This is a genomic window from Paenibacillus puerhi, from assembly GCF_009846885.1.
GTDB lineage: Bacteria > Bacillota > Bacilli > Paenibacillales > NBRC-103111 > Paenibacillus_G > Paenibacillus_G puerhi.
Window position 1 is genome coordinate 1 of sequence record NZ_WUWM01000027.1, and the last position, 88,699, is coordinate 88,699.

An 88,699-nucleotide genomic window follows, 5' to 3' on the forward strand; every position below is an offset into this window, starting at 1 on the left:
ACATGTTTCGTCACTCCATCTGCAAGGTTTTTGAGCGTTTTGCCACGTTTTCCTTGCAGATATATTCGACGGAAATGCCCGGTAACCCTTGTGAAATATGGATTTATTCGCATTCAGCAAGCCCTAAGTAGCTTCTCGTTTAATTTATGTCTTAACTTCCCATATGCAACGGGTTTTCCATCTGCGTACATCCAATAAATTGTTTGGGGTACATAACCATCTGGAAGATCTATTGCCTGTGAAATTTGAACTTGTCGAGCTAAACTTCTCTTAAATAATTCATAATCATTCTCGGGAAAATTTGAAGTAAAACCATTCTCCCCTAATCCTATTTCCTGCAACATCTCAAAGATATCTTGACCGTCAGATTCACTTAATTCTTTTAATTCAATCTGCATTGATTCAACCTCTTTGCTAAGATTTTTGGCGGTTTCAGATAACGTTTTTGCATTCACGACGTTGAGAACCTTAAGGCCCATAGGGCCGGGGTGGCTCCGCCACTTAGGTTCGCAGATGTGTCCGCCTGAATCCGCCTCCCTGCTTCCCACTTCGGGCGGACCGAGGGGCGCAAGCCCCGATGCGTGAATGCTGTGTTATCTGATGCCGGTGCCTTCTTGAAATATCCTTCAAAAAAGTTCTTTACTCTTAATACCTACAGATAAGTCTTTGAAGATGTTATAATGGATATTATTAATGGTGGAAGGGAGTTGTTGGTCTTGGCGGTTAGTAAGGAACGAATTAACTATCTAATAAATCAATTATCAGAAAAAGATCTTGGACTCATTACCGACATCATTGAACGACTTGCCCAAAATAATAAACAAACCAATATTTCTATCGACGACGAACCCACTACTGAAGATGATCTAAGTGCAATTCGAGCTGCTCATAAAGCAATCAAACAAGGTGAACTAATTAACCTAAAGGACATTGAACATGAGCTACGAAATTAAGATCTACAAAGAAGTATTGAAAAGTATCCAAAAACTAGATAAGCCAACTAGGAATCGGATTCTAGACCATATAAATATCTTAGCAGAAGATCCCAGACATCCGGAGTTAGATATCCAAAAAATGCAGGGTATCGACAATCACTTCCGACTTCGGGTAGGCTCATACAGAACCATATGTTCAATTTTTGATGATCAATTAATTATTGTAGTAATAAAAGTTGGCTCACGTGGAGATATTTACAAATCTTGAGACTCTTGAATTAGCAAGTGTCTTTTTAATTTCTTCAATATGTTTGCACCGGTTTCACATAACGTCTTTTCCACGAACTTCGTGAATACCTTCCATCTCACCTTTTCCTCGAAGTTCGTCGATGCCTACTATCTGTCCTTATCCCCGAAGCGTCACTCCCACACCATGTCATCCAGAGGGCTTTTAATCCGCCTCACATCCTTGATACTCACATGCGTGTATCGTTCAGTTGTCCGTGTACTTTGATGCCCCAGAAGCTCCTGAATATAACGAATATCAATCCGGACCCTCCAGCAAATGCGTTGCAAAGGAATGGCGCAGAACATGGATACTTACTTTTTTGGTTACTCCAGATACGGATAATGCCTGGACAAACAGCTTCTGAGCGGAACGCTCAGTCAAATGGCGCGTCTTGTCCTGTCCCGGAAACAGCCATTTCTCCGGTTTGTCTTGCTCCAAGTAGGTTTGTAACAGCGCGTAGGCGGCCTCAGACAAAAGAGTGAGCCGGTCTTTCCTTCCCTTACCTTGACGGATCCGCAATGTCTTGCGTTCATGATCAACATCCCGGAGCTGCAATCGCACCACTTCACTTACACGCAGGCCAGAAGAATAGGTGAGGTGCAGGATAGCTCGATGCTTCAGATTTTCCGTTGCTTTCAAGATACGCAGTACTTCCCCTCGCGACAATACCTGGGGAAGCTTGCTCTCCTTCTTAGGCCGGACGTAAGGCGTGGTGACAGGCTGCTGACACCATAAAATTAAATCGCGCTTATCGCCTGATTCACATAAGCATGGGAGCATCCGCGATCCAGCAGCGATAAAGATTGTTGTTGAACATCATCCTCGTGCCCCCGGTGCTTAGAGGCTTGGGCAACATTCAGAAAAAGGCTCAACTTGATTCCGGTAAGCCTTGACCGTTTGCGGGCTGTAACCTCTCAGCCGCAGAGCCTGCTCCAGAGCCTGCCTTTCAGCCCGACTCCATGCCGGCCAATGACTGCTTGAGGCCAAGCTTGTCGAACCAGTCTTCTACCCGTCGCTAAATAAATAGCATTCCTCCTGTAAGCTTGGATCCACTTGTATCTCCACATCCGAAAATGTCTCAAGAAACTTCTCTACAACCTCCAAGGTATACGGAATGGTCCATACCGACTCTTGCAGGACCCAGACTCTTCCCGGCAAGGTTCGTATTCGCTCTACCCCATCTTTCCAATAGCGAAGCAGCTTAACGGCCAGTTCGGTCTCATTTCGCTTGGTAATAGCAATGACCATAATATCTCCCTCCATTATAGCAGCGCACCCACAATGTGGAAATCAAAAAAAGGAGGCCCACGCCGTCTTCCTGACAGCGTGGCCTCCCGATGCTTTCGGTATGCCCTTCGTATGGATAAATCATAGCATGAGAACGATGCCTTCGTCACGTCCAGTCCTACCTAGGATAAGCCGACTGAGGCGGATTAACTTGCGTCAGCCAAGACCGCCCAGCCTGACGTGTGCGCCCTCACTCACTCCCTCCCGCCTGCCCGATCCGCCCGCAGCATATCGCCGATCGCTCCGATGCTGCCCAGCGTCTCAAGCGCCTTGGTCGGGATGAATACTTTATTGGCTGAGCCGGAGGCGATATCGCGCAGCGCCTCCAGCGACCGGTAGGTAAGCACCTGGTCATCCAGCCCGCCCTCGCGGAGCAGCTCGATCCGTCGTTTCTCGGCCTCGGCCACGGCCTGGATGGCCTTCGCCTCGCCGAGAGCCTCCAGCTCCTGGGCCTGGCGCAGCCCTTCGGCTTCGCGGATGCGGGCTTCTTTGTCGCCCTCGGCCTTCAGTATCTTGCTCTGCTTGTCGCCTTCCGCCCGAAGGATCATATCCTGCTTGGCTGCCTCCGCCTCGAGGACGATGGCTCGCTTGCTCCGCTCGGCCTTCATTTGCTTATCCATCGCTTCCTGGATATCCTTGGGCGGTTGGATGTCGATGACTTCGACGCGTTCGATCCGGACGCCCCATTTCTCCGTCGCCTCATCCAGAGCCACGCGGATGTCTGTGGAAATTTTCTCCCGGCCGGATAGCGTTTCGTCCAGCTCCATTTTCCCGATAATTTGCCGCATGGTAGCCGTGCTGATGTTGCGTACCCCGTACACATAATCCGAGATGCCGTAAGTTGCCTGCTCAGGCCCGGTGACCTGGTAGAAAATGATCGTATCGATCTGCACCTGCACGTTGTCCTTGGTAATCACCGTCTGCGGCGGCACGTTGGCTTGCTGAATCCGCAGGTCATGGTAGGTGCGCACATGATCGATCACCGGTACGAGCACGTTGACTCCCGGGGTCAACAGCCGATTGAACTTGCCGAGCCGCTCTACGATGCCGACTCGCTGCTGCGGCACGATCTTGATCGACATGGCCGCGAACACGATCACGATCAGCAGGATCACGACAACTACCAGCATTCCCATTTAACCATCTCCTTCGACTTGTTGGACGATCAAGTGCGCGCTGCCCCTGGCGGTAACGATAACGGAGGCTCCCTCGGCGAGCCGTTCCCCCGACTCGGAGTAGGCGCTCCACGTTTCGCTGCCTACCTTGACGATTCCCTGCTTTCCCGGCTCGATCGTCTCCAGCACGATGCCTAGCTTGCCGACCAGCTCATCCACGGCGTCCTTGTAGCTGCCCGATGTGCTGAAGCGGCGGGTAATCGGCTTCGTGAACAGGGTCAGCACCAGCACAACGAGGCATCCAACCAGCACTTGCGCGACGATGGATGCCGGAAACAACCAGGCAACGATAGCAGCAGCGATGGCCCCGACAGCGATCCATAGCAAGTAAAAGGTAAGCGTCATCATCTCGGCAATCAACAAAACACCGGCAGCGATCAACCATACCGCCCATAGCTCCATACGGTTCCACCCCCTTCCTCTCTCGGAGAAATTGCAAGCCGCGGGCTCTTCTCCAGCGCCTTTTTCTCCGTCTTAACAAGATATGTCGGCTAGAGGAAAGCTATGTTCTTATTCGTATACCGGTAGCCGCCAATATCCGACGGGAGCGCTCCGGTCATTATCCAAATGATGGAGCATCGCTGCTCCGAATGGCCCAGCCCCGCTGCACGCCAAAAAGAGCAGCTGAACGCATCAGTTGCTCTTCTTCATGGGCTTTGACGAGGCATGCCCCGACTAGCCGCCAAGGGACTCGCACTCCGTGGCAGCTGCCGATGCCGCTAAGGCCGGGTCGTGCAGCAGCGCCGGAGAATCCTCGCGTTCCGGTCATGGGCGCTGCCCGTCTCCGACTTGTCGGCCGGCTTCCACCGGTCATCGTCGTCGTCATAATCGTCATAATCCTCCAGGATCGTGTCCGTGTTCGGCTGATCCTTCTCCTGCATGTGCCGCGCCCTCCTTCTCTCTCCCCGCCCGCCTCAGATCTCAGATCAACAGATTGAACAGATACGGGTCCTTGTTAATTTCACTATATTGCAGTCCCCGCTCATCCATGCGCTTCAGCAGAGGAAGATAGTCCTCCTTGTGCTTAAGCTCGATGCCGACCAGCGCCGGACCGTTCTCCTTGCTCGTCTTCTTCGTATACTCGAAGCGGGTGATATCATCGTTAGGTCCGAGCACGAATTCCAGAAATTCGCGCAAGGCTCCCGCACGCTGCGGGAAGTTAACCATGAAGTAATGCTTCAGCCCCTCATAGATCAGCGAGCGTTCCTTGATTTCCTGCATCCGGTCGATATCGTTATTGCCTCCGCTTATAATGCACACGACGTGCTTGCCGGCAATCTGCTCGCGGTAGAAATCCAGCGCCGCAACCGGCAGCGCTCCGGCCGGCTCGGCGACGATAGCATTTTCGTTGTAGAGCTCCAGGATGGTCGTACACACCTTTCCTTCGGGAACGACGACAATATCGTCCACCACTTCACGGACGATCTCATAGTTCAGCTCCCCGACACGCTTCACTGCGGTGCCATCGACGAATTTGTCGATTTCGCCGAGCGTAACGATGCCACCGGCTTCCAGCGACTGACTCATCGAAGGGGCTCCGGTCGCTTCCACGCCGATCACCCGGGTGGCTGGGCTGATGCTTTTGACATAGATGCCAACGCCCGCCATCAGACCGCCGCCCCCGATCCCTCCGAAGACGAAATCTACCGGCTCCCGCATATCGGTTACCAGTTCCATCCCTACTGTGCCTTGTCCCGCGACCACCTTGGGATCCTCGAACGGGTGGATAAAGGTCATCCCCTCCCGCTCCGCGCAAGCGACGGCCTCCCGCAGCGAATCGTCGAAGGTATCGCCGGACAGCAGCACCTCCACAAACTCGCCGCCAAACAGCTTAACCTGCGAGATTTTCTGCCGCGGCGTTGTCGTCGGCATGTAGATTTTTCCGGGAATCTCCAAAGCCTTGCACGAAAAAGCGACGCCTTGAGCATGATTGCCCGCGCTGGCGCACACCACGCCCTTGGCAAGCCGCTCATCCGGCAGACTGCGGATCATATGGTAGGCGCCGCGAATCTTGAAGGAACGGACAACCTGAAGATCCTCCCGCTTCAAGTACACGTGGCAGCCGTATCTTTCGGATAAAATATAATTTTTCTGCAGCGGAGTATGCGTCACGACGTCCTTGAGCACATGGCTCGCCATCATAATGTCTTCCAGCTTCACGCGATTGTCATTCATGGTAACGCTCCCTCCTGTCTCTCTCTTAAAGTCATCTCTCTATTATACACGCAAAACCGCCCTTTCCGATAGCCGAGAGGCTTCGAAAAGGGCGGTTCGCTTGCGTGTAAAGCTAACCTTTTTCTCTGTACATGACTTCTATTTATTTGATAATGATGGTGTGAACGGATTGTTGCTTGCCGCGCAGCTCGATCGAGCGGCCGGCCGTCAGCAGGCTGACGTCGCCGGAAATATATACATTTTGAGCCACGTTGTATACAGCGGTTTGAACACCGCCGCCATCAACAGCCTGGTTGATCGAGAGCGTGCCCAGCGAGCCTTGGGAATTCAGCGTGTAGCCGTTGAGCGTACCTGTCACGACAAAGTCGACCGTTTGCCCGTTATCGCCGGCCATCTTCGTCACTTCCACGAAGATCGCTTTGCCGCCATATGTGCGGACCAGCACCTGATCGCCGGTTAAGATCTGGCTTGGCGATACGCGAACGCCATTGCGGAAGATATAAGCCGAGCCGTCCAGCTCTACGTTGATGATTTCATTGTTAGCTGCTTTCACGGACAAGAGGCTGTTCGCCACAGGCGCGGTTACGGTCCCTTTGTACGCTGTGTTATCCGGCAGCTGGCTGCCCGTGCGGTCCAGCAGCGCAGCGAGCTCGGCACGCGTCACCGGCTGGTTCGGACGGAATGTATTATCCGAGTAGCCGTCGATCAGACCCTTCTCCAGCGCCACGGCAATATAGCCGACGGAGCCTGCCGGGATTTTATTCGCATCCTTGAACGGCAGCTTGGCATTCATCTTGGACTTCGCTTCATTCTGCAGCTTGAGCGCCTTCACCAGCAGCGTCGTAGCCCACAGACGGTCTGCTTCCTTATCCGGCTGCACGGCGGCATCCGTCTCAGCGAACAGGTCGTTCTGCAGCGCTACGGACACGTAGCCGACCGCCCACGAATATTTATCTTTTACTTTATTGGCATCGGTAAAATTAAGATTCGCTTGCTTCGCTTCAGCCGACTCGGCCTGGTCGCGCAGTCCCATCAAGCGGACAGCCGCCGTAATGGCCTCGATACGCGATATTGTCTTGCGCGGCTGGAACGTGCCGTCCTCATAGCCTTCGAATACTTGCTTGGAAGCCAGACTTGCAATGTATCTTGCCGCCCATTCCACGTCGCTGCCCTTCAAATCGTCGAAGCTCAGCTTGATCTTGCCATTGCCATTCCCAGGCTTGATATCAGACCAGTTGCGGGATTGCTCGGATTTGTAGTCTTTGTCGCGCTTGTCATTATCGCGTCCCTTGCCCTTGCCGTTGTCGGCAAATGCCGCTGTAGATCCGCCCATCACCATCACCAGCGCTAATCCGGATACGATGGTCTTTTTAATTATAGGGTTCATGTTCATATCTCCTCTACGTCATATTGTCAAAGATAAGCTTCAGAACCTTCGCGAAGGGTTTCTGGATTCACTAGAATACGTTCGCCGGTTGGAAAATTTTTGAGGGGGTGCGGCTGTGCAAATAAAAAAAGCTGCAGAAAATGAAAGCGGGAAATACCCACGCTTCCCTGCTTACCAGGCATCCTGTAACCGTCGATCCTCCAAACCGCATAACCGATATGGACTCAACGGTCGCCGCACTGACAAAAAGATGGTAAACTGGACAAGACAATGAACGAAGGAGTGAATTTCCCCACATGACACGCAAAGGCAGGAGACTGTCCGCCCTTCTCCTCGGAGCGGCCCTCATCCTTATAGCAGCGATTTATTTCTTCACCAATCAGGCCAAGACCGGCCCTGAGATCGCCTCCGGCGAATTGCCTCCGGCCGCCATCCCCGATACCTCGAAGCCGGCGGCTCCTCCCCCCAAGGCCGAGCTGCCTACCGAAAAGGTGGACGTGCTCGTCGTCGGCTCCGAGCTGGAAGGCTTGTACTTGGCCAGGGCAGCCGCAGACGAGGGCTTGAAGGTAAAGGTCATCGATCCCCGGGAAGCCTTCGGCGGCCAGGTGCTGCAAGGAGAGATGCTGTTTCTCGACGAAACGCGAGACGATCAGTACAAGCTGCTCGTGCAGGGCCGGGCCAAGCCTTTGTTTGACGGGTTCCGCAGCGGCAAGATCCGCAAGCTGTCCGAGTTCGAGGCTTACTTCGCCCAGCTGATACAAGGAATTCCCTTGGAGCAAGGCATCAAGATCGCGGGCCTGGAGCTCGAGCCGGGCGAGTTCGGCCAGGAGCAGGCTGGCAAGCCTTCGGCCCAGCAGCGGATCAAGGCGCTCGAATACGAAGCGAAGGATGGCCAGAAGAAAAGAATCGAGGCCGCATACTGGGTCGAAAATACCGACTACGCGGCGTTCGCCAGCAAGCTTCAAGTAACGCGCTTGCCGGGCCTGGAGGCCTTCTACGGGCAGTCCAATATCGAATATATGAGCGCCGGCATGATGATGAAGTTCAAGAACGTGGACTGGGCGAAGTTCCAGAAGCATTTCAACGAGCTGACGAAGGAAGAACGCAACGCCAAGTACGGCTATGGCTCGGTTGACAACAGCTTTGCTATCGGGTTAACCGGCATGACGAACCGGTATAAGTCGACGAATGACCGCGTCTTTCTGCGCGGGCTAAATGCAGTGTCCCAACGCGACGGCGAGGTCATTATCAACGCCTTTCTAATCTATACGGTCGATCCAGCCGACGATGCTTCGGTGAAGGCCGCCATGGAGCTGGGCAAGAAAGAGATCCCGCTCATTCTGGAGCATTTCCGCAAAAACATCGTAGGCTGGGAGAAGGCGGAGTTGAACGGCTTTCCCAACTACTTGTACATCCGCGAATACAACCATTATGAGACCGACTATGTATTGAAGCCTTCGGATATGCTGGGCGCGAAGATGTTCTGGGACAACGTCAGCATCGGCGGCTATCCGCTCGATCTGCAGGGCACGAGCGCCAACAAGTGGGGCATTGAGATGGGCCGGCCCGACAAGTACGGCATGCCGCTGCGCAGCTTTCTGCTGAAGGGCTATGACAATGTCATCCTTGCCGGCAAAAATGTCGGGGCATCCGCCATCGCCTACGGCAGCGCGCGAATCCAGCCGAACACGAGCCTTGCGGCCGAGTCGATCGGCGTCATCCTCGGACAGATTCAGGGCAAGAAGAAGCTGCGCGAGCTGAAGGAAGCGGACATGCCTGCGCTGCATCAATATTTGCAGACCAAGTACGCGATTAAACTAACCGGCGTAACCGGCAACAATAAGCTGGCCGGCTGGACAGCCGACGAGCTGGCCAAGCTGGACACGGGCGAGATCGTTTACGCCTCCTACGTCAAGACTAGAAAAAAATAACTGGCATTTGGTTTTCGCCAGCACCTGGGCCGGTCACGGGCCGGTCAGACGCTAACGCGTGTGGCCGGCCCGTTTTATTTACTGCTTTTGCTACAGTACCCTATCCAGGAAATAACATTTCCTTTGACAGTCAAGAATGAAAAAGCTACAATACTATAGTTCATAGCTTTGAATATTTTATATCTAAAATATATAAAACGAATCAACCATTCACACAGACCGGTCAAACCGGCAATTACATTCATTTAGGAGAAGGAGCATTCCCCCATGTCAGTAAGCAAACCATCCGCCCGCAACCCGGAACCCCTTGCCCCGGAGCCCGCCTCCGTTGCGTTCTGGCCGGTGCTGATCGGGATCTTCCTCGGATCCTTCGTATCCCTGCTTGGGATGAGTACGATCAACGTTGCTATCCCCGTCTTAATGCATGAATTTCAAACCGATCTCGGCATGGTCCAATGGACCTTAACCGGCTTCATGCTTGCCACCGGCATCATTTCCCCTATTACAGGCTATCTGGGTGACCGGTTCAGCACCAAGTATTTGTATGTCATCGCCTTGATCGGCTTTACGCTGATGTCCGGCCTATGTGCGATAGCCTGGAATGTGGAGTCGCTGATCGGTTTCCGTATTTTGCAAGGCATTTTCAGCGGGATGGTCATGCCGGCTACGATGACCATCATCTATCAGGTTATTCCACGCGACCGACAAGCCTTCGCGCTCAGCATGTGGAGCTTGTCGGCGATGCTCGCTCCGGCCCTCGGCCCGACGCTGGCAGGCTGGCTGATCGAGTCGCTGGACTGGCGCTGGCTGTTCCTTATTAACGTGCCGCTTGGCCTAGCAGCCGTATGGGTCGCCTCGCGCCTGATTCCCTACTACAAGCTGACTACGCCGAAGTCGTTCGACCTGTACGGCTTTATGACGGTAGTCGTCAGCAGCGCCTCTCTGCTCTTCGCATTTAGCGAAGCGCACCGCTGGGGTTGGCTAGCCTGGCAGACGCTGTCTCTGATTGGGGTCGGTATCCTAGGACTGTTCCTGTTCATCCGCAGGGAACGCCGCACCTCCCATCCGCTGCTTAATCTGAGCGTCTTCCGTTACAAACGTTACACCTTTACGCTCGTGATCAGCTCCATGATCACCATCAGCTTGTACTCAGGCACTTATTTGACACCTGTCTTCTTGCAAAATATCCAGCATGTGTCCGCTCTTCAAACCGGCTTGATTCTGCTGCCGTCCTCGCTGGCCATGGCGCTGTTCATGCCGATTACGGCCAAGCTGTATGCGCGGCTCGGTCCCGTCACGCTTATCATCTCGGGGATTACGCTGATCGCTGTAGGCACGCTCGCCATGGCGAACCTGCATGTGGGTACCTCCCAAATGTATATCGTACTATGGATGACCGTACGCAATATCGGCATCTCGCTGGCGATGATGCCCGCCTCTAACGCGGGGATGGAAGTGATCCCGCGCGAGCTTTCCGGTCACGCCTCCTCGGCGAGCAACTGGATTCGTCAAGGGTTCGGCTCGTTCTCCATCGGCCTGTTTACCACGATGCTCGCAGCTAGGGTGGCCACGCACACCGCAGATTTGACGGCTGCCGGCGAGATGAAGGACGAAGCGCTGCTCGGCGCCACGGCATTCACGGACAGTGTCAATGATGTTTACCTGCTGGCCACCGTCGTCGTCTTGCTGGGCATTCCCTTCGCCATTCTGATGCGCACCCGGCATACCGACAACCAGCGGGGGACAACAGCGCCGGCTGACAAAGCCGATCTTCGCCAAACTTAAGTAAATGGAACAACCCAAAGGGCGTGAGTCCGGCAGATGCGTATCTGCCGGGCTCACGCCCTTTGGTTAAGTATTGCGAATTGAAAGGCCACTGCTAAGCCGACACCGAGGACGGGCGAATCGGTTTCCGGAGCTGAAGCTGAAGCCTAACCTCCGAGCCCTCGAAGGTCATGCCTTTGACGCCCAGCGGCCCCGGGATGTAGGCATCCGGTTCGATTCGGATCGGCTCAAGGCGGAACCAGCTGACGGGCAGAGGAAGCCCCCGAAGGTCCGTTCCGGTATGTGTCACGACCATGTAAGGCGCTTCCCAGGACAAGGCAAAGGTTAACCTCGCCCCAACAGCCCAGCGTTCCTGCAGCAGCAGATGGACATCGGCCTGAAGCTCGTCGTTATGCAGGGTAAATCTTGCTCCCGTGATGCGGCCGCCCTTCATAACCTGAGGCTGCGCCGACAGTCTTCTCTTGATCAGCGAGTCCACCTCGGATTCGCTAAGCACCGCTTCAAACCTCCGGTTCAGCAGCATCTCCTTCACCTGATCCTGGATGCGAAGCGGCTCGTAGGCGAGGTCCAGCCGCTCGGTCGGCTTAACCAGCCACAAGCCGGCTGCCGCCAGCGCTACTGCCAGCAGAAGCACAGACACTATCCCCTTAATCCTCTTCACGGTATGCGGCTTCCCCTTCCGCGTGTTACTTCGACTTGCCCTTGCCGCCCGGGCGCTCCGGCTTATCCTTCAGCCAGCGCGGCGCCCCTTTGTTTTTGCGCTCGCGCTCGAGCTCCGCCTTGCTCTTGACCGGTCCCTTCGGCCGATCCGTGGCCCGGCCTTGGGCCTTTGCCGCCGCCGGCTTCGCGGCCGGCACAGATCCTAGCGCCGCATCGCGTCCGGCGGCGCCGGTAGGCATCCGCGCGCCGCGACCTTGCGGGCGTGCCGCAGCTTCTTCGGCCGGCGCACTGCGGCGCAGGCCCGATGTAACAGATGCGGACGCGGTACGCGCGTCCGGCTGTGAGTCTTGACCCGCACGCCGGTCCACCGGCGTGCGCTTGACCGGGCCAGCCTCGCCCGGCGGCTTGGCATCATAGATCTTGCCGTGCGACATATACTTGCGCTGGATGTCGATGCCCAGCGACTTGGCGAACTTGTCCACGATGAACTGCTCCCGGCGCGTAATAATAGATACCGCCGTGCCCCGTTTGCCCATCCGGCCAGTACGTCCGACGCGATGCACATAGTGATCCGCATCGATCGGCGGGTCCAGATTGAATACATGGGTGACCTGGGGCAGATCAAGCCCCCTTGCGGCTACATCGGTAGCCAGCAGCAGCTGGAAGCGGCCCGCGCGGAAGCCCTGCATCGCCCTCGCCCGCTCCTGCTTGTAAGAGTCGGCATACAAGCCCTCCACAGATAACCCGACGTATTTCAGCTTGGCTACCGCTTCCCCGATATCATCCGTCTCGTTGATAAATACGATCGCTTGCTTCGGATTCCACAGCCTCACCAAGCGGCGTAGCGTATCGACCCGTTCCCGTTCCTCGCAAACAAAGTACAGATGCTCCAAAGTCTCCGCCGTGCGCTGAGCAGGATTGACCCGTACATATTCCGGCTCCCGCATCCAGTGATCGATCACAGCTTGCAGCTGGGGAGGCAGCGTAGCCGAGAAAAACAGCATTTGACGGTCGCGCAGCATGCCCTTCAGCAGCGCCTCCACCTCATGCATGGAGCCAAGCTCAAATACCTGATCCACCTCGTCCACCACTAGCGTGCGGATTCCCGCCAGCTTCAGCTTTCGCAGCTTCACCAGCTCCTGTACCCGGCCGGGCGTTCCAACCACGATATGCGGCTTCAGCTTGAGCTTGTCCAATTGACGCTCGATCGAAGCCCCTCCAATCAGCTGCTGCACGCGTACCTCCGTTCCTTGAGTCAGCTGATCCAGCGTATGTACGATCTGCATCCCGAGCTCGCGCGTGGGCACCAGGACCATGACCTGCGCTTCGCGCAGCTTGACATCGATCTGCTGCAAGGCCGGGAGCGCATAGGCCAGCGTCTTGCCCGTACCTGTCTGCGATTGGGCCACGATATCCTTGCGCTGCAGCGCTGCCGGAATAGCCTCCGCCTGGATCGGAGAAGGCTCTGTAATCCCCAGCTCCGTCAACCTTTTCACGTAAACCGGATCTATTCCCAGAGCAGCGAATCCTGTAAAACTCATCTCATCATCCCTTTTTGGCTTATCATTCTCTCAAGTATACCAAATTGCCCCGTTTATTGCCCCTACCTGCGCCTCGTTTAATCGGTGCGGCAGGCCGGCCCGGTAGCGGCGCATTAGCGCTCTCCCATCATCTCTCCCCGCTTGCGGGTTATCCAAGCAAACACCGCATCAAGAGCCCGTTCGTCCTCCTCTTTGGGAAACCGGTGCCCCAAGCCGTCATACAGCTCCATCGCATAATCCTTGCCTGCGGCTTCCATGGCCAGCGCGAGCTTTCTGGCGTGATCGACGCCGACCTGTTCGTCAGCAGTGCCATGAACGATCAGCAACGGCACATGGAGCCGATCGGCCCAATACACCGGCGAGCGGTCCTCATAAGCCTCATACTGCTTCTTCGGGTGCCCCACCACGCGCTTCAGCATTCTTCGCAGATCTACTCGCTCTTCATACGTATCGAACAAGCTGCTTACCCCGCCCCACACCACGACCGGTCCCGCATCGGGGCAATCTCTGGCTGCCAGCAGCGCCATCATAGCGCCGCGCGAGAAGCCGATTAAGGGCACGGGTCCGGGAGCGGCCTCTGGCAGGGAGCGTACCATCGTGAGGGCAGCGTATACATCGAACCGGTCCTCGCCGGCGAAGTCTTCTCTGCCCTCGCCTCCTTCGTTCCCCCTGTAGAAGGGGGCAAATACGGCATAGCCCCGCCGGGCCATCGAGAAGATCCGGCGTTTGCGAACCATACCGACCTTGCGGATGCCTCCCCGGCAGAAGATAGCTACCGGCAGCCGTCCCTCGCCTTCGGGCACCGCCAAATATCCCTTTACCTTCAGTCCCTGGGCGATATATGTAAGCAGATAGAGAGATATGCCCTTCGCCAGACTTCGGAGCTCCTGTCTTTCCAGGAGCAGCCCGTCGGGCAATTGATTCGGCGTATGTTCCGTTATATGCTGCGGATCAGCCTTCATATGACCACACTCCATTTTGACACCTATAGATTCCCAAGGTAAACTATAGCTTATTATGACCGGAAAGGTGGATTTTCAATGGATTCCCGCTTCACAACCGAATTCGATGCTCTTGTGGAGAAGTTCGCGGAGCTGCTGACCGGCGACGCTTCCGAAGAGATGACCGAGAAGATCAAAGTCTGGTCCATCTACAATCATATCCATAAAACGATGCCTGCCTTGGCCAGCCACTGGAACCAGAACCATCCCGAAGCCCGCGCCCAGATTCGAGCCTTATATGAAGAAGTGCGCGATCTGAACCAGAAGCTCCGAGAAGCAAACAAGAAAACGGAGGAATAGCTCCGCCGTTTCCTTGTCCTCTATTTTTTATTCAACAGCCGGTAGCCGATCGAATCGAACAAACGCGGAAACAGTTGAAACAGCTTAACGCCGGCAGCCGCGGTAAACGGCAGATTAACCTCCGGCGTACGGCGTTCGATGGCCCGCATCATCCGACGCACGACCCTATCCGGCTTCAGCATGAACCACCTCACGTTGTTCACATAAGTCCCGGAAGGATCGGCACGGTCGAAGAAAGGCGTATCGATGGGTCCCGGATTAATGGCGGTTACATACACGCCGGTTCCTACCAGCTCAGGCCGCAAGCAGTTCGTTAGTCCCAGCACAGCATGCTTAGTCGCCGAATACCCGCTTGATTTGGCCGAACCGATCTTCCCCGCCATCGACGCGATATTGACGATATGGCCCGTTCCCCGATTCAGCATGTGAGGAAGTACAGCCTTGATACAACGGACCGTTCCCATATAATTGACATCCATCATATCCTCGAACTCGCGGAGCGGCGCATCGGCGAATCTGGAGAACACGCCATAACCCGCATTGTTGATCAGAATATCAATTCTCCCATACTCCTCCAGAATCCGGGACATGACAGCATCTACCTGTTCCGTGGACTGCACGTCCAGCACGAACGTACCGTGCGGCCCTGCGACCCGCTCCGACACTTCGGCAAGTCTCGTTTCCGAACGCGCCACAAGCACAGGAACAGCGCCCTGCTCGGCCAGCCTCTGAGCCATCAAAGCGCCTATGCCGCTGGATGCGCCTGTAATCACTACAACTTTATCTCGGAAAAACATGCGGTTTCCCCCTGTTCCGGTATCCGTCCCAACCTTCTCGAGCAATAAAAAAAGCGAAGCGCCTCTGCTCCGGAAGGAGCAGATACGACCCTCGCTTACCACTTTAAGCAATCAACACTTGAATGTCCAGTTCACCGATACCTTCCATAATGAGAGGGATGGTCAGCGCCCGCTTGGCGTCGAAGCCTGCCAGGCTGGCCGAGTGCAGCAGCTTGGGTGGCGTAATATCGACGCGCACTCCCTGATTAAACAGCATCGTACTCGCATTGCCGCTGATCATATTGCCCAGCTCTGAGATGGCGCTTTTGCTCATATCATCCATTTCCGTAATCATAAAACCACCCATCATCGCCGAAACAACCTTTAGTGCCACGCTTTCATGGAGTCCAAATACAATATCTCCTTGCATCTGCCCCGTCATGCCGATCTGGATCCAGATGTAGTTTTCTACAAACTTGACATCCTTAATACCCAGCTGGCCGGTAGACGGTCGAATATTGGCGACCTGTTCGATGACGATTCTAGCCGATTCCAGAAAAGGATTTATTAGCTCTGCTTTCATTCGGGTAGCGGTCTCCTTTCGACAAAATCCTATATTCCCGTAGGACCTATTGTTAATTCATTATACCTAAAATAAAGTCCTGCGTATAGGATTTTTTTACCTTTACCTCTCCCGATTTCCCAAAGTTTTTTCCGGCAAGCATGGTTCATACATCATAAGGGCATGGTTTTCAGCTATAAACTCCTCGCCCAGCAGCTGCCCTTGAAGGTCATACCGGTTGCGATAAAGCTCATTATGCCGGATATATCCACCCCAAAGCTCCTGGGTAAACCAGTGCCTTTTCTCTATAATTTCATACGTGTAGGGAGACGGGCTGTCCGATCTCCACTCCCCCACCAGTTCGTCGCCAGTCATATAGAGACAGAGCTGGTAGGTCGATTGCGTCGGATTCTTGATCTGCAGATCTATATAATTGTAAAAGCATGTCGCCCCGCTGCCGAACGGCTGCGTCCTGCCTGCATCGGGAAAGACGTCATAACTGTGCCGATAGCGTTCCGTGACGACAAGTGGCGTATGAAGCGTCATCCAATAGATAAGGTTGGACAGCTGGCAAAGCCCTCCGCCGATGCCTACCTTGACCTTTCCGTGCTGAAGGAGCATGCCGGGAACATACCCTTTGCGCCTCGTAGGCTTGCCGATGGTCCTCCAGTAGGAGAAAGTCTCCCCCGGTCTTAAGCAAACCCCGTGAATGCGCCCCGAAGCGATCTTCAGATTCATCACTTTGTTATGCTGAAGCCACATCTCCACATCCTGCAGGTTGCGCAGCAAGGGCGTCCGGTGAGCAAAGACGACATGAGCAAGAGGCTCAAGTCTCCGTACCCGACTCACATGTGAGTCCATCCGAAGCCATTGCCAATACCTGCGCAGCCGATAATACGAGATACCCGCGATCAGCCTAAGCCTAGAACGCCTAATTGGCTTAGGTATCGAAGCCGAAGCTGTCATAAATTCCTTCTCCCCGCATGATCTTTTCAATGGATTGCTTCACGTACCCGATCATATCGGAGGGCAGGGAATCCACTGGAAACCAGCCCATCTCCGAGCACTTGTCGGGCTCCCGGTTGCTGGGCTCTCCCTCCCAGGTCCGCACGCTCAGAAAAAAATCCACCCATTCCCCCGAATCCGAATTCCGATGCACGACCCGAACAACCTCCAGGTCCTCCGCACGGACCCGGAGACCGCTCTCTTCATAAGCTTCGCGTACGGCGGCCTGCTTCACTTCCTCACCGCCGTCCAGCTTTCCGGCTACCAGACTCAGCTTGCCGTCTTCGAAGCCGGTATTCGTTCTTCGAAGAAGCAGGATCCTTTCCTCTCGGACAAATAACAAATACACCGCGCTGTGCAGCCGAAACCATCTCTCTGCCATCGGCATTCCTCCCTTTCGCGTGCTCGTTCCTCTTCTATTATGATTCGCGCATTCCGCCTATTCCACCGGGTTTCGAACTGTCCCGAGAAACAAAATACTGCCGGTTTCCATACTCTGGATCGCTACCACAAAGGGCCGGTTGACCGTCATGTTTACCGGCTCTGCCGACGGCGGCGCTGATCCTGCCATCCCGATAGAAGTCACCGCAGCCGCTTCCGTCCCTTGTTCATTGACATGAATATAGGTCTTATGCAGCACCTCATCGATTTGAAGCGATGCTTGGTCGCTGATACCGCCAAATTTCGCTTTATTCCCATCGAAGGCTTCCTTCAGACCCATGGATTGGAGCGGCTCGTTCAGCTTATACTTTCCCTCCAGCTTGAATCGCGGAAGCTCAAGAATCACCCGCTGCGCCTCCATTTCGCGATTCCAAAAACCGGCATCCCCGGCCAGCTTCTCCGCCACGGCGTCTACATCCGTATGAGCGGCAGGCAGCACAAGGGTCATGGCCAGCTTTCCGTCCCCATAAGGGAGGCGCACCGCTTGGTAGAGAGGGTCCTCCGCATAACGGAATTGATTCTGCTGCTTCATCATCTGAACCTGTACCGGCTGGCCCGGCTTGATATGAAAATCGCCCGGCTTCGTTTGGCCTTCCTGAAAGGGATGCTGCCATTGGCCTTTGAAATAGAGGGCGTTAATCACGTAAAGTACCTTCTGTGAAGAGATCGGCCCTTCTATAATATGGTCGATCTTCCCTTCCGTCTTTTGGCTGACCCAGTCGTTTATCGCCTGAACCGCCTTTCGGTCCCTTGTGAAATCAAGCTCCTTCGCATCCGCGGCAAATACAGACCGGGCCTGCTCCACAAACGCCTGCTTGATTCCAGCGCCCTTCCGTATCCACAGGGAATTGGCGGTAGACAGCCTTACCTCACGACCCGAATGCTCCAGCAAATCACGGAGCACCTGTTGTCCCCTGCTCCATGCTTCCGGGGTCATCTGAGCCGTTTGAAGCACTTCGCTCATTTCGTCCCGAGTCGAGCCCTGCGCCCCGAGCTGCACGATCCCAATAGCCGACGCCACGCTATAAGGAGACATCACTACATTATCATCGGGAGCCGCCTTCGTCATGTGAAGATACAGCTCCAACCCGAATCGATTGCCGGCTTCCACGACGGCTGGCTCCAGCTCGCTCAAGCTGTACTTGCGCGCACTTGCTTCTCCGCCCTCCAGCCCCGGTTCTTTTCCGCAACCCACCGCCATACTCAGCATCAATGCGCCCAGTGCCACCAGCGAATAAGTCTTAAACGCACGTCTGACTTTGCTTGCACCCCTGTTCTTCTTCGTGATTTCCCATGCAGCCCCCATGCAGCCCACCCTCTTTCTATTCTATGCTCCTGACGCATCTTGTACATATGAAGTTGCAGGTTGTTCTTTCATCGTCCTGGCTTCCAGAAGGCCTTTACACGAGCTTTCAGATTCCAGAAGACAATATTACGTTTCGGGTTCGGGTAATCCGATCCGATTCGATCAAATTCGATAAAATTCGATTCAATCCGATCCATTCTGATCCATTCTGATCCATTCTTATCCATTCCATTCCATTACTTTCCATTCCGTTCCAATCCTCTCCTATCTGTTCTAATCCGTTCCAATCCGCTCCTATCCGTTCCAACACAGGTCTCCAAACGTTATTCCCCTTCCCGCCTTCCTATAGCCACTATCCCGTTCGCTCAGGGAGGAGCCCAGAACCGGCTGTCCCTCAAGCCAAAGCAATATCGTCAGGAGCACAGCCGATGTTCCAGAAAAAATGTTGATATACGAACGTATACTTGATATAATGGAAACAAATGTTCTTATATCTATTCTGAGGTGATTTTATGTACCCGGAGACTCAGACAACTCATTTTTCCATAGATCATAGTGCGCTGGAAGCATGCATAGAAGCCCTCTACACAGCCAAGTGGCCGGATGGATTTCGCTGTCCTGATTGCGGACATCGCCATGCCTACGAGATTCGCACCCGGAAGCTGCCTCTCTTTCAATGCAGGCTTTGTCATCATCAAGCTTCGCTGATTGCCGGCACGATCATGGAAGGCAGCAGGACCGATCTGCGCAAATGGTTTCATGCCATGCATCTAGTCGCTTCCGCTTCTCCCGGTATCAACGCTCTTCAGCTCAGCAAAATCATCAGCGTCACTTATAAAACTGCCTGGCTTATCCTGCATAAGATCCGGCATGCTATTGCTGCTAATAATAAAGCGCCCATTTCCGGGCATGTTCAGCTGAATTCGGCTTTTTATGGAAAGCCCTGGTGCTCCATTTTGAACCCTCATCCTAAGCGGCAAGCGCTGCTCGTAGGAGCCTCCGTCAATGACCAAGGTGAGATTCAAGAGGTAAGAATCATGCATATGCCCGAACGACATCTGACAGGTACAACCATCCGTTCGACCGGTATAACCGCGTTTACGATGCTTCATGTCGATCAGGCGAATTCACGCATCGAATCCAACATCTTGCATTTCAATCGGAAGCGATTCCGTCCATTGCTGGCTGCGGCCTTAGAAGCCTCACGCTGGTTAAACCAAACGTTCCATGGTATTGGCCCCAAACATCTTCAACGATATTTAGAGGAATTTGTTTACCATTATAATGGGGTTATTGCGCAAACCCCTGTGCTTCCGCACCTAACCAGGCTGTGTGCCACCTCACCACGTACAACTTACTCTGCTATCATACATGGGTCTCCTAGTGCGACAGAACCCATATACCGCCAAGCTCGCGTTGCGTCTTAGTGTTGTTCCCCTATGCCCTCGGATTTGAGCACACTTCCCACGCTTACTCCTGCTCATCCACCTGGGCTCATCCATACTCATATACCGCCAAGCTCGCGCTTCATCTTAGCGTTGTTCCCCTATGCCCTCGGATTCGAGCAAATTTCCCCACGCTTACTCCTGCTCATCCACCTGGGCTCATCCATACTCATATACCGCCAAGCTCGCGCTTCATCTTAGCGTTGTTCCCCTATGCCCTCGGATTCGAGCAAATTTCCCCACGCTTACTCCTGCTCATCCACCTGGGCTCATCCATACTCATATACCGCCAAGCTCGCGCTGCATCTTAGCGTTGTTCCCCTATGCCCTCGGATCCGAGTTATATTTCCCTACACTTACTCTTGCTCATCCACCTGAGCCCATTCATTCGTGCCCCATCCATCCGAGCTTATCCACCTAGGTGCATTCCACCCGAGCACCATCCACCTAAGCTCATCCACCTGAGCGAAGGGGATAGTGTCCATAGAAGCGCGAAGCATCACCCACCTCAAAAAAGGCCGAGGCTCTCGCCAGACCCCAGCTCTCCCATGCGAGAACCTAGCGTAGCAGGGTCCCTCTGTTATCCCTGGGCATCTGCACCGCCAAACCCTCCTTTCAATTTTAAGAATGTCTTAAGAAAATGACTCTGCCCTTGTTAAGATTTAGAGGCTATACTGGAGTCTGTTAGCAAGTCCTCACATTCCCACACAAAGTACGGATTAAAGAAGGAGGCCAGCGTCGCATGGCACAGCCAACCATTCTACTGGTGGACGATGAGCCCGAAATCATCGACCTGCTCGAAATTTATTTAAAAAATGAAGGCTACCGCTTGCTTCGCGCAAGTAACGGCATAGAGGCAATGGACGTCCTCAAGAAAGAAGAAGTGGATCTGATCGTACTCGATATCATGATGCCCAAGATGGATGGGATCGAGGCCTGCCTGAAGATCCGCCAGGAGAAGAATATGCCGATTATTATGCTGTCAGCCAAAAGCCAGGATATGGATAAGATTCTGGGGCTCAGCACGGGAGCCGACGATTATGTCTCGAAGCCTTTCAATCCCCTGGAGCTGATCGCCCGAATCAAGTCCCAACTCCGCCGCTACACACGCCTGAATGTCGGGCAGCCCAATAAGGATCATGAGCTTGAAGTCGATGATCTCACTATCAACACGGCAACGCATGAGGTCAAGCTGGACGGGCGCGAGCTCAGGCTGACTCCACGCGAATTTGCTATATTAGAGCTGCTCGTCCGGCATCGGGGTACAGTCTGGAGCATCCAGAAAATTTATGAAGCGGTATGGAAAGAGGCTTATTTGGATTCAGACAACACGGTCATGGTACATATACGGAAAATTCGTGAGAAAATCGAAGATAATCCGCGGAAACCAAGATTTATTAAAACCGTTTGGGGAGTGGGGTATAAAGTTGAATAAACAAGAGAAGGTACAAAAGCCGCGAAAACCGGTGCTGGAACGTTTTCCGTTCACCTGGTTTCCATTTAATCTGCTCCGGGGACTCCTATATTTTCTGATGGATGTTTACCGGATGGCTCGCAGACATATAGAGCAAAGTATCCGCCTGCAGCTTGTCCTCACCTTCGCCGTCTGTTTCGGAGTGGCCACCTTGTTCTACGCGATCAGCTCTGAGCTATTCGGCCAGATCAATAAAGGGACTGTTATCGACTACACCTCCGGCGTCAGAAAGATCGATAACGAAGCGCGAGAGCTAGTACGCTTGCTCGAGCCGCCGAGTGAGTACGACCATGAGGAATTCGGTACGACCGATGGCGAGCCTGTTCCTACAGTCCCGGCCGCCCGCGAAATACCCTTGCCGGGGCAAACGGACGCAGCCGCTTCTTCTCGGCAGGATGCTCTCCAGACCGGTTCTCAGAACGGCTCTCAGTCCGGGGGCCAGGCAGCCTCCACCAGTCCGCAAAGCTCTCAAGCCGATAGGCTGAAGCGGATCAGTGAATCCAGACTGCGTACATTTCAAAGCCAAGTGAAACGACTCGCCTCCAACGAAAAATACAAAATTGTCATAACCAATTTGGAAGGCAGGGTCGTATTCCGAAGTGACAACGCCCCTGAAACGTATGTGGATGTCCATCATGTGATCCGCAATGCCATGGATACGCGCAACAGCTATGAACGTTTTTCACGGACCGAATTTTCCAGCTTCTATCCGGTTGCATATAACAATCAGAAATCTTACCTTATCGTAAGCGCCATCCCTGAGCCGGAAATCAGCTATCAGAAAGGCCAGAGCCCCGTTTCCTTGCTTAGCGCGCTCGCTATCTTCATCTTCCTCTTCTACTGCTTCACCCAAAGGAAAATGCGGTATATCGAAGAGCTTGCGGGAGGATTGCGCATCATCGCTACGGGCAATCTGGACCACCGGGTAATCGAACGTTCGCGGGATGAGCTCGGCTCATTAGCCCGAGATATGAATCAAATGGTAGGCGATCTCCAGTTCCAAATGGAAGAGGAAAGGCGCGCTGAACGTTTGAAAAACGAGCTGGTCACTAATGTGTCCCATGATCTGCGGACTCCGCTTACGTTAATTATGGGCTACCTGCGGCTGCTCCACGACAAAAGCTATGATTCCAAAGAGCAAGCGGCCTCCTACGTCTCGATCGCTTACAATAAATCGGAGAAGCTGAAGGGCTTAATCGACGACCTGTTCGAGTACACGAAACTGTCCAATCAGGATGTCCCCCTTCACAAGCGCGGCGTAGCTATCAACGACCTGATGGAGCAGCTTCTGGAGGAATATGTGAGCTTGAGCGAGGAGCATAACCTTGTGCTGCTGCGCAGCATTCCCCAAGAGAAGCTGACGGTCCATGCGGACGTGGATAAAATGATACGCGTGTTCGATAATCTTCTGGGCAATGCTATCAAATACAGTCCTAAGCCGGGCGAGATCGCGGTTGGACTGGCCAAAGAAGGTCAGCATGCCGTCATCCGGATCAGCAATAAGGCAGACGCGTTGACACGCGAAGAACTGGAGCAGTTGTTCGACCGCTTCTACCGCATCGATCCCGCCCGCAGCTCGACGACCGGGGGCTCCGGTCTGGGACTTGCGATAGCGCGAAGCATCGTGGAATCGCATGACGGACAGATCTGGGCCGAATCGGCTGACGGCGAGATTCATTTTTATGTTAAACTTAGACTGGTAATCTGAGGAGAGGAAGACGTATATCGATGCCAGGCTATTTATTGGATTTGGATGGAACCTTGTACCATGGGGATAACCCGATTCCCGGAGCGGGACAATTTGTCCTTCATCTGCGCAAGCAGAACTACCCCTTTGTGTTTTTGACTAACAATTCCTCCCGGACGCCCGAGGAGGTGTCCAGGCATCTGGAAGCGACCGGGATCGAAGCGTACCCCGAAGAGGTATTAACCTCCTCACAGGCCGCTGCCAGTCACTTGCTTGAGCTGGAGCTGCCTACGCGCCGGGTATTTTGCATCGGGGAACGGGGGTTGCGAGACGCCTTGGAGCAGGCCGGCTTTGAACTGGCCGAGGCGGGCGACGAGCCTGGAAGTGTGAGCGCCGTTGTACAGGGTATCGACCGTTTATTCGATTACGGGAAGCTGATGACGGCAACCTCGCATTTGCGTAGAGGCGCCGTATCCATTCTTACGAATCCTGACCACCTGCTCCCCTGGAACGGCGAGCTGACGCCCGGAGCAGGCTCCCTAGGAGCCTCTATCGAACGCGCATCAGGCATTGCCCCTGTTGTCATCGGTAAGCCATCGCAGATTATTATGAAAGCTGCCGTAGACAAGCTGAACCTGCCGATTACCGATATATGGACCGTGGGCGATAATTTGTCTACGGATATTCAAGGCGGGATCTCCATAGGAAGCCGTACAGCGCTCGTATTAACCGGGCTGCTGACTGACCTCGCTGCCGCCGAAGAAGCGATTAGTCGCACGGGAATCCGTCCTGATCGCATATGCCGGAATCTGCAGGAACTGCTGCTATAATCGATTGGCCCGAAGCTCCCAGTCTTTTTGACGAAGGGGCTTTTTGGCTATCCCGTTATCCCGTTGACTTCTTATTAACCGAATGATACATTTAATTAAATAATTAAAATATTTTGTTTTAAATTTTTAATCCAAGAAAGGATATACCTTCCATGATAGAACGTGAACCGCATATCGAACGATTCGAACGGTCGTTTTTCGCCTTGTTCCGCAAGTTAGGCCCCGAGCTTGGTGTTCGCGGGGATATTTCGCTCACCGGTCCCCAGACGATGATGCTCTACACCCTTCATAAGATGGGGCCTTGTCCCGGCGGCAAGCTCGCCCAGAAGATGGAGGTTACGCCGAGCGCCATTACGGTGATGATCGAACGGCTTGTTCAGCAAGGCCTGGTGGAGCGTACCCATGATGAGCATGACCGCCGGATTGTTAGGCTATCCATAACGGAGAAGGGCTCGGACACGCTGCAGCGTCTGCGAGTCATCCGGGACGAAACCTTAAAGCGGTATTTATCCTATATAGAGCCGGATGAGCTTGAAGCTTTCCTATCTATCTTCGAAAAAATGGTCAAGCACGTGGAAGAAGAGCAGTTGTAGAACTCCTCTCATCTGCTTCTGCGTTCCATGACATGCTTCAATTTGACCGCCGTATCCGAGCCGGGAGAAGGCGTGTACACGCTCATACGCAAGTCAGTCTGGCCCTGAACCTGGAGCGAACTGAGATCGAAAAGCATTTTGCCCGCTTTGGCATGACGGAATTCGATGAACACCTCAGGTGCAGGGCTTACATCGTTACGGTTCCAGATCGACATAAAATCCGGATTCTGCTTGCTAAGACGTTCAATAAATTCCCCGTACCACGGATCTCCTACATAGCGGCCGTAATAATAGCGGAAGATGGCTAGAAAGCCGCAAACAAACTCATACCAATTTACAGCCAAGGCACGAAACTCTTTGCGGGTGAACAACAGCCAGATCAAATTTCTCTCCTCTGAAGGAACTAGATTAAAATCCATAAATACCGCGGCTGCCGCTTCGTTCCATCCGACAATCTGACAGCGCCGATCCGAGATGATGGCCGGACATGAAGATAGCTCCGTCAGCAGGATTTGCAGCGACGGAGGGATGGACGCTACCACCTCCCACCCAGAAGCCCCGGCGGCAGGCTGGATCGGCTGCTCGGTCGCCAGCATCAACAAATACTGCCTTTCATCGTCATTCAGCCGCAAAGCGGAAGCGATGCATTCCAGCACCTGAGGCGATACGGTAATCTCCCTCCCCTGCTCAAGCCACGTATACCAGGTCGTGCTTACTCCGGCCAGTTGGGCAACCTCTTCACGGCGAAGGCCCGGTGTACGCCTTCTGGTACCCGCTGGCATCCCCACATCGACAGGCTGCAAGCGAGCCCGGTGGGAAATCAGAAATTCAGCTAGCGCTGACAAACGCGCATCCTTATTCACGGCTGGAGTCCTCCCTATTTGCGAGCTACAATCTTATCATGTTAACCATTATACCAGGATAAACAACAACTTGTAATAGGATAAGGCATGTGCCATTATCAAGAATAGGATCTGGTCCTAATATCAACCCAAAGGAGGCTGATGCTTTATGGTACCAAGAGTTGTTGTCACTGGAATGGGTGTCATAAGTCCAATCGGTCAATCTGTCGAAACGTTCTGGGACTCACTCACGTCCGGACGATCCGGGATCCGTACGATTGACTCCTTCGATGCTTCCCCCTACAAAGTCCGAATCGCCGGAGCCGTCCGGGACTTTGATCCCGAAACCGTCATAGACCGGCGCGAAGCGCGGAGGATGGACCGGTACTGTCAGCTTGCAGTCGCGGCAGCCCGGCAAGCCGTTAAGGATGCCGGGCTCGACATCTCAGAGCGCAATGCGAGGCGCGTCGGCGTCTATATCGGGACCGGGGTAGGCGGTCTCCAGACGATGCTCGACAACTACAAGACGCTACTGGAGCGCGGGCCCGGAAGGGTCAGTCCCGCCGTTGTACCGATGATGATCGCCAACATGGCTGCCGCTCAGGTCAGTATAATGACGGGCGCCAAGGGCCCCACCCTTGCACCGGTCACCGCTTGCGCGACGGGCAACACCGCGATCGGCGAGGCATTCAAACTCATTCAGCGGGGCGGAGCCGACACCGTAATAGCCGGAGGCACGGAATCGACGACCCATGGGCTTGCCTTGGCCGGGTTCGGCAATGCATCTGCCGCATCTACGAGGAATGACGCCCCCGAGAAGGCAAGCCGACCGTTCGATGCCGGGCGAGACGGCTTCGTCATGGCCGAGGGCTCCGGCGTACTTGTGCTGGAAGCCCTTGATCATGCGCTGGCGCGGGGCGCCCGGATCTATGCCGAGATCGTCGGCTATGCCTCTACCTCGGATGCCTATCATATGGTCGCTCCCGATCCGGAAGGTCTCAGTGCGAGCGCCGCGATGACACTGGCTCTCGAGGATGCGGGTCTGCCCCCTGAGGCGGTAGACCATATTAATGCCCATGCGACCGGCACTCAGCTTGGCGATCTGGCGGAGACCGTCGCCGTGAAGACGGCATTCGGCAAGCATGCTTACCGCATCCCGATCACGGCGAATAAATCCATGCTAGGCCACATGCTGGGTGCGGCCGGAGGCGTGGAGGCGATCGCGCTGATTCAGACGATTCGCCATGGACTTATCCCCCCAACGATCAATCTGGATCATCCGGACCCGGACTGCGATCTGGACTATGTGCCTCATACGGCACGCCGTGCGGAGGTCGATGTAGGACTGTCCAACTCCGTCGGCTTTGGGGGACATAATGCCATGCTTGTTCTTCGCGGTTACCGCTAATCACAAAAAGCCGTGCTTCCCATGAATGGACGGGAAGCACGGCTTTACTAGTCAAGCGCCTCTTCTTTTCTTAGTCTTCGATCGGCAAACCGCGCAGCCTCAGACGATCCTGACCCGCGTCGGCAGTCAGTCTCTCCAGCCAGCGAAGCTCGACCTGAGCATGCTCCATACGTCCCTTCATCATATGCAGAACACTGCGCGATACATCGGGAATATGGCTTTCATATACCTCGCTCAGTACAGCAAGGATATGCCGCTGTTCCTCTACCTTGGCCAGAAGCAAGTTGTGAATTCGTTGTTGATCCCCATATTTGGCAAAGGCGAGCGCCGCATACAGCGGATGGTACACGGTCTTGGTTTCCTCGAACTGCTCTTCCAGCAGCTCCTGAAACAGCTGCTTGCCCGCATTCGTAATCCGGTATACCGTCCGTTCAGGTCGACCTCCGCTGTCCTTGTACGTTATCGCCTGCTTGACGGCTCCTGTCTTAGCAAGCGTTTCGATTGCATAATACAAAGAGCCTTCCTGCATCTTAATATAGTGGAGCATATTCCGCTCTTTCATCTTCTGCCGCATCTCGTAAGGATGGCTGTCCGCTTCCATCAACAGCCCCAGTATAACAAGCTTCATGGACATAGACGACTGGCCTACATATGCCCATGCTGCGGAGACGGCGCATCGCCCTCTCCCGGCTTACCGGAGCTTTTCCCACCTGGAGAAAGCTCCAATCTCGACTTGCCCAGCAGCAGCACGAAGATAAAAGCAACTATCGCGATAGCGATCGATACCTGGAAGACAAACGCGATCGAATCCGCCAAGCCAAGAATCAGCTTATCGAGCACCGGCTTAGGAACCGCCTGGCGGAATTGTTCGCTCAGCAGCGCTTGCGGATTTGCCGGGGCTTGGCTGGTAGCATTACCCGGCAGCAGCTCAGCGATGCGCTCCCTCAGCGCGTAAGACTGTACCGTACCAAGCACGGTCACTCCCACGGCCGAGCCGATCGAACGGAAGAAGGAAACGAGCGACGTCACAACCCCGCGGTATTCGAAGCTGACGCTTTGAACCGAGGATATGGAGATAACCGGAAACTGGGCGCCGATACCAAGGCCTAGCATGATCATATATAGCGTGACCAGATAGCGCGGCGTCTCTATGGAAATAGTTCCGAGAAGTATAGTGGCAACAAGCAGCAGGGTCGCCGAGCATAGCATGATACTGCGATACGAGGCATTCGCCAGGAAGCGCCCGCCGATGGCGCTGCTGGCTACCACCCCCAGCATCATCGGAGTAAGCACGAGTCCCGCGCTCGTCGCCGAGCCTTGGAATACGCCTTGGATAAACAGCGGAATATAGGTCGCGGCCGAGATCATCAGCGTTCCATAGAAGAAGCTGACCCCCATACTTGCCGTGAACAGCTTGGAGCGAAACAACTGGAAGGGCACGATCGGCGCCGAAGCCCGGCGTTCGATGAAGTAAAACAACACGAGCAGTACAACGGCTGCCGCAAACATGCCGATGATAGGCGCCGATACCCAGTCATATTCCTTGCCGCCAAGCTCTAGGCCAAGCATCAAGGAAATGATCGCTGCCGTGAAAGCCAGAGTGCCGAGCCAATCGATCTTCTGATTCGGATTTTTCGGCAGAACCGGATGGTAGCATAAGGAGATCAGCACCAACGACAGAATGCCCAGCGGTAAATTAATGTAGAAAATCCACTGCCAATTGACATAGTCGGTGAAATACGCGCCGGCCAGCGGTCCAAGCACGCTCGATATTCCAAAAACGGCTCCGAACAGCCCCTGCATTTTGCCCCGCTTCTCAGGCGGAAAAATATCGAATACGATGGCAAAGGTAATGGGCATCATCGCACCGCCGCCAATCCCCTGGATCGCACGGTAGATGATCAATTGCAGCATCGAATCGGATGTTCCGCACAGGGCGGAGCCAATCATGAAAACAACGAGTCCGATCAGGAAAAACAGCTTGCGTCCGTACATATCCCCAAGCTTGCCGAAGATAGGCATCGCCACGACGTTAGCGATCAAGTAGGCGGAGAATACCCACACGAATTGCTCCAGTCCGCCTAGCTCTCCGAGAATAGTGGGCATGGCCGTCGAGACGATCGTCTGATCCAGCGAAGCAAGGAGCAGCGCCAGCATTAGCCCCGTTACCGTCCACGGGATATTGGACTTTTTATTCACTTCCATCTTCGATCCTCCGTTACCTCTGAATAATTTAAAGATAAAACGATTATACTCAAATTTGAGTAATAATCAAGCGCTATAAATGGGAAGCCTGTCCCCCTGTTTGCCCTTCCCTTTCCATTATCATATAATTAAATGTGACTTGATAGCGCACGTTCACGCCTTTGGAGAGGAGGTACGACGTGAACCTGAACCAACTGGAGACGCTCATTACCATTTCCAAAACCATGAGCTTTCGCAAAGCCGGTGAATTGCTGAATTTGACCCAGCCGGCCGTATCCGCCCAGATCAAGAGTCTGGAGGATGAGTTCAAGACCGTGCTGATCGACAGAAATCAACCCGTCACCCTAACCGATAGCGGCCGCGTATTTCTGGATCATGCCGAGATGATCCTGCAGACTGTCGAGGACCTTAAGCAGCGGCTGGCTGATTTGAACCAGACGCCCCAGGGACATATCCATCTGGGCACTACGACTTCCATCGCCATGCAGATCCTGCCCCGGGTGCTGTCCTACTTTCAAAATCAGTTTCCGCTGATCAAGACTACGATCCATTCCATGTCGACCTCGCAGATCATGCAAAGCGTCGAAAATGGAGCGATCGACATCGGCATCACGTACTTGTTCGAGAAGCAAGCTACCCTGGAGAGCTCGGTGCTCTACTACGACACCTTCGAGCTGACCGTATCGCCCCAGCATCCGCTTGCCCGCTTCTCTCATGTACCTATCGAGAAGCTTCATGATCTGCCTCTCATCATGCTGTCCCCGGAGACGGCCGGTCGGCGGTTTGTCGACCAAGTGTTCAAGCTTCTGCATATAGCCCCGCAGACCGTTATGGAGCTGTCCAGCAGCGAAGAAGTGAAAAGGATGGTAGAGCTGAATCTTGGAGCTGCCATCATATCGAAGCTCTCTATCCAGAATGAGCTGAGAATGGGAACTTTGAAAATGGTTAAGGTCAATGAGCTGGAAATCAGCCATCCTGTCGGTGTCGTGTATAAGTCGGGCCGTTACTTGAGCTCGGCGCTGCATCAGTTCCTGCTTGACCTGAAGGGCATGCAGGAAATCCAATTCATAGGTTCGGAGTGAGCATACGCCATGAAATTCGACTTACATACGCATCATGAACGTTGTGGTCACGCGGTCGGTACGATCCGCGATTATGTAGAGGCCGGCATTCGTCACGGCCTGCAGGTTATCGGCATCAGCGACCATTCGCCCTATTTTGCAAGCAGCGAGGAGCAGGCCCAGCCTGGCATCGCTATGGCCAAGAGCGAGTTCAGCCGTTATGTAGACGAAGTATTGAAGCTGAAAGCCGAGTATGCAGGGCGTATCGATGTCCTGCTTGGTGTGGAATCCGACTATTTCCCCGAGCATGCCGAGATCTATCAGGCGATCTACGAGCAGTACCCGTTCGACTATATCATCGGCTCGGTTCATCTGTCGGGAGGGGTTAGCATCTTCAACCGCAAGCGCTGGAAAGGCTTATCCGAGCAGCAGCAGATTGAACAAAAGGAGATTTACTATGATCTGATCGAACAGTCTGCCCGCAGCGGCATGTTCCAGATCCTCGGTCATATTGACGCTATGCGCGGCTTCTACCCCGCCTTCACGGAAATTAAGACCGAAGCCGTCGAGCGGACGCTCAAGGTCATCGGCGAGAACGGGGTTGCCATCGAAATCAACACATCGGGTAAAACAAAGGATTGCGGCGGATGGTACCCGATCCATGAAGTTCTGGAGAGAGCCTTCCACTATAAGGTGCCCGTCACCTTTGGCTCCGATGCCCATGTACCGGAACGGGTCGGCGACGATTGGGAAGAAGTGGCCGCTACGCTCAAAGCCATCGGTTATCGCGAGTGGGTGTATTTCAAGGAGAAGCGCCCACACAGCGTGCCGTTGTAGAGACCGAACGAAAAACCAATCTTAACATAAAGGGGCTGACATTCCCCGCAGAAGCTCTTCTGCGGAGTGTCAGCCCCTTTGTTTGGTTGGCTTGGCATAGCATGCCGCCACTTCTAATGGCGTCCTTTCGGTTTGTAGCCATCTCTGTCGTGTCTGGACGATGATAAGACACGTCCGCCGAGGCGTCCGGAGCGTTCGGGATGTACGGAGCGTCTGGTCCCCTTATGGGTAGAATGCCGTTTTAAGGACGCTGTTTTCGCCAGTCCTCCCAAGCCAAAGCCTCCCCCGAACAGTTTGAATATCGGGCCGAACTGCCTGAAGATCGTTACCATCTTCTGCACCTTGCCCATCGTGGACAGAATACCGTCCAGCCCGCCCATGCGGTTGAATAGCGTCATGAAATCGCCGCCACCCGACGCCCCTACGCCTGCGCCCACGCCTGCGCCAGCCGCAAGACTTTCCCTCTCAGTCCCTAACACACCCCTACCCAGAGCTGTCGTCTGTCCATCTTGTTCGTATGGAGAGAATAGACCTTGTATTTCAGCGGTGTTTATCCGGGGCTGCGGCTTTGCAATTCTCGGCTTGCGGACCGTCCGGCTGCCAGTACCCGCGCGTCCTGCCGCAGAGGAGGAAGCACGATGCCGCCCGGATGCGCGTTGTTGTTTACTCATACGCTGTACACCCTTCCTTCTACGTTCCAACGGTTCTTTTTACCGTACCGCCTTTATCCGATGGCCCTACTTCAGCATATGTCCTTCTTGAGGCGTACGTTTGGGTCCATTCCCCAGGCTCAGACAAAATAGGTAGTTGACCTCCGAGCGAGATCCGAAACCGGAACTTGGGAAGACCACAGGGAGGAGGACTCTTTGAGCAAGATTGGGGATCAACCCCATGGAAAACTCCCCGACAGCTTGAGCCATCGGGGAGTTTTCATGAAGTTTAGGGGCGGGCCGATGCGTCTGCACGAGTCGGACGGACCTTTTCTGCCGGCTCTGCCGGTCCGGAAGCCCGGAACGCTTGAACCGCCTGGCGCACTTCTTGCGTAGTGTCCATATCCAGCACGCGCTGAAGCAGTTCCTCGCTTGCGGCAGCGGTCAGCCTGGATAGCGTATATTTCTGCTTGGGGACAGAAGCCGCATCCATGCTCCATTCATCCAATTCCATCGCCAGCAGAAGCGGAGCAGCGAGTGGATCGCCGGCCATTTTGCCGCACATGCCGACCCATTTGCCTTCGGCGTGCGCCGCTTCGATCAGTCGATGGATTGATCGCAGCACAGCCGGATGGAAGTAATCGTACAGATGCGCAACCTTTTCATTCATCCGGTCCACGGCTAGCGTGTACTGAACGAGATCATTCGTTCCGATGCTGAAAAAGTCGACTTCCTTCGCAAAACGGTCAGCCAGCTGGATCACCGACGGGATCTCGGCCATAATGCCGATCTCTAGCTTCTCGTCGAATGGAACGCCGTCGGCCTTCAGCTCGCGCATAATGTCCTGCGTAAGCGACTTGGCCGTACGAAACTCCTGCACCGAGGAGACCATCGGAAACATGATTTTCACGCAGCCGTATGCGCTGGCCCGCACGATAGCGCGAAGCTGGGTGCGGAAGAGCTCCGGCTCATGCAGGCACAGACGAATGGCCCGCATACCGAGAAACGGATTGTCTTCATGAGGCAAATCCCAATAGGACAGCTTCTTGTCTCCTCCGATATCGAGTGTCCGGATCACAATCGGCTTCCCTTGCCATGCTTCAAGCATGCTGCGATAAACCTGGAACTGCTCATCCTCCGTCGGGAAGCTGGCGGCATTCATGAATAGGAATTCCGTCCGGAATAAGCCGACGCCATGTACCTCCTGCACGATACCCTCGCGCATTTCCTCCGGCATGCCGACATTAACAGCGAGCCCGATCTCGGCGCCGTCGGCCGTGACCGCGGGCAGCTCCCTGTAAGCGGACAGCTTCCGGGCCGCCTCCTGCTCGCGTTCCTGCTTGTGCCGGTAAGCCGCCTCGGTAGCAGGCTCCGGATGCAGGATACAGATGCCCTCGGTACCGTCAAGGATGATACGGTCGCCATGCTGCAGACGGACGAAGTCGTCCCCGGTGCCCACAACCGCCGGGATGCCCAGGGAACGAGACAGGATGGCGGTGTGCGTCGTCTCGCCGCCGGCTCTCGTTACAAAGCCCATGATGATGTTCCGGTCAAGCTGAACGGTAACCGAGGGCGTCAGATCGTCGGCTGCCAGAATGACCGGCTCCGTAATCTGCTTGAGATCGGGATACGATACGTGCTGCAGATGCGACATCAGCCGTTCCGCAACATCTCTAACATCATGTATCCGTTCCTTGACGTAAGCATTCTCCATCTTCTCGAACAAGGCCGTGAGCTGCGCCAGGACCGTCAGCACCCCGTGCTCAGGGGAGGACTGCTTGCGCTTAACCTGACGGACGATCTCTCCATAGAATGCAGGATCGTTCAGAAAGCTTCGCTGTCCCTGAATAATCGCCGTCTTCTCCTTGCCAAGTTTTTTCTCCGATTGGGAAATGATAGCGTCAAGCTCCGCCAGCGATTCGTGCTTGGCTTTCTCCAGTCTAGCCAGCTCGCCCTCCACTTCGCCTTCCTCAATGCGTTCCGGGAAGGCTGCCTCGGCTGGCGGCTTCGCGTACACGAATACCGATCCGAAACGGATGCCTTCCGACACGCCTATGCCTGGAATCCGGATTTCGCTCATGTTATTCACCGAAGCCTTGCTCGAACAGCTTCGCCAGCTCGGAGAGCGCCTGCTCCTCATCCTCGCCTTCAGTCGCCAGCGTAACCTGTGCGCCCTTCTCCAGACCTAGTGCGATCAGATTCAGCACGCTCTTTACATTGGCCTCCTGACCGTCTGCGGTTTGCAGGTAGATATCGGAGTCATAGCCGGAAGCCGCATCGGCCAATGCCTGTGCGGGCCTGAGGTGCATGCCCTCTTCATTGATAATCGTTAAGGTAACGGTTTGCATCGTTGGTAGTTCCTCCTGTTCTATCGATTCATGTTGTCCGTCTGGCTTACAATGCGCTCTCCAGAATACGGATAACCTCTTCCTCCGTCTTGGCCTCCAGCAGCTCTCGGCGGAAGCTCTCGTGAATGAGCTTGCGGGACACCGAAGCGAGGATACGCAGATGCTCCTTGCCGGCCTCTTCCTGCGGGATCGCGAGCATAATCATCATCGAGACAGGCTTGCCGTCCAGCGCATTCCATTCCAGCGGCTGGGCCGTGCGGGCAAAAGCCACTCCCGGCCTGGCGACACCGGAAGACTTGCCGTGAGGAATCGCCACGCCGAAGCCGATCGCGGTAGAAGTGTGCTCCTCGCGGGCCAGAACGGAATCCATATAAGCGGCAAGGTCTGTCACGTATCCGGATGCTTGCAGACGCTCACCCATTTGCCGGATGCAATCGTCGCGGTCTGAAGCCTGGATATCGAGAATCACGTTAGTCGTTTGAAGCAATGCAGGTTCGCGCATGATAGTGTACCTCCGTTTGGTTAGTTACCGTTTGGTTAGTTGGAATGGACCGAGCCCGGCTGAATCACAGCTTGGGTGGGCACCGTCTCCTCTTTGCGCTTCTTCAGCAAGGACACACATACAGCCGTCACAACCGTACCGGCCACAATTGCAAGCGCATACGAAGCCAAGTGCGTAACGGCATTGGGAATCGCCAGTACGAAGATCCCCCCGTGAGGCGCTTGCAGCGTCACCCCGAACATCATCGTGAGAGCACCGGTCACTGCGGAGCCGAGCATCGTGGACGGAATTACGCGGAATGGGTCAGCTGCCGCAAACGGGATTGCTCCCTCCGTGATAAAGGCCAGACCCATCACCGAGGCGACCTTGCCTGCTTCCCGTTCTTCCTTCGTAAATTTATGCTTGGCGATAACAGTCGCCAGCCAGAGTCCCAGTGGAGGCGTCATCCCTGCGGCCATCACCACTGCCATAGGGCCGAACACCTGGCTGCCCAGCAGGCCGACGCTGAAGGTATAGGCTGCCTTGTTGAGCGGACCGCCCATATCGAAGGACATCATAGCCCCGAGCACCAGACCTAGCACAACCGCATTGGCGGAATTCAGACCGGTGAGCCAGGCTGTCAGGGCATCCATAATGCCTTTCACCGGAGTTCCAACCACATAGATCATCAGTAAGCCGACAATTAACGTGGAGAACAGGGGAATGATCAGAATGGGCTTAATGCCCTCAAGGGCCTTGGGAAGCTTGATGTAAGTCCGCAGCCACTTGGCAATATAGCCCGCCAGGAAGCCTGAGATAATGCCCCCCAAAAAGCCTGCGCCGAGCTGGCTGGCCAGCATACCGCCGACCAGTCCGGGAGCCAGACCGACCCGGTCCGCTATAGAGAAGGCGATAAAGCCTGATAAAACCGGGATCATCAGCGCGAAGGCAGCCCCGCCGCCAATGCTCATGAGCGCCGCTGCGAGCGTGCCCTGCTCTTCGAACGCCTTAATCCCGAAAATGAAGCACAGAGCAATAATGATGCCGCCGGCTACAACGAGCGGAAGCATATTGGACACGCCCGTCATCAGATGCTTGTAGGCGCCCTTCCGTTGAGAACTGCGATCGGCTGCCGCGGCAGTCGACGACGGCTCGGCCGCCCCTGCAGCCGGCTTGGCAGCTTCCTTGGCAAGCGCCTGTTCGATCAGCCTGGACGGATTTTTGATTCCTTCCGCCACGCCTGCCCTGACCACAGGCTTGCCTTCGAAACGCCACTCGGCCACATCCGTATCGGCTGCCACAATAATCGCATGCGCCTCAGCGATTTCCTGCTCGGTGAGCTCATCCTCGACTCCGAGAGCGCCGCGCTTTTCTACCTTCATGGGGATCCCCTTCTCCCCGGCCGTCTTGAGCAGCGATTCCGCCGCCATATACGTGTGGGCAATACCAGTCGGACATGATGTCACAGCCAACAGCTTCTTCATCTCTCATTCCTCCCTAGTTATGCGGAATTAACACCTGATTCACCTGGACCTGACTGGCCAGACGCTCGATCTCTTCAAAGGTACATACCTGCGTACCGGACTTGGAGGCCGTAATCGTACCTGCCGCGGTGCTCCACTTAGCCAGCTCGGACAGCGGCTTATTCTCCAGCAGCGCATAAGCCATCACAGCCACCATCGAATCCCCGGCGCCTACCGTGCTTAGCGCCTGGATCGGGAACGGCTTGACGCGATAGGCTTGCTCTTCACTCATCGCAATCGCGCCGTCGGCTCCCATCGAGATCAGGACCAGCCGGACGCCGCGGCTTAAGAGGACGCGGCCTGCCTCCATAATGTCCTTCTCCGTGTGAAGCCTGCCGCCGATCAACTGCTCCAGTTCATAAAGATTCGGCTTGACCGCGTAAGGCGCCGCCTCCACGCCTGCTGCGAGCGCTGCTCCATCCGCATCCAGTATGGTCTTAACTCCCCTGTCCTTGGCCGCGGCGATCCAGCTGCGGTAGAGGCGGTGATCCGCTCCCTGCGGCAAGCTTCCGCCCAGCACCAGCACCTCCGTATTCTCCAGCAGCAGCTCAAGCCTGTCATTCAGCAGCGCCAGCGCGTCCTGACCGACGTTAAAGCCGGACTCATTCACCTCTGTCGTAATGCGCTGCGCCTGGTCCACCAGCTTCAGATTCGTCCGGGTCTCACCGGGAACCTCGATAAATTCCGTGCGGATGCCGCTTGCCGATAGCTCCTGCCGGATCTGCCCGCCCAGACTGCCGGCGATAAATCCCGTCGCGGTCACTCCGATTCGAAAGCTTTGCAAGATCCGTGCGACGTTAATTCCTTTGCCGCCGGGATCAAGACGCGTCTCAAGCGCCCGATTCAGTCCGCCCACCTTCAACTCCGTGAGGAGCACGGTTTTATCCATCGACGGGTTCAGCGTTACCGTTACGACCTGATGCTTACTCATGCTGTTCCTCCCTGCCCGTATCCACTTGATGGATTTCAATGCCTCTGGCGACCAGCATGTCCGAGTATTCCTGCGGAAGGCCGGCATCCGTCACACAAACATCGATATCCTGCCAATGGGCAAACCGTGCAAAGCTCACCCGGTTAACCTTGGTACTGTCGCTCAGCAGGATCACGCGGTCCGAGCGTTTAATCATCTTGCGCTTGATATCAGCCTCCATCATGTTTGGAGTGGTCAAGCCCTCTGTCAAATCCATGCTGTTTGTCGCCATAAATGCCTTGTCGATCTTGATCAGATCCAGACATCGCTCGGTCATGGGACCGACCAGGGAATGCACCCCAGTGCGATAGGAGCCGCCCAGCACCATAATCTCGATGCCGGCAGGCAGCTGCAGATCACGGGGCAGTTGAAGTGAATTGGTAACTACCGTAAGCTTCGAAAACGCTGCCAAGTGCTGAAACAAATAAAAGGTCGTCGTGCCTGCATCAAGAAGAATGGTATCTCCGTTCCGAATCAATTCGGCCGCCTTCGCTGCAATCGCTTTCTTCTCCTGGGGCGAGGAAACTTCCTTCTCCGTAAAGCTTGGTTCAAAATTTACATGCTTCACTGAAATAGCCCCGCCATGCGTACGCTTCAGCAGTCCTGCCTCTTCCATCTCCCGCAGATCGCGGCGGATGGTGGATTCCGAGACCTGAAACCGTTCGCATAGCTCCTGCGAATCGACACGCTGGCGCTCTTCCACCAGCTGCAGAATGAAACCCTTCCTTTCTTCACCAAACATGTAGGTTCCCCCTCCATTCGATCGTTTATGAATGTTTTCACTCCTAATTACGATCGTTTGTGACCGTTTTATCGTATAACCGAATTATATTCAGTCATAACGTTCATGTCAATGCTTATTTTCAGTATCGCTGGCAAACAACAAAAAAACCGATGCCGGTTTTGCTTATCCTGGCATCGGTTTTCGTATAGATGAAACGGCTCAATGAGCTACAGCATTATAGGTCATAATCCAGATTGAGCCCGCTACGATGGTAAGCAGAATAATCAATCCCAGGATCAGGGCCATGATGTTCCAGCGAGCATTCGGCCCTTCTTTCACGTGCATGAAAAACACCAGCTGTACCACGAACTGCAGGATAGCGGCCACAAGAATCACAAGCAGCGTCCCCGTTCGGTTCACCAGCCCATTCAGCACAATGACAAGCGGAATGATCGTCAGCACGATCGACAGGGCAAATCCGATTACATAAGACTTCAGCGACCCATGGGAGCCGCCGGAGCCAGAAGGATGCTCTCCCTGCCCTCTTGGCGGGATCGGAGCCGTTTTGGAACCTGCCATCTTACATCACCCCCATCAGGTAGACGACCGTGAACACGAAAATCCACACAACGTCCAGAAAGTGCCAGTACAAGCTGAGGACCTCTACCTTGCGCTTAGTGACCGGCGTTATACCACGCTTGCGCAGCTGCAGGATAAGACCAAGCATCCAGACCAGCCCCAGCGATACGTGAAGTCCGTGCGTACCGACCAGCGTGAAGAAACCGGATAGAAAAGCGCTGGTGCCGATCGTAGCGCCCTCGCCCACCATATGGACGAACTCGGCGATTTCCAGCGTGATAAAGGCTGCTCCGAGCAGTGCTGTCACGCCCAGCCAGCCGATGAGCCCCTTCTTCTTCCCTGCATTCATGGCAAGCACAGCGAGTCCGCTCGTAAAGCTGCTCGTCAGGAGGATGAAGGTCTCGGCGATAATGCCCGGCATCTGGAACAGCTCTTCCGGCGTCGGTCCTCCGTTGGTATTGCCGCGCAGGACGACATAAGTCGCGAACAGCGTAGCAAACAAGATGCAGTCGGTAATCAGGAAAAGCCAGAAGCCGAATGTTTTCAGCGATTCATGCTCATGCTCGTGATGCTCATCATGACTATGAGCCGCGTGTCCATTTGAAGGATGTCCATGAGAAACAGCTTGTGCCATTAGACCCTCACCTCCCGTAAACTTGCTTCCGTACGTTTAATTTCGTCCACCGGAATATAATAATCCGTGTTGTAGGTAAAGGAACGAACAATCATGCAAATCGCTACGCCAACCAAAGCAGGAATCGCCATCCAGAGCCAGCCCCAGACAAACCCGAAGCCGACGAAGAACCAGAGGAACGACATGACGAAAGGTATCGCCGAGTTGCGCGGCATATGAATCGGCTCGAGCTTAACCTTGTCTCGCTCGGCGTAAATTTTGGCAACAGCTGCGTCTCCGCCGCCGAGCTCCTGCTTACGCTCCCACCAGTCATCCGTCTCTTTTACCTCAGGCAGCACCGCAAAGTTATAAACGGGAGCTGGTGAAGGAATGGACCATTCCAGCGTCCGACCATCCCAAGCATCCCCAGTCGTATCCCGGTCATGCTTCTTAATGCTGTAGGCAATTTGCCATACCTGAAAGATGAAGCCGATCCCCATCAGAAAGCCTCCGACGGTAGACACCAGGTTAAGCGGCCCCCAGCCCATATCGAAATCATACGTATACATCCGGCGCGTCATTCCCATCAGACCCAGGATGTACTGCGGCATGAAGCACACGTAGAAGCCGATGTTCCAAGTCCAGAAAGCCCATTTGCCCAAGTGCTCATTGAGCTTGAAGCCGAACATCTTAGGCCACCAGTAATAAAGACCTGCGAAGTATCCGAATGCTACGCCGCCGATCAGCACTTGATGGAAATGCGCGATCAGGAAGTAGCTGTTATGGAACTGGAAGTCTGCCGGTGCTACGGAAAGCAGTACTCCCGTCATACCGCCGACGACAAAGCAAGGGATGAACGCTATCGTCCACATCATCGGGGTCGTGAAGCGTATTCGCCCCCGGAACATCGTAAACAGCCAGTTGAATACTTTAACCCCGGTGGGTATGGCTATCGCCATCGTGGTTAAGGCAAAGAAGGCGTTGACGTCGGCCCCCGATCCCATCGTGAAGAAGTGATGCGCCCACGTGAAGAAGGACAGCACACTGATAATCAGCATAGCGAATACCATCGACTTGTAGCCGAACAGTTTTTTCTTGGAAAACGTCGCGACGATTTCCGAGAAAATCCCGAAAGCGGGGAGGATAACAATATACACTTCCGGATGTCCCCACATCCAGATCAGGTTGATATACATCATCGGGTTGCCCCCGCCGTCGAGCGTGAAGAAATGCGCCCCCGCAAACCGGTCAAGGAACAGCAAGGCGAGTGTAACCGTCAGAATCGGGAATGCGAAAATGATAATGATGCAGCTGGACAAAACGGACCAGGAGAACATCGGCATTTTCATCAAGCCCATGCCGGGAGCACGCATTTTAAGAATCGTCACAATAAAGTTGATACCCGTGGCTAAGCTCCCGATCCCCGAAATCTGAATGCCCCAGATATAGAAGTTCTGCCCGACTCCGGGACTATGGGACACCTCCGATAGAGGCGGGTAAGCAAGCCAGCCTGCATCCGGCGATCCGCCGATAACGAACGATACGTTAAACAGCATCGCACCGAAGAAAAACATCCAGAAGCTGAGCGAGTTCAAAAACGGATATGCGACATCGCGCGCCCCAAGCTGAAGCGGAACCACGATGTTGAACAGACCGAACATCAGCGGCATCGCCATGAACAAAATCATAATGACGCCATGCGTCGTAAAAATCTGGTTATAGTGTTCGGCGTTCAAAAACTCCGTATTCGGCAGCGCCAGCTGCAGACGCATCAGCAGCGCGTCCACCCCGCCGCGGAACAGCATCAAGATGGAACAAATAATATACATAATACCGATTTTTTTATGATCGACGGTTGTCAGCCATTCGCGCCAAAGCCAGCCCCACTTTTTGAAGTAGGTGAGCACGAACACAATCGCCACCATGGCGATAGCGATGCTGACCTGGGCCCCTAGAATCAGGGGATCGCCGGTCACGAAAAATTCGGACGCGAACTGCTTGATCTTATCCAGCATGTGCGGACTTCCTTTCTATCGTTTAGTGTCCGAAGTATTCGTCGTGGCCTCTATCGGCTCAGTCTTCTTAGCGGCACCGCCATGGCCGGCGTGCCCGCCGCCAACGGCATATTTATTTACAATTTGATCGAACAGGCCTTCTGGAAAAGCAGAGAAAAATTGAGGGTTGGCCTTACCCGGCGTCGCCAGGTGCTCATAGCCGGCTTTGGTCAGAGCTGGCGTGGAGCGCTTGACCTCGTTTACCCATTTCTGGAATTGCTCGTCCGTAACCGCATCGACATCGAAGGTCATATCGGCAAAGTGCTCGCCGCTGAAGTTCGCCCCTGATCCGTAATACTTGCCGACATGGTCGGCCTGCAGGAACAGCGTCATCGCCATACCAGACATCGTGTACATCTGGCCGCCAAGCTGCGGAATCCAGAAGGAGTTCATCGGAGCATCCGAGGTGAGCTCGAACTTGACAGGAACCCGTTCGGGAATCTGCAGATAGTTCACTGTTGCGATGCCTTGCTCGGGATACATGAATAGCCATTTCCAATCCAGAGACGTAACCTGGACCGTAATCGGCTTGACATCGGATTCGATCGGCTTCGACGGCTCCAGGGCATACGTATATTTAACCGTAAACGTGCCTAGTATAATGATAACTACAATCGGAATTCCCCACCAAACGGTTTCCATAGCCGTGCTATGCGACCAGTTGGGCTTATAAACGGCTTTACTGCCCGGCTTATCGCGGTACTTCCATACGATGTACGCGGTAAGCAGCAGGACAGGTACGAGTATCGCTGCGCAAAGCACCGACGCGATGATGATCAAATCTTTCTGACTTTGTCCGATAGGCCCTTTCGGGTCCATCACAATGACCTGCTCCCCGCACCCCGCCAGCAGCATGAGCATCGCCACGATCAACAGCGGAAATACGGTCCGAATCGCCTTTTTCGGATTTGGCATGATGAACCTCCTGTTCGTTGTTCGACAACCTTAGTTAACGAATGGGTGAACTTCCTCTCCGATGTACTTGTGATTTAGTTCACTTTTTCCCCTATAAGTAACATACCAAATTTCGGCCCCCTGTGAATCAGGGTTAACAAATACGTCAACTCTTCGCCATTTTCCTGTAAAACAAATGTCACCGGTTCGACATTGACCGGAATGAAAAGCTATGAAAACGGCAAAAAAGCCTCCAGCCATTCCCAATGGGAGGCAGGAAGCTTACGCTAAATTCATGCACGGCTTACTCCGTCACCGATGCGGCGCGTGAATGAACCAGATGAATGGCTGTACGGATCACATAGACAAACACGCTTCCGACCATGCAGCCGATACCTACCATAAGGGAGGCATTCTTATCGCTGAAATGATGCAGGTTAAGCATGCTGAGTACCAAGCCTAGACCGAGAAACACCCATGCCGCAACCGTCATCATCGTGACCAGACGACCTACATCACGTCCCATCTCGTTCCTGTTATTAGCTGATGTCGTTCTTGTCGTCATGCCAATCACTCCAATCCTGATGAAAGTGCTTACTTCCTCCTAGTATACCACAAATCACCGATTGTTGTTCAAACTTTTTTCACACTATGGCCATAGTTCGGACATAATTGGGCTGTCTCCTGTATGTTTACCCGATTTCGAGCAAAGAAAACCTCTATTCCTCCAACCAACCACCCTCTATAGGTGGACATGAAAAAGCCTGACGCATGATATTCGGCCGTCAGGCTTGCTGTAAATCGTGCTATAAAGCTCTCTTCTGAGGTCAGGCTTGATCGCGTCAGTCCGTCTGCAGCTTAGCGGGGGCCGGGGCCCGAATGCGACGCGGCAGAGCTGCCGGAAGGCGAAGTAAGATTCTTCTTCATGTCAGGCACAGGTGTGCTCTCCGACGTGCCCAAGCGAAGGATATGCGGGTCCTCGGCAAGCATCAGAACGAGCTTCTCATACACATCCTTTTTGGACTTCAGCATCATCTGAATGTGCATCGTCTGCTTGTTCCCCTCTCCACCGTCACGCGCTGGCGCTTGTTGGCGGTTTTCTACCTGCATGTCGGAAATCACCGCTCCCATCTCCTTTATTTGAGTCGCGATACGCCCCAGATGCCCTCCTCCGTCCGGTACCTCCAGGGACAAGCTGCGCTTCTTCTGAGATCCGGCTAATACGCTCGTATCGACCTTGTTCAGGACGAACAGACTGACAAGCACCGCCACGGTACTCAATGCGGCTCCGTAATAAAAGCCCGCTCCGACAGCTAGTCCGATAGCCGCAACCACCCATAAGGAGGCGGCAGTCGTCAAACCGGCCACCGTCGCGCCCGTTCTCATGATCGTACCGGCACCCAGGAAGCCGATTCCGCTTATGACCTGTGCCGCCAGACGGGCAGGGTCCATCCTCACATTCGCTTCAAAGGCGAATTGGGAGAAGCCATAGCTGGACAGCAGGACGATAAGCGCAGACCCGACGCAAACGAGAATATGCGTACGGAAGCCCGCCGGGTGATCGCCCAGTTCACGCTCCAGACCGATTAAACCGCCAAGCACCAGCGCAATAACGATGCGGATGCTCAGCTCCCAATAACTGATTTCCCAAACCTCGGGATTCATGGTCATTCTTGATTGCACCTCACTCCCCAAGTCCTTGGAATGCGCCTTCACTCCAGGGATCCTATATTCATTAAGCTGCTACGCGTGACGGGTAACGACTATTGTTGTCCATTCTATGAAAATACGGAGATAGTGTCAATTGAAGTGTGTTATATTAACAACTTTTGCTTTTATATTTTATTTATTGCAATTTATTGACAATAAAGGCCAGTGAATGATACGATTCTCAATACCAAGTATGTTACTTTGTTTAGTGTGAAAATGAAGGCATCATACTTCATAATTGTCCAAGGGGAAGGGGTTTGCTTCATGAAAAAGTTGTTCGCTATACTTGTTTTCTTATCTATGTTGCTAGCTGCTTGCGGTCAAACTCAAGCTCCCGCCGGTAGCATCGCTCCAACACCGGCCGGTACGAACAAAAACGGAAGCACGAATACCGCCGAGGTCCCCAACGTCAACCCTGCCGAGCCCGCCCAACCAAAGGCAGACAGCACGCCATCCCGGGCACTTGACAAGGTCAAGGTCGGGACGTTAGGGGTTTTCGGTGATTCGGCCATCTATTTGGCAGCGGAACGCGGGTATTTTAAAGAGCAGGGGATAGAGGTCGATATTCAAAAATTCGGCGCTGCCACCGAGCTGATTACCGCACTTGGCACCGGGCAGATTGATGCCGGAGACGGGCCGGCCAATGCCGCGCTTTACAATATGCTGGGAAGCAAAATAAACATCAAGCTCGTCGCTCCTAACGTCACGTCGGAAAAAGGAAGAGATGGGGGAGCGCTAGTTGTAGGCAAGCGTCTATCAGAGGAGATCAAGAAACCGGCGGATCTTAAGGGACGCAAGATTGGCGTGGCCGCGGTCAAAGGCAGTGCATCCCAGATTTATATCGAGAAGCTGCTTGCCCCGGAAGGATTGACGCTGAAGGACATCGAGTTCGTCGGGCTGACGTTCGCCGATATGCTGCCCGCCCTGTCCAATGGCGCGATCGATGCCGCCATTTTACCGGAGCCGCATCTGAGCAACGGCATCACCCAGGGGATCTTCTTCCAGTTCCGCGGCAATGGCGAAATGTTCCCCGGGCAGGAAGCAAATTTATTCATGCTTTCGCCAGACTTTGCCAAGAAAACGGATATCGCCAACCGCCTGACGACCGCTCGCTTGAAGGGCGTTCGCGACTATAACGATGCTTTTTTCAAAAACAAGGGACGCGACGAGGTTGTAAGCATCTTGACCAAAAACACTTCAGTCAAAGAAGCCGCCGCCTACAAAAATATTAACTTCGCCGCCATGCATCCGGACGGAAAGCTCAATCCCGCCTCTTTATTAGAAGAAGTCGAATGGTATACCAAAAACGGGATTGTGACCAACCCGGTCGATATCCAGGCTGCTGTCGACACCAGCTATAGCGAATACGCACTCAAGACGCTGGGTCCTTATGACAAGTAAAGCCATGAGAGAGGAAGAGCCCGATGACGACGGAAAGCTGGAAGATTCGGATCGATTCTCTGGTGAAGCGCTATGAAACCAGAGGCATGCAAGTAACTGCGCTTGAGGGGGTATCGCTGGAGGTGCCCGATGGGAAGTTTTATTCCCTGGTCGGGCCGTCAGGCTGCGGGAAGACAACGCTGCTGCGCATCGCCGGAGCGCTGGAGCGGCATACGGAAGGACAGATCTGGATCAGACAGTCGGCAGTCGGCGGTGCAGCCGGTCCTGCTCCGGCTGTCCTGGTTGGCCGCCCCCCGCTTACCTCCATGGTATTCCAGGAGCAGTCGGTTTTCCCTTGGATGACGGTCCGGGACAATATTGCGTTCGGACTGAAGGCCAGAGGAGTTCCCCGCAAGGTGCGCCACGCGAAAGCCGATGAGTTTATCCGTAAAATCGGACTGGCCGGATTTGAAAAAGCGCTGCCTCACCAGTTATCCGGAGGCATGAAGCAGCGGGTATCCGTGGCCCGCGCATTCGCCAATGATCCGGAAATATTATTGATGGATGAACCGTTCGGCGCATTGGACGAGCAGAATCGGCTCATCTTGCAGGAAGAGCTGCTGCGGATTTGGGAGGAGTCCCGCAAGACCGTACTCTTCGTCACGCACAGCATCGATGAGGCAATCCTGCTGTCAGATCGCATCGTGGTTATGAGCGCCAGACCCGGCCGCATCCTCGAGGTTATCGATGTCGGCCTTCCCCGCCCTCGCCAGGTGGAGTCCGTTCGGGCGCATCCGGCCTTCGGCCAGCTTTTCCGGCACATCTGGCAGCTGCTGCGCCAAGAAGAAGCACCGCCCCCCCTTCACGCTCCCGGGAAAGGAGGCGCCCGATGATCGACATCGCTTCCGAAACGGCGGTGCCGCAAAAAGCAGTGTCCCGCACGCCCGACACCCTGATCGAGCTGGCCTCCGAACGGCGCAGCGTTCCCTGGTCGCGCCGCAGGTCCGTCACTCGGCTCGTTTCCGTGCTATCGCCGCTGCTGCTCCTTGCCATCTGGGAAGCCTCCTCGCGTCTGGGCGCCATCGATGCCCGTTTTTTCCCTGCCCCGACGACAGTGCTCGCCAATCTGCTCCGCCTGTTCGAAAGCGGGGAAATGTGGCTGCATCTGGGCATAAGCCTGAGACGCATTGCCATCGGCTTTCTGTGGGGGGCTTTGCCGGGAGTCGTCCTTGGACTGATCATGGGGCTGTCTCCCCTCATACGGGCGGCCATCATGCCTCTGGTCAATGCCACATTCCCCGTGCCCAAGCTGGCCCTGCTGCCGCTGATTCTGATCATCTTCGGTATCGGCGAGACATCGAAGGTAATGGTCATCGCGATTTCCGTCGTTTACCTGACGCTGATCAATACGCTGGCAGGCGTCACCAATATTCCGGGCATTTATCTGGACGTCGGCCGCAACTTTCAGGCCGGCCGCTGGCTGTTTTTCCGGGATGTGGCGCTTCCCGGCGCGCTGCCGCTGATCCTTACCGGCCTCAAGCTGGGCATGGGCATTGCGCTGCTAGTCATCATGGCGGCGGAATTCGTCGGAGCCAAGTCGGGCGTCGGCTATTTCATCTGGAGCTCGTGGAATGTCTTCGCGGTCCAGGATATGTATGCCGGCCTGATGGTCATCGCGATGCTCGGGGGGATATCCACCGTCCTGCTCGACGCGCTGGAGCAATGGATCATCCCCTGGAGACGCTAATCGCAGATTCCACCGTTCTTCCTGGCCGAAGGACTAGGGCCGACATGCTCGCCAACCCAAATACCCGCTCCGTCTGCATCAGCAGGACGAGCGGGTATTTTATATTTTAGGCGGAGCGCCTTGCGGGCTTTAAGTCGCAAGGACGGAACCGCCGCTGGCCGTCGTATGTACGATATGCCCGGTGATCTGCTGCGGGTTGGCCAGCAAATTCAGAATAGGGCATACCCGTTCGACAGCTTCGTACAACTCTTCGATCCGCCCCGCTTCGGCCGGGGAGTCGATATGAAGCGTATAGCGGATATGATGCGGCCAGAACGGAACATGCTCATACCCCGGCTTGCCCGCATAGGGATGCAGCTCGCCGTTAATTTCGACCTCCAACGCATTCAACGGAACGCCCAGAGACGCCGCCTGAATCAGCGTCACATGGGTCAGGCAGCTGCCCAATACGCCAAGCTGAATTTCCGCCGAGTTCGGCCCCAGATTGAAGCCTGCGAAGTCGGGATCGCTGTCGCTGATGATCTGAAAATCCCGGATGCGAATCTCCCGCACCCCGGTTCTTCCCTTTGCGCGGACGCGTGCCGTCAGAACAGCCGATTCAGCCCGATCCGTACGCTGGATCCGTTCCTCCTCCCTACGCAGCACAGCCGCCCGCTTTTCCTTCAAATAACCGTTTAAATCGCTCATCGTCCTCTCTCCTTTTCCCTAAAAGTAGCGTATACCTAGACAGCCATTCTGAAGGTCCGTTCCTACATCCGCTGAAGCGCCAGCACCCTTCTCGCATAGACCGTACCTATGAAGCCTGCGGCTATCAGAACGGACAGCCACGCTTCAGGCTCACCCCTGGTCTGCGGCTTGGCAGAAGCGGAAGCTTCGCCGATGTCTTCTACCGAGTGGAAGGCACTCTTCCCTTCCTCCGGACCTTGGGCGGCACCTGTGGAGCCGTTCTCCTGCGCCGCATCCGCCGTCTGAACTATCCAAGCCTTAGAAACATCGCCACCGGCCTTACCGTCCGATAGCGGCTCGGCATCCAAGTGGCTAACCGTCCATACGAGGGCAAGTGCAAGCGCCAGTCTTTTGATTCTCCGATATCTCCCCTGCTTCATCCTTCCTCTCCTCTCCGCAACTCGACTCCCGCTCCGGCCCTATCGCCCTCAACAAAAAAAACTAAATGCATCCCTTGCTCAGCAAGAGAAACACTTAGTTTCCAGATTACCGGTCAACTAAAACCAACTTTTCCTATGAATTAGGTTTAATTAATTCCTAATTTAAATAGTACGGCAACTTCCTTTATCTGTCAATACATCCCGCCTAATAATTTTAACTATACTTATCGGAATAATATGGATAATATACAGACATAGATCTGTTTCCCGAAGGAGCTGATAATCCCACATGAATATCGAGAATATTGAGGCATTTATTTACGTGGTACATTTCGGCGGCTTCAAGAAAGCGGCCCATGCGTTGTTTCTCTCCCAGCCAGCCGTTACCGCCCGCATCCAATCTCTGGAACGGGAGCTTGATCTGCAGCTGTTCGAGCGCAATGGCAAGCTGATCTCGCTCAGCGAGGATGCGAAGCAATTTCTCCCCTATGCGGAGCAAATTCTGGGCACGTACCGAAAAAGCATCAAGCATCTGCGCAAAAGCGCATCCCCGGATGTGCTGCGGATCGGCTGCACGTCTCTGCTTTCCCAATATGTCATTCCCGATCTGCTCCCTTTATTCCGAAAACGTTATCCTGATGTCCGATTCAAGCTGGTCACCGATACGAACGAGCAAATTCTCGAGAAATTGCTCAACAAAGAGCTCGAATATGGACTTGTGAAAAGCTTGACACATCCAAATATCGAGGCAACCCGCTTGTTCGAAAATCATATCGTACTCGCCGTCCGCCCTGACCATCCATTTGCCGCGAAAAAAACGGCGACCTTGAAGGAATTGGCCAGTCAAGCGATCGTCTTCTACGAATGCGGCTCGCTGGATTGGACTGCCCTTCATCGCATGTTCGAATCGTCGGGAACAGTCCCCCGTATCGAAGCGCAGTTGGATAATCTGGAGGCAGCCAAGTCGCTGGTGAGCGACGGTGCGGGCGTAGGCTTCTTGCCTGAGCTGTGCATCCGCAAGGAGCTTGCCGACGGACGGCTGAAGCCCATCACGATCACATCCGTCGCCCATTTATCCCATCCCACCACGCTGATTACGCTTAAGGAATCGGTCCCGCTGTACCGCGAGGCATTGATTGAATTGCTTGAATCTCATATCAAATTTCCTTATAGGGCTAATGATTGACGGCCTCAGGAGGCAGTGATACAGTATATTCCAATAACCTTTTATACCGATCGATTAAATTGGTTTAATCATGAAGCTTATGACTTCACATTTCAGCAACGGTGGCGGTGTAACAGATGCAGTTCGATATGGCTTATGTTTGGACGATCCTACCTGATTTGCTACGCTATGTGCCCATTACGATGTTGATGGCGGTGCTAGCCATGGTCATTGCCGTGGCGCTCGGCTTACTGCTCGCGGTTGTGATCAAGAGCAAGACCCCTATTCTTGTCCAGCTCTCCGGCATGTACATCTCTTTCTTCCGCGGGACGCCGGTGCTGGTGCAGCTGTTTATCATTTATTTCGGGCTGCCCCAGATCTATGAGGGCTTCAATTCGATCAGCGCCTTCAATGCCGTTATTCTCGGATTGAGTCTGAACACCTCCGCTTATCTCGCTGAGATTTTCAGGGCTGCGCTCGATTCAGTGGATCGTGGCCAGCTGGAGGCGGGATACTCGGTAGGCATGTCTTATCCTGCCCTGCTTCGGCGTATCGTACTGCCCCAGGCCGTAGTCAACGCTTTGCCGGGTACTGGCAACATCTTCATCGGCATGATCAAGAATACGTCGCTCGCCTTCACCCTCGGCGTGACCGAGCTGCTGGCGGAGGGCAAGATGCTGTCCTCCTCTTCCATGAAATTTTTCGAAGTGTACTTCGTCGTCGGCCTCATCTACTGGGCGCTGACGATCGTGTACAGCCGCCTTCAGGCTTGGCTGGAGCACCGATTAAGCAAGCCGTATAACCGATGACCCTCTCTACGGGCCGTATACCTTCACATTACCACGACCAAAGGAGCCTACAACCGATGAACATCCGCCCTTTCACCCTAATCCTTACCTCTGCTCTACTGCTGCTAACCGCCTGCGGAGTGAGGCCCGCCCAACCCGCCGCTTCGCCAGACACGCCTGCCGCAACGGCCTCTGCCGCCGAGGTCAAAACGATCAAGGTCGGCGGGCAGCCCGATTCCTACCCTTATACGTTCAAGGAAGGCAATGAGATCAAGGGCTTCAACGTGGACATCGTGAATGCCATCGCCACCAAAGCCGGCTACCGGATCGAATGGTCCCTTGCCGACTGGAACGGGATCGTCGGGCAGCTTGAGGTCGGCAAGATCGATACGGTGCGCAACTTCGCCATTACGGAGGAACGGAAGCAGAAGTACAATTACACGAAGCCCTATTCCTTCTCCGGCGCTCAACTGCTCGTCAAGAAGGACAACAACGCCATTCAATCGCTGAAGGACGTTAAGGGTAAGAAGGTCGGAGCGGCGCTCGGCCAAAACTATGCGAACGTGCTGAAGGAGAATGACCCCGCAGGCGAGATTCAGCTCATCACCTACGAAACACCGGAGGTCGCCTACAAGGATCTGGAAGCTGGACGGATCGACGCTTATGTTGCGGGCAGGGAGTCTCTGCTTGTGCAGATTAAAGAAAAATCGCTGCCGTTCAAGCTGGCGGGTGAGCCGTTCGGCGAGAAGGCCGTCGGGTTCCCTTTCCATAAGAATAAAGAGAATGATTCTATCATCGCGGACTTCGACAAAGCCATCGACGATCTCCGCAGCGCTGGAAAGCTGAAGGAAATATCGGAGAAATGGTTCGGCGGCGACATTACGGAAAGCGGCAGCAGCAAGAAGTAGTCTGTCGGCCGTTCTACTAAATCAGAAGTAAGGAGACGGGTGTACCCATGACCAACAGAGCTCCCATCAAGCTATCCGCCTACCTGGTAGGCACAGGCATGCATATCGCCTCCTGGCGTCATCCGAAGGTTCAGGCGAATGCCAGCCACAATATCGACTATTACAAGCAGCTCGCTCAAACCGCCGAACGGGGCAAGCTCGACTTCGTCTTCATCGCCGACAGTCTCGCGATTAACGAGGAATCGCATTCGAATATTCTGAACCGCTTTGAGCCGATCACGCTCATCACCGCCTTGGCCGGCGCCACTACGAAAATCGGGGTGGTCGCCACCGCCTCCACCTCGTATATCGAGCCGTTCAACCTCGCGCGCATGATCATGTCTGTCGACCATCTCAGCAAGGGGCGGGCAGGCTGGAACATCGTGACAACCCGCGACCTGTCCGGCAATACGGCCCGCAACTTCGGACGGGATGAGCACTTCGAGCATAGCCTGCGTTACAAGCGGGCGGAGGAATTCGTCGAGGTCACGCTGGGGTTATGGGATACTTGGGAGGACGACGCCTTCCTCTACGACCAAGAGAACGGGCGGTTCTACGACCGATCCAAGCTCCACCGGCTGAATCATGAAGGCGAGTTTTTCGCCGTGCAGGGCCCGTTGAATATCGGAAGGTCCCCCCAGGGACGGCCCATTCTCGTCCAGGCAGGCTCCTCGGAAGCCGGACAGAATTTCGCCGCGGGCCATGCCGAGGTGATCTTCTCGCATAAGAACAATATCGAGGACGCCAAGGAGCTGTATGCCTCGTTCAAAAGCAAAGCGTCCGCCGCGGGACGCTCGCCGGAGGATGTATTTATCTTCCAGGGCATTTCACCGATCCTCGGCGAGACGGAAGCGATCGCACGCGAGAAGTTCGAATACCTGGAATCGCTGATTACGTGGGAGCATGCTTTCCGTTTTCTGACTGACTATTTCCATAATAACTTCGACTTCAGTCCCTTCCATCTGCAGACCGGAGCCGCCGACATCGGTCTTCACCTGCTGGAGGACGTCCGCTTCGAATTCAAGCAGCGTCAGCCGCTGATCGGCCGGACCAACCCGACTCTCCGGGAGCTCTACTCGCTGCTGACGGGCTCATTCGGCGTCGAGGAATTCATCGGCACGCCGGAGAAGGTCGCGGACCGTGTCGAGCACTGGTACCGCGAGCGGGCCGCCGACGGATTTATGCTGATGTGCCCGCTGCTGCCGGACGGCCTGGACGACTTCATCCGGCTCGTCGTGCCACTGCTGCAGGAGCGCGGGCTGTTCCGCACCGACTATGAGGGCGATACGCTGCGGGAGCATCTGGGGCTGCCGCGGCCCGTCAACCGGTATGCTCAGGCGACTCTGCATCGCGTGTAGAGCGGGGCCGCGTACACGCCCTTATCTTTATTTCAATCCGGCTGGCGTATCCGTCAACGCAAACTCCAGCTCATCCAGCCGCTTCAGCCTTACGCCGTCCGGCAGCAAAGCCTCGATGCGCGAACGCAGCTCGTCCGAAGCGTGCAGTTCCTCGCTGAAGATAGCGACGATGCCCCGGTCTTGGCGCGAACGGATCAGCCGACCCATCCCCTGCTTCAAACGCAGCAGCATATAAGGCAGATCGATTTCCTCGTACGGGTCGGCCGCCGCCTGTCTTCTTGCCTCGAACACCGGGTCCTTCGGAGGAAAGGGGAGCGACCAGATGATCACGCCCGATAGCGAGGGGCCCGGGATATCCAGTCCTTCCCATAAGCTGGAGGCGCACAGCACGCTGCGCTCGTCCTGCTGGAAGGCGGAGATCAGATTGCTGATCTCGCGGTCCCCTTCGAACAGAAAGCGCATGTCCGCACATTCCGCATAATGGACGATCTCGCTTTTGAACCGCTGCAGCTCATCCTTCCCGGGGAACAGGAGGAGGGCCCTGCCGCCGGTCCGGAGCAGTAAGGAGACGGCCGTCTTCATCTTCTCGGAGAACGTGCCCCGATAGGCCCATGCCGGTGCGACGACTTCAAGCTGACCCTCGTAATCGTAAGGCGAGGCGACCGAGAACGATAAACAGTCTCCTGTACCGAGGCTGTCCGCGATATAATCGAAGGTCCCCTCTACGGAGAGCGTCGCCGAGGAGAAGACGATCGGCATGTGCTGGGAAAACACCCGCTCGCGCAGCACTTCCTTCACGAGGCGCGGCATGATGACCAGCGTCAGGCCGTTCACGCTGTCCGTCGCCCAGCAGATCAGACCTTCCGTCCGGCTGAACAGGCTAAGCGCCTTCTGCATCATTTCCAGATGCTCCTCGACAATCTTCAGCTGATAGTCGTCCAGCGTGAACAGCTCGCTTTCGAACACCAGCTCGTCCTCGACATTCGACAGAATCTCCTGAAACCGTCTGACCTCCTCCAGCAAGCGATCATTGACGGCGATCTCCTTCCGCTCGGAGCCAGGGACGGGGCTAGCCTGACGCTCGATCACCTCGAACATCGCCTCGCTCTGAGCGATGGCATCCTCGATCAGCATCGCGAACGATTCGCGAACCTCTCCCTTCAGCAGACGGATGATCAGGTCCTCGAATACGACATGCTTGAGCTTATACGTCAGCGCCTTCTGAGCCGCGGATTCCAGCAGATGCCCTTCATCGAACACGACAGCGCTGTGCTCCGGCAGCAGCGGCAGCTGCCCTTCGCGCTTCCGGCCCTCGTAGGTCCAGACATGCTCCATATAGAAATCATGCGAGCACACGATCAGATCGGCCGACCGCCGGTAATGATCGCGCGATAAGGTTTGTCCGCACCGGTGGCGCTGGCTGCACACGAAGCAATCCTGAAACGCATCCCAGCTGATCCGGCTCCACTGGGTATCGTTCAGATGCGGATAATCCTTGCGGTCCCCATACGCATGGAAGGACTGCAGAGCTTCCCGCATATGCACGAAATCAGGCAGGCTCTCGTACAATTCCCGGTACGCCTGCACATCCTCATGGCCGAACCGGGCCTCGTCGAGCTTGTTCAAACAGGTATACTGATCCGGCGACTTGGCCAGTCTCGCATCGATATCGAGCTTCAGGTACCTCGACAGCTTGGCGATGTCGCCCTCCGGCTTGACCAGCTGTTCGATAAGCGACTCATCGGCGCACGCGATCACGACCGGCTTCCTCTGATAGCGGGCATAACAGACGGCATATAGTAAATAAACGAGCGTTTTGCCTGTACCCACCCCGGCTTCGGCAAAAATCGTCCGCTTCTCGGCAAACGCGCGTTCGACCTGATAGGCCATATAAATCTGTTCGTCTCGCACCTCGAAGCCGGATTCAGGCAATGTATCGTAGAACACATCGGCAATCCATTCCCCGGCCTGTTGAACGAACGGCCTCGAATGGTCATAGGCAAAAGGATATCGGCTCACGGCTTGTAGCCTCCACAAAAAAGATTTTGGTCAAATAATCGAATCCTGTATTATCGCACGGAATCGGTCAAAAGGCAATTGGAACAAAGTAAACAGCCTAGCGAACGAGCCGCTAGGCTGAGGAAGCTTATAAGGCGGGTTGCATGAGAGGGCTCTAGCCTTCGAGCAGCAAGGTTTCGGGATCTTCAAGCAGTTCCTTGACCTTGACCAGGAAGCTGACCGCTTCGCTGCCGTCCACGATCCGGTGATCGTAAGAGAGCGCGATGTACATCATCGGGCGGTTCTCCATTCTCTCCGCATCTATCGCCACAGGGCGAAGCTGGATTTTGTGCATGCCCAGAATACCTACTTGAGGAGCGTTAAGTATAGGCGTCGACAGCAGCGAGCCGAATACGCCCCCGTTCGTTATCGTAAAGGTGCCGCCCTGCAGCTCGGAAATATCGAGCGAGTTGCTGCGCGCCTTGCCTGCGAGCTCGGCAATCTTCTTCTCGATCTCCGCGAAGCCGAGATGGTTCGCATTGCGCACGACCGGAACGACAAGACCTTCCTTGGCCGATACCGCGATGCCGATATCATAGAACTCCTTGACGATAATGTCTTCGCCATCGATCTCGGCATTCAGCAGCGGGAACTTCTTCAGCGCGCCGACAACGGCCTTGGTGAAGAAGGACATGAAGCCGAGGCCCACATCGTTCTTCTCCTGGAACGACTGCTTGCGCCGCTTGCGGATATCGAGGATGGCCGTCATATCCACCTCGTTAAAGGTGGTCAGCATCGCCGCCGTACGCTGTGCCTCGACCAGACGCTTAGCGATGGTCAGACGACGGCGCGACATCCGCTTCCGCTGAGCCGGCTTGCCGGGCTGAGCGTTCGCTTGTGCGCCTTGGCCGGCAGCGGCAGGCGGAGTTACGCTCACCGCAGGGGCGGCCTGTCCGGCACGGGCCGGAATGGATGGGCTGCCGGATGCCGCGTTCCGGACGTCGGTCTCGTATAAGCGGCCGATCGGATCATGGGCCGCCACCTGGCCTACGTCGATTCCTTTCTCGCGGGCAAGCCTGCGGGCTGCAGGCGAAGCGGACAGATGACCGCCGTCTCCGCCGGCTTCGTCGCGAGCCGCGGCTGGAGAAGCAGCCTGCTTGCCAGCCGCTTCAGCAGCTGCGGGAGCAGCTCCGGCTTGCGGAGCGGCGCTGGCAGCGCCGACCGCAGTATCCAGAGGGGCTCCGCCGGATGGAGCAGCAGCCGCGCCTACAAGGATAGTGCCGATGACTTCGCCGATCTGCACCGTCTCGCCTTCCGGCTTCAGAATTTTATCGATCACGCCGTCTTGCTCGGCGCTAATTTCCATATTTACTTTGTCGGTTTCCAGCTCCAGCAGCAAATCACCCTGCTTCACGGACTGGCCTTCCTGTACGATCCATCTGGAGATCGTTCCTTCGGTGATGGACTCACCCATTTCAGGTACTTTGATTTCACTCACGGCGCTTTACCTCCCAGTGGTTGTAATGACTTCCGAGCTCGGACTAAGCGCAACCGATAGAATGCGCTGCTGCTCGTAGCTGTGCACGTTCTGATAGCCGCTGGCCGGGCTGGAGCGTTCCGGGCGGCCGACGTAACGGACGGCACGAACCCCTTCGGGAGCAATAGCCCGAATACGAGGCTCCATGTAGCTCCATGCGCCCATGTTCCGCGGCTCCTCTTGAACCCATAGAAGCTCCCGAACCTTCGGAAAGCGGGCCAGTATGCGGCGAATTTCCTCTTCCGGGAAAGGATAGAGCTGCTCCGTGCGGATAATATGGAGCCAATCCCAGCTCTTATCCGCCTCCTTGTCCAGCGCCTCCTCCAGATCGACGGCGATCTTGCCTGTGCAGAGAATGATTCGCTCTACCTGCTCAGGCCGTCCTCCGAGATTGCGCTGCTCCAGCACCGGGCGGAAGGAACCCTCGCTGAACTCGATGCTATCCGAAGCCACCCGCGGGTTGCGGATCAAGCTCTTCGGCGCCATCAGCACGAGCGGACGGGCGCGCTCGCTTTCCGTAAGCGACGCCTGACGGCGAAGCAGGTGAAAGTATTGAGACGCGCTGGTCAGATTCGCGACCATCCAGTTATCTTCGCCGGACAGCTGCAGGAAACGCTCCAGCCGCGCGCTGGAATGCTCAGGGCCCTGGCCTTCGTAGCCATGCGGCAGCAGCATGATGAGACTCGACTTCTGCGACCATTTGGAGCGCCCCGCCGATATGAACTGATCGATGGTTACCTGCGCTGCGTTGGTGAAGTCTCCATACTGCGCTTCCCAGATCACGAGCGTATCCGGCGCATATACGTTGTAGCCGTATTCGAAGCCCAGTACCGACGCCTCGGACAACGGGCTATTGTAGATTGCAAACGAAGCCTTCGCCTGCGGCAGCTGATGCAGCGGGCTGTAGACGCTGCCGTTTTTGACATCGTGCAGCACCAGGTTGCGATGAGCGAACGTCGCCCGCTCCACATCCTGGCCGCTGATACGGATCGGCTTGCCATCTGCGAGTATGGAAGCAAAGGCCAGTGTTTCGGCATGCCCCCAGTCGACCTTCTCGCCATCGTTAAGCGAGGTGGCTCTGCGCTCCAAAATTTTCTTGAGCTTAGGGTATACGTTAAAGGACTCCGGCCAGCTCAGCAGACCGGCATTGATCTCCCTCAGCCTCTCCAGGGGAACCCCTGTACGGAGCGCTTTTATTTCACCTGGCTCGGCGAGCTCCGGCTTCTGGGTTACGGGTTCCTGGCCGTCACGCTGCTTAACCTCGTCATAGGCTTCTCTCAGCCGGGTCTGAATGTCCAGCTTAATCTTCTCCGCCTGTTCGGCCGTCATCAGACCTTCACGGACTAGTTTCTGCGCATAAAGCGTGCTGACGGTAGGATGATTCCTGACCTTCGTATAAATAAGCGGCTGCGTCGTTTCCGGGTCATCCGACTCATTATGCCCATACCGCCGGTATCCGATCAGATCGATCAAAAAATCCTTCTTGAACAAATGCCGGTATTCGATAGCCAACCGCGCGGCTGCCAGGCACGCCTCCGGATCATCCGCATTCACATGGACGATCGGAATCTCATAGCCCTTGGCCAAGTCGCTGGCGTAATGCGTCGAGCGGGAATCATGGCTTTCCGTTGTAAAGCCAAGCCGGTTATTCACGATAATATGGACGGTCCCGCCGTTGCGATACCCGTTGAGCTTGTTGAAGTTCAGCGTTTCCGCTACAATGCCCTCTCCGGGGAAAGCGGCGTCGCCGTGCATCAGCACCGCTGCAGCTTTAGCTACATCCTGTACCGGATAGCCGGGCTGTGTCCGATCATCCTGTGCCGCACGGGTGAAGCCCTCGACTACCGGATTGACGAACTCCAGGTGACTCGGGTTATTCGCCAAGGTGAGCCGGGCCCGGGCAGTTTCGCCCCATCTGACGGAGCGGTTGGCCCCTAGATGATATTTGACATCGCCCGTCCAGCCGTAATTGATGCCCATCGAGCCTTCCGACGGGATCAGGTTGCGGTTGGCCGAATGATGGAATTCGGAGAAAATTTTACTGTACGGCTTGCCCAGCACATGAGCCAGCACATTGAGCCGTCCGCGGTGGGCCATCCCCATCAGAATATCGGTAGAGCCGTCGTAGGCGAGCTCACGGACAATTTCATCGACGAGAGGCACAAGCGCATCGGTACCTTCCACGGAGAACCGTTTCTGTCCGACGAACGTACGGTGAAGGAAATCCTCGAACTGCTCGACCTCCAGAAGCCTCGTGAGCAGCGCTTTGCGTTCCTGCTCATCCAGCGCAAACTGAGGGAGCTTGAACTCCACTTGCTCGTTCAGCCACTTTCTTTCCTTCTCGTCATGCACATGGCTGAATTCGAACGCTATCGTACCGGTATACGCTTTGCGGAGCAATTGGATGGCAGCCCATCCGTCGCCGACTTCGGGATGCGGCCCGTCCCATACAAGCTCAGTGGGCAGAGCCGCCAGATCGGCTGGCGTAATGCCGTAATATTCAGGCTCAAGCAGCTGAACATCCGCCTCGGCGCTGATCTCGAGCGGATCGATATCCGCGGCGAGATGTCCGTACGTACGGATATTCCAAACGAGCTTGCCGGCAGCTACCGCTTTCTGAAGCAGCTGACCGCTGACAGCAGCGTCCCGGCCGGCAGCCGAGGAGCGCTCCGGCGTTGAGGCCTGCACGGATGAAGGCGCCGGTTGAGCGGCAGTTTCCTGCGGGTCGGAAGCGGGCGGCTCCCCCCAACGCTCGAACAGATCCCGGTAATCCGCTCCTACGGACTGAGGATCTGCCAAGTACCTTTCGTATTGCTCTTGAATGTAACCCAGATTGGGCCCATAGTACGCTGCCCACGGATCCCAAGCTTGCTGGTTCGTCGGTGCCATGGTTGCTTTCCCTCCGTCTTGGTTTATAGGTTTCGGTTCATGGACCGATCTTTCATTATAGATCATTCCTGAAGTAAATCCTACCCTTATTATAAGCTTCCCCTTCCTTATAACTTAAATAACCATTTTATATGAGTTCGATCTCATTTAGAGATCAATTTACCGGTAAATGATTTCATTGCGAACCAACTTTGGCCCTCGAAAGCCCGCTGCTGCAGCAAAAAAACGGGAAGCTGTGATTAACCCACCGCTCCCCGCTTTGCCTTCGGAACCCGCTAGTTCAGTCGTCCCGCACACCACCGTCTCTTATCCCTCAGAGAGCTCAGCACCCTCGGCCTGCTCGGCGCGGTAAGGGAACACAAACCGGTACGTGCCCGATCCGACGCTCAGTCGAACGCCGCCGCTCTCGGCCGCGATCTCCTGAACGCCCGGCGCATCTGCAGCACGACGCCCGCTCTCCTCGATGTCCTCGGCCGCTGCTGCGGGCAGCCTGATGTCTGCCGTCGCATTGACCGGTACCGTAACCTGCACCTCCGCTTTGCCTTCCGAAACCCGCCACCCGGCTTGCATCCGGCCATAAGGTCCGATCAGCGAAGCTTCGGCATGGGTCAGCCCGTTGCTGTCAAGGCGGGGACGTATGCGCAGCCGCTTGTAGGCCGCCTTGGATTCATCCATATCCAGACCCGCCACCCGGCGGTACATCCAATCTCCGATAGCTCCGTACGCATAATGATTGTAAGAGTTCATCCTGTCGCTCCAGAAGGAGCCGTCCGGCTTCACGCCGTCCCAATGCTCCCAGATCGTCGTCGCTCCCTGATGGATCGAGTACAGCCAGGACGGATAGCTCTCCTGCAGCAGCAGCTGCATCGCCGTGTCATGATACCCGTTGTCCGAGAGAGCGAAGCACAGATAAGGCGTGCCGACAAAGCCCGTGGTCAGATGATAGCTGCTGTCCACGACAAGCTGATTAAGATCTCTGGCCACCCGTTCGCGCACCTGGCCTTCGACCAGATCGAAGTGCAGCGCCAGCACATGCGCCGTCTGCGTCGGAACGGCCAGCCGGCCGGTCGGCGTGATGAATTCATCTTGGAAGCGGCGCACGATACGGCCCAGCAGCTCCCCATAAGTGCGGACATCGTCGGCCCTTCCCAGCACCACGGCGGCATCGCGGACCAGACGGGTCGAGTACGCGTAGAAGGCGGTCGCGATCAGATCCCGCGGCGTCGCTCCCACGTAGCTGCCCTCCTTGGCGTCCAGCCCCAGCCAATCCCCGAAGTGGAAGCCGGTGTTCCACAGGTATTCATCAGACCCTTGCGCATGGATGTATCCGACCCATGCCTTCATGCCGTCATATTGCTCAGCCAGCAGACGGCGGTCCCCATAGCAAACATACATCGTCCAAGGGCATACGACCACCGCATCGCCCCACGCGGAAGAAGAATGCTTCCCGCCCAGAATATCCGGGATGACAAACGGTACGCCGCCATCCGGCAGCTGGTCGGCCTGCAGATCGCGCAGCCACTTCGTGAAGAACGGCCCGACCTGGTAATGAAACGCAGCCGTCCGGATAAAGACCTGGGCATCCCCCGTCCAGCCGAGGCGCTCATCGCGCTGCGGGCAGTCCGTCGGCACATCCAGGAAGTTCCCGCGCTGCCCCCAGCTGATGTTGCTGTGGAGCTGATTAATCAGCGGATGCGAGCAGTCGAACTGCCCGGCCGGCTCCATATCCGAATGCATGACTTCGCCGGTAAAGGCATCCAGCGGGATATCCTGCCGGTCCTGATCCGGGTAGCCCTCTACCTTGACATAGCGGAAGCCGTAGAAGGTAAACGCGGCGGCATAGCTTTCAGGCCCGCCTCCCTTGGCCGTGTAGATCAGCTTCTGCTGGGCGGAGCGCAGGTTGCCTATATAGAAATTGCCCTGCTGGTCGAGAATCTCCGCATGCTGGAGCGTGATCTGCGTGCCTGCCGGCACATCCAGCGTCAGGCGGACGCGCCCTACCATATTTTGACCGAAATCAAGCACGCTCTCGCCTGTAGGCGTCCGGATCAGACTTACCGGCTGCAGCGTTTCCGTGACGCGAGTAGGCCAGTTTTCCTGGGCGACCAGCTGCCCGACCTGCGGCGTGTACGCGACCGAACCGTGCCACGCCGTATCGTCGAAGCCCGCCTCGCTCCAGCCTTCCGGCTCCAGCCGGGCATCATAGATTTCGCCGTCGTAGATTTCCGAGAAGAGGATCCCTCCCGTGGATGCTTTCCAGCCCGGGTCCGTAGCGACGATATGCTCGGTGCCATCCTCCATCTCGACGTGCAGCTGCAGCAAAGCCGCTCTCCGGTCGCCATAATGATCGCGCTTATCCTCCCATGCCAGCCTTCCCTTGTACCAGCCGTTAGCCAGCCGGAGGCCAAGACCGTTCCCGCCCTCCCGCACATATCCGGTCACATCATAGGTCTGAACCTGCAGCCGCTTGTGGTAGCTGGTCCAGCCGGGCGCCATCAGTTCGTCGCCTACTCGGACCCCGTTGATATAGACATCGTACACACCGGCGCTCGTCGCATAGAGGCGGGCCGACTTGATCCCTCCGGGCCCGATTCCGAACGTCTTCCGGAGAAGAAAAGCAGGCTCCGACAACGGATCGATCCCAGCCGGATCCGGCGAGATCCACTGGGCCTGCCAGTCCTCCGGCGCCAGCAGCCCCATTTCCCACCAGCTTTCCTCGCTCCACTCGCTTTCACGCTCATAATTATCGGCCGCCTTGATCCGGTACGCATACCGGGTCCGCGCCTTCAGCTCCGGCCCTTCGTAGGCAAGCTGAATAGAAGCATCGCCGGCGCGCCAGCCCGAGTCCCAGTAAGGGGTTTCATAACCTGCTTCGGCTTCTCTCACCTGGATGCGGAAGCTGGTTTGCAGAGTAGCTCTCCTGTCGGATTCGAGCTGCCAGGCGAGGCGCGGCTGCGGGACATCGATCCCAAGCGGATTGATCCGGTACTCGCAGGTAAGGTTCGTCACGGTAATAGACATATTCAACGTTCCTTTCGTCAGTGGAATGAGAAGGGCTTGCAGCACTATGGCTCTCATCATATACTGAAAAAAACAATAGGAACCGGGGCGAACCCGACATTATACAGAGGGAATTCGGACTTTTTCTAAGGATCGGAGAGAATGCGCGAGGGGAGATGCAAGATGAGCGTAAAGCGTGCGATAGGCCGTCTGTCAGGAGCGTATTTTTTCGAAACCCGCTTGCCGATTTATGTGAACCGGGCCGTCGAATCCTTCGAGCTGGTCGAGCACCAGCATGACTTTCTGGAGATCAGCTATGTGTGTGAAGGCTCAGGTACCCACTATACGAGCGACCGCTCCTTCCATGTCGCGCAAGGGGAGCTGATCGTCATACCCGTCGGGGTCTCGCATGTGTTCCGGCCTTCCTCTCCTTCCAGGAAGCAGCAGCTTGTCGTGTATAACTGTATCCTCGCGACAGATGCTTTCGAAGCTGTGCTGCAGGCCTTCCCCGGCGGAAATGCGCTTGAGGCTGTCCTCCGGCACCGACAGCTGCTGACGTACCACGACCGCGACGGCGAGTGCGATCGCCTCTTCCGCCGCCTTCATCTGGAGTATGCCTCGCAGCGGCTCGGCCGGGAAGCCGCGCTTTATACGATCGTCCTGGAACTGCTGCTCCTGATCCGCAGGATGGAGGAAGACCGGGAGGAAGCCGTGACCGTACGCCCGCCCTCCGGTATGCACGAGGTGCTCCGGCTTCTGCAAGCGCATTGCGAGCAGCCGCTGGAGGTGCGCGAGCTGGCGGCCCTTATGGGCGTAGGCGAACGCCAATTCCAGCGGCTGTTTGCCAAGCATACCGGAACGACGCCGAAGTCCTATGTCCAGGGATTGCGCATTCAAGCGGCGGGCAGGCTGCTGCGGCAGACGGACCGCAAGATCAGCGATATCGCTTCGGCGGTAGGCTACCAGGACGCCGCATTCTTTACTTCGCTGTTCAAGCGCATGACCGGGGTCACTCCGCAGCAGTATAGGCAAAGAGGGCAAAGTAAGGAAGATTGACCTTCGTTTCCCAAGCTCCGCGCAAAAGCAAACAACGGTCAACGGGTATGCCCCCCGTCAACCGCTGCGGCTCATCTATCTCCTGATCCCGATCCTGCTCGTGCTCCTGTGCGTTCCCTCCGCTTAATCCCCACCCTCGTACCACAGCTCCAGCGGCAGACCGACCAGCGCTTTGCCGATCCATTCGCGGGCGATGTTGTTGGAGGGCCCCATCGCGATGCCCGCGCGCGCGTCGCGGAACAGCCGCTCGAAGACGCCCTTTTTATACCCGTAGCCGCCTGTTACGTCCAGCGCGGCCTTCGTGGCCTTGTTGGCCACCTCGGCGGCATGGATCTTGAACTCGACCAGCGGCAGAAGCAGCTCGACCTGCGGCCGGCCCTGCGCCTGCAGATCGTCCAGCTGCTTCGCAAGCGACACCTGCCAAGGCTTCAGGCTGGAGATCAGCACCTTAATCTCCGCGAGCTGCTGGCGGATGATCTGGTAGTCCGCAAGCCGCTTGTTGAAGTCCCGGTGAATCATGCCCTGAACGTAAGCCGCTGCCGCCTCCAGAGCCGCCTCCGCTACTCCCAGCCAGGTCGAGCCGAGACCGATCAGATAGACAGGCGAAACGCCGCTCTCCAAGATTTCTCTTCCCTGGCCTTCTGTGCCAAGCTTATCACGCCCATTCACACGAACGCCTTCGTAACGGATCGGCCCGCTATGATTGCCGCGGACGCCCAGTGCGTCCCACACGCCCGGCGTAATTCCCGGCAGCTTGCCATCGACGATGAAGAAGCTTACATCCGTAGGCGTTTGGGCGCCCGGCGTTCGGGTCTGGAAAACGTAGAAGTCCGCTTGCCCCGAGCTCGTGGTGAACGACTTCTCAGCGTTCAGGATATAGTCCTCCCCGTCGCGGCCTGCCTCGCTGAAGTTGAACCACCAATGACCCCCTGACGCTTTCTCGCTTGTGGAGTACGTGCCGATCAGGCCCTGGCTAACCGGCTTCAGCCAACGTTCCTTCTGATCGTCGTTGCCGTACAGCGCGATCGTCTGCACGCCGCCGACGTGCATGACGTATACCAGCGAGGTGGACGGGCACGCTTTGCCGATCTCCTCGGCGGCTATCGCGAAGGCCACATGATCCAGACCGCGTCCGCCCCACTGCTCGGGGATCAGGACGCCATTCCAGCCGGTTTCGGCAAGCGCCTGCAGATTATCCCGGGGGAAGATCCCCTCGCTGTCCGTCCTCTCGGCTCTAGGCTTAATGACCTGCTCGGCAAGTTCCCGGATTTCCGCTCTCAGCTGCTCGTAATCAAGAGTCGTTTGCTTTTCATTGGCAGATATGCTCATAGTCGAACTCTCCTTCTGAATTGGATTAGATTTAGGGGGCTAGGTTCAGGTTTAAGTTTAGGTGTAAGGTCTCAGGCTTTGGAAGCAACCGCTTCAAGCTCGGCTTCTTTCTGCCGGACGAGCGGGATGACTTGTTCGCCGAACGCTTGAATATCTTCATCGTAATGAAGGAACGCGGTGAGGATAAGATCGACGCCGATTTTCTTCAATTCCACAATACGGTCCGCTACCTGCTCAGCGGTGCCGATCAAGCCCGTCTTGAAGCCGTCATTATACTGCACCAGATCGTCGAAATCGGAATTCGCCCACATCCCTTCCCGCTCCGGGGAAGCCTGGCCCGCGAACTTCACCTGACTGCGGAAGCCTTCCACGGCCTCCGGGTCGGCGTAGTCGATAATATCGCGCAGCACCTGTCTCGCTTCTTCCTCTGTGTCCCGGACGATGACGAAGGCGTTGGCTCCGAACTTGAGTTCCCGGTTTTGAGCCGCTGCCTGCCGCTTCAAATCATCAATCTGCGCCCGGAAGCCGTCTATCGTATTGCCGTTCATAAAGTACCAGTCCGATACCCGGGAAGCCATCTGCCTAGCTGCTGCTGAGTTGCCTCCTTGAAACACGGGAGGAACGACATGGGGCTTCGGCTTTAACGGAGCTTCGTTGAGCCGATAGAAGTCTCCGCGGAAGCTGGAAGTCTCCTGCGTCCACAGCTCCCGCAGCACGCGGATGAACTCTTCCGACCGGCGGTAGCGCTCGTCATGATCCAGCCAGGCCTCTCCGTAGCCGTAAAACTCTCCCTTGAACCACCCGCTGACGATATTGACAGCTGCCCTCCCATGGCTGATCTGGTCGATGGTGGAGATCATCTTGGCGACCGTGCCCGGATGCCAGAGGCCGGGAAGCACAGCCGCGATAAGCTTCAGCTTGTCGGTGACCGCAGCCAGCGCCGAAGCCAGCGCCAGCGATTCCAGCTGATTCTCCGCGCCGTAGCTGGCGATGAACCGGGTTTGCAGCAAAGCGTATTCGAAGCCGGCGTCCTCCGCAGCCTTCGCATACCTTGCATTATCCTCGAACGACCAGCCTGTCTGCTGCGGATATTTGGAGATAACCAAGCCTCCGCTCACATTCGGCACCCAATAGGCAAATTTCAATGACATGGCACTCACTCCCCGAAAGTTATGGTTAAGAGCCGGACCCGGCGGACCGGACCGGATTTCGGACATACAAAAAGCACCGTCTTGAATGGATCAAAACCGGTGCCTTTAGTCGTCTAATCGGCAAAGCAAAGCGTATTCAGCTCGTCGAAACCTCGCGCGCACCCGCCTCCTCTTCCTGCGGACGGCCCGGGATTCGGTTGTTCGCGATCATTTCCCCGAAGGGGCTAATGAAGGCCCTGGCTCCCTCCGCCTTGTCGAGACGCAGCGGAAGCCTCGGAAACAGCAGCTCAGCCGTGCGATAAGCCTCCTCCAGGTGGGGGTAGCCGGACAGGATGAAGGTCTCGATCCCGAGCTCCGCGTATTCCTTCATCCGTGCCGCCACATTGTCGGGACTGCCCACCAGCGCCGTACCTGCGCCGCCCCGCACGAGGCCGATACCCGCCCACAGGTTCGGGCTGATCACCAGATTGGAGGGATCCCCCTTATGCAGCCGGGACATCCGCTTCTGCCCCTCCGAATCCATCCTTGCGAATATGTGCTGCGCGGAAGCGATCGTGGCCTCGTCCAGATGAGAGATGAGCTCGCTTGCCGCCTGCCATGCCTCCTCCTCCGTCGGACGGACGATGACATGAAGTCGGATGCCGAAGCGGAGCGTGCGGCCCTTCTCGGCGGCCAGGGCGCGCATGCGGCTGATTTTCTGCTCCACCTGATCCGGCGGCTCCCCCCAGGTCAGATACACATCCACGTGATTCGCAGCCACTTCCATCGCCGCTTCCGAAGAGCCGCCGAAATAAAGCGGCGGATACGGCTGCTGGACCGTCGGGTATAACACCTCTCCGCCCTCCACCCGCAAGTAGTCGCCGGCATAGCTCACTTCGCCGCCTTTCAATTCCTTGCGCCATATGTCGAGAAACTCATCGGTAAGCCGGTAACGCTCGTCATGATCAAGGAACAGCCCGTCTCCGGCAAGCTCGACAGGATCGCCCCCGGCCACGACATTGATCAGCAGTCTTCCATTGGAGAACCGGTCAAGCGTCGCCGACATGCGGGCGGCGATCGTAGGGGTCATTAAGCCGGGACGAAGGGCAACGAGAAACTTAAGCTTCTCCGTAACGGGAACGAGAGAAGAAGCGACCACCCAGGCGTCCTCGCAGGACTTGCCCGTCGGCAGCAGAACGCCGCTATATCCAAGCTCGTCTGCCGCTTGCGCTATCTGCTTGCAATAGCCGTAGCTGACGGCGCGCGCCCCTTCGCTTGTTCCGAGGTAACGCCCGTCCCCGTGCGTAGGTATAAACCAGAACAGCTCCATCTTCACTCCTCCTTTCGTTTGAATAGACTCACAAAACCGGGGCTATCCTCCCCTTGCTCGTTTCCTTGAGCAGCCTCCACACCGGATCGACCAGCCGATCCTTATCGAAGCTGTTATATAGATTGGCATACGCTCGCATCGGGTCCCCCGCATAGAAACGCTCATACAGCTCGTGTCTGGCGCCCAGCGGACTCCCTATCAGGTCCCAAGCCAGCTTGAAAAGCTGAACCTTCTTCTCCGCGCTCACAGCCGCGCCTTCGAAATAAAGATGCATAAGCCCTGAGATCGGGCCGTAAAAGTCTTCCACCCCCGAAGGCGCCTGGACGAAGCCGCCGCCGCCCACCTGCTGCAAAATTTCGACGGCTCGGGGGTAAAACTTCGTCCCGATGCTCCGGGCCGTTTCAATATACGACAGCTCCGGCACCAGCACTCCGGACTCGTCGGGCTTCGCCTGCGTCTCCGAAGCGATCACAAGCGCTTTGATCACCTCGATCTGCGTAAGCAGCTCCCCCAGCTTCTCCTGGATATGCAGAAAGCCTGTCACGCCGATCGACTCCGCTACCGCGAAGGTAACGCCGGTAATGAACTCCAGCTTAGCGACGTACCGGACCACATTCTGATGAAAGGCCAGCGCGTTCGCTGTGCGATTGGCCCGGAGGGCCAGCACCTTCTCCGCATCGCCGTACAGAAGAACCCGCTCCCAGGGGACGAGCACATCGTCGAAGAACAGCACGGCGTCCATCTCGTCATACCGAGCGCTTAGCGGATGATTCTGCTCTCTGGCGTCGGCGAAGGATTCCCGGCAGACAATATGAAGTCCCGGAGAGTTGGCCGGTACGATCAGCACATGCGCGTGGCTTGCATCCTTCGCCTCGAATTTCAGGAACGAATAGATGATGAAATCATGCGTATAAGGCGCGCCCGTCGCGATCATCTTGGCGCCTCTCACGATAATCCCGTCCTCCGTCTCCCGAACGACATGCAGGTACCGATCCGCGATCCGGCTGTCGTCCAGGCTCCCCGAACGGTCGATCTGGGGATCGATAATCGCCGTCGTCAGAAACAAGTCATGGTCCCGGGCATGCTCGTAGTAAGCCGTAATTTTCCGCTCAAATCCGGGGTCCAGCTCGTTCAGACGGCGGCGAGCGGCATACCAGCCGGTGACGATCGAGCGGGCGTAATCCGACAATCGGCTCATCATGCCATGCGTCTGCGCGGACCAGAAGGCGAAAGACCGGCTGCGCTGCGCCAGCTGCTCCGCCGTATAAGGAACGAGAAAAGCACTATGCGCATAGGGCTCGCGCCCTTCCGCCTTGTAGCCGACTTGGTCCCGTAGAGCGGGATCATCGAGCGTATCGAATAAATCGCGAATCGTCGATAACGTCCCTCTGAAAGCAGGATGCTGCCGGATGCTCTCCACCCGTTTCCCCTCCAGCCAAACGCTTCGTCCGTCATCCAGACTCTGTAGAAACCGTTCTCCTCTCACGTCTGGGCCATCCTCCTCCTCCAAGGTTTTAATTTTGTAAATTCCCATTGATTTAATTGGAATTATTTATTAATATAGCTCATAATCCGTTATTTGCAACAATCAGCTGCTTCGAAAATGATGGATATCCGACACAGCGGGCGCATGCTTCCGTTATCTCGGAAATAATCCTATGTTAACGTTCCGGATGTAGGAATAGTCGGCCGCTTAAAGCCGCGTCCTCGGTGTTGTTTTTCCGACGAACTTCTGGATTTTGTTGACCTTAATGATGAGACAAAGGAGGTTGTCCATGGCAGACCGTCAAACCCAGCCCTCGCTTGACAGACGGATCCGGCGCACTCAGCAATTGATCACGGAAGCATTTCTATCGCTGTGCCAGGAGAAAGATTACGAGGAAATCATCATCAAAGATATTACCGAACAAGCAAACGTCAACCGTTCGACCTTCTATGCGCATTACCAGGACAAGGACGACCTGTTGTCCAGCCTCATGAACGACATGCTGTCCAAATTGGGCAGTCTTCCCTTCTTGCCCCAGGATCAAGCTTCCGCTTACGTTCCCGACAACGAGAAGCCCGACCCTTACTTTCTTCACTTGTTTGAGCATCTGGCGGGCAATGCCGTTTTCTATCGGGTCATGCTGGGCAGGATGCCTGCCCCAGGGTTTGCCGACCGCATGACGGAAGTGATCCGGGAAAGCTTCTATCGCCGTATCTCAGCCATCCGCAATGACCAAAAGCTGCTCATTCCGCTCGAATTATTGCTCGATTATACCAGCCATTCCACCATGGGCATCATCACCAAGTGGCTTGCCCAGCAGATGATCTACTCCCCTCATCATATGTCGCTCCAGCTTACGCGTCTGTCCTTGCTTGGCGTCTATCGGGCCATGGGTATGGAGGAGCATTGACCGAAGAGGCGTTCCTCCCTGCCTATGCCAAAAAAGCGAACCAAGCATACTCCCGCCTGGTCCACGATCGGGCTTCCCCTGTGAACCGGGCGGCAGAGCATCAAGTTTCGCTAAGCGCTGCATATAGGTTAGTTAACTAGCGGCCAGCTAGGCTAGCGGGCGATCAGCCGCCGCCGTGCGGTACGTACAGCTTGGACATTTCATTAGCCCTGGGGCAAGCTAACCGGCTTCATCTTGGCAAGGGCCGCTCACTTCGCCGTTCCGCTTGCGACAGCCTGCTCCAGCGACCGCTCTGCCGCTATTCTAGCCAGCACCCTCGGCTTATCGGTAATGATGCTGGTGACCCCGAGGTCGAGCATCTGTCTCATCATACCGGGATCATTCACCGTCCATACGAAAATATCCTTCTCGTAGCGGGCCGCCAGCTTCAGGAGCTCGGGCTTGACCAGCGGATAAGCGAGGCTTAGCGCGTCGTAATCCGGAAGGGCCAGCAGCTTCTCCCAAGAGGCATTTCCGTCCAGCTTGTCGACGATAAGCCCTGTGCGCAGCTTGGGGTCCAGCTGCTTTACCTTTTGCAGCAGCTTTCCATCGAAGGAAGTGAATACGCAGTCGTTCTCGAACCCTTTTCGCTTCACCACGTCCACGGCCCGCTCCGCAAGCTTCCGTTGATTCCCATTATTTTTGAGCTCAATATTGAGCTTCATTTTCCCGTTTACCGTATCGATGACCTGCTCCAGCGTAGGCACCTTTTCCTGGGCAAATCGTTCGCCGAACCAGCTTCCGGCGCTAGCCGCCGCAAGCTCGGAGGACGTCACCTGCCACATCGGCTTATTGATGCCGGTCGTTCTGAGCGCGTTAGAATCATGCATAACGACGACAACACCGTCTGCTGTCTCCTGAACGTCGAGCTCGGCATAGCCCGCACCCGCCCGGATCGCTTGACGGAAGGCGCTGAGCGTATTCTCGGGGGCTGTCTCCGAGCTCCCGCGATGGGCGGTTATCCGCTCGTAAGGCAGATCGGCGCCGGAGCCGGATATGGCGGGCAAGCTGGGGATCGTGGCGGCATGAACGATTAGAAGACAAAGCAAGGCCCGTGTAAGCGTTGACATCGGCGGCTTCCTCCTGGATTGCGGGATTTACGCTTACCGTATCATAAGAACGTTAGGAAACTATCAGCAACCGCCGTCTTTTTTTCGCTTCCGCCAAATCCTTTCCTAACAAAGTCTCTCCGCTCGGGATGCATGCCTAAACAAGCCGGACCCAAGCAGGACCCGGCTTGTCCGCGCCAACAGCAGCACGACTTAATAATAGGGAGAGATCAACAGATACACAAGCACGCCTGTACCGCTGACATACAGCCAGATCGGCATCGTCCAGCGGGCGATCTTGCGATGGCGGGCAACCTTGCGGCCCAGACCGCTGGCCATCGTCATCAGTGCGAGCGGCACATTGACGATCGCCAGCAGCACATGCGTAATGAGCACGAAGAAATACGTGTACTTCAGCCAGTCGGGTCCGCCGAACTTTGTCGGTTCCGTAAGAAAGTGGTAAATAACATAAGAGACGAGGAACAAAGCCGTCGACCCAAAAGCGGCAAACACCCAATTGCGGTGCACGTTAATCTTTTTCTTCTTAATGGCGAACAGCGACAACAGCAGGAAAGTAAACGTAAAGCAGTTAAAAATCGCATTCAGCAGCGGGAAGATCGAGACGTCGAAGCCAAGCTGCCCCTCATATCCCGGCATAAAAAACAAACAGGCGATGATCACGATCAGGATTAAAGAGAACACCGTGATGACGCCGGTATAAGTGCGCGGTTTTTCCATGAACGAAAAGCCCCCTCCCGAACAAGATTGTCCTTATGATCTTATCCCTTCAAGGATAGGGGGTTTTGCCCGAGAATACAATCCGGTGGGACTGTCGTTTTGTTACGGTTTGATGAAATGAGTGCTGAATCCGTCTTTCGGCCGCCGCCTATGAATGCCCCGAGTCTCGCCCGCTCATTTCTTCCCTGAGCCGGTCCAGCTTAATCTCTATACGGTTCAGCGCTTGGCGAGTCGCCTTGGCGTGGCCCAGCAAGGCGAATACCGCATAAATAATAAAGCCCCAGAACCCCAGGAATAGGAGGGTGATAATAATTCCGATCGGATGGAAAAACACCAATTCATCAACCTCCTTTCCTATACACCATTCATAATAATACCATATTTGGGGCTTTTTATGTCATTTTTATAATTTCCAGAACGTTCATCAGCTCGCCCAGCGCATGAATTCCCGCTTTCGGCTCCACGCCCTTGCTGAGCATAGCCTCCAGACCTGCCTTGTAGCTGACAAATGCGATACCCGCCCCCATCGAGCCTTGCCCGTCGATCCAGGAGTCCCCCACGGATATCCACTCCTCGGCGGGGCTATGAGGGAACTGCTCCAGCACATAGTTGAAGCCTGACGAAGAGGGCTTGAGCGCCGTCATCTGCTCCCGGCCTGCGATCAGATCGAAATAATCCGCGATACCCGTAAGCCGCAGCGCTTTCAGGGCCGCGCATTGCGAATTATTGGTCACGACCGCCAGCGCGTACCGGCCGTGCAGAGCCGCCAGCAGCTCCTCGGCGCCTGGCTCAAGCCCTGCCCCCTCCATCCCCCGGAGTTCGTGCTCGGCAGCTATGCCCATCACCTCGGCATACCCCGCTTCGTTGAGCCCTGCCTCCCTCGCATATTCGATCATGGTCGATGACGTATGCTCTTGCCAAGGGAATCCGATGGGCAGTAGACCGGTGCTAAGCAAGTACTTGTGGATGTGCTGCTTCATAGCGGCAAAATCAATTCGGGACTGCAGCAGCGTATTGTCCATATCGAAGATGATTCCTTTTACAGCCATTGACCTTCTACTCCCTTCACGTGTACTTCCTGCAGCGCTTATTGGCCGGGCATGACTGGAGTCCTAAGCAAAGAACCGTCCGGATTATTCATTCCGGACGGTTCTTTGAGGCTCATGCACGTCTCCGACTTGCATGCAAGCTATCGGCTGAGCTCCTGCACGCTTCGGTCCGCGTATCCTACGATCACTTTGCCGGCCATCTGGAGGAACAGTCCGTTGTCGACTACTCCCGGTATCCGATTGATCCTGTCATGGACATCCTCCGGATCCGCCAAGCTTCCAAACTCGCAGTCGACGATATAATTGCCATTGTCCGTAAGATAAGGGCTGCCGTCTGCTGCAGTTATTCGGCGTGTTGGGACGCAGCCGAGCTTACCCAGCTGTTCTACGGTCAGGTCGGCTCCAAAGGGGACGATCTCCACAGGCAGGGGAAATCGGCCCAGCCGATCCACCAGCTTGCTTTCATCGACAACGAGGATAAGCTGCCTGCTGGAGGCCGCGACGATCTTCTCCCTCAGCAGAGCGCCTCCGCCACCCTTGATAGCATTCCATCGCGGATCTACCTCGTCGGCTCCGTCGATCGTAAGATCAATGGTCCCTAAACCCGATGTCGAAATGATAGGGATGCCCAGCTCCCGGGCCAGGCTTTCGGTCCGGCTGGAGGTGGCAACGGCTTGGATGGTCAATCCTTCCTGCATTCTTTGCCCTATGCGCTGTATAGCCCAGTAGGCCGTGGAGCCTGTCCCCAGCCCGACGATCATGCCGTCTTCGATATATTCCACAGCCTTCTCCGCTGCGGCTCGCTTAGCTTCCATCGGATCACCCGCTTCCCGTCTGCCTTGTTCTCCTATATTCTACCACAAGCGGACGGGACGCTCCATGTCTTCATCGCGTGAGCGCTTGACCCGCCCAGGCGCTCGCATCGCGCAGCTGCTCGATCAACAACCGGGCATGGCGGTCGAGCGCTTGGCCCCCTCTGGACCGGCTGACCGTGGTCAGCGGCAGCCCCTCGAGCTGGAGATAGTACTTGGCATTGACCGGATACAGCTGCAGCTCGACCAGTGACGCCATGCCCAGAAAGGATTGCAGCCTATCCGCCTGAGCGGGATGCGATGACGCATGCTTCAGCAGCCACACATAGAGCTCGGGATGAAAATTCGCCATAACGCCGCTGAAGCCAGCCGCTCCAAGTCTGACGGAATCCAGCAGCGTAGCCGAGTTAGCATTATACAGCCTCATGGGACTGCCTTGCAGCAGCCGTATACGCTGTGCCAGCATCTCCGGATCGCAGCACGTATCCTTCAGAAATATAAATCGTCCGCTTGCCGCGCACCATTCGAGCAGCTCAGCGGAAAGCAAGCGTTTATAGGGATAAGGGCATTCGTACAGTCCGAAGCTGTGCTCCGGGTAAGCCTTCAGAATTCGCTCGGCATTCGACTTCCACACTTCGTCCGACTCCTGCTCCCCGGCCAACCGGTTCGTGACGAGCACGAAGGCATCTGGCCCTGCTGCCGAGATTCGTCCTATTTCCTCCAGCTGCTCCTCCATGCCACCTGCGATATGGCCGGAAGCGATGACCGGCACCCGGCCTGCCGTCCGATTCACGATGTATTCCGCCAGCCGGACCCGCTCATTCAAGGAGAGAAAGAACATCTCGCTCGATTGACATACGGCGAACAGTCCGTTGACTCCTTTCTGTATATACCACTCGATCAGTTGATCCAGCGACAGATAATCAATCTGCCCATCGCTTTGAAAGGGGGTGATCATCGTCGGCCAGACGCCGTCCGGTATGGCCTTCCTTGTATTCCTCAACCTGTATTCCTCCCTGCAAGCTTCTCATTCATCTGGGATTTCGCTTAGCGAATGCTATTGCGTAAATGCCGGTATGCTTCCGTCTCTTCGTCAAGCAGCCGCTTCCGTTACCCGTACAGCGGACCGAATGCGGCGCAAGCGCGATAGTCCGCCCCCATAGGCTCATTCACGCCGAAGGCCGACCAAACGCCCGGTCGGAAAATCCGTTCCTCCGGCACGTTATGCATGCTGACCGGAATCCGCAGCATCGAAGCCAGCGTCATCAGATCGCCGCCAATATGGCCATAGCTGAGCGCGCAGTGATTGGAGCCCCAATGGTTCATGACCGCATACACGTCCTGAAAGGCGCCGCTGCCGGTCAGCTTCGGCACGAACCAGGTCGTCGGCCAGGTCGGATTAGAGCGCTCGTCGAGCTTGTCGTGAATCTCATCGGGCAGCTCTACGGAATACCCCTCGGCAAGCTGCAGCACCGGGCCGATTCCTTTGATCAGATTGATCCGGGCCATCGTCATCGGCATGCCCCCACGGGTGGTAAAGTCCGTCGAGTAGCCACCGCCGCGAAAAAAATCCACCGCCGGACACCAGCGGGTCGCCTGCAGGCAGTTTTGTACGTCTTGCTCGGTAATCTCCCAGTACGGCTTCATCGCCGGCTTGCCGTCTCTGGTCTGCTCGCCCGTGCCGTCCAAGGCCGCCGGTCCGGAGTTGATCAGATGGATAACGCCGCCTGCGGCAGTGCCCGTCAATGCCCGGCCCGTGACACGCTCGACCGCTGCGGGGCTCCAGTAGGTCCGAACATCAGCGAAGATTTGGGCGCTATGGGTCAGCAGATGTCCGAACAGCATCGTCACCGCGTTCAGATTGTCATTCTCCGTCGCCATGACGAAAGGCTCGCGGATGCCATTCCAGTCGAAGGAGCTGGTCAGAATAGCCTCCATAAAGTCGCCGTTCGGGAAGTGATCCGTCCACGCACGCTGGCCCTGGAACCCGGCGGCGATCGCGTTATGTCCGACCGCCTCCTCCTCGTAGCCCAGCTCGGCCAGCAGCGGGTTGCCGATCATCAGATCCCGGCCGATCAGCGTCATCTTGACGACCGTCTCCCAGTCCTGCTCCTTTTGCTCCTCCGTGCGCTGCAGCTCGGGCGGATTGCGGTCCGCCCCCCTCAAGCAGTTGGCCTTGGTCCAGGCAAGCGCCCGCTCATACTCCCGGTGATCATAGATATCGCGTTCCATACGCCGGATGAACTCGCTCATATCCACGTACTCGTTGCGCATGCCCAGATAGTCCTGGAAAAAGCTCTCGTCCACGATGCAGCCCGCAATGCCCATGGATACGGTGCCCATCGCCAAATAGGACTTGCCCCGCATCGTGGCGACGGCCAGCCCCGCCCGCGCAAATTGCAGCAACTGCTCCTGCACATCCTCCGGTATGACCGTATCGCCCATATCCTGAACATCCTGGCCATAAATACGGAACGCAGGCAGCCCCTTCTGATTATGCGCCGCAATCGCTGAAGCCAGGTACACCGCTCCGGGTCTCTCCGTACCGTTGAAGCCCCAGATCGCCTTCGGCAGCAGCGGATCGGTATCGATAGTCTCCAGCGGATAGCACCAGGACGGCGTAACCGAGATCGTCAGGCCGACGCCCTCTCTGCGGAACTTCTCCGCTGTCCGGGCTGCCTCCCCCACACCCCCTATCGTCGTATCGGCGATGACGCACTCCACCTCCATCCCATTGGAATGCCGCAAATTCCCGCTCAAAAATGCTGCGCAAGCCCGAGCCATACTCATCGTAGGCTCCTCCAGCGATTCCCGGATACCGCCGCGGCGGCCGTCCACGATCGGACGAATCCCGATCTTGGGCATGTCGCCCTGCAATCGGTTGAGATAAGCTGATGCCATCGGATGCTTCCCTCCTGCATATCGAAGTTTAGCTAAAACGATTTGCTAATACGTTTTTGCTAATACGTTTTATTATAAAGATCAACCGCTTTCACGTCAATTTACTAATAAAACGTTCCCGAAATAACGTTATTGCTCCCCCATACCTGCATAGGTATCGGGATCGGCTAACGGACATGGCGTACTCTAAGAAGCAGACTTGGGCTTGATGAAACCTGTAACGGACATAGTGGAGGTTGTCGATTCAATGTGAGTAACTGAGTTGAAATCTTCTGCTTTCGCTAACGGACCTCAGCGTCTCTATTTGCAGCATTTTCTCGATATTGAAAATCTAACGGACTCAGATCACGCTATATGGTGCATTTCCGCCCATTCTATGCGGTTTTGACGTAAGTAAGGTCGTCTGTGTCCGTTACAATTTGAACAGGCCCCATTTTTGTGAAATAGCGACTGTGGTCGGATTAACCCCCTAAATTTGGACACTACCGCCTTCAATCTTGTGCTATCGCACTAAAGCGCAATTTGTTTTGGTGTTATCGTCCCATCGGATACGAGCCGTAGATATTCTTTTGGTGGCCAATCGTGAAGACTGCCATGAATGCGATCGTTATTGTAATATCGAATAAACCGATCTACTTCTCTAAAAGCTTCCTCATAAGTTTCAAAGCAATTCCGCTGGTAACATTCCCTTTCCAAAATACTGTGAAAGGATTCGATGAAGGCATTCTTGTTTGGCGTTTGGTTTGGAATTCGCTCATGCTCAATGCCAGCCTGTTCGCAGAAGGCGTAGAAGGCCTTGCTGACGAACTGAGGGCCGTTATCGGTTCGAAGAACGGGATGATTCCCTTGCCCGTATGCCGCGCGTTTCAGAAGCGCCTTTTGGACGATTCGTAAAATGTCCTGAGTACTACAAACTTTACCTCGATGATGCGTGACAATGCTCCGGTCAAACACGTCGATGATGCTTGCCAGGTAAAAATGCCGCCGTTTACCAGCCACATATCCATACTTGATGTCCAGCTGCCAAAGTTGATTGGGGCCGTTCACAACACGATTGTTAGCTACCTTTTTGGGTACGGGATTCGTCCTCTCCCGTTGCGGAGCGAGGATACCCAGCTCTTTGCAAAGCCGGTATACTTTTTTCTTGTTAATGACTAACTTATATTTTCGCCTTAAAAGGACCGTGAGTTTTCGATAGCCGGCTGCAGCATGGGGACCTCTGATTAAACTTCTAAGGTATCCTTTGATCCGGGCATCCAAAACAACGGATCCGTTTTTATCGTAAGAGTGTCCTGGAATAGGACGGCCCTTACCTGCGGGCTGTTGACGTTCCGGATGCCGAAGGCGGTAGTAGTAAGTGGAACGGGGCACTCCGCACAGACGCAGCACCGTACGAACCGGATATCCCTCCCCGATCCAATAAGAGGCTACTTCCAGTCGGGATACTTTTTTTTAACCAGATCTCTGAGGATGCTGTTCTCCAGTTCCTTCTGGCCCAGTAGTTTCATCGCTTCGTCGTATTTCTCTTCAAGCTCTTTGAACTTGGCTGCATTCTGCTTGGTTTTTTCCTCTTCATCACGTTTCTTTACCATAAGGTCGCCCACCTCATCCTGATATTGACGAACCCAGGTGCTAAGCGTTTTAGGAGCCATGCCATACTTTCGGGCTACCACCTCTGTACGGTAGCCGGAGAGTACCTCTACTACGAGCTCCTTTTTGACTTGAACCGGGCATCGAAACCGTCTTTTCATGGATCTTTCCCCCACTTTTTTAGTGTATCTGAAAAGGTTGGGAGTGTCCAAATGGATTAGGGGGCTATATAGTGGTGTCCGTTACGATCAGCCTTTACTTAACTGCGCTGCCGTCCACAATGAATCGACAGCCTCATGGTGTACTCTTAGCGGTCTCAAACGCCCGTATAACCAAGAAATTGACGCTCTTAAGGTCCCATATGTCCCTTACACTCGCATCCATGTCCATCCCAACCGCTAACGGTTCAACATGTCCGTTAACCGTAATCCCGCCACCGCTCCTATGCTGTTCCATGGTTACATGACTTTCAGACCGCTCTACTAGCCCCTTCACAAACGGTTTGTGAATCGGCAATTTCTGTATGCGATCCTTCCGCAGCAATGAAAAAAAGCCCCGGATCGGGACTTTTTTCAAGGAGAAACTCCTCCACATCTCTTATAGCGATACCCCCGCTTTGGGCAAGTACGCTCTCGCTCGGCATTCCTGTCATGCACGGAACTCGCTTCACAAGCGCTTGCCTTCTCCGCAGGACCCGCGGAGCACGATATGCGTATCCAGCATAACGGACGCCGGCACAACCGGCTTATGATGGATGAGATCCGTAATCATCCGTACGCAGGCGCCCGCCATCTCCTCAACGGGCAGATGCACCGTGGACAAGGGGGGGATCGTGTAGCTCGCAACCTCATCGTCATCGTGACCGATGACTTCGATATCCTGCGGAACCCGTATGCCGCAGTCATGCAAACCTGAGAGTGCTCCCACAGCCATCTGATCGCTGATGACGAATAAAGCCGTCGGCAGCGGCTTCTCTTGCTGCATCAGACGACGAGCTGCCTCATATCCCCCGCGTTCGGAAAAATCCGCAGCTAACCGATGCTCCGGCTTCATCTCCAGCCCCAGCTCGGCGACCTTGGCCAGAAACCCTTCCTTGCGCAGCCGAATCGCTGCCGATGACACATCCGGCACTAGCATCCCTAGGCGGCGATGTCCTCGGGCCGCGAACAGCTCCGCCACCGCTTGTCCGCTGGCATAGCTGTCGACATTGACCGAAGCATATTTATCCGAGCTCCGTTGGTACAGCACGACGGGCACGTTCAGCTCCGTCTGCTCCAGGTAACGTTCATCCTCCTCCGTCGGATTGGCAATGATCGCCCCGTTGAACCTCGTGCCCGTCACCAGGCTGCGAACATCGCACAGGCCCGAACCGGCAAACGGTTGAATCAGCAGTTCATATTCGTCTTCTAGCCGGGAGAGCTCCTTCTGCAGGCCCTGCAAAAACCGGCTCATCAGCACGGCACGGGTATCCAGCGCCCAAAACAGAGCAATAATCGGAAGCACCTTCTCTCCCCCGCTGCGCAGACGTCTTGCCGAAATATTCGGCTGATAGTGAAGCTCCCGGGCCGCTTCCCTGATCTTTTGCTGCGTAGCGGCGGATATGCGATATTGATCTCCCTTGCCGTTCATCACCAGCGACGCCGTCCCTTGGGATACACCCGCCAGACGGGCTATTTCTTTAATACTCGACATCGGCTTGCCTCCGGTTGGTTCTCTCATTCGATGGATACTAAATTTGCTAATACGTTTTACTTATCTTACTTGGAGGACCCTGAAGTGTCAAATAGGGAATACAACGGCTTCAGATCCATCAAGTCCTTGGCCTAATGCTGTCATACCACGAAAAAAAGCTGATGCCTTGTGCCCTGGCATCAGCTTTTCTACATGACGTAGAGCCGTCATGATTTAACTTCGAAATGAACGGCCAGCTCATCCAGCAGCAGATTAGCCGCTTTATAGCCGCCTGCCGTATTCCAGATCGATTCTTTGACCTCGAATACCTTGTTCGTCTTGGATACGTTCAAGTTCTTGAACAAAGGATCGTTCTGCCACTCTTGGGCTACTTGGCTAGCATCCGTCTTCCCTTCCGTGTTGGAAACAAAGTAGAACATCACGTCTCCATCCATGCTCGGAATATTTTCTTTCGTCAACACTTCGACGAAGGAATCCTTATCCTGTGAGGCCGGACGGGCAATGCCAAGCTGGCTGAGCAGGACTCCCGAGAAGGTTTGCTTCTGATAGATCCGCACCTGAGAAGGCGAGAAGCGGACAATCGATACCTTAGTCGCCGCTTTGGTCCCCAGCTTGGCCTTCACTTCTTCGACACGCTTATCGAAGGCAGCCATCGCCTTCTCGCCTTCTTCTTTCTTATTCAGAGCCTCCGCATACAGCTTGAAATTAATCTTCCAATCTCCGCTCAAATTAGCGGCGAACACGGTCGGCGCAATCTGCTTCAGCTGCTCATAGATTTTCTCCTGTCTGACCTTGTTGCCGATAATCAGATCCGGCTTGAGACTTGCGATCAATTCGATGTTCGGCTGCAGCTCATCGCCAACGACCGTAACGTCCTTCATCTCCGCTTTGATGTGATCGTACCACGGCTCTCCGCTCCAGGATTGGACGGCGCCTACCGGCTTGACGCCGACGGTCAGCAGAGCCTCGGTCCCTTCATTGGTCAGGATCACGACCCGCTTGGGCGTGCCGGTTAACGTCGTTTCGCCCATAGCGTGCTTGATCACTCGCGGGGCTTCCGCAGCGGCCGGCTCCGTCTTTGGAGCTTCCGTCTTCGAGGCCGGAGCAGTGGTAGTCGGAGCTGCCTCTTGACCATTGCCTGCGCAGCCTGCGACAACCAACACCATGAGGGCCATCGCCAGCAGCATGGATAAACGGGTGAACTTAAACAAGGAATGCATGGTATTCTCTCCCCTAAACGATATAATCTGTTTCTAATCAAATGATATTGCGAATCATTATCAATTGAAATATAAGGTAAATCTTTCATACTGTCAATCCTTAATTGATAATGAGAATTATAATCATTGACAAACTACCGATCTATCTCATACTATTTTTAAGGGTATATCCCGCTACTTCCCAATCGAAATGAGTGAATGGCTTGGCTCTCTTCCGAAATCCTTTTATGCTGAAAACGCTCGGCCTTGCTGCGGGCCTTATCCTTCTTCTGCTCGCTTTGCTCGCCAGTATTCTATATGGCCATCAACAATTCGGCATCCGCGATCTATGGCTGGCCTACACCCAATTCAACGGCTCCAACGAGCATCTTATACTCACCCATACCCGCGTCCCCCGGGCCATCGTAGCGGCTATGGTCGGAGCAAGCCTCGCGGTAGCCGGAGCCGTCATGCAGGTGATCACGAAAAACCCCATTGCCTCCCCCTCTATTTTCGGGGTCAACGCAGGGGCCGTTCTATTTATCGTCATCGGACTTGCCTTCTTCGGCTCGGCGCTAACGATGAGCAGCATGATCTGGATCGCCTTCCTCGGCGCATCTGTCACCGCATTATTCGTCTACCTGCTTTCGCTCCAAGGAGGGGCCCGCTTCGAGCCTGTCAAGCTGACGTTGGCCGGCGCCTCCGTAGCCGCCTTCGCCTCGGCCGTTACATCGGGCATTATTTTGATCCGGAAGGATTCCCTGGAAACCGCCCTGTTCTGGATGATCGGCTCCGTCTCAGGCAGGCAGCTGGAGCATCTGCTTATCGTGCTTCCCTACATGATGATCGGCTGGGTGATCGCTATGGCGCTTTCCGGCTCCTTGAATATTATCGCTTTGGGCGATGATATCGCCAAAGGACTCGGCCAGCGGCTCATGCTCGTTCGAGCTTTAGCTGCAGCCGTCATCGTCCTGCTGGCCGGAAGCTCTGTCGCTGCCGCGGGACCTATTGCCTTCGTCGGCTTGATCGTCCCCCATCTGTGCCGTTCCTTCATAGGCAACGACCATCGCTGGCTGCTGCCCTATTGCGCCTGCATCGGCGCCCTGCTGCTCGTAGCCGCGGATGTAGCGTCGCGCTTCATCATCATTTCCAAAGAAGTTCCGGTAGGAGTCGCTACGGCGCTGATCGGGGTTCCTTTCCTGATACATGTGGCGAGAAGGAGTAATCATGATTAAACGTCGAAAAAGCCATTCGATATCCATCCTGACGATACTTATCCTCATCGCGCTATGCCTATCTGTCCTCAGCTTGTCGCTGGGGAGCGTACGGATTCCCGTACGCGAAGTCGTCTTATCCCTGATAGGACAGAACACAGGAAGCAGCGACTTGATTCTGATGCAGTTCCGGCTGCCTCGTATTGTAGCGGCTCTGCTCGTGGGAGCGGCCCTGGCTGTGTCGGGCGCTCTGCTTCAAGGGGTGATCCGCAATCCGCTGGCCGCCCCCGACCTGATCGGCGTGACGGGTGGCGCTTCCGTTGCCGTGGTCGCCTTCATGACGATATTTACAGGCAAGTACAGCATCCATTGGATACCTTTCATTGCCATTATAGGCGCATTCATCGCTGCCGCGGTTAATTATGGACTGGCCTGGAAACGCGGGGTGTCCCCCTTCCGGCTCATTTTGATCGGAATCGGCATATCTACCGCTATGGGCGCGCTTACGACTTATTTGCTCATCAGCGGACCGGCCTATTTGGCTGCACAGGTTTTGAACTGGACGACGGGCAGCATCTATGGGACAAGCTGGAAGCATATCGGGGCCTTATGGCCTTGGGTATCGCTTTTTATCCCGCTCTCCATGCTCTATGCCAGAGAGCTGAACATTCAATCCCTGGGGGAACCTGCGGCCGTCGGGCTGGGAAGCCGGCTCCAGCTCAGCCGATTGGTTGTCCTTTGCTACACGGTAGCGCTAGCCGGCGCTGCGGTAGGCATCGCGGGCATGATCTCGTTCATCGGCTTGCTGGCTCCCCATATCTCCAGAAGATTGGCCGGCAACTCGTACTATCAGTTGATACCCGTATCAGCTCTGGTAGGCGGTATCATTCTTTTAGTAGCCGACCTGGCCGGAAGAATGTTATTTCAGCCGCTGGATATTCCGGCAGGGGTATTTACCGCAGGCATCGGCGCTCCCTTTTTCATGTATTTGCTGTTCAGGCGCAGGTCCTCATAGGCCGCGCCTGTAGTCCGGGACAACCTTCACCTAGCTCCAGCCGTGCATCGTATGCTTGAATTTCTTGGCCATCTGCGCCGTATACCTGCCGTTCCACCAGCCTCATCGGTTCCCTCGGGTAATCCTTCTATTCATTCGGCCGATCTCTCTTCACCTGCCGCATTCGGCTGCTTCCTTGCCTTTGCGGCTCCTCCCGGCATCAGCTCAGTCATAGACGACCTCGGTCCCCGCAATCAAATCGTGAAGCGAGCGCTTGTCATCCCTGGCAGCGACCATCACGATACTGATGATAAGCCCCAATCCCAGCGTTAATCCGTACACAACCCCGGCTACCACATTGCGCAGCAGCATAGTCCCCAGCCCGGGCGGCGAACCATCCAGCTTCGCGATGCGAATACCGCACAGCCGCTTACCTACCGTATATCCCCTCCAGAAGACAGGAACAAGCAAGGAATACAGGAAAGATAGAACATTCGTCAGCTGCTTCTCGCCGCTCCCTCCCTCGCCTAATAATGAGGAGATAATGGCCAAAGGAACCGCAATAATCAACGCATCCAATAATAACGCGCCAAGCCTTATCCAAAATCCCGCCTGCATCATGGCACCCCCTTATGATACCGTCCATTATATTCGCTATCCATCCAGGTTATACCGTTTCGATAATGAGATGCTGCCGAACCTTAACAAGGAGGCCGTTAACCTTCTTGACAATTGATAAAAAGCGAATTATTATATCCATATTAGATATATCCATTATGGATATATCGAGTGTCGATATATTATTTTTTACTTAGGAAGTGATCGATTGTCCAGAGCCAATTCGCTTCAGATGGACCAGTTGACAGACTCAGCCTATTACATTTTACTTGCGCTGCTTTCCCCCAAGCACGGATACGCCATCATGAAAGAGATCGAAGAGCTGACCGAAGGAGAAGTGAAGATCGGTCCGGCTACACTCTACACGCTCATCAAGAAAATGCAAGAAACGGGCTATATTCTGCTGGATGACGACAAGGACGAACGTCGTAAAACGTACCGTGTCACGGAGAAAGGAAGGGCAATCGTCGTAAGCGAGGTACAACGCAGATTGAGAATGGCCCAGCACGGAAGGCTTGTCCTTCAATCGATAGAGGAGGAATCCAAAGATGGCTAGACAGACACGCTATATGGGCTCGGCAGGACTGGCATTTGCCGAGTATCGGGAAATGAACAAATTAAGTAAGCTCTCTGAGCAGGGATGGTTTCTCGAAAAATTCGCATTTTTTGGATACAAGCTCCGTAAAGGAACGCCTCGCAAGCTGATCTATTGCCTCGACATACGCTCGTTAGAGGCAGATGAACGCAGCGGCTATATGGATATTTTCGAGGCTGGGGGCTGGCGGCACGTATGCTCGGCGGGAGACCTCCATATATTTGCTGCGGAACCAGGGACGGAATCGATCTACACTGATCACAGCACCACCTATGAGAAATACATGCGCGCCCTCCGCTCCTTCAAAGCCCTCATGCTCGTCATGCTCGCAGTTACCGCGGCCGGGCTAGGCATTTCCTATATGGCAGAGGAGGTTTGGAGCCACGATACGGCCCGCCTTATCTCCATTGTCGCCCTGTCCGTCAGTTCCGCACTTCTCGTGCCTTCCGTTATGGTGTACACCGCTTATTGGCTAAGGGTCAGGAAGCTGCGCTCCCGAATATAGGGCCTCCGAAAGCGACAAAAAGCCGCAGGAAGCTTCTCCTGCGGCCTTGTCTATCCTTCCTTATTTCACTACGTTAACCGTAATCGTCTCGCTAAACGTGCTGCCTGAGCCATTGACCAGCTCGGCTTTGTACTCATACTTGCCCGGCTGTCGGCCGGTGAGAGCCGTCACGGCTTGCTGTGCGGCCGGCGATGCCACCGCAAGCGGCTTGGTTTCGATCAGTTGACCGTTCTCATAGAGCCGGTATTCCGAGCCATTCGTGCCCCACCACATGTTCATCGTGATCTGGTAGCTGCCATCGCCATCCCAGTTATCCTGGGACAGGACAGGCTTTGCCGGTGAAGCGTCCGTAACGGTAACCGTATGCGGCTGGCAAGGCGTCGAGCCGCTGTCATTGATCAGCTCGCAGGTATACGTGTACTTGCCATTGACGCGGTCGGCTACTGCTGTCTTCGCCACCTGAGCGGAAGGAGTCGCTTCGGTCAGACTGGTCGTGTTGATCAGCGTGCCATTTTCATACAAGCGGAATTCGGAGCCGTTAGTGCCCCACCACAGATTCATGGTGATCGTATAGCTGCCGTCGCGCAATCCGTCCTGACCGTTGTCGTCAGAGAGCACCGCTTGACCGGGTGCACCGGCTGTGGATGGTTTGGTCACCTTGAAGGTGAAGCTTTTCTCCGCTACATTGCCGGCCGCATCGGCGACACGGTATTCGACGGTATGCGTACCCGGTCCGAGATCCTTCGCGGGCCGGGACGTTCCGCTGCTGATCTCTTGCCCATTAAGCAGCAGCTTTTGCTCCGCCACTCCGGACAGCGTGTCCGTAACGGCCAGGTCGAAGGTTACGGTTTCGGTATCCTTCACATCGCCTACCGGCTTTCCGGATTGCGTCAGCGTCGCAGCAGGCGCCGTGGTGTCAAGCTTTACGATCACGGACTTTGCGGCCTCTTGATTGCCGGCCTTGTCCGTCGAATAATATTGAACCGTGTTCGTGCCCTCCTGGTCAAGGACGAACGGCCCCTTGTATTCAACTGCGGCTTCTCCATTCACCGAATAATACGTGCTGACAGGTAGGGAATCGGCTTCCTCAGCCGTCAGCGCTACCGTCACATTCCGGTTAAACCAGCCGTTTGCATTAGCCGTATGGGATAAGGAGGCGGTCGTAACCGGAGGCGTAGTGTCGGCTTGAGCCGAAAAATCGCCAAGTCCGCGCGGCTTTAACTGATAAATCCCCTTGAAAATAGCCGAGACCCCTTTCACACTGACGACCTGGCCTTCTTGATAAGGGAAATCCGCTTGCGACAGCCCTGTCCGGACATCTACGCGTACATGGTTGCTGACCGTCCCTTGTACCGCATCGAACTCGAACGAGCCGGCCGGTGCCGCACTTACGATATTCCGGATGGTCACCTCGCGAAGCTCGACCAATTGACCTTGGTTAGCATCATGGATGGATGCGACCTGCACCGCAGCGGGCACTGGCGCGGTTCCCGTTTTCTCGATGGAGACAGGCTCGATCAGCTCCAGCTCCGTGTTATAAATGGCCAGTGGCGCGGTAATTTTAACGACGTCTCCCTGATGAAAACCGCTCAGACTCTGAAATACATAGATGCCGCCGGTCGCGTCCTGCAGGTAAAAGGCTTGTCCGCCGAATGCCCCCGGCTCCGTCGTGACGACGCCTTCTACCGTGACGACCTTGCCCTCTGCTTGGCTGCGGGCTTCCGCCACCGTAATCTTGGCCGGGATCGGGCCCTCTTCGGCCGGAAGCGGCTCAGCCGGCACATTGGCAAGCGTTACGCTGTTGGTGAGCAGATTGGTGCCATTCTGCCTCAGCCGGAGGTTAGCCGCACCGCTGGTGCCTGGCTTAACCCGAACGGTGAGATCCTTATAGCCCCGCCCTTGGCTGTTGGAGGTTACACTGAAGGCCGAGCTATACCCATAAGCGGTCGGCCATGTGCCATCCGCATTCTGGACCAAAGCCACCTGCGTACCGCCGGTCAAATAAATACCTGCACTGAAGCCGGATACCGTAGTATTCGCCGGCAAGTTGTCAACGACGACACGGATCTGAAACTCCTGCGCATTCGGCAGCTGGGCTTGATGCACGAAGCTGTAGGAGGCGTTCGCACTGGAGGCCGGTCCGCCGTAGGAGCCTGCCTTGAAGGTCGAACGATCCCACCACTTGTAGCCCGCGGCCGGTGCCGACCAAGGCTCAGCCTGCGGCTCAGTCGAGGCTTCGGGGGCTTCGAACGGCAGCAGCGCCGTTGGCTGATCAAGCTGAAGTCCCGCAACCTGCGTTAAGCTGGTGTAGCTTTCCTTCTTGGACAGCCAATTGACCGTATTGACGAGCAGCACCGCATCATCCTGCTCCTTAAAGCCGTCGTACGTCGTCTTCCGGGCACCTGTTTCTTCGCGCAAATATTTCGGCGTCGCATCCTCAACCGGCGAAGAGTCGCCGATAAAAGCCGCTTTTCCCGCGCCGACCTTGCTGATGGCTACATAGGGACCTTCGGCTACGCCGCCGCCATTGTACACCCCTTGATCGACCGCATTCGGCCATGCCGCGTTCGTTTGGGGCAAATAGACGATTCCCTTCGCCTTGGTCGGGTCGATGATCGCGAGTGTCGAGCCGGCATGCATCGCCACGTGGGATACGCCTGCGGTTATGCCTAGCGCTTGAGCAGGCGATACGATGTTATTCGCCGTAATGTCACCGAGCGCATTATAGCGGAAGCGGACGCCGAACTTCGTCCCGAGCCAATCGGAGCTGGCTACGTCCTGCATCGCAGCGGAGTTCCTTTCCTCCGTGCTCATGCCCTTGGCCGGATCGGTCCAAGCCCCGCGCCGGTAACCGTTGATTGCTTCAGAGCCGTCCCAGCGGTTTTTATTGCGGTCGGCATTGTAATGATCCCCGATAAAAAAGATAGCGCCGCCTTCCTGTACATAGCGTTCCATGGCCGCCTGCTCGCTTTGCTTGAACGGAATGTTAGGCTCCGCAACGATGAAAACATCATAGCTCTTCAAATCATCATAAGTAAAAGGGGTCGCCTTGCGCAGCTCCTTCACATAATAGCCATTAGCCGCCAGGGCCTGACCGAAATCCGAAAAACCTCCGTCGATGACCCAGTCGGCCGCCCCCGCCGTCTGGGCATGCGTATTGTCGAACAGCACCTTCTTGCCGGCGTTCTCATTGACGACTTTGGCTTCGATGTAGGGAGCCGGGTCAGCCGGGCCCTCGGCCAGTGCCGAGGGCGTCCCCACCAGCAAACCAGCCTGTACAGGCAGGGCCAGGGACAGAGCCAGCACAGACTTCAACCATGTCTTCTTGAATCTAGCAAACGTTACCATCATATTCCTCCCTAGTAAAATAATGAATGTCACATGTTTATTCTACCACAAGGGATATAAGGAAAATTGATAGTTTTTTGTAAATATTCGGGGCTTGCAAATGTGAGGCTTACAATCAGCCGCTCTCCCGCATCAACCATTCGCGGAGCTCATGGCTGCCGCGCGCTGTTGCGTCCATTCGGATGCCTTCCAGCCCTTCCCGACCCGGCAAGCTGAGGAAAAAGCCCCTGGCCATGGCACTTTGCCGCTAAGGACAAGCCAAGATCAGGGGCTATGCTTTTCGTACTTTGCTATCTTCCGAAAGGCTAATGCTTACTCTCAAGCTGCATTCCAGCAAGTCGACGCTCTATTGAGCGCCTGCTTCCTCCCAAAGCCGCTTATGGATTTTAATGACGACTTTCTTGATCGGCTGGTCATGGCCTCCTACCGAGCAGCAAGGCTTATGTACGTCCCACGGGTAAAATACGGCGAATTGTCCGGGCTTCAACAAAAGATCGGAAGCTCCCTCCGCATCCTCGTATAAAGCGTAATCCTTGTCCGCCAATTGGTCCTCGGTCACCTTCAATGAGTCCGAGTGCCTGAGGACGCGGATGCTTTCCGTTCCGATGACCAGATATTGAATATCCACATGCTGCTCGTGCGACTCGAACTTCTGCTCCTGCTCGGACTTCGTTACGGGCTCCTGCACAAGGGCAAACATCAGCCCTTCTTCAATCTCGTAACGTCCTGCTTCCCGTTCAGCCAGCTTCAGGTCGACGATGCTCTCCAGCCCCTTGCGTATGGCCGCCGGGTATGTATGACGTTCCTTTTCATAATGACGCATATCTCCGAAAATCATATGTCGCTCTCCCTATACATGGAGTACGCATACACCTGCCACCTGCCATCTGCCGTTCCTGCTCCAGCTTTCTCTGCCTGAGCCTGAGCGCCCACGACCGGCCAAGGCGCAGCGCCCTATACCCTACTGCCGTTGATTATACGCCTGTTTCAAGATGTTGTACATCGTTCTGTTGTCTCCTCGGTCTGGTATTCCCCCTAAGAAAACAAAAAATCCGTCAACTTGCGAAACCTCGCAGTTGACGGATGATGATTTCCTACATATGGTCGGGACGACACGATTTGAACATGCGACCCCCTGGTCCCAAACCAGGTGCTCTACCAAGCTGAGCTACGTCCCGACGTTGAACAAGTAATCATGGAGCGGAAGACGGGAATCGAACCCGCGACCCTCGCCTTGGCAAGGCGATGCTCTACCGCTGAGCCACTTCCGCATAAGCAATAATGATGAATCTGTTGCTCCGGCGAACCCAAGTGTTCTCATCCCGTTTACACAGGAAGTAATCATGGCGGAGCCGACGGGATTCGAACCCGCGGTCTCCTGCGTGACAGGCAGGCATGTTAGGCCTCTACACCACGGCTCCACACATTAAATTGGTTGCGGGGGCAGGATTTGAACCTGCGGCCTTCGGGTTATGAGCCCGACGAGCTACCGGGCTGCTCCACCCCGCGGTAGTATGGTGAACGCTGACGGGATCGAACCGCCGACCCTTACCCTGTCAAGGTAATGCTCTCCCAGCTGAGCTAAGCGTTCATAGATGGTGACCCGTAGGGGATTCGAACCCCTGTTACCTCCGTGAAAGGGAGGTGTCTTAACCCCTTGACCAACGGGCCTTGATAACATCAGACAGGTTTCAAAGAAAAGCCACCTGAATGGCA

82 protein-coding genes and 6 tRNA genes are annotated in these 88,699 nt (G+C 55.5%); 26 read left to right on the top strand and 62 right to left on the bottom strand.

Translation table 11 applies throughout. The annotated features are described in order from the left end of the window. Nucleotides 1-113: 113 nt before the first annotated feature. Nucleotides 114-455, bottom strand: a complete 342-nt coding sequence (locus GSF01_RS21555; RefSeq protein ID WP_201305461.1) for a hypothetical protein — start codon at nucleotides 453-455, stop codon at nucleotides 114-116. A 225-nt stretch (nucleotides 456-680) separates the two neighbouring features. Here GSF01_RS21555 and GSF01_RS21560 point away from each other — a divergent pair, with 225 nt between their 5' ends. Both GSF01_RS21560 and GSF01_RS30450 read left to right on the top strand, forming a co-directional pair. Beyond that, on the top strand, nucleotides 681-953 hold the full coding sequence (locus tag GSF01_RS21560; protein WP_159887371.1) for a hypothetical protein: 273 nt from the start codon (nucleotides 681-683) through the stop codon (nucleotides 951-953). Then, nucleotides 937-1,203, top strand: a complete 267-nt coding sequence (locus GSF01_RS30450; protein WP_159887372.1) for a type II toxin-antitoxin system RelE family toxin — start codon at nucleotides 937-939, stop codon at nucleotides 1,201-1,203. The genes GSF01_RS21560 and GSF01_RS30450 overlap by 17 nt, the downstream gene beginning before the upstream one ends. 276 nt (nucleotides 1,204-1,479) lie before the next feature. On the opposite strand, the gene GSF01_RS29835 is transcribed toward GSF01_RS30450, so the two are convergent. The 7 genes from GSF01_RS29835 to GSF01_RS21600 all read right to left on the bottom strand — a co-directional run bounded on the left by GSF01_RS29835 (nucleotide 1,480) and on the right by GSF01_RS21600 (nucleotide 7,248). Further along, nucleotides 1,480-1,863, bottom strand: a complete 384-nt coding sequence (locus GSF01_RS29835) for a tyrosine-type recombinase/integrase (protein WP_235941672.1) — start codon at nucleotides 1,861-1,863, stop codon at nucleotides 1,480-1,482. Nucleotides 1,864-2,229: 366 nt separating this feature from the next. After that, a complete protein-coding gene (locus tag GSF01_RS21575; RefSeq protein WP_159887373.1) occupies nucleotides 2,230-2,472 on the bottom strand; it encodes a hypothetical protein in 243 nt (80 codons plus the stop codon). Nucleotides 2,473-2,705: 233 nt separating this feature from the next. Continuing rightward, nucleotides 2,706-3,647: an SPFH domain-containing protein gene (locus GSF01_RS21580; RefSeq protein WP_159887374.1), complete on the bottom strand. Its 942-nt coding sequence runs from the start codon at nucleotides 3,645-3,647 to the stop codon at nucleotides 2,706-2,708. Next, on the bottom strand, nucleotides 3,648-4,088 hold the full coding sequence (locus GSF01_RS21585) for an NfeD family protein (protein WP_159887375.1): 441 nt from the start codon (nucleotides 4,086-4,088) through the stop codon (nucleotides 3,648-3,650). Nucleotides 4,089-4,405: 317 nt separating this feature from the next. Next, nucleotides 4,406-4,567 carry a hypothetical protein gene (locus GSF01_RS21590; RefSeq protein ID WP_159887376.1) on the bottom strand — a complete coding sequence of 54 codons (162 nt, stop codon included), beginning with the start codon at nucleotides 4,565-4,567 and terminating at the stop codon, nucleotides 4,406-4,408. Between the two features lie 40 nt (nucleotides 4,568-4,607). Beyond that, nucleotides 4,608-5,861, bottom strand: a complete 1,254-nt coding sequence (gene ilvA, locus GSF01_RS21595) for a threonine ammonia-lyase IlvA (protein WP_159887377.1) — start codon at nucleotides 5,859-5,861, stop codon at nucleotides 4,608-4,610. Nucleotides 5,862-6,003: 142 nt separating this feature from the next. After that, nucleotides 6,004-7,248: an S-layer homology domain-containing protein gene (locus GSF01_RS21600; protein WP_159887378.1), complete on the bottom strand. Its 1,245-nt coding sequence runs from the start codon at nucleotides 7,246-7,248 to the stop codon at nucleotides 6,004-6,006. Nucleotides 7,249-7,544: 296 nt separating this feature from the next. Between GSF01_RS21600 and GSF01_RS21605 the strand changes: the two genes are divergently transcribed. Together GSF01_RS21605 and GSF01_RS21610 are read left to right on the top strand one after the other, a co-directional pair. Further along, a complete protein-coding gene (locus GSF01_RS21605; protein ID WP_159887379.1) occupies nucleotides 7,545-9,179 on the top strand; it encodes an FAD-dependent oxidoreductase in 1,635 nt (544 codons plus the stop codon). A 267-nt stretch (nucleotides 9,180-9,446) separates the two neighbouring features. Beyond that, entirely contained in the window at nucleotides 9,447-10,964 is a 1,518-nt protein-coding gene (locus tag GSF01_RS21610; protein WP_159887380.1) for a DHA2 family efflux MFS transporter permease subunit, read from the top strand. A gap of 94 nt (nucleotides 10,965-11,058) precedes the next feature. On the opposite strand, the gene GSF01_RS21615 is transcribed toward GSF01_RS21610, so the two are convergent. From GSF01_RS21615 to GSF01_RS21625, 3 genes are all read right to left on the bottom strand, one after another. Next, a complete protein-coding gene (locus tag GSF01_RS21615; RefSeq protein WP_159887381.1) occupies nucleotides 11,059-11,625 on the bottom strand; it encodes a hypothetical protein in 567 nt (188 codons plus the stop codon). A gap of 25 nt (nucleotides 11,626-11,650) precedes the next feature. After that, nucleotides 11,651-13,165 (bottom strand): DEAD/DEAH box helicase, encoded by a 1,515-nt coding sequence (locus GSF01_RS21620; RefSeq protein WP_159887382.1) that lies wholly within the window; start codon nucleotides 13,163-13,165, stop codon nucleotides 11,651-11,653. Between the two features lie 113 nt (nucleotides 13,166-13,278). Beyond that, entirely contained in the window at nucleotides 13,279-14,127 is an 849-nt protein-coding gene (locus tag GSF01_RS21625) for an alpha/beta hydrolase family protein (RefSeq protein WP_159887383.1), read from the bottom strand. Nucleotides 14,128-14,205: 78 nt separating this feature from the next. Here GSF01_RS21625 and GSF01_RS21630 point away from each other — a divergent pair, with 78 nt between their 5' ends. After that, entirely contained in the window at nucleotides 14,206-14,466 is a 261-nt protein-coding gene (locus tag GSF01_RS21630; RefSeq protein WP_159887384.1) for a DUF2573 family protein, read from the top strand. A gap of 20 nt (nucleotides 14,467-14,486) precedes the next feature. Here the strand turns inward: GSF01_RS21630 and GSF01_RS21635 are convergent, their stop codons facing one another. The 5 genes from GSF01_RS21635 to GSF01_RS21655 form a co-directional block, all read right to left on the bottom strand. Then, nucleotides 14,487-15,263 carry an SDR family NAD(P)-dependent oxidoreductase gene (locus GSF01_RS21635; RefSeq protein ID WP_159887385.1) on the bottom strand — a complete coding sequence of 259 codons (777 nt, stop codon included), beginning with the start codon at nucleotides 15,261-15,263 and terminating at the stop codon, nucleotides 14,487-14,489. A gap of 103 nt (nucleotides 15,264-15,366) precedes the next feature. Beyond that, nucleotides 15,367-15,825, bottom strand: a complete 459-nt coding sequence (locus GSF01_RS21640; protein WP_159887386.1) for a chemotaxis protein CheX — start codon at nucleotides 15,823-15,825, stop codon at nucleotides 15,367-15,369. A gap of 102 nt (nucleotides 15,826-15,927) precedes the next feature. Beyond that, on the bottom strand, nucleotides 15,928-16,770 hold the full coding sequence (locus GSF01_RS21645; protein WP_159887387.1) for a VanW family protein: 843 nt from the start codon (nucleotides 16,768-16,770) through the stop codon (nucleotides 15,928-15,930). Then, nucleotides 16,745-17,191, bottom strand: coding sequence for an NUDIX hydrolase (locus tag GSF01_RS21650; RefSeq protein WP_159887388.1), 447 nt, complete (start codon nucleotides 17,189-17,191; stop codon nucleotides 16,745-16,747). The genes GSF01_RS21645 and GSF01_RS21650 overlap by 26 nt, the downstream gene beginning before the upstream one ends. Before the next feature lie 57 nt (nucleotides 17,192-17,248). Next, on the bottom strand, nucleotides 17,249-18,556 hold the full coding sequence (locus GSF01_RS21655) for a serpin family protein (RefSeq protein WP_159887389.1): 1,308 nt from the start codon (nucleotides 18,554-18,556) through the stop codon (nucleotides 17,249-17,251). Between the two features lie 512 nt (nucleotides 18,557-19,068). Here GSF01_RS21655 and GSF01_RS21660 point away from each other — a divergent pair. The 5 genes from GSF01_RS21660 (at nucleotide 19,069) to GSF01_RS21680 (ending at nucleotide 24,585) form a co-directional block, all read left to right on the top strand. Next, on the top strand, nucleotides 19,069-19,983 hold the full coding sequence (locus GSF01_RS21660) for a transposase (protein ID WP_159887390.1): 915 nt from the start codon (nucleotides 19,069-19,071) through the stop codon (nucleotides 19,981-19,983). 760 nt (nucleotides 19,984-20,743) lie between these two features. Next, nucleotides 20,744-21,436 (top strand): response regulator transcription factor, encoded by a 693-nt coding sequence (locus GSF01_RS21665; protein ID WP_159887391.1) that lies wholly within the window; start codon nucleotides 20,744-20,746, stop codon nucleotides 21,434-21,436. Continuing rightward, nucleotides 21,429-23,183, top strand: coding sequence for a sensor histidine kinase (locus tag GSF01_RS21670; protein ID WP_159887392.1), 1,755 nt, complete (start codon nucleotides 21,429-21,431; stop codon nucleotides 23,181-23,183). The genes GSF01_RS21665 and GSF01_RS21670 overlap by 8 nt, the downstream gene beginning before the upstream one ends. 20 nt (nucleotides 23,184-23,203) lie before the next feature. Then, nucleotides 23,204-23,992, top strand: coding sequence for an HAD-IIA family hydrolase (locus GSF01_RS21675; RefSeq protein ID WP_159887393.1), 789 nt, complete (start codon nucleotides 23,204-23,206; stop codon nucleotides 23,990-23,992). A 152-nt stretch (nucleotides 23,993-24,144) separates the two neighbouring features. Beyond that, nucleotides 24,145-24,585, top strand: coding sequence for a MarR family winged helix-turn-helix transcriptional regulator (locus tag GSF01_RS21680; protein WP_159887394.1), 441 nt, complete (start codon nucleotides 24,145-24,147; stop codon nucleotides 24,583-24,585). 8 nt (nucleotides 24,586-24,593) lie between these two features. Here the strand turns inward: GSF01_RS21680 and GSF01_RS21685 are convergent, their stop codons facing one another. Continuing rightward, on the bottom strand, nucleotides 24,594-25,448 hold the full coding sequence (locus GSF01_RS21685) for a helix-turn-helix transcriptional regulator (protein ID WP_159887395.1): 855 nt from the start codon (nucleotides 25,446-25,448) through the stop codon (nucleotides 24,594-24,596). 148 nt (nucleotides 25,449-25,596) lie between these two features. Here GSF01_RS21685 and fabF point away from each other — a divergent pair, with 148 nt between their 5' ends. Further along, complete coding sequence (fabF, locus tag GSF01_RS21690) at nucleotides 25,597-26,835, top strand: beta-ketoacyl-ACP synthase II (RefSeq protein ID WP_159887396.1); 1,239 nt, start codon at nucleotides 25,597-25,599, stop codon at nucleotides 26,833-26,835. 70 nt (nucleotides 26,836-26,905) lie between these two features. Here the strand turns inward: fabF and GSF01_RS21695 are convergent, their stop codons facing one another. Together GSF01_RS21695 and GSF01_RS21700 are read right to left on the bottom strand one after the other, a co-directional pair. Then, nucleotides 26,906-27,469, bottom strand: coding sequence for a PadR family transcriptional regulator (locus tag GSF01_RS21695; protein ID WP_159887397.1), 564 nt, complete (start codon nucleotides 27,467-27,469; stop codon nucleotides 26,906-26,908). An 11-nt stretch (nucleotides 27,470-27,480) separates the two neighbouring features. Then, nucleotides 27,481-29,040 carry an MDR family MFS transporter gene (locus GSF01_RS21700; protein ID WP_159887398.1) on the bottom strand — a complete coding sequence of 520 codons (1,560 nt, stop codon included), beginning with the start codon at nucleotides 29,038-29,040 and terminating at the stop codon, nucleotides 27,481-27,483. A 179-nt stretch (nucleotides 29,041-29,219) separates the two neighbouring features. Here GSF01_RS21700 and GSF01_RS21705 point away from each other — a divergent pair, with 179 nt between their 5' ends. Next, nucleotides 29,220-30,122, top strand: coding sequence for a LysR family transcriptional regulator (locus GSF01_RS21705; protein ID WP_159887399.1), 903 nt, complete (start codon nucleotides 29,220-29,222; stop codon nucleotides 30,120-30,122). 9 nt (nucleotides 30,123-30,131) lie between these two features. Further along, nucleotides 30,132-30,938: a histidinol-phosphatase gene (locus GSF01_RS21710; RefSeq protein ID WP_159887400.1), complete on the top strand. Its 807-nt coding sequence runs from the start codon at nucleotides 30,132-30,134 to the stop codon at nucleotides 30,936-30,938. Nucleotides 30,939-31,051: 113 nt separating this feature from the next. Here GSF01_RS21710 and GSF01_RS29840 read toward each other — a convergent pair whose 3' ends face one another. The 13 genes from GSF01_RS29840 to GSF01_RS21775 all read right to left on the bottom strand — a co-directional run bounded on the left by GSF01_RS29840 (nucleotide 31,052) and on the right by GSF01_RS21775 (nucleotide 43,445). Continuing rightward, complete coding sequence (locus GSF01_RS29840; RefSeq protein ID WP_235941673.1) at nucleotides 31,052-31,609, bottom strand: hypothetical protein; 558 nt, start codon at nucleotides 31,607-31,609, stop codon at nucleotides 31,052-31,054. A 268-nt stretch (nucleotides 31,610-31,877) separates the two neighbouring features. Continuing rightward, the gene (gene ptsP, locus GSF01_RS21720) at nucleotides 31,878-33,668 is read right to left on the bottom strand and encodes a phosphoenolpyruvate--protein phosphotransferase (RefSeq protein ID WP_159887401.1); all 1,791 of its coding nucleotides are present in this window, start codon (nucleotides 33,666-33,668) and stop codon (nucleotides 31,878-31,880) included. Between the two features lies 1 nt (nucleotide 33,669). Next, nucleotides 33,670-33,936, bottom strand: a complete 267-nt coding sequence (locus GSF01_RS21725; protein WP_159887402.1) for an HPr family phosphocarrier protein — start codon at nucleotides 33,934-33,936, stop codon at nucleotides 33,670-33,672. Between the two features lie 46 nt (nucleotides 33,937-33,982). Then, nucleotides 33,983-34,438 (bottom strand): PTS sugar transporter subunit IIA, encoded by a 456-nt coding sequence (locus GSF01_RS21730; protein ID WP_159887403.1) that lies wholly within the window; start codon nucleotides 34,436-34,438, stop codon nucleotides 33,983-33,985. 35 nt (nucleotides 34,439-34,473) lie between these two features. Further along, nucleotides 34,474-35,901, bottom strand: coding sequence for a PTS fructose transporter subunit IIC (locus GSF01_RS21735; protein ID WP_159887404.1), 1,428 nt, complete (start codon nucleotides 35,899-35,901; stop codon nucleotides 34,474-34,476). Nucleotides 35,902-35,914: 13 nt separating this feature from the next. Continuing rightward, on the bottom strand, nucleotides 35,915-36,871 hold the full coding sequence (pfkB, locus tag GSF01_RS21740) for a 1-phosphofructokinase (RefSeq protein WP_159887405.1): 957 nt from the start codon (nucleotides 36,869-36,871) through the stop codon (nucleotides 35,915-35,917). Then, entirely contained in the window at nucleotides 36,864-37,652 is a 789-nt protein-coding gene (locus tag GSF01_RS21745) for a DeoR/GlpR family DNA-binding transcription regulator (protein WP_159887406.1), read from the bottom strand. Before GSF01_RS21745 ends, pfkB begins: the two co-directional genes overlap by 8 nt. 201 nt (nucleotides 37,653-37,853) lie before the next feature. Further along, a complete protein-coding gene (gene cyoD / locus GSF01_RS21750) occupies nucleotides 37,854-38,213 on the bottom strand; it encodes a cytochrome o ubiquinol oxidase subunit IV (protein ID WP_159887407.1) in 360 nt (119 codons plus the stop codon). 1 nt (nucleotide 38,214) lies between these two features. Further along, nucleotides 38,215-38,847 (bottom strand): cytochrome o ubiquinol oxidase subunit III, encoded by a 633-nt coding sequence (gene cyoC / locus GSF01_RS21755; RefSeq protein WP_159887408.1) that lies wholly within the window; start codon nucleotides 38,845-38,847, stop codon nucleotides 38,215-38,217. Continuing rightward, nucleotides 38,847-40,841: a cbb3-type cytochrome c oxidase subunit I gene (locus tag GSF01_RS21760; RefSeq protein WP_159887409.1), complete on the bottom strand. Its 1,995-nt coding sequence runs from the start codon at nucleotides 40,839-40,841 to the stop codon at nucleotides 38,847-38,849. Before GSF01_RS21760 ends, cyoC begins: the two co-directional genes overlap by 1 nt. A gap of 15 nt (nucleotides 40,842-40,856) precedes the next feature. After that, a complete protein-coding gene (gene cyoA / locus GSF01_RS21765) occupies nucleotides 40,857-41,795 on the bottom strand; it encodes a ubiquinol oxidase subunit II (protein ID WP_159887410.1) in 939 nt (312 codons plus the stop codon). A gap of 283 nt (nucleotides 41,796-42,078) precedes the next feature. Beyond that, complete coding sequence (locus tag GSF01_RS21770) at nucleotides 42,079-42,339, bottom strand: hypothetical protein (protein WP_159887411.1); 261 nt, start codon at nucleotides 42,337-42,339, stop codon at nucleotides 42,079-42,081. Nucleotides 42,340-42,632: 293 nt separating this feature from the next. Next, on the bottom strand, nucleotides 42,633-43,445 hold the full coding sequence (locus tag GSF01_RS21775; protein WP_407945788.1) for an MgtC/SapB family protein: 813 nt from the start codon (nucleotides 43,443-43,445) through the stop codon (nucleotides 42,633-42,635). Nucleotides 43,446-43,748: 303 nt separating this feature from the next. Here GSF01_RS21775 and GSF01_RS21780 point away from each other — a divergent pair, with 303 nt between their 5' ends. Genes GSF01_RS21780 through GSF01_RS21790 form a run of 3 tightly spaced genes read left to right on the top strand, consistent with a single transcriptional unit; the run spans nucleotide 43,749 to nucleotide 46,611 of the window. Next, the gene (locus tag GSF01_RS21780) at nucleotides 43,749-44,885 is read left to right on the top strand and encodes an ABC transporter substrate-binding protein (RefSeq protein ID WP_159887412.1); all 1,137 of its coding nucleotides are present in this window, start codon (nucleotides 43,749-43,751) and stop codon (nucleotides 44,883-44,885) included. A gap of 23 nt (nucleotides 44,886-44,908) precedes the next feature. Next, nucleotides 44,909-45,757, top strand: a complete 849-nt coding sequence (locus tag GSF01_RS21785; protein ID WP_159887413.1) for an ABC transporter ATP-binding protein — start codon at nucleotides 44,909-44,911, stop codon at nucleotides 45,755-45,757. Continuing rightward, entirely contained in the window at nucleotides 45,754-46,611 is an 858-nt protein-coding gene (locus GSF01_RS21790; protein ID WP_159887414.1) for an ABC transporter permease, read from the top strand. Before GSF01_RS21785 ends, GSF01_RS21790 begins: the two co-directional genes overlap by 4 nt. 129 nt (nucleotides 46,612-46,740) lie before the next feature. On the opposite strand, the gene GSF01_RS21795 is transcribed toward GSF01_RS21790, so the two are convergent. After that, nucleotides 46,741-47,298, bottom strand: a complete 558-nt coding sequence (locus GSF01_RS21795) for an OsmC family protein (RefSeq protein ID WP_159887415.1) — start codon at nucleotides 47,296-47,298, stop codon at nucleotides 46,741-46,743. A 62-nt stretch (nucleotides 47,299-47,360) separates the two neighbouring features. Next, nucleotides 47,361-47,717 (bottom strand): hypothetical protein, encoded by a 357-nt coding sequence (locus GSF01_RS21800; RefSeq protein WP_159887416.1) that lies wholly within the window; start codon nucleotides 47,715-47,717, stop codon nucleotides 47,361-47,363. Nucleotides 47,718-48,006: 289 nt separating this feature from the next. Here GSF01_RS21800 and GSF01_RS21805 point away from each other — a divergent pair, with 289 nt between their 5' ends. From GSF01_RS21805 to GSF01_RS21820, 4 genes are all read left to right on the top strand, one after another. Then, nucleotides 48,007-48,903: a LysR family transcriptional regulator gene (locus GSF01_RS21805; protein ID WP_159887417.1), complete on the top strand. Its 897-nt coding sequence runs from the start codon at nucleotides 48,007-48,009 to the stop codon at nucleotides 48,901-48,903. Between the two features lie 116 nt (nucleotides 48,904-49,019). After that, nucleotides 49,020-49,691, top strand: a complete 672-nt coding sequence (locus GSF01_RS21810) for an amino acid ABC transporter permease (protein ID WP_159887418.1) — start codon at nucleotides 49,020-49,022, stop codon at nucleotides 49,689-49,691. A gap of 56 nt (nucleotides 49,692-49,747) precedes the next feature. Then, a complete protein-coding gene (locus tag GSF01_RS21815) occupies nucleotides 49,748-50,578 on the top strand; it encodes an amino acid ABC transporter substrate-binding protein (protein WP_201305462.1) in 831 nt (276 codons plus the stop codon). A gap of 47 nt (nucleotides 50,579-50,625) precedes the next feature. After that, on the top strand, nucleotides 50,626-51,975 hold the full coding sequence (locus tag GSF01_RS21820; RefSeq protein ID WP_159887419.1) for an LLM class flavin-dependent oxidoreductase: 1,350 nt from the start codon (nucleotides 50,626-50,628) through the stop codon (nucleotides 51,973-51,975). Between the two features lie 27 nt (nucleotides 51,976-52,002). Here GSF01_RS21820 and GSF01_RS21825 read toward each other — a convergent pair whose 3' ends face one another. From GSF01_RS21825 to GSF01_RS21840, 4 genes are all read right to left on the bottom strand, one after another. After that, on the bottom strand, nucleotides 52,003-53,994 hold the full coding sequence (locus tag GSF01_RS21825) for an ATP-dependent DNA helicase (protein WP_159887420.1): 1,992 nt from the start codon (nucleotides 53,992-53,994) through the stop codon (nucleotides 52,003-52,005). Nucleotides 53,995-54,148: 154 nt separating this feature from the next. Beyond that, the gene (odhB, locus tag GSF01_RS21830) at nucleotides 54,149-55,471 is read right to left on the bottom strand and encodes a 2-oxoglutarate dehydrogenase complex dihydrolipoyllysine-residue succinyltransferase (RefSeq protein WP_159887421.1); all 1,323 of its coding nucleotides are present in this window, start codon (nucleotides 55,469-55,471) and stop codon (nucleotides 54,149-54,151) included. A 6-nt stretch (nucleotides 55,472-55,477) separates the two neighbouring features. Next, nucleotides 55,478-58,399, bottom strand: a complete 2,922-nt coding sequence (locus GSF01_RS21835) for a 2-oxoglutarate dehydrogenase E1 component (protein ID WP_159887422.1) — start codon at nucleotides 58,397-58,399, stop codon at nucleotides 55,478-55,480. A gap of 306 nt (nucleotides 58,400-58,705) precedes the next feature. Beyond that, on the bottom strand, nucleotides 58,706-61,420 hold the full coding sequence (locus GSF01_RS21840; protein ID WP_159887423.1) for an alpha-L-rhamnosidase: 2,715 nt from the start codon (nucleotides 61,418-61,420) through the stop codon (nucleotides 58,706-58,708). Between the two features lie 162 nt (nucleotides 61,421-61,582). Between GSF01_RS21840 and GSF01_RS21845 the strand changes: the two genes are divergently transcribed. After that, the gene (locus GSF01_RS21845) at nucleotides 61,583-62,455 is read left to right on the top strand and encodes a helix-turn-helix domain-containing protein (RefSeq protein ID WP_159887424.1); all 873 of its coding nucleotides are present in this window, start codon (nucleotides 61,583-61,585) and stop codon (nucleotides 62,453-62,455) included. Nucleotides 62,456-62,578: 123 nt separating this feature from the next. On the opposite strand, the gene GSF01_RS21850 is transcribed toward GSF01_RS21845, so the two are convergent. The 4 genes from GSF01_RS21850 to GSF01_RS21865 all read right to left on the bottom strand — a co-directional run bounded on the left by GSF01_RS21850 (nucleotide 62,579) and on the right by GSF01_RS21865 (nucleotide 67,730). Beyond that, nucleotides 62,579-63,784: an acyl-CoA dehydrogenase family protein gene (locus GSF01_RS21850; RefSeq protein WP_159887425.1), complete on the bottom strand. Its 1,206-nt coding sequence runs from the start codon at nucleotides 63,782-63,784 to the stop codon at nucleotides 62,579-62,581. 71 nt (nucleotides 63,785-63,855) lie between these two features. Next, nucleotides 63,856-64,935, bottom strand: a complete 1,080-nt coding sequence (sfnG, locus tag GSF01_RS21855; protein ID WP_159887426.1) for a dimethylsulfone monooxygenase SfnG — start codon at nucleotides 64,933-64,935, stop codon at nucleotides 63,856-63,858. Between the two features lie 136 nt (nucleotides 64,936-65,071). Then, entirely contained in the window at nucleotides 65,072-66,244 is a 1,173-nt protein-coding gene (ssuD, locus tag GSF01_RS21860) for an FMNH2-dependent alkanesulfonate monooxygenase (RefSeq protein WP_159887427.1), read from the bottom strand. 28 nt (nucleotides 66,245-66,272) lie between these two features. Further along, nucleotides 66,273-67,730, bottom strand: a complete 1,458-nt coding sequence (locus tag GSF01_RS21865; protein WP_159887428.1) for a 4-hydroxyphenylacetate 3-hydroxylase family protein — start codon at nucleotides 67,728-67,730, stop codon at nucleotides 66,273-66,275. Nucleotides 67,731-68,019: 289 nt separating this feature from the next. Between GSF01_RS21865 and GSF01_RS21870 the strand changes: the two genes are divergently transcribed. Next, on the top strand, nucleotides 68,020-68,640 hold the full coding sequence (locus GSF01_RS21870) for a TetR/AcrR family transcriptional regulator (protein ID WP_159887429.1): 621 nt from the start codon (nucleotides 68,020-68,022) through the stop codon (nucleotides 68,638-68,640). Between the two features lie 248 nt (nucleotides 68,641-68,888). On the opposite strand, the gene GSF01_RS21875 is transcribed toward GSF01_RS21870, so the two are convergent. The 11 genes from GSF01_RS21875 to GSF01_RS21925 form a co-directional block, all read right to left on the bottom strand. Beyond that, complete coding sequence (locus GSF01_RS21875) at nucleotides 68,889-69,749, bottom strand: glycerophosphodiester phosphodiesterase (RefSeq protein WP_159887430.1); 861 nt, start codon at nucleotides 69,747-69,749, stop codon at nucleotides 68,889-68,891. A gap of 192 nt (nucleotides 69,750-69,941) precedes the next feature. Next, nucleotides 69,942-70,466, bottom strand: a complete 525-nt coding sequence (locus GSF01_RS21880) for a DUF420 domain-containing protein (protein ID WP_159887431.1) — start codon at nucleotides 70,464-70,466, stop codon at nucleotides 69,942-69,944. A gap of 148 nt (nucleotides 70,467-70,614) precedes the next feature. After that, entirely contained in the window at nucleotides 70,615-70,803 is a 189-nt protein-coding gene (locus tag GSF01_RS21885) for a hypothetical protein (RefSeq protein WP_159887432.1), read from the bottom strand. A gap of 55 nt (nucleotides 70,804-70,858) precedes the next feature. After that, nucleotides 70,859-71,515: an HAD family hydrolase gene (locus GSF01_RS21890; protein ID WP_159887433.1), complete on the bottom strand. Its 657-nt coding sequence runs from the start codon at nucleotides 71,513-71,515 to the stop codon at nucleotides 70,859-70,861. Between the two features lie 140 nt (nucleotides 71,516-71,655). Continuing rightward, nucleotides 71,656-72,330 carry a ribose-5-phosphate isomerase RpiA gene (gene rpiA / locus GSF01_RS21895; protein ID WP_159887434.1) on the bottom strand — a complete coding sequence of 225 codons (675 nt, stop codon included), beginning with the start codon at nucleotides 72,328-72,330 and terminating at the stop codon, nucleotides 71,656-71,658. A gap of 70 nt (nucleotides 72,331-72,400) precedes the next feature. Continuing rightward, the gene (locus GSF01_RS21900; RefSeq protein ID WP_235941674.1) at nucleotides 72,401-73,330 is read right to left on the bottom strand and encodes a dihydrodipicolinate synthase family protein; all 930 of its coding nucleotides are present in this window, start codon (nucleotides 73,328-73,330) and stop codon (nucleotides 72,401-72,403) included. A 107-nt stretch (nucleotides 73,331-73,437) separates the two neighbouring features. Then, nucleotides 73,438-75,228 (bottom strand): L-fucose isomerase, encoded by a 1,791-nt coding sequence (locus tag GSF01_RS21905; RefSeq protein WP_159887435.1) that lies wholly within the window; start codon nucleotides 75,226-75,228, stop codon nucleotides 73,438-73,440. Nucleotides 75,229-75,738: 510 nt separating this feature from the next. Beyond that, the gene (locus GSF01_RS21910; protein ID WP_328803702.1) at nucleotides 75,739-76,665 is read right to left on the bottom strand and encodes an IS3 family transposase; all 927 of its coding nucleotides are present in this window, start codon (nucleotides 76,663-76,665) and stop codon (nucleotides 75,739-75,741) included. Beyond that, nucleotides 76,656-76,979, bottom strand: coding sequence for a transposase (locus GSF01_RS21915; RefSeq protein WP_159887437.1), 324 nt, complete (start codon nucleotides 76,977-76,979; stop codon nucleotides 76,656-76,658). The genes GSF01_RS21910 and GSF01_RS21915 overlap by 10 nt, the downstream gene beginning before the upstream one ends. Before the next feature lie 505 nt (nucleotides 76,980-77,484). Then, a complete protein-coding gene (locus tag GSF01_RS21920; RefSeq protein WP_159887438.1) occupies nucleotides 77,485-78,510 on the bottom strand; it encodes a LacI family DNA-binding transcriptional regulator in 1,026 nt (341 codons plus the stop codon). A gap of 206 nt (nucleotides 78,511-78,716) precedes the next feature. Continuing rightward, nucleotides 78,717-79,730 (bottom strand): ABC transporter substrate-binding protein, encoded by a 1,014-nt coding sequence (locus tag GSF01_RS21925; protein WP_201305464.1) that lies wholly within the window; start codon nucleotides 79,728-79,730, stop codon nucleotides 78,717-78,719. 227 nt (nucleotides 79,731-79,957) lie between these two features. Here GSF01_RS21925 and GSF01_RS21930 point away from each other — a divergent pair, with 227 nt between their 5' ends. Further along, on the top strand, nucleotides 79,958-80,944 hold the full coding sequence (locus GSF01_RS21930) for a FecCD family ABC transporter permease (RefSeq protein WP_159887448.1): 987 nt from the start codon (nucleotides 79,958-79,960) through the stop codon (nucleotides 80,942-80,944). Then, on the top strand, nucleotides 80,937-81,938 hold the full coding sequence (locus tag GSF01_RS21935; RefSeq protein ID WP_159887439.1) for a FecCD family ABC transporter permease: 1,002 nt from the start codon (nucleotides 80,937-80,939) through the stop codon (nucleotides 81,936-81,938). Before GSF01_RS21930 ends, GSF01_RS21935 begins: the two co-directional genes overlap by 8 nt. A 204-nt stretch (nucleotides 81,939-82,142) precedes the next feature. On the opposite strand, the gene GSF01_RS21940 is transcribed toward GSF01_RS21935, so the two are convergent. Continuing rightward, complete coding sequence (locus GSF01_RS21940) at nucleotides 82,143-82,538, bottom strand: RDD family protein (RefSeq protein WP_159887440.1); 396 nt, start codon at nucleotides 82,536-82,538, stop codon at nucleotides 82,143-82,145. Nucleotides 82,539-82,743: 205 nt separating this feature from the next. On the opposite strand from GSF01_RS21940, the gene GSF01_RS21945 reads away from it, so the two are divergent. Together GSF01_RS21945 and GSF01_RS21950 are read left to right on the top strand one after the other, a co-directional pair. Continuing rightward, nucleotides 82,744-83,091: a PadR family transcriptional regulator gene (locus GSF01_RS21945; RefSeq protein WP_407945789.1), complete on the top strand. Its 348-nt coding sequence runs from the start codon at nucleotides 82,744-82,746 to the stop codon at nucleotides 83,089-83,091. Further along, nucleotides 83,084-83,635, top strand: coding sequence for a DUF2812 domain-containing protein (locus tag GSF01_RS21950; RefSeq protein ID WP_159887441.1), 552 nt, complete (start codon nucleotides 83,084-83,086; stop codon nucleotides 83,633-83,635). Before GSF01_RS21945 ends, GSF01_RS21950 begins: the two co-directional genes overlap by 8 nt. Nucleotides 83,636-83,695: 60 nt before the next feature. On the opposite strand, the gene GSF01_RS21955 is transcribed toward GSF01_RS21950, so the two are convergent. From GSF01_RS21955 to GSF01_RS21990, 8 genes are all read right to left on the bottom strand, one after another. Next, nucleotides 83,696-86,983, bottom strand: a complete 3,288-nt coding sequence (locus GSF01_RS21955) for an OmpL47-type beta-barrel domain-containing protein (protein WP_159887442.1) — start codon at nucleotides 86,981-86,983, stop codon at nucleotides 83,696-83,698. A gap of 346 nt (nucleotides 86,984-87,329) precedes the next feature. Beyond that, nucleotides 87,330-87,821, bottom strand: coding sequence for a YhcH/YjgK/YiaL family protein (locus GSF01_RS21960; RefSeq protein WP_159887443.1), 492 nt, complete (start codon nucleotides 87,819-87,821; stop codon nucleotides 87,330-87,332). A 263-nt stretch (nucleotides 87,822-88,084) separates the two neighbouring features. Continuing rightward, nucleotides 88,085-88,161 (bottom strand) — tRNA-Pro (locus GSF01_RS21965). 18 nt (nucleotides 88,162-88,179) lie between these two features. Then, nucleotides 88,180-88,254 (bottom strand) — tRNA-Gly (locus tag GSF01_RS21970). Nucleotides 88,255-88,327: 73 nt separating this feature from the next. Beyond that, nucleotides 88,328-88,404, bottom strand: a tRNA-Asp gene (locus GSF01_RS21975). An 11-nt stretch (nucleotides 88,405-88,415) separates the two neighbouring features. Continuing rightward, nucleotides 88,416-88,492 (bottom strand) — tRNA-Met (locus tag GSF01_RS21980). A gap of 6 nt (nucleotides 88,493-88,498) precedes the next feature. Continuing rightward, nucleotides 88,499-88,574, bottom strand: a tRNA-Val gene (locus GSF01_RS21985). A 5-nt stretch (nucleotides 88,575-88,579) separates the two neighbouring features. Continuing rightward, nucleotides 88,580-88,654 (bottom strand) — tRNA-Glu (locus tag GSF01_RS21990). Between the last annotated feature and the right edge of the window lie 45 nt (nucleotides 88,655-88,699).

What these genes read in the sequence shown, in the direction of transcription:
- ssuD (WP_159887427.1), bottom strand. Translation starts at nt 66,244, where the DNA reads ATGGAGCTGTTCTGGTTTATACCTACGCACGGGGACGGGCGTTACCTC.
- GSF01_RS21680 (WP_159887394.1), top strand. Translation starts at nt 24,145, where the DNA reads ATGATAGAACGTGAACCGCATATCGAACGATTCGAACGGTCGTTTTTC.
- GSF01_RS21815 (WP_201305462.1), top strand. Translation starts at nt 49,748, where the DNA reads ATGAACATCCGCCCTTTCACCCTAATCCTTACCTCTGCTCTACTGCTG.
- GSF01_RS21645 (WP_159887387.1), bottom strand. Translation starts at nt 16,770, where the DNA reads ATGACAGCTTCGGCTTCGATACCTAAGCCAATTAGGCGTTCTAGGCTT.
- GSF01_RS21775 (WP_407945788.1), bottom strand. Translation starts at nt 43,445, where the DNA reads ATGACCATGAATCCCGAGGTTTGGGAAATCAGTTATTGGGAGCTGAGC.
- GSF01_RS21660 (WP_159887390.1), top strand. Translation starts at nt 19,069, where the DNA reads ATGTACCCGGAGACTCAGACAACTCATTTTTCCATAGATCATAGTGCG.
- GSF01_RS21655 (WP_159887389.1), bottom strand. Translation starts at nt 18,556, where the DNA reads ATGGGGGCTGCATGGGAAATCACGAAGAAGAACAGGGGTGCAAGCAAA.
- GSF01_RS21795 (WP_159887415.1), bottom strand. Translation starts at nt 47,298, where the DNA reads ATGAGCGATTTAAACGGTTATTTGAAGGAAAAGCGGGCGGCTGTGCTG.
- cyoD (WP_159887407.1), bottom strand. Translation starts at nt 38,213, where the DNA reads ATGGCAGGTTCCAAAACGGCTCCGATCCCGCCAAGAGGGCAGGGAGAG.
- sfnG (WP_159887426.1), bottom strand. Translation starts at nt 64,935, where the DNA reads ATGTCATTGAAATTTGCCTATTGGGTGCCGAATGTGAGCGGAGGCTTG.
- GSF01_RS21605 (WP_159887379.1), top strand. Translation starts at nt 7,545, where the DNA reads ATGACACGCAAAGGCAGGAGACTGTCCGCCCTTCTCCTCGGAGCGGCC.
- GSF01_RS21625 (WP_159887383.1), bottom strand. Translation starts at nt 14,127, where the DNA reads ATGAAGGCTGATCCGCAGCATATAACGGAACATACGCCGAATCAATTG.
- GSF01_RS21725 (WP_159887402.1), bottom strand. Translation starts at nt 33,936, where the DNA reads ATGCAAACCGTTACCTTAACGATTATCAATGAAGAGGGCATGCACCTC.
- GSF01_RS21630 (WP_159887384.1), top strand. Translation starts at nt 14,206, where the DNA reads ATGGATTCCCGCTTCACAACCGAATTCGATGCTCTTGTGGAGAAGTTC.
- GSF01_RS21610 (WP_159887380.1), top strand. Translation starts at nt 9,447, where the DNA reads ATGTCAGTAAGCAAACCATCCGCCCGCAACCCGGAACCCCTTGCCCCG.
- GSF01_RS21950 (WP_159887441.1), top strand. Translation starts at nt 83,084, where the DNA reads ATGGCTAGACAGACACGCTATATGGGCTCGGCAGGACTGGCATTTGCC.
- GSF01_RS21920 (WP_159887438.1), bottom strand. Translation starts at nt 78,510, where the DNA reads ATGTCGAGTATTAAAGAAATAGCCCGTCTGGCGGGTGTATCCCAAGGG.
- GSF01_RS21560 (WP_159887371.1), top strand. Translation starts at nt 681, where the DNA reads ATGGATATTATTAATGGTGGAAGGGAGTTGTTGGTCTTGGCGGTTAGT.
- GSF01_RS29840 (WP_235941673.1), bottom strand. Translation starts at nt 31,609, where the DNA reads ATGAGTAAACAACAACGCGCATCCGGGCGGCATCGTGCTTCCTCCTCT.
- GSF01_RS21790 (WP_159887414.1), top strand. Translation starts at nt 45,754, where the DNA reads ATGATCGACATCGCTTCCGAAACGGCGGTGCCGCAAAAAGCAGTGTCC.
- GSF01_RS21890 (WP_159887433.1), bottom strand. Translation starts at nt 71,515, where the DNA reads ATGGCTGTAAAAGGAATCATCTTCGATATGGACAATACGCTGCTGCAG.
- GSF01_RS21800 (WP_159887416.1), bottom strand. Translation starts at nt 47,717, where the DNA reads ATGAAGCAGGGGAGATATCGGAGAATCAAAAGACTGGCGCTTGCACTT.
- GSF01_RS21580 (WP_159887374.1), bottom strand. Translation starts at nt 3,647, where the DNA reads ATGGGAATGCTGGTAGTTGTCGTGATCCTGCTGATCGTGATCGTGTTC.
- GSF01_RS21870 (WP_159887429.1), top strand. Translation starts at nt 68,020, where the DNA reads ATGGCAGACCGTCAAACCCAGCCCTCGCTTGACAGACGGATCCGGCGC.
- GSF01_RS21905 (WP_159887435.1), bottom strand. Translation starts at nt 75,228, where the DNA reads ATGGCATCAGCTTATCTCAACCGATTGCAGGGCGACATGCCCAAGATC.
- GSF01_RS21700 (WP_159887398.1), bottom strand. Translation starts at nt 29,040, where the DNA reads ATGGAAGTGAATAAAAAGTCCAATATCCCGTGGACGGTAACGGGGCTA.
- GSF01_RS21940 (WP_159887440.1), bottom strand. Translation starts at nt 82,538, where the DNA reads ATGATGCAGGCGGGATTTTGGATAAGGCTTGGCGCGTTATTATTGGAT.
- GSF01_RS21880 (WP_159887431.1), bottom strand. Translation starts at nt 70,466, where the DNA reads ATGGAAAAACCGCGCACTTATACCGGCGTCATCACGGTGTTCTCTTTA.
- GSF01_RS21785 (WP_159887413.1), top strand. Translation starts at nt 44,909, where the DNA reads ATGACGACGGAAAGCTGGAAGATTCGGATCGATTCTCTGGTGAAGCGC.
- GSF01_RS30450 (WP_159887372.1), top strand. Translation starts at nt 937, where the DNA reads ATGAGCTACGAAATTAAGATCTACAAAGAAGTATTGAAAAGTATCCAA.
- GSF01_RS21930 (WP_159887448.1), top strand. Translation starts at nt 79,958, where the DNA reads ATGCTGAAAACGCTCGGCCTTGCTGCGGGCCTTATCCTTCTTCTGCTC.
- GSF01_RS21575 (WP_159887373.1), bottom strand. Translation starts at nt 2,472, where the DNA reads ATGGTCATTGCTATTACCAAGCGAAATGAGACCGAACTGGCCGTTAAG.
- GSF01_RS21735 (WP_159887404.1), bottom strand. Translation starts at nt 35,901, where the DNA reads ATGAAGAAGCTGTTGGCTGTGACATCATGTCCGACTGGTATTGCCCAC.
- GSF01_RS21915 (WP_159887437.1), bottom strand. Translation starts at nt 76,979, where the DNA reads ATGAAAAGACGGTTTCGATGCCCGGTTCAAGTCAAAAAGGAGCTCGTA.
- pfkB (WP_159887405.1), bottom strand. Translation starts at nt 36,871, where the DNA reads ATGAGTAAGCATCAGGTCGTAACGGTAACGCTGAACCCGTCGATGGAT.
- GSF01_RS21585 (WP_159887375.1), bottom strand. Translation starts at nt 4,088, where the DNA reads ATGGAGCTATGGGCGGTATGGTTGATCGCTGCCGGTGTTTTGTTGATT.
- GSF01_RS21635 (WP_159887385.1), bottom strand. Translation starts at nt 15,263, where the DNA reads ATGTTTTTCCGAGATAAAGTTGTAGTGATTACAGGCGCATCCAGCGGC.
- GSF01_RS21665 (WP_159887391.1), top strand. Translation starts at nt 20,744, where the DNA reads ATGGCACAGCCAACCATTCTACTGGTGGACGATGAGCCCGAAATCATC.
- GSF01_RS21935 (WP_159887439.1), top strand. Translation starts at nt 80,937, where the DNA reads ATGATTAAACGTCGAAAAAGCCATTCGATATCCATCCTGACGATACTT.
- GSF01_RS21590 (WP_159887376.1), bottom strand. Translation starts at nt 4,567, where the DNA reads ATGCAGGAGAAGGATCAGCCGAACACGGACACGATCCTGGAGGATTAT.
- GSF01_RS21730 (WP_159887403.1), bottom strand. Translation starts at nt 34,438, where the DNA reads ATGCGCGAACCTGCATTGCTTCAAACGACTAACGTGATTCTCGATATC.
- rpiA (WP_159887434.1), bottom strand. Translation starts at nt 72,330, where the DNA reads ATGGAAGCTAAGCGAGCCGCAGCGGAGAAGGCTGTGGAATATATCGAA.
- GSF01_RS21760 (WP_159887409.1), bottom strand. Translation starts at nt 40,841, where the DNA reads ATGCTGGATAAGATCAAGCAGTTCGCGTCCGAATTTTTCGTGACCGGC.
- cyoA (WP_159887410.1), bottom strand. Translation starts at nt 41,795, where the DNA reads ATGCCAAATCCGAAAAAGGCGATTCGGACCGTATTTCCGCTGTTGATC.
- GSF01_RS21925 (WP_201305464.1), bottom strand. Translation starts at nt 79,730, where the DNA reads ATGCATTCCTTGTTTAAGTTCACCCGTTTATCCATGCTGCTGGCGATG.
- GSF01_RS21745 (WP_159887406.1), bottom strand. Translation starts at nt 37,652, where the DNA reads ATGTTTGGTGAAGAAAGGAAGGGTTTCATTCTGCAGCTGGTGGAAGAG.
- GSF01_RS21640 (WP_159887386.1), bottom strand. Translation starts at nt 15,825, where the DNA reads ATGAAAGCAGAGCTAATAAATCCTTTTCTGGAATCGGCTAGAATCGTC.
- GSF01_RS21840 (WP_159887423.1), bottom strand. Translation starts at nt 61,420, where the DNA reads ATGTCTATTACCGTGACGAACCTTACCTGCGAGTACCGGATCAATCCG.
- ptsP (WP_159887401.1), bottom strand. Translation starts at nt 33,668, where the DNA reads ATGAGCGAAATCCGGATTCCAGGCATAGGCGTGTCGGAAGGCATCCGT.
- GSF01_RS21805 (WP_159887417.1), top strand. Translation starts at nt 48,007, where the DNA reads ATGAATATCGAGAATATTGAGGCATTTATTTACGTGGTACATTTCGGC.
- GSF01_RS21675 (WP_159887393.1), top strand. Translation starts at nt 23,204, where the DNA reads ATGCCAGGCTATTTATTGGATTTGGATGGAACCTTGTACCATGGGGAT.
- GSF01_RS21955 (WP_159887442.1), bottom strand. Translation starts at nt 86,983, where the DNA reads ATGGTAACGTTTGCTAGATTCAAGAAGACATGGTTGAAGTCTGTGCTG.
- GSF01_RS21810 (WP_159887418.1), top strand. Translation starts at nt 49,020, where the DNA reads ATGCAGTTCGATATGGCTTATGTTTGGACGATCCTACCTGATTTGCTA.
- GSF01_RS21710 (WP_159887400.1), top strand. Translation starts at nt 30,132, where the DNA reads ATGAAATTCGACTTACATACGCATCATGAACGTTGTGGTCACGCGGTC.
- GSF01_RS21695 (WP_159887397.1), bottom strand. Translation starts at nt 27,469, where the DNA reads ATGTCCATGAAGCTTGTTATACTGGGGCTGTTGATGGAAGCGGACAGC.
- fabF (WP_159887396.1), top strand. Translation starts at nt 25,597, where the DNA reads ATGGTACCAAGAGTTGTTGTCACTGGAATGGGTGTCATAAGTCCAATC.
- GSF01_RS21835 (WP_159887422.1), bottom strand. Translation starts at nt 58,399, where the DNA reads ATGGCACCGACGAACCAGCAAGCTTGGGATCCGTGGGCAGCGTACTAT.
- cyoC (WP_159887408.1), bottom strand. Translation starts at nt 38,847, where the DNA reads ATGGCACAAGCTGTTTCTCATGGACATCCTTCAAATGGACACGCGGCT.
- GSF01_RS21845 (WP_159887424.1), top strand. Translation starts at nt 61,583, where the DNA reads ATGAGCGTAAAGCGTGCGATAGGCCGTCTGTCAGGAGCGTATTTTTTC.
- GSF01_RS21600 (WP_159887378.1), bottom strand. Translation starts at nt 7,248, where the DNA reads ATGAACCCTATAATTAAAAAGACCATCGTATCCGGATTAGCGCTGGTG.
- GSF01_RS21620 (WP_159887382.1), bottom strand. Translation starts at nt 13,165, where the DNA reads ATGAGTTTTACAGGATTCGCTGCTCTGGGAATAGATCCGGTTTACGTG.
- GSF01_RS21960 (WP_159887443.1), bottom strand. Translation starts at nt 87,821, where the DNA reads ATGATTTTCGGAGATATGCGTCATTATGAAAAGGAACGTCATACATAC.
- GSF01_RS21850 (WP_159887425.1), bottom strand. Translation starts at nt 63,784, where the DNA reads ATGAGCATATCTGCCAATGAAAAGCAAACGACTCTTGATTACGAGCAG.
- GSF01_RS21770 (WP_159887411.1), bottom strand. Translation starts at nt 42,339, where the DNA reads ATGACGACAAGAACGACATCAGCTAATAACAGGAACGAGATGGGACGT.
- GSF01_RS21780 (WP_159887412.1), top strand. Translation starts at nt 43,749, where the DNA reads ATGAAAAAGTTGTTCGCTATACTTGTTTTCTTATCTATGTTGCTAGCT.
- GSF01_RS21875 (WP_159887430.1), bottom strand. Translation starts at nt 69,749, where the DNA reads ATGTCAACGCTTACACGGGCCTTGCTTTGTCTTCTAATCGTTCATGCC.
- ilvA (WP_159887377.1), bottom strand. Translation starts at nt 5,861, where the DNA reads ATGAATGACAATCGCGTGAAGCTGGAAGACATTATGATGGCGAGCCAT.
- GSF01_RS21650 (WP_159887388.1), bottom strand. Translation starts at nt 17,191, where the DNA reads ATGGCAGAGAGATGGTTTCGGCTGCACAGCGCGGTGTATTTGTTATTT.
- GSF01_RS21820 (WP_159887419.1), top strand. Translation starts at nt 50,626, where the DNA reads ATGACCAACAGAGCTCCCATCAAGCTATCCGCCTACCTGGTAGGCACA.